General features: G+C 67.2%; 87 protein-coding genes, 2 tRNA genes, 3 rRNA genes and 3 pseudogenes (2 of these 95 only partly in view). 55 read left to right on the top strand and 40 right to left on the bottom strand.

The annotated features are described in order from the left end of the window. Positions 1 to 442, top strand: the 3' end of a protein-coding gene (locus GO999_RS09235; protein WP_211906158.1) for an IS630 family transposase. The gene continues 650 nt to the left of window position 1, outside the view; the window shows 442 of its 1,092 coding nt (coding positions 651-1,092); the start codon falls outside the window, past its left edge; the stop codon is at positions 440 to 442. Positions 443 to 452: 10 nt separating this feature from the next. On the opposite strand, the gene GO999_RS09230 is transcribed toward GO999_RS09235, so the two are convergent. Together GO999_RS09230 and GO999_RS09225 are read right to left on the bottom strand one after the other, a co-directional pair. Continuing rightward, on the bottom strand, positions 453 to 974 hold the full coding sequence (locus tag GO999_RS09230) for a DUF4124 domain-containing protein (RefSeq protein ID WP_016721995.1): 522 nt from the start codon (positions 972 to 974) through the stop codon (positions 453 to 455). A 154-nt stretch (positions 975 to 1,128) separates the two neighbouring features. Further along, positions 1,129 to 2,070 carry a DMT family transporter gene (locus GO999_RS09225; RefSeq protein WP_011001377.1) on the bottom strand — a complete coding sequence of 314 codons (942 nt, stop codon included), beginning with the start codon at positions 2,068 to 2,070 and terminating at the stop codon, positions 1,129 to 1,131. Positions 2,071 to 2,211: 141 nt separating this feature from the next. Here GO999_RS09225 and guaB point away from each other — a divergent pair, with 141 nt between their 5' ends. From guaB to GO999_RS09170, 11 genes are all read left to right on the top strand, one after another. After that, positions 2,212 to 3,675 (top strand): IMP dehydrogenase, encoded by a 1,464-nt coding sequence (gene guaB, locus GO999_RS09220; RefSeq protein ID WP_011001378.1) that lies wholly within the window; start codon positions 2,212 to 2,214, stop codon positions 3,673 to 3,675. 125 nt (positions 3,676 to 3,800) lie between these two features. Continuing rightward, positions 3,801 to 4,376, top strand: coding sequence for a hypothetical protein (locus GO999_RS09215; protein WP_020749223.1), 576 nt, complete (start codon positions 3,801 to 3,803; stop codon positions 4,374 to 4,376). After that, positions 4,351 to 5,970, top strand: a complete 1,620-nt coding sequence (gene guaA / locus GO999_RS09210; protein ID WP_016727244.1) for a glutamine-hydrolyzing GMP synthase — start codon at positions 4,351 to 4,353, stop codon at positions 5,968 to 5,970. The genes GO999_RS09215 and guaA overlap by 26 nt, the downstream gene beginning before the upstream one ends. Before the next feature lie 896 nt (positions 5,971 to 6,866). Further along, a 16S ribosomal RNA gene (locus GO999_RS09205) occupies positions 6,867 to 8,402 on the top strand. A 59-nt stretch (positions 8,403 to 8,461) separates the two neighbouring features. Then, positions 8,462 to 8,538 (top strand) — tRNA-Ile (locus tag GO999_RS09200). A 36-nt stretch (positions 8,539 to 8,574) separates the two neighbouring features. After that, positions 8,575 to 8,650, top strand: a tRNA-Ala gene (locus GO999_RS09195). 254 nt (positions 8,651 to 8,904) lie between these two features. Continuing rightward, positions 8,905 to 11,783, top strand: a 23S ribosomal RNA gene (locus GO999_RS09190). A gap of 119 nt (positions 11,784 to 11,902) precedes the next feature. Next, positions 11,903 to 12,015: ribosomal RNA gene (rrf, locus tag GO999_RS09185) — 5S ribosomal RNA — on the top strand. Together the 16S, 23S and 5S rRNA genes with 2 tRNA genes alongside form the textbook arrangement of a ribosomal RNA operon. Positions 12,016 to 12,390: 375 nt before the next feature. Next, complete coding sequence (locus GO999_RS09180) at positions 12,391 to 12,600, top strand: ribbon-helix-helix protein, CopG family (protein ID WP_011001381.1); 210 nt, start codon at positions 12,391 to 12,393, stop codon at positions 12,598 to 12,600. Next, the gene (locus tag GO999_RS09175) at positions 12,597 to 12,863 is read left to right on the top strand and encodes a hypothetical protein (protein ID WP_011001382.1); all 267 of its coding nucleotides are present in this window, start codon (positions 12,597 to 12,599) and stop codon (positions 12,861 to 12,863) included. The genes GO999_RS09180 and GO999_RS09175 overlap by 4 nt, the downstream gene beginning before the upstream one ends. Before the next feature lie 186 nt (positions 12,864 to 13,049). After that, a protein-coding gene (locus tag GO999_RS09170) for an IS3 family transposase (protein WP_089190850.1) occupies positions 13,050 to 14,416 on the top strand; the annotation gives its coding sequence in 2 pieces (ribosomal slippage) (positions 13,050 to 13,524 and positions 13,524 to 14,416; 1,368 coding nt in all). 92 nt (positions 14,417 to 14,508) lie between these two features. On the opposite strand, the gene pcaQ is transcribed toward GO999_RS09170, so the two are convergent. Further along, a complete protein-coding gene (gene pcaQ, locus GO999_RS09165) occupies positions 14,509 to 15,468 on the bottom strand; it encodes a pca operon transcription factor PcaQ (protein WP_020831949.1) in 960 nt (319 codons plus the stop codon). Between the two features lie 98 nt (positions 15,469 to 15,566). Between pcaQ and pcaH the strand changes: the two genes are divergently transcribed. The 3 genes from pcaH (at position 15,567) to thpR (ending at position 17,746) form a co-directional block, all read left to right on the top strand. Then, on the top strand, positions 15,567 to 16,307 hold the full coding sequence (gene pcaH, locus GO999_RS09160) for a protocatechuate 3,4-dioxygenase subunit beta (protein ID WP_011001390.1): 741 nt from the start codon (positions 15,567 to 15,569) through the stop codon (positions 16,305 to 16,307). Further along, positions 16,304 to 17,002: a protocatechuate 3,4-dioxygenase subunit alpha gene (gene pcaG / locus GO999_RS09155; RefSeq protein ID WP_019718855.1), complete on the top strand. Its 699-nt coding sequence runs from the start codon at positions 16,304 to 16,306 to the stop codon at positions 17,000 to 17,002. Before pcaH ends, pcaG begins: the two co-directional genes overlap by 4 nt. A 147-nt stretch (positions 17,003 to 17,149) precedes the next feature. Next, entirely contained in the window at positions 17,150 to 17,746 is a 597-nt protein-coding gene (gene thpR / locus GO999_RS09150) for an RNA 2',3'-cyclic phosphodiesterase (RefSeq protein ID WP_249215014.1), read from the top strand. Positions 17,747 to 17,758: 12 nt separating this feature from the next. Here the strand turns inward: thpR and GO999_RS09145 are convergent, their stop codons facing one another. The 5 genes from GO999_RS09145 to GO999_RS09125 all read right to left on the bottom strand — a co-directional run bounded on the left by GO999_RS09145 (position 17,759) and on the right by GO999_RS09125 (position 22,441). Next, a complete protein-coding gene (locus GO999_RS09145) occupies positions 17,759 to 18,487 on the bottom strand; it encodes a DsbA family protein (RefSeq protein WP_197361969.1) in 729 nt (242 codons plus the stop codon). Positions 18,488 to 18,712: 225 nt separating this feature from the next. After that, positions 18,713 to 19,915 (bottom strand): MFS transporter, encoded by a 1,203-nt coding sequence (locus GO999_RS09140; protein ID WP_071507715.1) that lies wholly within the window; start codon positions 19,913 to 19,915, stop codon positions 18,713 to 18,715. Further along, on the bottom strand, positions 19,912 to 21,249 hold the full coding sequence (locus tag GO999_RS09135) for a type II toxin-antitoxin system HipA family toxin (protein WP_211906157.1): 1,338 nt from the start codon (positions 21,247 to 21,249) through the stop codon (positions 19,912 to 19,914). The genes GO999_RS09140 and GO999_RS09135 overlap by 4 nt, the downstream gene beginning before the upstream one ends. Positions 21,250 to 21,252: 3 nt before the next feature. Further along, positions 21,253 to 21,498 (bottom strand): type II toxin-antitoxin system RelB family anti-toxin, encoded by a 246-nt coding sequence (relB, locus tag GO999_RS09130; RefSeq protein WP_028853251.1) that lies wholly within the window; start codon positions 21,496 to 21,498, stop codon positions 21,253 to 21,255. A gap of 103 nt (positions 21,499 to 21,601) precedes the next feature. Then, positions 21,602 to 22,441: an isocitrate lyase/PEP mutase family protein gene (locus GO999_RS09125; protein ID WP_016725278.1), complete on the bottom strand. Its 840-nt coding sequence runs from the start codon at positions 22,439 to 22,441 to the stop codon at positions 21,602 to 21,604. Between the two features lie 317 nt (positions 22,442 to 22,758). Here GO999_RS09125 and queE point away from each other — a divergent pair, with 317 nt between their 5' ends. From queE to GO999_RS09100, 5 genes are all read left to right on the top strand, one after another. After that, entirely contained in the window at positions 22,759 to 23,397 is a 639-nt protein-coding gene (queE, locus tag GO999_RS09120) for a 7-carboxy-7-deazaguanine synthase (RefSeq protein WP_020831956.1), read from the top strand. 67 nt (positions 23,398 to 23,464) lie between these two features. Then, the gene (gene queD, locus GO999_RS09115) at positions 23,465 to 23,941 is read left to right on the top strand and encodes a 6-carboxytetrahydropterin synthase QueD (protein WP_011001399.1); all 477 of its coding nucleotides are present in this window, start codon (positions 23,465 to 23,467) and stop codon (positions 23,939 to 23,941) included. Between the two features lie 19 nt (positions 23,942 to 23,960). Next, entirely contained in the window at positions 23,961 to 24,512 is a 552-nt protein-coding gene (gene tadA, locus GO999_RS09110; RefSeq protein ID WP_016727233.1) for a tRNA adenosine(34) deaminase TadA, read from the top strand. Beyond that, positions 24,509 to 25,435: a muramoyltetrapeptide carboxypeptidase gene (ldcA, locus tag GO999_RS09105; protein WP_011001401.1), complete on the top strand. Its 927-nt coding sequence runs from the start codon at positions 24,509 to 24,511 to the stop codon at positions 25,433 to 25,435. The genes tadA and ldcA overlap by 4 nt, the downstream gene beginning before the upstream one ends. 112 nt (positions 25,436 to 25,547) lie before the next feature. Continuing rightward, positions 25,548 to 27,170 (top strand): ABC-F family ATPase, encoded by a 1,623-nt coding sequence (locus tag GO999_RS09100; protein ID WP_011001402.1) that lies wholly within the window; start codon positions 25,548 to 25,550, stop codon positions 27,168 to 27,170. A 323-nt stretch (positions 27,171 to 27,493) separates the two neighbouring features. On the opposite strand, the gene GO999_RS09095 is transcribed toward GO999_RS09100, so the two are convergent. Continuing rightward, complete coding sequence (locus tag GO999_RS09095; RefSeq protein WP_211906156.1) at positions 27,494 to 28,918, bottom strand: Fic family protein; 1,425 nt, start codon at positions 28,916 to 28,918, stop codon at positions 27,494 to 27,496. A 215-nt stretch (positions 28,919 to 29,133) separates the two neighbouring features. On the opposite strand from GO999_RS09095, the gene GO999_RS09090 reads away from it, so the two are divergent. From GO999_RS09090 to GO999_RS09080, 3 genes and pseudogenes are all read left to right on the top strand, one after another. Continuing rightward, positions 29,134 to 29,340, top strand: a complete 207-nt coding sequence (locus GO999_RS09090) for a hypothetical protein (RefSeq protein WP_211906155.1) — start codon at positions 29,134 to 29,136, stop codon at positions 29,338 to 29,340. 51 nt (positions 29,341 to 29,391) lie between these two features. Beyond that, a pseudogene (locus tag GO999_RS09085) lies at positions 29,392 to 29,870 on the top strand (transposase); the annotation flags it as partial. 93 nt (positions 29,871 to 29,963) lie between these two features. Continuing rightward, positions 29,964 to 30,260 carry a hypothetical protein gene (locus GO999_RS09080; protein ID WP_021155792.1) on the top strand — a complete coding sequence of 99 codons (297 nt, stop codon included), beginning with the start codon at positions 29,964 to 29,966 and terminating at the stop codon, positions 30,258 to 30,260. A gap of 36 nt (positions 30,261 to 30,296) precedes the next feature. Here GO999_RS09080 and GO999_RS09075 read toward each other — a convergent pair whose 3' ends face one another. Beyond that, entirely contained in the window at positions 30,297 to 30,851 is a 555-nt protein-coding gene (locus GO999_RS09075) for a hypothetical protein (RefSeq protein ID WP_020831961.1), read from the bottom strand. A 158-nt stretch (positions 30,852 to 31,009) separates the two neighbouring features. Here GO999_RS09075 and GO999_RS09070 point away from each other — a divergent pair, with 158 nt between their 5' ends. Beyond that, positions 31,010 to 32,446 carry an aldehyde dehydrogenase family protein gene (locus GO999_RS09070; RefSeq protein WP_211906154.1) on the top strand — a complete coding sequence of 479 codons (1,437 nt, stop codon included), beginning with the start codon at positions 31,010 to 31,012 and terminating at the stop codon, positions 32,444 to 32,446. Between the two features lie 57 nt (positions 32,447 to 32,503). On the opposite strand, the gene GO999_RS09065 is transcribed toward GO999_RS09070, so the two are convergent. Both GO999_RS09065 and GO999_RS09060 read right to left on the bottom strand, forming a co-directional pair. Further along, positions 32,504 to 32,779 carry a DUF1289 domain-containing protein gene (locus tag GO999_RS09065; protein WP_011001406.1) on the bottom strand — a complete coding sequence of 92 codons (276 nt, stop codon included), beginning with the start codon at positions 32,777 to 32,779 and terminating at the stop codon, positions 32,504 to 32,506. A gap of 32 nt (positions 32,780 to 32,811) precedes the next feature. Continuing rightward, positions 32,812 to 34,671: a glycoside hydrolase family 15 protein gene (locus GO999_RS09060; RefSeq protein WP_011001407.1), complete on the bottom strand. Its 1,860-nt coding sequence runs from the start codon at positions 34,669 to 34,671 to the stop codon at positions 32,812 to 32,814. Between the two features lie 28 nt (positions 34,672 to 34,699). Here GO999_RS09060 and GO999_RS09055 point away from each other — a divergent pair, with 28 nt between their 5' ends. Then, entirely contained in the window at positions 34,700 to 35,941 is a 1,242-nt protein-coding gene (locus tag GO999_RS09055) for a DUF2252 domain-containing protein (RefSeq protein WP_064047704.1), read from the top strand. Positions 35,942 to 36,081: 140 nt separating this feature from the next. Continuing rightward, positions 36,082 to 37,623 carry a methyl-accepting chemotaxis protein gene (locus tag GO999_RS09050; RefSeq protein WP_211906153.1) on the top strand — a complete coding sequence of 514 codons (1,542 nt, stop codon included), beginning with the start codon at positions 36,082 to 36,084 and terminating at the stop codon, positions 37,621 to 37,623. 30 nt (positions 37,624 to 37,653) lie between these two features. On the opposite strand, the gene GO999_RS09045 is transcribed toward GO999_RS09050, so the two are convergent. The 12 genes from GO999_RS09045 to GO999_RS08990 form a co-directional block, all read right to left on the bottom strand. Continuing rightward, positions 37,654 to 38,376: an MgtC/SapB family protein gene (locus GO999_RS09045; protein WP_011001410.1), complete on the bottom strand. Its 723-nt coding sequence runs from the start codon at positions 38,374 to 38,376 to the stop codon at positions 37,654 to 37,656. A gap of 101 nt (positions 38,377 to 38,477) precedes the next feature. Further along, complete coding sequence (locus GO999_RS09040; protein ID WP_016725271.1) at positions 38,478 to 39,581, bottom strand: fatty acyl-CoA reductase; 1,104 nt, start codon at positions 39,579 to 39,581, stop codon at positions 38,478 to 38,480. Positions 39,582 to 39,909: 328 nt separating this feature from the next. Next, positions 39,910 to 40,941, bottom strand: a complete 1,032-nt coding sequence (locus tag GO999_RS09035; protein ID WP_016727226.1) for an XdhC family protein — start codon at positions 40,939 to 40,941, stop codon at positions 39,910 to 39,912. A gap of 48 nt (positions 40,942 to 40,989) precedes the next feature. After that, entirely contained in the window at positions 40,990 to 41,631 is a 642-nt protein-coding gene (locus GO999_RS09030; protein ID WP_211906152.1) for an SRPBCC family protein, read from the bottom strand. Further along, the gene (locus GO999_RS09025) at positions 41,622 to 42,854 is read right to left on the bottom strand and encodes a vWA domain-containing protein (RefSeq protein ID WP_028853242.1); all 1,233 of its coding nucleotides are present in this window, start codon (positions 42,852 to 42,854) and stop codon (positions 41,622 to 41,624) included. The genes GO999_RS09030 and GO999_RS09025 overlap by 10 nt, the downstream gene beginning before the upstream one ends. Before the next feature lie 4 nt (positions 42,855 to 42,858). Continuing rightward, positions 42,859 to 43,764 carry an AAA family ATPase gene (locus GO999_RS09020; protein ID WP_011001415.1) on the bottom strand — a complete coding sequence of 302 codons (906 nt, stop codon included), beginning with the start codon at positions 43,762 to 43,764 and terminating at the stop codon, positions 42,859 to 42,861. An 8-nt stretch (positions 43,765 to 43,772) separates the two neighbouring features. Then, complete coding sequence (locus GO999_RS09015; protein WP_011001416.1) at positions 43,773 to 44,579, bottom strand: FAD binding domain-containing protein; 807 nt, start codon at positions 44,577 to 44,579, stop codon at positions 43,773 to 43,775. Positions 44,580 to 44,597: 18 nt separating this feature from the next. Continuing rightward, positions 44,598 to 46,982 (bottom strand): xanthine dehydrogenase family protein molybdopterin-binding subunit, encoded by a 2,385-nt coding sequence (locus tag GO999_RS09010; RefSeq protein ID WP_211906151.1) that lies wholly within the window; start codon positions 46,980 to 46,982, stop codon positions 44,598 to 44,600. Positions 46,983 to 46,997: 15 nt separating this feature from the next. Then, positions 46,998 to 47,525, bottom strand: coding sequence for a (2Fe-2S)-binding protein (locus GO999_RS09005; RefSeq protein WP_011001418.1), 528 nt, complete (start codon positions 47,523 to 47,525; stop codon positions 46,998 to 47,000). A gap of 346 nt (positions 47,526 to 47,871) precedes the next feature. Beyond that, positions 47,872 to 48,048: a hypothetical protein gene (locus GO999_RS09000; RefSeq protein WP_011001419.1), complete on the bottom strand. Its 177-nt coding sequence runs from the start codon at positions 48,046 to 48,048 to the stop codon at positions 47,872 to 47,874. 161 nt (positions 48,049 to 48,209) lie between these two features. Then, positions 48,210 to 48,683, bottom strand: coding sequence for a CreA family protein (locus GO999_RS08995; RefSeq protein ID WP_019718839.1), 474 nt, complete (start codon positions 48,681 to 48,683; stop codon positions 48,210 to 48,212). A 36-nt stretch (positions 48,684 to 48,719) separates the two neighbouring features. After that, on the bottom strand, positions 48,720 to 49,676 hold the full coding sequence (locus GO999_RS08990) for a LysR family transcriptional regulator (protein WP_016725263.1): 957 nt from the start codon (positions 49,674 to 49,676) through the stop codon (positions 48,720 to 48,722). Positions 49,677 to 49,740: 64 nt separating this feature from the next. Here GO999_RS08990 and GO999_RS08985 point away from each other — a divergent pair, with 64 nt between their 5' ends. The 3 genes from GO999_RS08985 to GO999_RS08975 all read left to right on the top strand — a co-directional run bounded on the left by GO999_RS08985 (position 49,741) and on the right by GO999_RS08975 (position 53,987). Continuing rightward, positions 49,741 to 51,294: an MFS transporter gene (locus tag GO999_RS08985; protein WP_211906150.1), complete on the top strand. Its 1,554-nt coding sequence runs from the start codon at positions 49,741 to 49,743 to the stop codon at positions 51,292 to 51,294. A 429-nt stretch (positions 51,295 to 51,723) separates the two neighbouring features. Beyond that, positions 51,724 to 52,236, top strand: coding sequence for a hypothetical protein (locus GO999_RS08980; protein ID WP_011001423.1), 513 nt, complete (start codon positions 51,724 to 51,726; stop codon positions 52,234 to 52,236). Then, positions 52,233 to 53,987 carry a type III effector protein gene (locus GO999_RS08975; protein WP_211906149.1) on the top strand — a complete coding sequence of 585 codons (1,755 nt, stop codon included), beginning with the start codon at positions 52,233 to 52,235 and terminating at the stop codon, positions 53,985 to 53,987. The genes GO999_RS08980 and GO999_RS08975 overlap by 4 nt, the downstream gene beginning before the upstream one ends. 35 nt (positions 53,988 to 54,022) lie before the next feature. On the opposite strand, the gene GO999_RS08970 is transcribed toward GO999_RS08975, so the two are convergent. Beyond that, positions 54,023 to 57,055, bottom strand: coding sequence for a transglycosylase domain-containing protein (locus tag GO999_RS08970; protein ID WP_211906148.1), 3,033 nt, complete (start codon positions 57,053 to 57,055; stop codon positions 54,023 to 54,025). A 760-nt stretch (positions 57,056 to 57,815) separates the two neighbouring features. On the opposite strand from GO999_RS08970, the gene bioA reads away from it, so the two are divergent. The 5 genes from bioA (at position 57,816) to GO999_RS08945 (ending at position 62,452) form a co-directional block, all read left to right on the top strand. Beyond that, a complete protein-coding gene (bioA, locus tag GO999_RS08965; RefSeq protein WP_211906147.1) occupies positions 57,816 to 59,222 on the top strand; it encodes an adenosylmethionine--8-amino-7-oxononanoate transaminase in 1,407 nt (468 codons plus the stop codon). After that, a complete protein-coding gene (gene bioF / locus GO999_RS08960) occupies positions 59,209 to 60,459 on the top strand; it encodes an 8-amino-7-oxononanoate synthase (RefSeq protein ID WP_064477785.1) in 1,251 nt (416 codons plus the stop codon). The genes bioA and bioF overlap by 14 nt, the downstream gene beginning before the upstream one ends. 1 nt (position 60,460) lies before the next feature. Further along, entirely contained in the window at positions 60,461 to 61,150 is a 690-nt protein-coding gene (gene bioD, locus GO999_RS08955) for a dethiobiotin synthase (RefSeq protein ID WP_011001428.1), read from the top strand. A gap of 68 nt (positions 61,151 to 61,218) precedes the next feature. Beyond that, positions 61,219 to 61,737, top strand: coding sequence for a hypothetical protein (locus GO999_RS08950; protein ID WP_071507730.1), 519 nt, complete (start codon positions 61,219 to 61,221; stop codon positions 61,735 to 61,737). A gap of 190 nt (positions 61,738 to 61,927) precedes the next feature. Then, on the top strand, positions 61,928 to 62,452 hold the full coding sequence (locus GO999_RS08945; RefSeq protein WP_016723050.1) for a hypothetical protein: 525 nt from the start codon (positions 61,928 to 61,930) through the stop codon (positions 62,450 to 62,452). 22 nt (positions 62,453 to 62,474) lie between these two features. On the opposite strand, the gene GO999_RS08940 is transcribed toward GO999_RS08945, so the two are convergent. The 8 genes from GO999_RS08940 to cyoA form a co-directional block, all read right to left on the bottom strand. After that, positions 62,475 to 62,684, bottom strand: coding sequence for a DUF1653 domain-containing protein (locus tag GO999_RS08940; RefSeq protein ID WP_011001431.1), 210 nt, complete (start codon positions 62,682 to 62,684; stop codon positions 62,475 to 62,477). Between the two features lie 7 nt (positions 62,685 to 62,691). Beyond that, on the bottom strand, positions 62,692 to 63,039 hold the full coding sequence (locus GO999_RS08935) for a hypothetical protein (RefSeq protein WP_020831982.1): 348 nt from the start codon (positions 63,037 to 63,039) through the stop codon (positions 62,692 to 62,694). A 176-nt stretch (positions 63,040 to 63,215) separates the two neighbouring features. Then, positions 63,216 to 63,758, bottom strand: coding sequence for a DUF934 domain-containing protein (locus GO999_RS08930; RefSeq protein WP_019718828.1), 543 nt, complete (start codon positions 63,756 to 63,758; stop codon positions 63,216 to 63,218). Then, on the bottom strand, positions 63,745 to 65,478 hold the full coding sequence (locus tag GO999_RS08925) for a nitrite/sulfite reductase (protein ID WP_011001800.1): 1,734 nt from the start codon (positions 65,476 to 65,478) through the stop codon (positions 63,745 to 63,747). Before GO999_RS08925 ends, GO999_RS08930 begins: the two co-directional genes overlap by 14 nt. A 26-nt stretch (positions 65,479 to 65,504) precedes the next feature. Beyond that, positions 65,505 to 65,882 (bottom strand): cytochrome o ubiquinol oxidase subunit IV, encoded by a 378-nt coding sequence (cyoD, locus tag GO999_RS08920; protein WP_111374965.1) that lies wholly within the window; start codon positions 65,880 to 65,882, stop codon positions 65,505 to 65,507. Further along, entirely contained in the window at positions 65,879 to 66,505 is a 627-nt protein-coding gene (gene cyoC / locus GO999_RS08915; RefSeq protein ID WP_118872242.1) for a cytochrome o ubiquinol oxidase subunit III, read from the bottom strand. Before cyoC ends, cyoD begins: the two co-directional genes overlap by 4 nt. A gap of 2 nt (positions 66,506 to 66,507) precedes the next feature. Beyond that, positions 66,508 to 68,484, bottom strand: coding sequence for a cytochrome o ubiquinol oxidase subunit I (gene cyoB, locus GO999_RS08910; protein WP_118872241.1), 1,977 nt, complete (start codon positions 68,482 to 68,484; stop codon positions 66,508 to 66,510). A gap of 3 nt (positions 68,485 to 68,487) precedes the next feature. Beyond that, complete coding sequence (gene cyoA, locus GO999_RS08905) at positions 68,488 to 69,480, bottom strand: ubiquinol oxidase subunit II (protein WP_118872240.1); 993 nt, start codon at positions 69,478 to 69,480, stop codon at positions 68,488 to 68,490. Positions 69,481 to 69,656: 176 nt separating this feature from the next. On the opposite strand from cyoA, the gene GO999_RS08900 reads away from it, so the two are divergent. Next, on the top strand, positions 69,657 to 71,048 hold the full coding sequence (locus tag GO999_RS08900; RefSeq protein WP_118872239.1) for an aminotransferase-like domain-containing protein: 1,392 nt from the start codon (positions 69,657 to 69,659) through the stop codon (positions 71,046 to 71,048). A 204-nt stretch (positions 71,049 to 71,252) separates the two neighbouring features. On the opposite strand, the gene GO999_RS08895 is transcribed toward GO999_RS08900, so the two are convergent. Further along, positions 71,253 to 71,870 (bottom strand): FABP family protein, encoded by a 618-nt coding sequence (locus tag GO999_RS08895; RefSeq protein WP_071013836.1) that lies wholly within the window; start codon positions 71,868 to 71,870, stop codon positions 71,253 to 71,255. Here GO999_RS08895 and GO999_RS08890 point away from each other — a divergent pair. The 4 genes from GO999_RS08890 (at position 71,869) to GO999_RS08875 (ending at position 76,925) form a co-directional block, all read left to right on the top strand. Then, entirely contained in the window at positions 71,869 to 72,030 is a 162-nt protein-coding gene (locus GO999_RS08890; RefSeq protein WP_155772875.1) for a hypothetical protein, read from the top strand. The genes GO999_RS08895 and GO999_RS08890 overlap by 2 nt on opposite strands. 728 nt (positions 72,031 to 72,758) lie before the next feature. After that, positions 72,759 to 74,186, top strand: a complete 1,428-nt coding sequence (locus GO999_RS08885) for an efflux transporter outer membrane subunit (RefSeq protein ID WP_211906146.1) — start codon at positions 72,759 to 72,761, stop codon at positions 74,184 to 74,186. 24 nt (positions 74,187 to 74,210) lie between these two features. Next, a complete protein-coding gene (locus GO999_RS08880; protein ID WP_118872236.1) occupies positions 74,211 to 75,374 on the top strand; it encodes an HlyD family secretion protein in 1,164 nt (387 codons plus the stop codon). A gap of 12 nt (positions 75,375 to 75,386) precedes the next feature. Next, the gene (locus GO999_RS08875) at positions 75,387 to 76,925 is read left to right on the top strand and encodes a DHA2 family efflux MFS transporter permease subunit (RefSeq protein ID WP_011001790.1); all 1,539 of its coding nucleotides are present in this window, start codon (positions 75,387 to 75,389) and stop codon (positions 76,923 to 76,925) included. Positions 76,926 to 77,080: 155 nt separating this feature from the next. On the opposite strand, the gene GO999_RS08870 is transcribed toward GO999_RS08875, so the two are convergent. After that, positions 77,081 to 77,548, bottom strand: a complete 468-nt coding sequence (locus tag GO999_RS08870) for a MarR family winged helix-turn-helix transcriptional regulator (protein ID WP_011001789.1) — start codon at positions 77,546 to 77,548, stop codon at positions 77,081 to 77,083. A gap of 91 nt (positions 77,549 to 77,639) precedes the next feature. Between GO999_RS08870 and GO999_RS08865 the strand changes: the two are divergent. Next, positions 77,640 to 77,972 (top strand): annotated as a pseudogene (locus GO999_RS08865) (antibiotic biosynthesis monooxygenase family protein); the annotation flags it as partial. Positions 77,973 to 78,464: 492 nt separating this feature from the next. Here GO999_RS08865 and GO999_RS08860 read toward each other — a convergent pair. Next, a complete protein-coding gene (locus GO999_RS08860) occupies positions 78,465 to 78,938 on the bottom strand; it encodes a MarR family winged helix-turn-helix transcriptional regulator (RefSeq protein WP_011001787.1) in 474 nt (157 codons plus the stop codon). A 138-nt stretch (positions 78,939 to 79,076) separates the two neighbouring features. Here GO999_RS08860 and GO999_RS08855 point away from each other — a divergent pair, with 138 nt between their 5' ends. From GO999_RS08855 to GO999_RS08840, 4 genes and pseudogenes are all read left to right on the top strand, one after another. Beyond that, a complete protein-coding gene (locus tag GO999_RS08855) occupies positions 79,077 to 79,532 on the top strand; it encodes a hypothetical protein (RefSeq protein ID WP_016723066.1) in 456 nt (151 codons plus the stop codon). 404 nt (positions 79,533 to 79,936) lie between these two features. Next, positions 79,937 to 80,296: pseudogene (locus GO999_RS08850) on the top strand (helix-turn-helix domain-containing protein); the annotation flags it as partial. Positions 80,297 to 80,634: 338 nt separating this feature from the next. Further along, the gene (gene xopAD / locus GO999_RS08845; protein ID WP_211906145.1) at positions 80,635 to 89,928 is read left to right on the top strand and encodes a XopAD/skwp family type III secretion system effector; all 9,294 of its coding nucleotides are present in this window, start codon (positions 80,635 to 80,637) and stop codon (positions 89,926 to 89,928) included. A 250-nt stretch (positions 89,929 to 90,178) separates the two neighbouring features. Continuing rightward, positions 90,179 to 90,481: a hypothetical protein gene (locus tag GO999_RS08840; protein WP_139274281.1), complete on the top strand. Its 303-nt coding sequence runs from the start codon at positions 90,179 to 90,181 to the stop codon at positions 90,479 to 90,481. A 288-nt stretch (positions 90,482 to 90,769) separates the two neighbouring features. On the opposite strand, the gene GO999_RS08835 is transcribed toward GO999_RS08840, so the two are convergent. The 3 genes from GO999_RS08835 to GO999_RS08830 all read right to left on the bottom strand — a co-directional run bounded on the left by GO999_RS08835 (position 90,770) and on the right by GO999_RS08830 (position 92,741). Beyond that, positions 90,770 to 91,657: an alpha/beta fold hydrolase gene (locus GO999_RS08835; RefSeq protein ID WP_173941574.1), complete on the bottom strand. Its 888-nt coding sequence runs from the start codon at positions 91,655 to 91,657 to the stop codon at positions 90,770 to 90,772. Between the two features lie 205 nt (positions 91,658 to 91,862). Next, complete coding sequence (locus GO999_RS24680; protein WP_249215013.1) at positions 91,863 to 92,108, bottom strand: hypothetical protein; 246 nt, start codon at positions 92,106 to 92,108, stop codon at positions 91,863 to 91,865. A gap of 18 nt (positions 92,109 to 92,126) precedes the next feature. After that, the gene (locus tag GO999_RS08830; RefSeq protein ID WP_249215012.1) at positions 92,127 to 92,741 is read right to left on the bottom strand and encodes an aminotransferase class I/II-fold pyridoxal phosphate-dependent enzyme; all 615 of its coding nucleotides are present in this window, start codon (positions 92,739 to 92,741) and stop codon (positions 92,127 to 92,129) included. Positions 92,742 to 93,501: 760 nt separating this feature from the next. On the opposite strand from GO999_RS08830, the gene xopAD (GO999_RS08825) reads away from it, so the two are divergent. From xopAD (GO999_RS08825) to GO999_RS08795, 7 genes are all read left to right on the top strand, one after another. Further along, positions 93,502 to 100,974, top strand: a complete 7,473-nt coding sequence (gene xopAD, locus GO999_RS08825) for a XopAD/skwp family type III secretion system effector (RefSeq protein ID WP_211906144.1) — start codon at positions 93,502 to 93,504, stop codon at positions 100,972 to 100,974. 577 nt (positions 100,975 to 101,551) lie between these two features. After that, on the top strand, positions 101,552 to 102,340 hold the full coding sequence (locus tag GO999_RS08820) for an SDR family oxidoreductase (protein ID WP_028853228.1): 789 nt from the start codon (positions 101,552 to 101,554) through the stop codon (positions 102,338 to 102,340). Positions 102,341 to 102,387: 47 nt separating this feature from the next. Next, positions 102,388 to 103,656 carry a styrene monooxygenase/indole monooxygenase family protein gene (locus tag GO999_RS08815; protein ID WP_211906143.1) on the top strand — a complete coding sequence of 423 codons (1,269 nt, stop codon included), beginning with the start codon at positions 102,388 to 102,390 and terminating at the stop codon, positions 103,654 to 103,656. Positions 103,657 to 103,666: 10 nt separating this feature from the next. Next, a complete protein-coding gene (locus GO999_RS08810; RefSeq protein WP_211906142.1) occupies positions 103,667 to 104,218 on the top strand; it encodes a flavin reductase family protein in 552 nt (183 codons plus the stop codon). Positions 104,219 to 104,254: 36 nt separating this feature from the next. Then, positions 104,255 to 105,046: a cyclase family protein gene (locus GO999_RS08805; protein WP_011001773.1), complete on the top strand. Its 792-nt coding sequence runs from the start codon at positions 104,255 to 104,257 to the stop codon at positions 105,044 to 105,046. A 3-nt stretch (positions 105,047 to 105,049) separates the two neighbouring features. Continuing rightward, complete coding sequence (locus GO999_RS08800; protein WP_071012230.1) at positions 105,050 to 106,657, top strand: phytoene desaturase family protein; 1,608 nt, start codon at positions 105,050 to 105,052, stop codon at positions 106,655 to 106,657. A 104-nt stretch (positions 106,658 to 106,761) separates the two neighbouring features. Beyond that, positions 106,762 to 107,655: a SphA family protein gene (locus GO999_RS08795; protein ID WP_211906141.1), complete on the top strand. Its 894-nt coding sequence runs from the start codon at positions 106,762 to 106,764 to the stop codon at positions 107,653 to 107,655. A gap of 187 nt (positions 107,656 to 107,842) precedes the next feature. Here the strand turns inward: GO999_RS08795 and GO999_RS08790 are convergent, their stop codons facing one another. Next, positions 107,843 to 108,871, bottom strand: coding sequence for an AraC family transcriptional regulator (locus GO999_RS08790; RefSeq protein WP_211906140.1), 1,029 nt, complete (start codon positions 108,869 to 108,871; stop codon positions 107,843 to 107,845). A gap of 434 nt (positions 108,872 to 109,305) precedes the next feature. Here GO999_RS08790 and GO999_RS08785 point away from each other — a divergent pair, with 434 nt between their 5' ends. From GO999_RS08785 to GO999_RS08770, 4 genes are all read left to right on the top strand, one after another. Beyond that, entirely contained in the window at positions 109,306 to 111,606 is a 2,301-nt protein-coding gene (locus GO999_RS08785) for a thiamine pyrophosphate-dependent enzyme (RefSeq protein ID WP_211906139.1), read from the top strand. 115 nt (positions 111,607 to 111,721) lie between these two features. Then, positions 111,722 to 113,233, top strand: coding sequence for an indolepyruvate oxidoreductase subunit beta family protein (locus GO999_RS08780; RefSeq protein ID WP_211906138.1), 1,512 nt, complete (start codon positions 111,722 to 111,724; stop codon positions 113,231 to 113,233). Between the two features lie 4 nt (positions 113,234 to 113,237). Next, positions 113,238 to 113,684 carry an acyl-CoA thioesterase gene (locus tag GO999_RS08775; RefSeq protein ID WP_011001765.1) on the top strand — a complete coding sequence of 149 codons (447 nt, stop codon included), beginning with the start codon at positions 113,238 to 113,240 and terminating at the stop codon, positions 113,682 to 113,684. After that, positions 113,681 to 115,343, top strand: partial view of a bifunctional salicylyl-CoA 5-hydroxylase/oxidoreductase gene (locus GO999_RS08770; protein ID WP_211906137.1) — the 5' portion only. 656 nt of this gene lie beyond the right edge of the window; the window shows 1,663 of its 2,319 coding nt (coding positions 1-1,663); its start codon is at positions 113,681 to 113,683; its stop codon lies off the right edge, out of view. The genes GO999_RS08775 and GO999_RS08770 overlap by 4 nt, the downstream gene beginning before the upstream one ends.

Below are 115,343 nucleotides of genomic sequence, written 5' to 3'. Positions count from 1 at the left end.
CGCGGCCTTGAACGTCCTCAATGGCGCCGTCCTGGCCGAGTGCAAGCCGCGCCATCGGCATCAGGAGTTCCTGGCGTTCCTGCGCTCCATCGACAAGGCCGTCCCGGCCGAGCTGGATGTGCATTGCATTGTCGACAACTACGCCAGCCACAAGCACCCGAAGGTCAAGGCCTGGCTGGCCGCCCGGCCGCGCTGGCACATGCATTTCATCCCGACCTACAGCTCCTGGCTGAACCAGGTCGAGCGCTTCTTCTCAATCATCACCGACAAAGCCATTCGTCGCGGCTCGTTCGCCTCGGTCAAGGAGTTGGTCGTGAAGATCGATCACTTCGTCACTCGCTACAACCAAAGCTGCAAACCATTCATGTGGACTGCCACCGCTGACTCGATCCTCACCAAGCTCAACAGACTTTGTGAACGAATCAGTGGAACAGGACACTAGCGGCCCGGCCTCAGCTGCAGTTCGCGCTCAGATCGGTCTGATTGCGTTGGATGGCGGCGGCGCGCTGAGCGTCATCCATATAGGAGAGCGTGCCGTCCGCCTGCGGCGTGGCATAGCGGCGGCCGCCCTGCAGGTACGTGGTTTCGTTGCGCAGGCGCTCGCAGTCGGCCTGGCGGCGCTGGGCCTGCTCGGCCTTCTGCGAGTCTTCCTGCTCGCGCTTTGCGCGATCGGCCAGGCGCTTGCGCAGTTCGGCGTCAGGGTCGGGGGCGGCTTGGCCTGGTTTGGCAGGCGCCTTCGGATCGGCGGCCTTCACGCCGGAGGCCGGCGTGGGCAGGGCTTCGTACGCCGTGGTCATCTGCCCGTTCGGATTGCGGATGATGCGGCTCGGCGGGATGGATGGCGGCGGCGCCACGTCGCTGTAGACCATCTGGCCTTTCTCGTCGCGCCATTGCCAGGCCCATTGTGCGTGGACGGGGCAGGCGAGGGCGATGAGGGCGGCGGTAGCCGGCAGCAGGACGTGCAGTCGTTTCATGAAGGTCTCGTTCGATGGCCTGCCGATGGCGCGCTGGCCGACCCGACGACGGCCCCTTGACGCGCACGGAGGCCCGGCGGCGTGATCGCCGCTCGTTGATCTAGGCGACGGCCGGATCCGGCCTGTCGACTCGCCCCCCGGCAAGACGTCCAGTTTAGGCAGAGTTGTCGTCGGCGTGCAAGCGTACCGACCAGCCGACACCCACGATCAGCAAGGCAATCGCCGCCATTTCGAGCGGCCGGGGCCAGCGGTGGTCGTACACGAAGCCGTACGCCAGCGCGAACAGTGTCTCGAACACGATCATCTGGCCCGACAGCGTCAGCGGCAGGCGTCGGGCGGCGATGTTCCACAGGTTGTTGCCGATCAGCGACGCTCCCAGGGCCACTGCGGCATTGACGGCCCAGAAGGTGGTCCAGACTCGTCCGCCGCCTTCCGCCCAGCCGGTGCCGGCGGCCAGCACCGCCGCCGCGGTCAGCGCGGCCGACAGCGCGCCGGTCGAGATGCCGTACAGCGCCGACCACTCGTTGCTGGAGAAGTGCGGGTTGCGCTGCAGGTGGCGGGCGTTGTCGATGGCGTACCAGGTCCAGCTGCACAGTGCGCCCGCCGCGCAGGCGATGCCGGCGATGCGCGACCAGATCGGGTGGGCGTCGCCGGCGGCAACGGCGTCGTGGCTGAACAGGTCGATGTTGATGCAGGCGATGCCGGCCGCCACCACCAGCAGCGGCCAGGCCAGGCGCGACAGCGGCACCGCCCCGTGGTCGCGTCGACCGAGCACGGTCACGGTGATGGGCAGCACGCCGATGATCAGCGAGACGGGGGCGACGCCGGCCAGTTGCACGCCGAAGGCCAGCAGGACGTAGTAGACGAGGTTGCCGCTGCAGGCCTGTCGCATCAACGCCAGGCAGTCGGCACGGGTGAGTTTGCGGGCGATGCGCGGGAGGATGGGTGCGGCCGCGAGCGCGGCGATGGCACCGTAGGCCAGGTAGCGGCCCAGTGCCAGCTCCCACGGGGAGAATGCGGGCAGGGCGCGCGGCGCGATGAAGACCATGCCCCACATGGCGCCGGCCAGCAGGGCGCACAGGACGCCAATTCCCATTCGAACACTCGTTGACGGAGAGCCACGCCGCCGCCAACGGATGCGCCGGTGTGCGAAGAAAAATTTATCAAGCATAGCATGGTCATAACCAAACGTGGCGAGATTCCCGTATAATCCGATTTTGCGCCTAGAGGATTCGCTATGCGTCTTGTCCAGAAAGCACTCACGTTCGATGATGTGCTGCTCGTCCCGGCCTACTCGGCCGTTCTTCCCCGCGATACGTCGCTTCGCACCAAACTCACCCGCACGATCGAGCTCGCTATTCCGCTGGTGTCCGCCGCCATGGACACCGTCACGGAAGCGCGCCTGGCCATCGCCATGGCGCAGCAGGGCGGCATCGGCATCGTTCACAAGAACCTGAAGCCGGAAGAGCAGGCGCGCGAGGTCGCCAAGGTCAAGCGCTTCGAGTCGGGCGTGCTGCGCGACCCGATCACCATCGGCCCGGACATGAAGGTCCGTGACGTGATGGCGCTGTCGGCGCAGCATGGCATCTCGGGCTTCCCGGTGCTGGAAGGCAACAAGGTGGTGGGCATCATCACCAACCGCGACCTGCGCTTCGAAGAAGAGCTGGACGCGCCGGTGCGCGCCAAGATGACGCCGGGCGAGAAGCTCGTCACCGTCAGGGAAGGCGCCTCGCTGGAAGAGGCCAAGCGCCTGATGAACAAGCACCGCCTGGAACGCGTGCTGGTGGTCGACGGCAATTTCGAGCTGCGCGGCCTCATCACCGTCAAGGACATCCAGAAGGCCACCGAGCATCCGCTGGCCTCCAAGGACGAGCGCGGCTCGCTGCGCGTCGGCGCGGCGGTGGGCGTGGGCCCGGACAATGACCTGCGCGTCGACCTGCTGGTCAAGGCCGGCGTGGACGTGATCGTGGTCGATACCGCGCACGGCCACAGCCAGGGCGTGCTGAGCCGCGTGCGCTGGATCAAGGACAAATACCCGCAGGTGCAGGTGATCGGCGGCAACATCGCCACGGCCGAAGCCGCGAAGGCGCTGGTCGACCACGGCGCGGACGGCGTCAAGGTCGGCATCGGCCCGGGCTCGATCTGCACGACGCGGATCGTCGCCGGCGTGGGCGTGCCGCAGATCAGCGCGGTGTCCAACGTGGCCGAGGCGCTCAAGAACACCGGCGTGCCCCTGGTGGCCGACGGCGGCGTGCGCTACTCGGGCGACATCGCCAAGGCACTGGCGGCTGGCGCGCACACCGTGATGATGGGCGGCATGTTTGCCGGCACCGAAGAGGCGCCGGGCGAGGTGTTCCTGTACCAGGGGCGCTCGTACAAGAGCTACCGCGGTATGGGTTCGGTGGGCGCCATGAAGGACGGCGCGGCCGACCGCTACTTCCAGGAAGACAACACCGCCAACGTCGACAAGCTGGTGCCGGAAGGCATCGAGGGCCGCGTCCCATACAAGGGCTCGGTGCTACCGATCGTCCATCAGCTCACCGGCGGCATCCGCTCGTCGATGGGCTACTGCGGCTGCGCGTCGATCGCCGAATGGCACGAGAAGAGCCAGTTCGTCCAGATCACCGCCGCCGGCATGCGCGAATCGCACGTGCACGACGTGCAGATCACGAAGGAAGCGCCGAACTATCACCTCGACTGACCGGCGCTCCGGTCATCGCACCCGCGATAGAAGGCACGCAGTACTGGCGCCGGGGCGCGGACGCTCCGGCGGCGTTCAATCCGGTGGCCGGCGCACGGGGCGGCCACCCGCAACTGGAGACGATGATGAAAGCGCTTTTGCGACTCGTTCTGTTTCTGGATGCGGCTGTCGCGCTGTGCGTCGGTCTCGTCCTGCTGGCGTCCCCGCTGTCGTCCGTCTTCGGCGCGCTGCAGGTGCCGCAGCCGGATCCGGCGATGTACGGCCAGTTGCTCGGCGTGACGCTGCTCGGCCTGGCCTGGTTGCTGTGGCACGCCACCGTCAATGGGCAGTTGACCACCGCCGTGGCACAGGTGGTCGGCCATGTGAACCTGGCGGTGGCCGTGCTGGTGATCGCCTGGCTGCTGTTCTTCCATCTGCCGGTGGACGGCGCGGGCCGCATCTGGCTGCCGACCTTTGCCGCCGTGCTGGCGCTGTTTGCCGCCGTGCAGATTCCGGCCTCGCGCCGCGTGCGCCACACCGAGCGCGAACGGGCCACGAAGGCCCGCGAAGAGGCGGCCGCCACGCGTGAACGCGAACGCGCGGGCGCCGAGCGCAAGGAACCCGCCTATATGCCGCCGCCGGGCTACGGCCCCGGCACCGAAGTCGACACGATTGCCGATTCTCTCCCTCCACAACATGCACGACAAAGTCCTCATCCTTGATTTCGGCTCGCAGGTCACGCAGCTGATCGCGCGGCGTGTCCGCGAAGCGCACGTCTACTGCGAGATCCATCCGAACGACGTGTCCGACGCCTTCGTGCGCGAGTTCGCACCCAAGGCCATCATCCTCTCCGGCAGCCACGCCAGCACCTACGAAGACCAGGATCTGCGTGCCCCGCAGGCGGTATGGGACCTGGGTGTGCCGGTGCTCGGCATCTGCTACGGCATGTTCGCGATGACGGTGCAGCAGGGCGGCAAGGTGGAAGCCAGCGCGCACCGCGAGTTCGGCTATGCCGAAGTGCGCGCGCATGGCCATACCCGTCTGCTGGACAGCATCGAAGATTTCCGCACCCCCGAAGGCCACGGCATGCTGAAGGTGTGGATGAGCCACGGCGACAAGGTCACCGAGATGCCGCCGGGCTTCAAGCTGATGGCCTCCACGCCGAGCTGCCCGATCGCCGGCATGGCCGACGAGGCGCGCGGCTATTACGCCGTGCAGTTCCACCCGGAAGTCACGCACACCGTGCAGGGCCGCGCGCTGCTTGAGCGCTTCGTGCTCGAGATCGCCGGCGCCAAGCCGGACTGGATCATGCGCGACCACATCGAAGAGGCGGTCAAGTCGATCCGCGAGCAGGTGGGCGACGAAGAGGTGATCCTGGGCCTGTCGGGCGGCGTCGATTCGTCGGTGGCCGCGGCGCTGATCCATCGCGCCATCGGCGACCAGCTGACGTGCGTGTTCGTCGATCACGGCCTGCTGCGCCTGAACGAAGGCCAGATGGTGCTCGACATGTTCGAGGGCCGGCTGCATGCCAAGGTCGTGCACGTCGATGCGTCCGAACAGTTCCTTGGCCACCTGACCGGCGTGACCGATCCGGAAGCCAAGCGCAAGATCATCGGCCGCGAGTTCGTCGAAGTGTTCCAGGCCGAGGCCAAGACGCTGACCAATGCGAAGTGGCTGGCGCAGGGCACGATCTACCCGGACGTGATCGAATCGGGTGGCGCCAAGACCAAGAAGGCGACCACGATCAAGAGCCACCACAACGTCGGCGGCCTGCCCGAGACCCTGGGCCTGAAGCTGCTGGAGCCGCTACGCGACCTCTTCAAGGACGAGGTGCGCGAGCTGGGCGTCGCGCTCGGCCTGCCGCCCGAGATGGTGTACCGCCATCCGTTCCCGGGCCCGGGCCTGGGCGTGCGCATCCTGGGCGAGGTCAAGCGTGAATACGCGGATCTGCTGCGCCGTGCCGATGCCATCTTTATCGAAGAGCTGCGCGGCATCAAAGCCACCGCGCAGGACGCTGTCGCGGGCCTGTGCGCCGAAGATCAGGTCGGCAAGAGCTGGTACGACCTGACCAGCCAGGCGTTTGCGGTGTTCCTGCCGGTCAAGTCGGTTGGCGTGATGGGTGATGGCCGTACCTATGACTACGTGGTCGCCTTGCGCGCGGTGCAGACCACCGACTTCATGACGGCACACTGGGCGCACTTGCCGTATGCGCTGCTGGGCCGGGTGTCGAACCGCATCATCAATGAAGTGCGGGGCATCAACCGCGTGGTGTACGACGTGTCGGGCAAGCCGCCGGCCACGATCGAGTGGGAGTGATCCCAGTCTGTCGGATGACTGGCGCCCTTTGATCGGCATCGCCAAATTCCCAGCAATAAGGCGGTCCGGGTGACGGCACTGGAAGTGGTTGAAATTACCGCTTCCAGTGCCGTTGTCACATGGAGCGGGCGATGCCGAGCCTGGTTGTGTTGCCGATGCAGAGGTAGTGCATCGCATTGTCATGATGGCCCTTGTCGCGGCGATCCAACCTGGTCCCCGGTGGGGTGCCAGAGTTGGAGGGAAGGTTGGGGCCTCTCAGCCCTGTTGGTGCGATCAACGTCTTGGATCGTCGCGTGCCGTAAGTCAGCGTCCAAATGTCCGAGTTCCTGACTCAGGTATATCTGGAGTCACTTCTCCCTGATTTCTGCCCGAAAACGTAGGTGGGCATTGGGTTTGTGGGCAATCCCGGTGAGCTGTCATTCGCTCGTCACAACAAAGGTGTTGCCAAGTAGTGGAAAGGTCTCTAGTATTCGCCCCTCGCTGCACGACGCAGCGCTGAAGCGAAAGCGAAAGCGCAGGGGTCGAGGTGGTGGAGAAGCAGTAATGATGCGGGTTTCTGGTCGGCGAGGTGGTAGGAGCCGATAGGAGTTCGAGGCGGTTGGCAGCGAGTTGACGGATAAAAAATCTTCGACAAGTTGTTGACGGCAGCGAAAAAGCTCTGCATAATCTCATTTCTCTGCTGCAGACAACGCAGCGACGCGATGAACAAAGTTGATCGCGCAGTTCTTTAACAAACAAACAGCCGATAAGTGTGGGCGCTTGATGACGGATGCGGCGGACGCGAGTTCGCTAGCTTACAAGTTATGAAGTGCTCGCACAGAAGTAAGGTTTGAACGAGAGTTCAAGTCAGATTCTGAGAGTGAGCGACCGCTCGTAAAGAGCGAAAACAGCAGATTGAACTGAAGAGTTTGATCCTGGCTCAGATTGAACGCTGGCGGCATGCCTTACACATGCAAGTCGAACGGCAGCGGGGGTAGCTTGCTACCTGCCGGCGAGTGGCGAACGGGTGAGTAATACATCGGAACGTGCCCTGTAGTGGGGGATAACTAGTCGAAAGACTAGCTAATACCGCATACGACCTGAGGGTGAAAGTGGGGGACCGCAAGGCCTCATGCTATAGGAGCGGCCGATGTCTGATTAGCTAGTTGGTGGGGTAAAGGCCCACCAAGGCGACGATCAGTAGCTGGTCTGAGAGGACGATCAGCCACACTGGGACTGAGACACGGCCCAGACTCCTACGGGAGGCAGCAGTGGGGAATTTTGGACAATGGGGGCAACCCTGATCCAGCAATGCCGCGTGTGTGAAGAAGGCCTTCGGGTTGTAAAGCACTTTTGTCCGGAAAGAAATCGCACTGGTTAATACCTGGTGTGGATGACGGTACCGGAAGAATAAGGACCGGCTAACTACGTGCCAGCAGCCGCGGTAATACGTAGGGTCCAAGCGTTAATCGGAATTACTGGGCGTAAAGCGTGCGCAGGCGGTTGTGCAAGACCGATGTGAAATCCCCGGGCTTAACCTGGGAATTGCATTGGTGACTGCACGGCTAGAGTGTGTCAGAGGGAGGTAGAATTCCACGTGTAGCAGTGAAATGCGTAGAGATGTGGAGGAATACCGATGGCGAAGGCAGCCTCCTGGGATAACACTGACGCTCATGCACGAAAGCGTGGGGAGCAAACAGGATTAGATACCCTGGTAGTCCACGCCCTAAACGATGTCAACTAGTTGTTGGGGATTCATTTCCTTAGTAACGTAGCTAACGCGTGAAGTTGACCGCCTGGGGAGTACGGTCGCAAGATTAAAACTCAAAGGAATTGACGGGGACCCGCACAAGCGGTGGATGATGTGGATTAATTCGATGCAACGCGAAAAACCTTACCTACCCTTGACATGCCACTAACGAAGCAGAGATGCATTAGGTGCTCGAAAGAGAAAGTGGACACAGGTGCTGCATGGCTGTCGTCAGCTCGTGTCGTGAGATGTTGGGTTAAGTCCCGCAACGAGCGCAACCCTTGTCTCTAGTTGCTACGAAAGGGCACTCTAGAGAGACTGCCGGTGACAAACCGGAGGAAGGTGGGGATGACGTCAAGTCCTCATGGCCCTTATGGGTAGGGCTTCACACGTCATACAATGGTGCATACAGAGGGTTGCCAAGCCGCGAGGTGGAGCTAATCCCAGAAAATGCATCGTAGTCCGGATCGTAGTCTGCAACTCGACTACGTGAAGCTGGAATCGCTAGTAATCGCGGATCAGCATGCCGCGGTGAATACGTTCCCGGGTCTTGTACACACCGCCCGTCACACCATGGGAGTGGGCTTTACCAGAAGTAGTTAGCCTAACCGCAAGGAGGGCGATTACCACGGTAGGGTTCATGACTGGGGTGAAGTCGTAACAAGGTAGCCGTATCGGAAGGTGCGGCTGGATCACCTCCTTTAAGAGCGTGCATCCTAGTTAGGCGTCCACACTTATCGGTTTGTTTGATGTTACAGCCAAGGGTCTGTAGCTCAGGTGGTTAGAGCACCGTCTTGATAAGGCGGGGGTCGTAGGTTCAAGTCCTACCAGACCCACCAAGTTACGGGCGGCGGAGAGCGATCTTGCCGTGAACTGGGGGATTAGCTCAGCTGGGAGAGCACCTGCTTTGCAAGCAGGGGGTCGTCGGTTCGATCCCGTCATCCTCCACCAACACCTTGTGGTAGCCAAACGCAAGCATCGAGAGATCGGTGTTTGCGTTTGGCATTGCCAAGACGAGTAGTAACTCGGCTGTTCTTTAACAATATGGAATGTAGTAAAGGTGTCGCGGCGCGTTGATGAGGCGCGCAATTTAAACGCGACACTGGGTTGTGATTGTATCAACCAGTATTACGAGTGATCGAAAGACCGCTTGGAATACGGCACAACGCGAGAACTCAGCCTATAGCGAGACATACTCGTTATAGGGTCAAGCGAATAAGTGCATGTGGTGGATGCCTTGGCGATCACAGGCGATGAAGGACGTAGTAGCTTGCGAAAAGCTGCGGGGAGCTGGCAAACGAGCTTTGATCCGCAGATGTCCGAATGGGGAAACCCGGCCCGTATGGGTCATCCCTTGCTGAATACATAGGCAAGGGAGGCGAACGCAGTGAACTGAAACATCTAAGTAGCTGCAGGAAAAGAAATCAACCGAGATTCCCAAAGTAGTGGCGAGCGAAATGGGAACAGCCTTGTACTCTTTAGCAGTATTGTTAGCGGAACGGAATGGAAAGTCCGGCCATAGTGGGTGATAGCCCCGTACGCGAAAACAGTATTGTGGAACTAGGTGTACGACAAGTAGGGCGGGACACGTGAAATCCTGTCTGAAGATGGGGGGACCATCCTCCAAGGCTAAATACTCGTGATCGACCGATAGTGAACCAGTACCGTGAGGGAAAGGCGAAAAGAACCCCGGGAGGGGAGTGAAATAGATCCTGAAACCGCATGCATACAAACAGTCGGAGCCTGGAAACGGGTGACGGCGTACCTTTTGTATAATGGGTCAGCGACTTACATTCAGTGGCAAGCTTAACCGATTAGGGAAGGCGTAGCGAAAGCGAGTCCGAATAGGGCGTTCAGTCGCTGGGTGTAGACCCGAAACCAAGTGATCTATCCATGGCCAGGTTGAAGGTGCGGTAACACGTACTGGAGGACCGAACCCACTAACGTTGAAAAGTTAGGGGATGAGCTGTGGATAGGGGTGAAAGGCTAAACAAACTTGGAAATAGCTGGTTCTCTCCGAAAACTATTTAGGTAGTGCCTCGTGTCTCACCTTCGGGGGTAGAGCACTGTCATGGTTGGGGGGTCTATTGCTGATTACCCCGCCATAGCAAACTCCGAATACCGAAGAGTGCAATCACGGGAGACAGACATCGGGTGCTAACGTCCGGTGTCAAGAGGGAAACAACCCAGACCGCCAGCTAAGGTCCCTAAGATTGGCTAAGTGGGAAACGAAGTGGGAAGGCTAAAACAGTCAGGAGGTTGGCTTAGAAGCAGCCACCCTTTAAAGAAAGCGTAATAGCTCACTGATCGAGTCGTCCTGCGCGGAAGATGTAACGGGGCTAAGCCAGTCACCGAAGCTGCGGATGCACGTAAGTGCATGGTAGGAGAGCGTTCTGTAAGCCTGTGAAGGTGTCTTGTAAAGGATGCTGGAGGTATCAGAAGTGCGAATGCTGACATGAGTAGCGATAAAGGGGGTGAAAGGCCCCCTCGCCGTAAGCCCAAGGTTTCCTACGCAACGTTCATCGGCGTAGGGTGAGTCGGCCCCTAAGGCGAGGCAGAGATGCGTAGCTGATGGGAAGCAGGTTAATATTCCTGCACCGTCGTATGATGCGATGGGGGGACGGATCGCGGAAGGTTGTCCGGGTGTTGGAAGTCCCGGTCCCTACATTGGAGATGGCACTTAGGCAAATCCGGGTGCGTGATTCAAGGGTGTGGGGCGAGCGACGTTAGGTCGCGAAGCAATTGGAAGTGGTTCCAAGAAAAGCCTCTAAGCTTCAGTCATACGAGACCGTACCGCAAACCGACACAGGTGGGCGAGATGAGTATTCTAAGGCGCTTGAGAGAACTCGGGAGAAGGAACTCGGCAAATTGGTACCGTAACTTCGGGATAAGGTACGCCCTTGTAGTTTGACTGGCTCGCGCCAGAAGGATGAAGGGGTTGCAATAAAATGGTGGCTGCGACTGTTTAATAAAAACACAGCACTCTGCAAACACGAAAGTGGACGTATAGGGTGTGACGCCTGCCCGGTGCCGGAAGATTAAATGATGGGGTGCAAGCTCTTGATTGAAGTCCCGGTAAACGGCGGCCGTAACTATAACGGTCCTAAGGTAGCGAAATTCCTTGTCGGGTAAGTTCCGACCTGCACGAATGGCGTAACGATGGCCACACTGTCTCCTCCCGAGACTCAGCGAAGTTGAAGTGTTTGTGATGATGCAATCTCCCCGCGGCTAGACGGAAAGACCCCATGAACCTTTACTGTAGCTTTGCATTGGACTTTGAACCGATCTGTGTAGGATAGGTGGGAGGCTTTGAAACCGGGACGCTAGTTTCGGTGGAGCCGACCTTGAAATACCACCCTGGTTTGTTTGAGGTTCTAACCTTGGCCCGTGAATCCGGGTCGGGGACAGTGCATGGTAGGCAGTTTGACTGGGGCGGTCTCCTCCCAAAGTGTAACGGAGGAGTTCGAAGGTACGCTTGGTACGGTCGGACATCGTACCTAAAGTGCAATGGCAAAAGCGTGCTTAACTGCGAGACCGACAAGTCGAGCAGGTGCGAAAGCAGGACATAGTGATCCGGTGGTTCTGTATGGAAGGGCCATCGCTCAACGGATAAAAGGTACTCTGGGGATAACAGGCTGATACCGCCCAAGAGTTCATATCGACGGCGGTGTTTGGCACCTCGATGTCGGCTCATCTCATCCTGGGGCTGTAGCCGGTCCCAAGGGTATGGCTGTTCGCCATTTAAAGAGGTACGTGAGCTGGGTTTAAAACGTCGTGAGACAGTTTGGTCCCTATCTGCCGTGGGCGTTGGAATCTTGACGGGGGCTGCTCCTAGTACGAGAGGACCGGAGTGGACGTACCGCTGGTGTACCTGTTGTCTCGCCAGAGGCATCGCAGGGTAGCTATGTACGGAAGAGATAACCGCTGAAAGCATCTAAGCGGGAAACTCGCCTGAAGATGAGGATTCCCTGGAGACTTGATCTCCCTGAAGGGTCGTTCGAGACCAGGACGTTGATAGGCTGGGTGTGGAAGCGCAGTAATGCGTTCAGCTAACCAGTACTAATTGCCCGTGCGGCTTGATCCTATAACCGGTATGTTTCCGGCTGGGTCTGCCTTGTGCCTGATACACGCAAAAGCACAACCCCAAACTACATTCCATATTGGCGGCGTTGACCCTGAAGTCAGCGACGCGACAAGTCATAGCCTGGTGACCATAGCGAGTCGGTACCACCCCTTCCCATCCCGAACAGGACCGTGAAACGACTCCGCGCCGATGATAGTGCGGATTCCCGTGTGAAAGTAGGTCATCGCCAGGCTCTCCATCAAAACGCCCCAACCCTTACCGGTTGGGGCGTTTTACTTTGGGCGGCCAAACCTCGCAATCTCTCGACCTCTGCACACAACAAAGAGCCTCCTCTCGCGGGCGGCCCGGCATAGCGCTCGCAGATCCGCGTTGCGCACCCCACAAAGGCCCTTGAAGCAGGGGATCTTACGGGTCAGCGGCCCGTTTGCTGCCGGAGGTGCTGCTGGTCGGGCTGCGTGCATCGCCGGGCCTTCGGCTGGCATATATCAGGCGGATCACTTTCTGTAAGTGTTGTTTCCGGCAGCTTGCGTTACGGTGGCTATGGCGGTCCGGCGTGATGCGTGGAAATGGTGTATAAACGACGCATCAACGCCGTATGGAGGTGGCCATGAGCGTCCGATTCAATGTGGTGCTATCCGACGATCTCAACCGGGAAATCGACCGGGTGGCAGAAGAGACGGAAACCAACAAGAGCGAGATCCTGCGCAAGTCGCTGCAGCTATTTCTGGCGGCACGGGAGGGCAAGCGTCGCGGGCTCAAGCTTGGGCTCGTTGAACCGACCACGGAGAAGCTACAGACGGAGATTATCGGTCTGTGAGCACGATCGACCTGAACAATCCGCCGCCCAATCACAACTACAAGGTCTCGGTCGAACGCGAGGAAACGGCCGGCGAGCGGTGGGTGCGGCTGACCAAGGACTTGGCTCTGTTCTTTGCGGCACTGCTGGTGTTCGGCATGATCGTGTTGCTGTGCTATCGCGCGTTGTCGTCGCCGCAGACGTCGGCGGAAGAGAAGAAGTGGGCCATGTCGGTGCTCACGGCGGCGGCTGGCGGCATCATTGGTTATCTGATCCGTAAATGACCGGAAACTCTCTTGCTCGCACATGCATAGCCCGCATGACGCGAAATGCCGTTCAGTTAAGCATGACTTGGCAGGCTCGCGGCAACGAGAGCTGAGTCAACAACAGGGAAAAAGGCCGCTCCGACATCAATCGTATGAACTGCACCCCAAAAGTTGGACATCTGTTCAACCTTTGGGGTGTTTTTCATGGCGAAGTATGAAGAGGCGTTCAAGCGCCAAGTAGTTCAGGAGTATTTGAGGGGGGCCGTTGGGACCGCAGGGCTGAGCCAGAAGTACGGGATAGGCCGTTCTGTGATCCGGCGCTGGATCAACGCGTGGCAGCGCCATGGGAAATCCGGACTACGCAAGAAGCATGAAGCGTATAGCGCCGAGTTCAAGCTGACGGTGCTGCAGCGCATGTGGCGCGACGAGTTGTCCTATCAGCAAGTCAGCGCTGTGTTCGATTTGCGTGAGGCTGGCGGCGTCAGCCGCTGGGACCGCCAGTATCATGAGGGCGGTTTCGACGCCCTACAGCCGCGCCGCAAAGGCGGGGCACCCATCATGTCCCAGTCCAAGCAAGATCCCCAACCCGCTGCGCAGCCGGCTCAAGACGAGCGCTCGCGCGAGGATTTGCTCAAAGAGAACGAGTGTTTGCGCGCGGAGGTGGCGTACCTAAAAAAGTTAGATGCCCTGCTGCGTGCCAAACAGCAGCAGGCACCAAAGAAAAAGCGCAAGTCGTGAGTGCGCTGCGTGAGCGGCATTCATTGTCGAGCTTGCTCAAGGCCGCGAATCTCGCACGCAGCACGTACTACTACCAGATGGCGACAAGCCAGGCAGAGGATCGTCACGGCGCGCTCAAGGAGCGCATTCAGCACATCTATGCCCAGCACAAGGGCCGATATGGCTACCGCCGGATCACGGCGACGCTCCGTCGGGCAGGGACGTTGGTGAATCACAAGACCGTACAGCGATTGATGTCGGCGCTACAGTTGAAGTCACTCGTGCGGCCGAAGAAATACCGCTCTTACCGCGGGCAAGTCGGGCGGGTTGCTCCCAATCTGCTACAGCGCGAGTTTGAGGCGAGCAAGCCGAACGAGAAGTGGGTAACGGACGTGACGGAGTTCAACGTCGGCGGCAAAAAGCTGTACCTGTCGCCCGTCCTGGACCTGTACAACGGAGAGATCGTCGCCTGGCAAACCAGTGAACGACCTGATTACACGCTGATCCGGGAGATGCTCGACAAGGCGTTGCGCAAGCTGCGCCCGTGCGAGACGCCGATGCTGCATTCGGATCAAGGCTGGCCGTATCAAATGGCAGCGTATCGTCGCAAACTGGCCGCGCGAGGCCTGCGCCAGAGCATGTCCCGCAAAGGCAACTGCCTAGACAATGCGGCAATGGAAAGCTTCTTCGGCACACTCAAGTCAGAGTGCTTCCGGTTAGAGCGCTTCGCGGACATCGACCAACTGCGACGCGCCATTGCCGAATACATCCGGTACTACAATCACGAGCGCATCAAGATCAAGCTAAAAGGGCTGAGCCCTGTGCAATACAGGACTCAGCCCTTGGCCGCCTAAATTACCCGTCCAACTTTACGGGGTCAGTTCATTTTGCCTTGACCGTGCACAGCTCGTCAGCCGCTGTGTATGCAAGAGGCGTAGCCTACCGGCTAGCGGAGTGTCGCGTTGGTTTGTACTTGGCTTGCCAGCACGGTCATGAACGCCGTAGCCAGTTCGCCGGGCGTATCGGCGCTGCGCCGTAGCAGGCCGACCGGCTCCTTGGTGGCGGAGGTCGGCAAGTCCAGCCGTACCAGCCAGCCATGCTCCATGTCGTCGCGAGCGGCGCGCTCGGGCGTGATCCAGACGGCGTCGGAGCGGCAGGCTAATAGCCGTGCAACCGATACGGAGAGGGTCTCCGTTACGCCGGGTGGCAGGCGCAGCCCGTGCGTCTGGAATAGCGCTTCGGTGTGGTGGCGTGGCACGGTGCCGGGTGGGGAGATCACCAGCGGGTAGTCCAGGACCGCCGGCAGCGATGCCGAGGCGCCGGGTTCGGCCATCAGGGGATGGTCGGGGCGCACCACCAGCGCCAGTGGCTCGGCATATAGCAATTCGAAGGATAGCCCCTGCATCATGGCCGGCTCGGCCATGCGACCGACCACCAGATCCAGTTCGCCGGCCTTGAGCGCCGCCAGCAGGTCGGCATTGGTGCCGGTGCGCAGGCGCACGCCGGCGTGCGGGCGCAGCGCATGCAGCTGGGCGATGGCCTCGGGCAACAGGCCGCTCGCCACGGTGGGCAGGGCACCGATTTCAAGTACTGGTGGTGTCGGTTCGCCGGTGCTGCCCAGGGCGGCGGCGGCGGCATCCAGCGCTTGCGTGGCGCCCACCGCATAGCGCAGGAAGTGCTCGCCGGCGGCGGTCAGGCGCGCGCCATGGCGTCCACGCTCGACCAACTGCGCGCCCGACAGTGCTTCCAGTTCGCCCAGGGTCTTGGAGACGGCCGGCTGGCTCAGGTGCAGCCGTTCGGCGGCACGGCGCAGGTTGCGCTCCTGGGCGATGGCGACGAAGCAGCTGAGATGGCGGAAGCGGATGCGTGATTGCAGCACCTCACCGGAAGCGGCGGGATTTTCCATAACGTCTGGTTATCGATTTTTCGATCAGAAGTCAATTTACTTCACTTTTTTGCCGCTATACAGTGGCTTCAGATCGATTCGATTTCAGGAGACGCCCCATGACGATCCCGTATTCGGGCACCGGCGAATTCGCCCAGCGCGACACCGCGCTGCATCCGCCTGCGCTGACCCCCGGCTACAAGACCAGCGTGCTGCGCTCGCCGCGCAACGCGCTGATCTCGACACTCAATACGCTGTCGGAGACCACCGCGCCGGTCTTCCACGCTGACGACCTCGGCTCGCTCGACAACGACCTGATCCTCAACTATGCCAAGGACGGCTTGCCTATCGGTGAGCGCATCATCGTGCACGGCTATGTGCGAGACGAATTCGGCCGCCCGGTGCCCAACGCGCTGGTCGAGGTGTGGCAGGCGAACGCCGGCGGCCGGTATCGCCACAAGAAGGACCAGTACATCGCGCCGATCGACCCGAACTTCGGCGGCTGCGGCCGTATGCTGACGGACGCCAACGGCTACTACGCCTATCGCACCATCAAACCGGGCCCGTATCCGTGGCGCAATCGCATCAACGATTGGCGGCCTTCGCACATCCATTATTCGCTGTGCGGCGATGGCTGGGCGCAGCGCCTGATCACGCAGATGTATTTCGAGGGCGATCCGCTGATCGCGCAGTGCCCGATCATCCGGACCATCCCCAATGAGGCGCAGGTGCGCGGCCTCATTGCGCTGCTCGACACGGCCAACCATGTGCCGCTGGATGCCCGCTGCTACCGCTTCGACATCACGCTGCGCGGCCGCCGCGCCACGCATTTCGAGAACGCCTTGGCCGGAGCCCGATGATGACGATGACCACGCTGCGGGAATCCCTGGAACGCACCCAGGCGATGGCCCCGACCACGACCCCGCCGTTCGTGCACTACGACGAGACCGCCTCGCAGACGGGCGGCCCGTATGTGCACATCGGCCTGGCGCCGCGCCAGGCGGGGTTCGATATCTACGAGAAGGCATTCGGCAATGTGCTGACCACGTCTGCCACGCGCGGCGAGCACATCAAACTGGAAGGACGGGTCCATGACGGCTCCGGCACGCTGGTGCGCGACGTGCTGATCGAGATCTGGCAGGCCAATGCCGACGGCAAATATGCGCACCCCGGCGACCGCCAGGATAAGCCCATCGACCCGGCCTTCCGGGGCTGGGGCCGCACCGGCGCCGATTTCGACACGGGCATCTATCGTTTCGAGACCATCAAGCCCGGTGCCGTGGCGGGGCGCGGTGCCGCGGTGCAGGCACCGCACATCTGCATGGTGCTGTTCGCGCGCGGCATCAACCTGGGGCTGCACACCCGCGTGTACTTCAGCGACGAGGCCGAGGCCAACAGCCGCGACCCGGTATTGACCGGCATCGAGTGGGAAGTGCGCCGCCAGACCCTGATCGCCCGGCGCGACGAACGCAACGGCGAGGTGGTCTACACCTTCGACGTGCGCCTGCAGGATACGCCGGACGGCGGCGCCGAAACGGTCTTCTTCGATATCTGAGCGCCGCACTGGTGACATGGACGCCCGGCAGTTGCGCACTGCCGGGCGCTTGTCTGTGCGCCGATCGCGCATCATGAATCATGGGCAGGATGTCATCTGGCCGTCGATAATGGACAGGTTCCGACTCACGCGCCATGCCATTCTGATGTGACCCAACTTACGCTGCCCGGATTCGAAGCGATACCGCAGGTGCCCGCGCACCGCCTGTTCCTGGCGGTCAAGCCCGATGCGGATGCGGCCAGACGCATCGCGCAGCGGGTCGCGCTGCTGCGGCCGGACGTCGGCTTCAAGGCCAGGCCGCTGCGCGTGGAGCGGCTGCACGTCACGCTGCATCACCTGGGGGATTTCGTCGAACTGCCGGACACCCTGGTGGCGCGTGCCTGCGAGGCCGCGGCCGGCGTTGCGCTGCCGCCGTTCGAGGTGATATTCGACCAGGTGGTGAGCTTCCACGGCCGGCGCGACCACCGGCCCTTCGTCCTGACGGGCGGTGTCGGCCTGCATGCCTTGATCGACTTCCAGCATGCGCTGGGCGCTGCGCTCGAGCGCGCCGGGCTGCGTGTTCCGCAGGCGCGCTTCGTGCCGCACGTGACCCTGCTGTACGACCGCGGCGGCTTTGCGCCGAAGCCGATCGAGCCGATCAGCTGGACGGTGCGCGAGTTCGTGCTGATCGACAGCTGGCTCGGCAGGACGCGCTATGACGAGAAAGGGCGATGGCCGCTGCGGGAGGGCGGCCTATCGTCCTGAGCGTCGGCCGTGTCAGGCGGATGTGCCGGGCAGTGCGCAGCTGTCGGGGCCGCAGGCCGGCGCGGCTTCATGCACGCCGGCTGCCGCGGGCGTCGCGGTGCCGGCCGCGAGATGCTGTGCCAGCGCCTGCGCCCAGGCCTCGGGACGGCCCAGCCATGCGCCGGCATCCACCACGCCCATCCGGCCCTCGCCGTCTTCCAGCACGAAGGTGGGGTAACCCTGGCCGCCCACGCGATCGAGCAGGCGCCGGCTGGCGGCGATGTGCTGCTGCGTGAGCGCACCGGACTGCCGTGCGCATTCGGCATCGAACACGTCGGCGGGCAGGCCGAGGTCGACGGCCAGTTCGCGCAGGACCGGCGCATCGGCGATGCGCCGGCCTTCTTCATAGTGCGCGCGCTGCACCCTGTGGATCATGTCGAGGCCGCGTCCGCCAATGGCCTGTGCCGCCAGCGCCGCGGTGATCGGCGGTTCGGAGTCCATCACGGCTGTGGTGTCGCGCAGCAGGCCCTCGAAGTAGGGCGTGCCGAAGGGCTGGCCGGTCAGCTCGGCGATGCGGTGGTCGTGCGGCATCACGTAGCTGCGCCATTGCGGCGTCACAGCGCGGCGGTTGGGGCCGGCCAGCATGCCGCCGCCGTGGAAGGCGACGGCGAGGCCCGGTACCGTGCGGGCCGCTTCCACCAGCGGCGCGGCGCCGTAGCACCAGCCGCACAGCGGGTCGAAGATGTAGTGCAAGGTTGCCATCTGGCGTCTCCAGGATTGTGCAGGGTGCCCGTCGGGTGCCGCGCGTTGCAGTTTGGGGCGATGCCGCGTCTGCTCAAGCTTTCATGGGCGCGATGTTCGTGCCGAGGCGGCATGTCGATCTACGGGCGCGGTGCGGCGGCAGTGTACTGCAAGGTGCCGGCTGGCCGAGCGAGCTGGATTGTCTGGCGGCGTGGTTTCAGCGGCTGCCGAGCGCCGCCTGGGCGGTCAGCGCGACGCCGCCTGCCACGGGCGGCCGATGGCGAGCAGGGCCAGTGCCAGTCCGCAGAACACGGCGCCGGCGTGGAAGGTGGCGGCGGCGCCGTGGGCATCCCACAGCCAGCCGGCCAGGGCGCTGGCTACCAGCATGGCGATGCCGCTGACCAGGTTGAAGGCGCCGTAGGCGGTGCCGCGCAGGTCGGCGGGGGCGGTGTCGGCCACCATGGTGGCCAGCAGCCCCTGCGTGATGCCCATATGGACGCCCCACAGCGCGACGCCCGCCAGCACGGCGCCCCAGTGGTCGGTGGCGCCGAGCACGAGGTCCGCGGCGATCAGCACGACGAGGCCCAGCGCCAGCAGACCGGTATGGCTGACGCGGTCCGACAGCTTGCCGAACGGATAGGCGGACAGCGCATAGACCACGTTCATCGCCACCATCACTAGCGGCACCAGCGCGATCGGCACGCCGCCCCGCTGGGCGCGCAGCACGAGAAACGCTTCGCTGAAGCGGGCGAGCGTGAAGACGGCACCGATGGCGACGACCCACCAGTAGGCGCGGGTGAGCCGCCGCAGGTTGGCGCGGCGGATCGGGTTGGCGCGGTGCGTGGCCGCGCGGGCCGCCGGTTCGCGCAGGCCGAAGGCCAGCAGCGCCACCGAGAGCAGGCCCGGCACCACGGCCACCCAGAACACCGCGCGGAAATCGTTCGCCCACCGCAGCATGAGCCCGACCGCCAGCAGCGGCCCGAGGAACGCGCCCACGGTGTCGAGCGATTGCCGTAGCCCGAAGGCCGCGCCGCGCAGTTCCGGCGGGGCGATGTCGGCGACTAGCGCATCGCGCGGTGCGCCGCGCACGCCCTTGCCGACGCGGTCCAGCAGCCGCGCCGCCAGCACGAGGCCCGCGGTGGGCGCCAACGCGAACAGCGGCTTGGACACGGCGCCCAGCGCGTAGCCGAACACCGTCAGTCCCTTGCGTCTGCCGAGGTAGTCGCTGAGCGCGCCGGAGAAGATCTTGACGATCAGTGCCGTCGATTCGGCCAGCCCTTCGACGAGGCCGACCGTAAGCGCGCTCGCGCCCAGCGCCGAGACCATGAACATCGGCAGCAGGCTGTGGATCATCTCGGAGGCGACGTCCATCAGCAGGCTGACGCCACCCAGAACCCAGATGCCGGGCGGCAGGCGGCGCAGGACGTCGGGGCGCGGGTCTGCGGTCATGGGGTGACGGACGCCAGTTCGTTGAGAAAGCGCTCGGCCTGCGCGAGCACGCCGGTGCGCACGCTGCTCCAGACCCGGCCCGAGAAGTCGGGCGGCAGGATCGCCTCGACCCGCTCGAGACCCGCCGGCACGCGCTCGACCAGCGCCTGCATGTCGGCGAACGCGTCCGGCACGCCGGATTGCGCCGCCAGCGCCTGCCAGTGGCGCACGTGGATGTCGGCCAGCCGCGCATGCGCGTTCTTGCCGCGCAGGGCCATCGCCAGCCGCGCGCGATAGGGCGACAACTGGTTCGGCCCGTCGCCCATGATCGGCCAGACCGAGAGCACGTCGTACAGCGGCGTCATGCGGAAGCGCCCGCCGCGCCCGATCGCCAGCGAGAAGTTCTTCGCGTGCCCGTCGGTGGCGGCCAGCAGCCAGAAGGCAAGTTGCGCCAGCACGAAGCGGCGCTTGTCGTCGATGGCGTGTTCGGACGCGGACAGCAGGTCGAGGCAGGCGCGCATGCCGGGGCCGCCGTCGTTTTCGTATTTGCGGTGCGCGGGCGTGCCGGTGGCCTGGCAGAAGTCCTCCTGCGGCAGGCGCGCGATCCAGGCGTTACCCGGCATCCAGCGACGGTCGAAGCGCTCGACCGCCAGCACTTTGCTGGTGCCGAAGCGGGCGATCTCGGTGCGCGCCACCTCCAGCCCCCAGGCCGCCAGCAGCTGCGCGCACAGCCATTCGTTGTCGACCGAGTCCTGCATGTCGGCGCGGATGTTGCCGATCAGCCCCAGCGGCAGCTTGAGGATGTGCGTGGTGGGCGTGGCGCCCAGCGGCCGGTGCCAGGCATCGCCGATGCGCAGCAGGGCGGTTTTCTCCTGCGCGCCGGCAATGGAGATGCGGAAGGCGTCGGGGTCGCCGGCGTCCTCGCCCAGCGCGGGCGTGGCGGTGAGGTTGCGCAGCAGCGTGTCGACCTGGCTGTCGGTGAGCGGCTCGCTGTCGATGCGATCGTAGCCGGTGGGGGCCATGCCGGGCGGCAGCAGTTGCACGGCGCCCACGCAGTCGCGGCCGATGGCGGCCAGCAATTCGGCGGCATCCGTGGAGGCGAGGCCGAAGCGGCGCCGCACGCGCTCGCGGATGGGCTGGGCCTCGGGCAGCAGGTTGTCGAAGTAGTCGTCGACCACCTGGCCGCGCAGCTCGGGCACACCGGCCGGGATCGGCAGCGACAGCGACAGCGGCCGCATGTTGGGCGAGCGCAGCCAGGCGTCGTCATAGCGCAGGATCGGCACGCCGGCGCGGCTGGCGGTCCAGATGCCGACATGCTCGCCGTTCATCCACAGATGCAGTTCGGGATGCGCCATGGCTTACCAGTCGGCGGGCGCGGCGGCGGCGGGCGCGGACGTGCGCAGCGTCAGCTGCGCGCCGAGCGCGTGCAGGATGCGCAGCAACTGCTCGAAGCCGACCGCGCCCGGGTCTTTTTCGATGTCGGCGATGCGGTTCTGGCTGACGCCCAGCAGTGCGCCTAACTGGGCCTGCGTGAGTCCGCGCGCCTTGCGCAACGATTTCAGATGCGCCGACAGCTGCGGCGCCGAGGAGAGCAGGGACTCCATGGATATCACCCCAAGACGATATTTGTAATTTATCGCTTTGAGGCGATAAATGCAAGATATCGCCGTTGGGCGATCACTGCGTCGTACCGTTCCGGGGTGCGATTCAGGCAAGCGTCGGGGCAAACGGCGCAAACAGGCCGTTGAGCCTGGCTGTGCCCGCGGCATCGTGCGCGAAGGAGAACGTCCCCGTGGCGCGGAGTTCCTCGGCGGCGCGCAGGAAGGCGCCCAGCGCCGCGCGGGCCAGGGCGCCGCCCACGCTGACGCGCTTGACGCCCAGCGCCGCCAGTTCGGCCACGCTCAGGTTGCCGTCGGCAAAGCCCATCATCACGTTGACGGGGCGATCGACCTCGCGCAGCACGGTGGCGATTTCTTCATGCGTCTTCAGGCCGGGTGCGTAGAGCACATCGGCGCCCGCGTCCTGGTAGGCCTGCAGGCGGCGGATGGTGTCGGCCAGGTCGTTGCGGCCGTGCAGGTGGTTCTCCGCCCGTGCGGTGAGCGTGAAGGGGAAGGACAGCGAACGGGCGGCTTCGACGGCGGCCCGTATCCGCTCGGCCGAGGCTTCGAGCGAATAGATGGGCGCGTCGGCCCGGCCCGTGGCATCTTCGATCGAACCGCCGACGATGCCGGTCGCGCCCGCCAGGCGGATGGTCTCGGCCACCGTCTGGGGATCGTCGCCGAAGCCGTTCTCCAGGTCGGCGGCCACGGGCAGGTCGGTGGCGGCGGCCAGGTCCGCCACGTGCGCGAGGATGGCATCGCGGCCGGCGCCGTAATCCGGCAGCCCGCGCGAGAACGCGAAGCCGGCGCTGGTGCTGGTGAGCGCCTCGAAGCCCAGCACCGCCAGCAGGCGGGCCGAGCCCGGGTCCCACGGGTTGGGAATGACGAAGGCGCCGCTGCGTTCGTGCAGGGTGCGGAAGGCCTGGGCTTTTTCGGTCTGGGTCGGCATGGTGGGTCGAGGGGTGTCGGGGGAGGTGCGGTACGCCGCGCGGCGGCACTGGCGAGTGCGTCGTCCAGGCGGTCGTTGCCCCGGAACATCGCGTCGCCGACAAAGAACGTGGGAGCGCCAAAGATGCCACGAATCTGCACGGCGTGGGCGATGGCGATGTGGGTCTTCGGGGCGTGGCTGACGCCGGAGGGCGCGTTCCCGGTTGTGATGCTGGCGTCCTTCTGCGGGGTGTCCCGATTTGTGAAACAATACCGGGTTGATCACTGGTACGGTTTGCGCGGGAATCCGTAGTTTCCTGTGAATGCCACCGTTCAGACATGACTTACGCCGTCAAGGAAATCTTCTACACGCTGCAGGGCGAGGGTGCCAACACCGGCCGCGCAGCCGTGTTCTGCCGCTTCGCGGGCTGCAACCTGTGGAGCGGCCGCGAGGCCGACCGCGCCGCCGCCATCTGCCAGTTCTGTGACACCGATTTCGTCGGCACGGACGGCACGCTGGGCGGCAAATATCCCACCGCCGATGCACTTGCCGACACCGTCGCCGCCCAATGGCCGGCCGCGGCCACGGGCGGGCGGCCGCTGGTGGTCTGCACCGGCGGCGAGCCGCTGCTGCAGCTCGACCGGCCCCTGATCGACGCGCTGCACGCGCGCGGCTTCGAGATCGCCATCGAGACCAACGGCACCCTTGCCGTGCCGGACGGCATCGACTGGGTTTGCGTGAGCCCGAAAATGGGCGCCGAACTGGTCGTCACCCGCGGCGACGAGCTCAAGGTGGTGATCCCGCAGCCAGGCCAGGACCTCGACGCCTACGAACGGCTGGATTTCCGGCATTTCTTCCTGCAGCCCATGGATGGGCCGCTGGCGCGCCAGAATACGGCGCTGGCCGTCGAGCTGTGCCAGCGTCGTCCGCGCTGGCATCTGTCGCTGCAAACCCATAAGATGCTGGGCATCCGCTGAAGGCGGCTGCATCCCAGTCCCGTTCGATCCAGCCGTTGCGCGGCCCGCGCTGCCGCCACCTCGCTCCATGACCAAGACCGTTTCCATCACGCGCCGGCTCGAATTCGATGCCGGCCACCGCATCCCGGGGCACGCCGGCCAATGCCGCAACCTGCACGGCCACCGCTACCAGCTCGAGCTGACGCTGTCCGGCGAAGTGCTGCACAACGACAAGGCCACCGATGACGGCATGATCCTCGACTTCGGCGACGTGAAGACGCTCGCCGCCAAGCACCTGGTCGAGCTGTGGGACCACGCTTTCCTGGTCTATCGCGGCGACACCAAGGTGGTCGAGTTCCTCGAAGGCATGGAGGGCGGCCACAAGACCGTGGTGCTGGACGACGTGCCCACCGTCGAGAACCTCGCGCAGATCGCGTTCGACATCCTCGAGCCGGTGTTCCGCAACGTCTACGGGCACCACCTGCGGCTGTCCAAGCTGGTGCTGTACGAAACCCCCAATTGCTGGGCGGATGTGAAGCTCGCGCGTCCGCACGAGCAGGATTGACCCGGCCCATCCGACCCGCATGACGACTCCCCACGTGCTGACGCCGCCGCCAGGCATGTCCGCCCACGAGCGCGACGGCTACTGGATGCAGCAGGCGCTGGTGCAGGCCCGCCTGGCGTGGGGCGAGGGCGAGGTGCCGGTGGGCGCGGTGGTGGTGCGGGGCAACGAGATCGTCGGGGTCGGCTATAACGCGCCGATCGGTACGCACGATCCGTCCGCCCATGCCGAGATGCGCGCGCTGCGGCAGGCCGCCGTCAGGCTGGGCAATTACCGCCTGCCCGAATGCGAAGTGTTCGTGACGCTGGAGCCGTGCGTGATGTGCGCGGGCGCCATGCTGCACGCCCGCGTGGCGCGCGTCGTCTACGGCGCGCCCGATCCCAAGACCGGCGCGGCCGGCAGCGTGCTGGACCTGTTTGCCGAGGCGCGCCTGAACCACCAGACCGCCATCATCGGCAGCGTGCTCGCGCAGGACTGCGGCGACATGCTGCGCGCCTTCTTCGCCGAGCGCCGCGCCAGCCAGCGCGCCGCGCGCATGGCCTCCGCCTCCGACGATTCCGCTTCCGTCGCATGACCACTGTCCGCCTGATCGCGCCCTCCGGCTATCCGAACGATTCCGCCATCGCCGAGCGTGGCGTGGCGTTCCTGCAGGGGCAGGGCTGCGCGGTGGTCAACCAGGCATGCCTGGCGCGCCAGCACCAGCGCTTTGCCGGCGGCGAGCTGGCGCGGCTGGCCGATCTGCACCAGATCGGCACCGGCGGCGGCCAGGAGATCGCCATGGCCATCCGCGGCGGCTACGGGCTGACGCGGCTGCTGGACCACATCGACTTCATCGGCATCGGCCGGCGCGCGCAGGCGACCGACGCCATCATCGTCGGCCACAGCGACTTCACCGCGTTCTCGCTGGCCTACCTGGCCGCGACCGGCGGCGTGACCTTCGCCGGCCCGCACGTGTGCTCGGACTTCGGGCTGGAGACGGTCGATCCGTTCATGGTCGAGCACTTCTGGGGCATCCTGCGCAATCCGGCCTATACCCTGCGGGTGGACGCGCCGCAGCCCGGCGACTGCGCGCGTCCGGGCCGCTACGCCGGCACGCTGTGGGGCGGCAACCTGGCGATGCTGTGCAGCCTGGTCGGCACGCCGTACCTGCCGAACATCCGTGACGGCATCCTCTTCGTCGAGGACATCAACGAGCATCCCTACCGCGTCGAGCGGATGCTGCTGCAACTGCAGCAGGCCGGCGTGCTGGAGGCGCAGCAGGCGCTGGTGCTGGGCGATTTTTCCGGCTACAAGACCACGCCCTACGATGCCGGCTACGACTTCGGCGCCATGTTTGCGTATCTGGCCGAGCACCTGTCGATCCCGGTGGTCAGCGGCCTGCCGTTCGGCCATTGCCCGACCAAGGCGACGCTGCCCGTCGGCGCGCAGGCCGAGCTGGACGTGGACGCGGAGGGCTTCACCTTGCGCCTGTCGGGCTACCCGACGCTGCCCGGCTAGCCGGGCGACCATCCGCGTCACCGGCGGGTGGTAAAATTCCAGGTTTTCCAGATGGTGTCTGGCCTGTCACTGTGCCGGCGCCGCTCACCGCTTTTTTCATCAGGGTTTCCACGTGCTTTCCACCGCCAACATCACCATGCAGTTCGGGCCCAAGCCCTTGTTCGAGAACATCTCGGTCAAGTTCGGTGAGGGCAATCGCTATGGCCTGATCGGCGCCAACGGCTGCGGCAAGTCGACCTTCATGAAGATCCTGGGCAGCGATCTGGAGCCGAGCGCAGGCAATGTGATGCTGGAGCCGGGCGTGCGCCTGGGCAAGCTGCGCCAGGACCAGTTCGCCTACGAAGACATGCGCGTGCTCGACGTGGTGATGATGGGCCACACCGAGATGTGGGCCGCCGCGCAGGAGCGCGACGCCATCTACGCCAACCCGGAAGCGACCGACGACGACTACATGAAGGCCGCCGACCTGGAGGCCAAGTACGCCGAATACGACGGCTACACCGCTGAGGCCCGCGCGGGCGAACTGCTGCTCGGCGTCGGTATCCCGATCGATCAGCACAACGGCCCGATGAGCAGCGTCGCCCCCGGCTGGAAGCTGCGCGTGCTGCTGGCGCAGGCGCTGTTCTCGAATCCGGACGTGCTGCTGCTGGACGAGCCGACCAACAACCTCGACATCAACACGATCCGCTGGCTGGAATCGGTGCTCAACGAGCGCAATTCCACCATGATCATCATCTCCCACGATCGCCACTTCCTGAACTCGGTCTGTACCCACATGGCCGACATGGACTACGGCACGCTCAAGGTCTACCCGGGCAACTACGACGACTACATGGAAGCCTCCATCCAGGCGCGCGAACGCCTGCAGGCCGCCAATGCGCGCGCCAAGGAGCGCATCTCCGACCTGCAGGACTTCGTGCGCCGCTTCTCGGCCAACAAGTCCAAGGCGCGCCAGGCCACGTCGCGCCTGAAGATGATCGACAAGATCAAGGTGGAAGACATCAAGCCGTCGTCGCGCCAGAACCCGTTCATCCGCTTCGAGTTCGAGAAGAAGCTGCACAACCTGGCGGTGGAAGCCGAGAACGCGCGCAAGACGTACGACCGCAAGATCTTCGACGGCCTGACCATGGCCGTGCGCGCCGGCGAGAAGATCGCCATCATCGGCGAGAACGGCGCGGGCAAGACCACGCTGCTGCGCTCGCTGCTCAACCACTCGGTCAAGACCGGCGTGCAGCGCGGCATCGACGTGGACGGCGGCATCATCAAGTGGGCCGAGCACGCCAACGTCGGCTACATGCCGCAGGACACCTACGAAGAATTCCCCGAAGACCGCGACCTGATGGACTGGATGAGCCAGTGGACGCAGGCCGGCGACGACGACCAATCGCTGCGCGGCACGATGGGCCGCCTGCTGTTCTCGGCCGACGACATCAAGAAGAGCGTCAAGGTGCTCTCCGGCGGCGAGAAGGGCCGCATGATCTGGGGCAAGCTGATGCTGGGCCGCCACAACGTGCTGGCGCTGGACGAGCCGACCAACCACATGGACATGGAGTCGATCGAGTCGCTGCAGGTCGCGCTGGACAAGTTCGAGGGCACGCTGATCTTCGTCTCGCACGACCGCGAGTTCGTCAGCGGCCTGGCCACTCGCGTCATCGAAGTGCGGCCGGACGGCACGCTGACCGACTACCTCGGCACGTATGACGAGTATCTGCAGAGCCAGGGCGTGGAGGTCTGAGGTAAGAACCTCTACCGCAACCAAGGGGCCGCCAATGTGCGGCCCTCTGCTTTATGGTGTTCCACGCAGGCGAATGGGAGTTGTCCCAATCCTGATGTGTCCTGGTTGTGTACCCAAGCCGTTCCCACATGGGCACAAGACAATGGACATACTCAAGCGTTACATGCACCTGCTGGCGCACGATGTGGCGCTGAAGCTGGGGTAAATCCGCATACTTGGATCTCTGAGTAGTACCTGAACGTATCCACGGCCGCTTGGGATAGACGGCTTCCGTCGACGGGCTGAGCAGCCTCCACAAATCTAAACGACCCAGAGAAAGCTTTTTAGCTTACGACCTCGCCGAGGAGAGCATCAACAATCCTCGAGCCAAGTTCAGTTGTTGAAATTTCAACGATCTCATCGTCACCCTTACGGGCGAACCACTCGTCGCCGATGCCTATTCTTGTGGTGAGCTCGACTCCGAAGGGAGCATGCTCGTCGTCGGAAAGCCACTTCGGGAATCCCTCCGGGTTTTTCCGCGACCAGTACAGGGAGGGACCACCCTCTCGGTGGAGAAATTGATGCATACGAGAACTCCGATGTCCGATGTATGCGAGCTTTTCTAGCTTGGGTACACCGGGCACTGCGATGTTCACCATGAAGGCCCATGTGCGCGGCACGCTGTGTCCGTTGCATACCTCAACGTAATCCTCTACATCAAGAGGGTCTTCAAATACTCGAACGAAGCTCGACCCGCCAAAGCTTTCCATCGCAAGCGTGAGACGGTGCTCGATAATGGAGGCGAGCAACTTGACGCTGGTATCCCAGATGGTGAGCTGGGTCTTCTGTTTTTGCCGCAATTTTTCCAATGCCGGGTTGTACCCCTGCATCTTCTTCGCCGATAGCTCCAGCCCAGTCAGCGCACCACTAAGTTTGTCGAGGATGAGTTCGAGGAACGACCTAATGTCGCCGCCCTCATCTGATTCACCCAGTGCTTCGATGTAGCGGAATCGTTCCTTCTTCTTGATGATGATTGGCGGGTAGCCTGCCCGTACCAATTCGAGGTTGGTAATAGCGCGAGCCGTCCTGCCGTTGCCATCAATGTATGGATGAATGTGCGCCATCCACGCGTGAAGAACGGCTGCGCGAATGGGGGCTGGTAGATCGGCGTTTTCACGGGACCACGACTGCCATTGTTCCATCGCATCCATCACCGCTTCCCACGTCTTCGGTGGGGTGTGCTTAGACCCCCGGATGGCGACACGTTCTTTGCGCAGAACACCAGCACCAGAGCGGTCCCCCAGTATTAGGGCGTGCAGTTCGTGTAACTGGGCCAAGTCAGTGGGTTGATCCTTACTCCGAGCCAACTCAGTTAACCGGGTTAGTGCCTTGTCCAGAGCAATCGCGTCTTTGGTAAACGCTGGGTCGTGGCCAGTAATAGTGATGCCCTTCATCACTGCGAGTTCGGTTTCGCCCGCTGACAGAGTGTTGCCCTCGATGGCGTTCGATTCGGCCACCTGTTCGAACCTCTTTTCACCGTAGTAATTCCGTACCGTCTCGTTACTGAGAGAGCCGTTGCTGCGGAGGATTGCAACACGTTCCTCTAGCGCTGCAAGCTTGGCTTGCAGTTGTTCTTCCGCCGTCTTGTCAAGTAGGTAGGGGGTTCTATCCAGGTTGAACATGGTAAGAGGAGAGGTTTCACAAGCCCAGTCGCGAGACAGCGCAGTCAGGGTGAACTGTGGCGTCTCGTGGGAGATACTGTATCGCATGTATCGCCCGGACCAAATTTTGATCGGCATTTTTGCGGGGCCAGTGCTGCCCGCGTAGTCGCCAACGCCCCGCCCGATTGGTTGAGGTGTCCACGAGTCGCGCTACCCAGTTCACGTTAATCCTTCATCCCGGTAGCGTACTGCGGGTTTCGAACCTATACCTTCTGCACAGGCATCCGCATCCAATGAGCGCGTGCGTGAGCGCAGGGGGCATCATGACTGTGGGCACCCATCAACCATTGCTGATCTCGGATCATGCGCTTCAGCAGACCGTCGGCTGGATCGCGCTCCTGATGCCGGTGACCGTGCGGCTGCTCGCGCTGATGTTCGACCACATTTGGACGACGAATTCGATCAGCGCCTACTACTACACCAGCCTGCGCGATGTGTTCGTCGGCGCCCTGGTGACCTGCCCCCAATAAACCGGTCCACTGGGAAGCTAGTAGAGTCCGTTTTCGGAGAGGAAGACGGACATGAAGAAGCGGTTTACGGAAGCGCAAATCATCGGGTTCCTGAAGGAGGCCGAGGCCGGCGTGGCGGTCAAGGAGCTGTGCAGGAAGCACGGATTCAGTGACGCATCGTTCTACACCTGGCGGGCCAAGTTCGGCGGGATGGAGGTGTCGGAGGCCCGGCGGCTCAAGGAGCTGGAAGCCGAGAACGCCAAGCTGAAGAAGCTGCTGGCGGAAGCGATGCTGGACATGGAAGCGCTGAAGGTGGTGGTCAAGGGAAAGCCCTGAGCCCGCAAGCCAAGCGCGAGGCGGTCGTGGCGATTCGGCAGAAGGTCAGCATCTCCGAGCGTCGCGCCTGCCGGCTTGTCGGGCTGTCCCGCAGCGTGCTGCGTTACGAAGCGCAAACTGCGCCAGGAAACGAGATACTCAAAGCGCGGCTGGTTGAGCTGGCGCATGAGCGTCGGCGCTTTGGTTACCGGCGACTGCACGTTCTGCTGGAGCAAGGCCCGTCGACGCCGGCCGGCGGTGCGTCGATATCGGGCACCTAGCCCGTGGCCGGGCGTGCCCACCCTCGTACATCCGATGGGAGGTGAGTCATGCGATTGGAGACGGCGGCCGCGCTGGCCGGTCTTGCGCTGGCGGCAGGCGTCGCCCTGGCCGCGACGGCAGAGCAACGCGACCTCAACCCGACCCGGGACCCCGACGTGCAGCGCGGGATCGACGACACGCGGCGGGAACTCTTGCAAAAGCGCCAGGACGAAAAAAACCGCAGCACCAACACCGACGCCGCCAACAAGGACCGGCCCGAGACGGACGCGGGGCATCACGAGACCGATCACACCCAGGATGTCGAGATCGACCAGGGCACCTACAAGCTGCGGGGGCAGAAGTAGCCTGCCGGGAACGAGCGCGCGGCAGGGCGCGCGGGATCAGCTCGTCGCCTCGTCGATCAGCAGGTCCAGCTGCGCGATCACATGGCTGGTATCCGGCTCGCCGCGCGCCTTGGCCAGGGCAGCCTTGAGCGTGTCGCGCAGGGCGATCAGCTCGGCGAGGCTGGCGGCTTTTTCGACCTTCATCTCGAGCAGGTAGCCGCGCAGGCCGAGATGGCGGCTGATGGTCTCGGTGTAGAAGCGGTAGAGGCGCTGGTAGCCTTCGACGCCGTGGCCGTCGGCCGGGTTGTGCGCTGCGTTGTCCGCCGGAGGCGGTGCGCTGGACGGCGCATGCTGGGGGGGCGGCGCTAGTGCCGGGGCCTCGGGCGGAGGCGGCGTGTCGGCCACGTGCGGGCGGATGTAGCCGTCTCGCTCCAGCGCGTCGAACTCCGCCTGCTGCATGCCCAGCGGCTGGAGCTGGGTGAGGATGTCGTCGCAGGTCTTTTCGCCGTTGACCATCAGCAGCAGCGCGCGGTGCTTCTGGTCGAGGCGGTGCGAGCGCGTGCGGATTTCTTCGTGGCCCTTGTCGGTCTTCTGGTAGATGGTGGCGGTCATGTCGTCTCACTCCCTCGGCCGGGCGCGTCTGCGGTGCGCGCTCTGCTGGCTCTACAATAAAGCGATCATAACCGCCCGGGGGCGCTGGCGATCCTAGTCGCAACCCGGAGTCCACGCTGCGCGAGCCGCGCAGATCCACCAGAGCGAGACGAGCACCGATGCAGCAACGCGACACACTGTTCATCAACGGCCAATGGGTGGCGCCGCAGGGCAAGGGCACCATCGACGTGATCCATTCGACGACCGAAGCCGTGATGGGGACCATCCCCGAAGGCAGTGCCGCCGATGCCGAAGCCGCCGTGGCGGCTGCCCGCGCGGCGTTCGACGGCTGGGCGGCCACGCCGGCGCCCAAGCGCGCCGAAATCATCCTGAAGATCGCCGACGGCCTGAAAGCCCGCAGCGAGGCGCTCGCCGAGCTGATCGCCGGGGAGGTCGGCATGCCGATCAAGCTGGCGCGCGCGATCCAGGTCGGCAGCCCGGTCTTCAACTGGGGCCACTTCGCCAAGCTGCTCGGCGCGTTCCCGTTCGAAGCGCGCGTCGGCAACTCGCTGGTGGTGCGCGAGCCGGTGGGTGTGGTGGGGGCCATCACGCCGTGGAACTATCCGCTTCACCAGATCACGCTGAAGGTGGCGCCGGCGCTGGCGGCCGGTTGCACGGTGGTGCTCAAGCCGTCGGAGGTGGCGCCGCTCAATGCCTTTGTGCTGGCGGAGGTCATCGAAGCGGCCGGGCTGCCGCCGGGGGTGTTCAACCTCGTCACCGGCTATGGTCCGGTGGTGGGCGAGGTGCTGGCGAGCCACCCGGAGGTCGACATGGTGTCGTTCACGGGTTCGACGCGCGCGGGCAAGCGGGTGGCGGAGCTGGCCTCGCAGACGGTCAAGCGCGTGGCGCTGGAGCTGGGCGGCAAGTCGGCCGCGGTGGTCCTGGACGATGCCGACCTGGCCGCGGCGGTCAAGGGCACGCTGTCGGCGTGCTTCCTGAATTCCGGCCAGACCTGCTCGGCGCACACCCGCCTGCTGGTGCCGCGCGCCCGGTACGAGGAGGTGAAGGCCCTGGCCAAGCAATTCGCGGCGACCTACGTGCCGGGCGATCCGGCGCAGGAGACTACGCGGCTCGGCCCGCTGATCTCGGCCGCGCAGCGCGATCGCGTGCTGGGCTATATCCGCAAGGGGCTGGAGGAGGGGGCCGAGCTCATCGTCGGCGGCCCCGAGAAGCCGGAGGGCGTGTCGACCGGCTACTTTGTCCGGCCGACCGTGCTCGGCAACGTCAAGCCGTCCGATACGGTGGCGCGCGAGGAGATCTTCGGCCCGGTGCTGACCATCCTCTGCTATGACGACGAAGAGGAGGCCATCCGGATCGCCAACGACAGCATCTATGGGCTGGCCGGCGGCGTATGGTCGGGCGACGAAGCGCGGGCGATGCGTGTGGCGCGGCGTATCCGCACGGGGCAGGTGGACATCAACGGCGGGCCGTTCAACATGCTGGCGCCGTTCGGCGGCTACAAGCAGTCCGGCAACGGGCGCGAGCAAGGCCAATACGGGCTGGAGGAGTTCCTGGAGTACAAGGCGCTGCAGCTCAAGCCCGCGCAGGCGACCTGATGTTTCGCGAACCGGCTCCCATTGACCGCAGACCCGGCCTCGGCCGGGTTTGTGCTTTCAGCGGCGGCTGCCGTCGGGGTTGAAGCCCTGCGCGGAGCCCTCGGTGAGGATGCGGGTCCAGACCGCATTGCGCTCGTCGTCGGACATGAACACCCAGTTGCTGACTTCGAGCGCGGTGCGGCCGCACCCCTGGCAGACCTCGTCGAAGAGCGTCGAGCAGATGCCGATGCACGGGCTGTCCGGGCGGCTGAACAGGGTGCCGCTGGGCGCACTGCCGGCATCGCTGTCGACATCGTTGCCGGAAGGCGGGAAGAAGGCGGTCGGATCGGTCATGGCCGTTATTCTACCGGGCGCGCGGGCGCGCTTCAGGTGCCGGTGCGCTGGCCGACGTGATCGGCCGCCGCGCACAGCGCCAGCGCCGAGTTCACCAGCGCGATATGCGAGAACGCCTGCGGGAAGTTGCCGAGCATGCGGCCCGAGCCGGGATCGTATTCCTCGGCCAGCAGGCCCACGTCGTTGCGCAGCGCGAGCAGCTTGGCGAACAGCGCCCGGGCTTCGTCGTGGCGGCCCTGCAGCACGAGGTTGTCGACGTACCAGAAGCTGCAGGCGAGGAACACGCCTTCGCCGGCGGGCAGTCCGTCCGTCACGGCTTCGGTGCGATAGCGGCGCACCAGGCCGTCGGCCAGCAGGTCGTCTTCGATGGCGCGCACGGTGCGCTGGATGCGCAGATCGGATGCAGGCAGGAAACCGACCAGCGGCAGCATCAGCAGGGCGGCATCCATTTCGCGGCTGCCGTAGCTCTGCACGAAGCAGCCGCGTTCGGCACTGTAGCCGTGGCGGCAGACCTCGTCGTGGATGCGGTCGCGCACGGCCCGCCAGCGGGCCAGCGGGCCGTCCAGGCCGAACTGTTCGATGGTCTTGACCGCGCGGTCGAACGCGACCCACGCCATCACCTTGGAATGCGTGAAATGCCGCGCCGGGCCGCGCACCTCCCAGATCCCCTCGTCGGGCGACTGCCAGGCGGCTTCGAGGTGCGTCATCAGCGCGACCTGCAGGCGCCAGGAGGCCGCGTCGCCGTCCAGGCCGCCCTTGCGGGCGATGTAGAGCGCGTCCATCAGCTCGCCGTACACGTCCAGCTGCAGTTGCACGGCCGCCGCGTTGCCGATGCGCACCGGCTGCGCGCCTTCGTAGCCGGGCAGCCACGGCACGGTCCACTCACCCAGGCGGCGTTCGCCGGCGATGCCGTACATGATCTGGATCTGCGCCGGGCTGCCGGCCACCGCGCGCTCCAGCCATGCGCGCCAGGCGCGGGCTTCGCTGTAGTAGCCCGCGTTCATCAGCGCGAGCAGGGTCAGGGTGGCATCGCGCAGCCAGCAGTAGCGGTAGTCCCAGTTGCGCACGCCGCCGGGCTGTTCGGGCAAGGAGGTGGTGGGCGCGGCCACCAGGCCGCCGGTCGGGTGATAGGTCAGCGCCTTGAGCGTGATGAGGGAGCGCTCGATGGCCTCGGCCCATTCGCCGGCGCCCCGGCAGCGGCCGGACCAGGCGCGCCAGCGAGGCTCCGTGTCGCGCTGGGCTTCGATGGCATCGATCGATGCGGGCAGCGGCCGGTGCGATGGCGAATGCGTCAGCACGAAGGGCATCGCCTCGCCGGCTGCCACGGCAAACTCGGCGACGGTGGACAGGTTCTCGCCGCGCACCTGCGCCGGCGTGCGCAGCACCACCATGTCGGGGCCGGCGATGGCGCGCAGTACGCAGCCGGGCATCTCGCACGGGTCGTCGGACACGGCGCCGGTTTCTTCCGTCACGCGGCTGACCCACGGGACGGAGGCGCCGTAGTCAAAGCGCAGCGTGAGGTCCATGCGCATGGCGACGGTACCTGACAGCCCGCGCACGATGCGCACCAGGTCGGAGGTGTCTTCGCGCGCGCTGGGGGTGCCCGGCAGGCGGGAGGGCATCAGATCGGTCAGGCTGGCGGTGCCGGTGTCGGTCTCGAACACGGTCTCCAGGATCAGCGTGCCGGGCAGGTAGCGGCGGCGGACGGCGCGGATGGGGCCTTGCGGGGCGATGCGCCAGCGGCCGTGGTCGGGCGTGCCGAGCAGCGCGGCGAAACAGGCGCCGGAATCGAACCGGGGCCAGCACAGCCAGTCGATCGAGCCGTCGCGAGACACCAGGGCGGCGGTTTCGCAATCACCGATCAGCGCGTAATCTTCGATTCTTGAGGGCATTTCACTCCACTCCAGAGAGACCCGCTTCATGCACGATAGCACCCGCGCCATTCTCGAATACAACGCCGGCCGCGATCCCGAGCGGCTCACCCGCAAGCTGGCCGCCATGGCCGACGATCCATTCTCGTTCTTTCGTGGCACCAACCACCTGTACGCCGCCTCGGTGGCGGATTCGCCGCTGCTGCACGAGGCGCCGCGCACCCTCGTCTGCGGCGACCTGCACCTGGAGAACTACGGCAGCTTCAAGGGCGACAACGGCCTGGTCTACTTCGACATGAATGATTTCGACGAGGCCCTGTGCGCGCCCTTCACCGTCGATCTGGTGCGCGTGCTGTCCAGCCTGCAGGTGGCGGCGCGCAGCTGGAAGCTGGCCGACGAAGATGCCCACAACCTGTGCCGCCGCTTCGTGGACACCTACGCCGCCGCGCTGGTCGACGGCAAGCCGCGCTGGGTGGAGCGCGCCACCGCCGTCGGTATCGTGCGCGATCTGCTGCGCGGGCTGCGCAACCGCAAGCGCGCGCCTTACCTGCGCGAGCGCACGGTGCGCGACGGCAACCAGATCCGGCTGCGGGTGGACGGCCACCGCACCCTCGCCGCCGGCCGGGACGAAGCCCGCCGCGCCCGGCGCATCCTGGAGGCCTACGCGCAGCAGGGCAACGGCCACGGGCAGCGCTTCGTCGCCGTGGACGTGGCGCGGCGCATTGCCGGCACGGGCAGCCTGGGGCTGGAGCGCTATGTGGTGCTGGCCCGTCCGGAGAACGATCCCGACACGCTGCGGCTGATCGACATCAAGCTGGCAGTCCCGAGCGTGTGGGCGCAGGCCCTGGGCGTGCCGGGTAACGTGTCGCGCTGGTCGGCGGAGGCGGCGCGCGTGGTGGGCGTCCAGCGCGTGTCGCAGGCGGTGTCGCCGGCGCTGCTGCGGCCGGTGGTCTACGCGGGCAAGGGCGAGCGGGCGTGCTCGTACGTGGTCAAGAGCCTGCAGCCGACCGCCGACCGCGTGGCGCTCGGCACCGGCAAGCATGTGGTCGCCGATCTGGACGATGCCCTGCAGACCATGGCCCATGTGGCGGCATGGTGCCACCTGCGCGGCTGCGGGCGCTTCGGCACCGACCTGGTCGAGCGCCTGCAGGACTACGCGGCGGGCACGGCATGGCGCAAGTCCGCGCTCAAGCTGGCCGGGCACGGGCGGCAGGTGGCGCTGCGGCAATGGCGCGAATTCGCGCAGGACTACCGCGCGGCCAGGGGCGACGTGCACCACGAGCGGGCATGAATGTTCAACAAAGCGCGCGCTGTGCCACTTCAGGCTCAAGTTTGAGAACGGGCTACCGATAGACCCCATTGCAGCCGGCCGGCCGCCGCGATGGTCGTGGCGCGTGAGAGAGCCGGCGTGGTCCTCCGTTCTCTCACGCTATGCTCGCTCGCCTGACGATACGCACCCGACTGGTCCTCACGGTTTCCATTCTGTTCCTGCTGGCCTTGCTGATCGGCGTGGCCGGGCTGCTTGGCCTGCGCGACGCGAACGGCGCGCACGAAGAGACCTACCGCAACCAGTTCCCGTCGGCGCTCGCGCTGGGCGAATCCGACCTCAGCCTGACCCGCGCCCGCACGGCGCTCGACAAGGCGATGCTGTATCCGGAAGACAAGGACGCGATGCAGTTGCTGGACCGCACCGAAGAGCTGATCACCCGCTCCGACGCGGCCTGGAAGAAATACCTGGCGCTGCCGCACGGCGACGAAGAAACGCGGCTGTCCAAGGAGGTCGGCACCAAGCGCGAAGCGGCGGCCGGCAGCCTGCGCGACATCATCAAGGCGCTGCGCGCGAGCGACCGGGTCGCGGCCGACGCCATCATGGACAAGCGCGTTTCCAAGTCCTTCCGCGAGGCCAACGACGCCAGCCAGGCGCTCGGCAAGCAGCAGCTGACGTTCTCCAAGGCCAATTTCGACGATTCCCAGCAGGCCTACGCGCGCATCCGCAATCTGGTGATCGCGGCCATCGTGCTCGCGCTGGTGGTGTCGGCCGGATGCGCGTGGCTGCTGCTGCGCGCCATCGTCGGGCCGCTGAATGCCACGCTGGCGCAGTTCGACCGCATTGCCGCCGGCGACCTGACGCAGCCCGTGCGCATCGACCGCCGCGATGAGATGGGCCACCTGCTGGAGGGTCTCGCCCGCATGCAGGCCGCGCTGACGGACACGGTGCGCCGGGTGCGCCATGGCTCGGAATCGATCGGCGCGGCTACCAAGCAGATCGCCGCCGGCAACGCCGACCTGTCGCAGCGCACCGAAGGGCAGGCGAGCTCGCTGGAAGAGACGGCGTCGAGCATGGAGGAGATGACCTCGATCGTGCGCCAGAACGCCGACAACGCCCGCCAGGCCAGCCAACTGGCCGATAGCGCCTCGGCGGTCGCCAGCCAGGGCGGCGCCGTGGTGACCGACGTGGTGGCGACCATGCGCGAGATCAGCGCGTCGTCGCGCACGGTGTCGGAGATCATCGGCGTGATCGACGGCATTGCGTTCCAGACCAACATCCTGGCGCTCAACGCCGCGGTGGAGGCCGCCCGCGCCGGCGAGCAGGGCCGCGGCTTCGCGGTCGTGGCCGGCGAGGTGCGCAGCCTGGCGCAGCGCAGCGCCGCGGCCGCCAAAGAGATCAAGGAGATGATCGAAGCCTCGCTCGCCAAGGTCGACACCGGCAGCAAGCTGGCCGAGCAGGCCGGCAGCACCATGGAAAACATCGTCACCTCCATCCGCCGCGTGACGGACATCATGGGCGAGATCGCCGCGGCCTCCAGCGAGCAGAGCTCGGGCATCGAGCAGGTCAACAAGGCGGTCACGCTGATGGACGAAGCCACCCAGCAGAACGCCGCGCTGGTCGAGCAGGCCGCCGCCGCGGCCGAATCGCTGGAAGAGCAGGCGCAGGCGCTGAACGAGGCGATCGCGGCCTTCCGGCTGGCCTGACGCGCGCCGGGCCCGGCTGGCCGCGCGGGCTTACTCGGTGGTGCTGGGGTTCCAGTACGCCTGCGCGATATGCGGCTGCGCGGCCAGCGCGCCGACGATCCGGTCCAGCTCGCCGGCATTGACGGCGGTCGACATCAGCATGGCCTCCAGCTCCACGTGGTCCTCGCCGAACGGCGCGACCGAGAGATCGCTGATCGGGTAGCTGGCCTCTTCCAGCAGGCGCTCCAGGTCGGCGAGCGCGTCTTTCTGGCGCTCGCGCGTGGAGATGGCGTGCACGGTGTAGGTGACTTCGCTGGCCTGATTGTCCAGCGGCGTGCGGTTGATGCGGTCGACCACGGGCCGCAGCAGGATGTTCGAGGCCAGCACGAACAGCGAGATCATCAGGGCCTGGCCGAGCAGGTCCGAGCCCGCCGCCGCGCCCACGGCGGCCGAGCCCCACAGCGTGGCGGCGGTGTTCAGGCCGCGCACGTTCAGCCCTTCCTTCATGATCGTGCCGGCGCCCAGAAAGCCCACGCCCGAGACCACGTAGGCGATCACGCGGGTGGTATCGGCGGGCGAGCCGATCTGCGCGGCCATGTCGACGAAGGCCGATGCCGACACCGCCACCAGCGCGTTGGTGCGCAGGCCGGCCGTGCGCTGGCGCACCTGCCGCTCAAAGCCGATCAGCGAGCCGAGCCCGAAGGCGGCCGCCAGGCTGATAAAAGAATCCAGCAGGGTGGCGGCGTTGAATTGGGCAACGGCTTGCAGCGTCATCGGCGGGCTCCTTCGTAACGAAAGGCGGGGTCTTCGGGAAAGCGCCGACGGTTATAGCACGGCGCCGCGTCAGGCCGTGCGGGTAGCGGGTGCCCGGTGGCCTATTTGTAGTCCCACTGCATCTGCCGGGTGATCGACTCCGACTCGGAGGTGTCCAGGCAGCGGTCCAGGTAGCTCAGCAGCGAGCGCGGCTGGAAGCCGGTTTCCGCCACCAGCCGCGTGTTGTCGAACACGTAGCTCATGCTGGCGAACTTGGCGTACAGATGGATGGCGCGCGCCACCAGCCGCACGTTGCCGTCGCCGGTCGTGCGCAGGAACTTGCGGGCCAGCGCCTTTTCTTCGATCTTGGGCTGGTACACGTAGCCGGCCAGCGCCTGCGCGTCTTCTTCCGGGCTGGCGCAGCGCTTGAAGCGCGGATACAGCGTCTCGATGCATTCCGAGTGGGCATCGCCGGCGCTGATGTGGTACAGGTCGTGCGCGAGCGCGGGCCGGGTCGCCAGGCGCACGATGGCTTCGGCGCAATCGTCCACCGACAGGATGTCGACGCGGTCGGATAGGCGGCAGCTGAAGGTCTCCAGCATGGCCACCATGCGCAGCATCCAGAAGATGCTGCCCGACGGCGCGCACCCCAGGCGGCTGTGGCCGACCACGATGGACGGGCGCACCACCACCAGCGGCAGCTCGGGAAATACCTCGCGCAGCTTCAGCTCGGCCATCCCCTTGGAATAGGTGTAGGGCACGGCATGCTGCTCCAGCGGCGGGACGTTCCAGGCTTCCCGCACATGGCGGTCGGCCAGCTGGCCGCATGACATGGCCGTGCCGATGTGCACGAACCGCTTGAGCCGCTTGCCCCGGCTGGCCAGCCGGCCCAGCTCCAGCACGCCGCCGACGTTGGTGTCCCACAGCGCGGGATGGTTCGAGAACGTCGCCAGCGCGGCGCAGTTGATGAGGATTTCCGGATCGCCCAACTCGGCGGCCGCGGCGTCGCGCAAGTCGAACGGCACGATCTGCCGTTCGGACAGCCCATCCAGGACCGCCGCGCCCAGCTCGAAGCGTGCCAGGTTGGCGCGCAGGCGCGCCAGGCCTTCAGCGGTGGATTCCCCCCGCACCGCGAAGCGGGTCTCGCCCAGCAAACCCTTCTCCGCCAGATTGGCGGCAATGGCGCCGCCCACAAAACCGGTCGCGCCGGTGACCAGAATACTCATGCCTGAGACTCGAAATTCGTAGCGTCGCGGAGCGGATTGCCCGCGCCCGCAGATTCCCCGTTGCTCGCCATGGCTCGCGCTTGCAGTGCAGGCGCGGTGCCCGGGCCGAAGGACGCCTCGGACCGGACGGTCCGCAAGGCGTTGCCAGGTATCGGCAGCCCGCGAGGATGGCGTGATCAGGCGCCGGGCCGTGTTGATGTTGTGTCGTCGGGCCAGCGCCGAAATCAGCGATTAATAAGAATGTAACCTTTCGGGCGCCTTACGGCCAGCAGTTTGCAATCCCTACCCGCGAAGGGAAGCCGAAAGGCCGTTCACGCGTGAACGACATCTAGGTGTGCGGGACCGCGCAACCGGACGCCGCATTGGCCGCGATCTCGCGGGCGGCCTTGGCGCCTTCGACCTGCAGAAGCGTCGGCAGCGACACGCCGTTCTTGGCGGCGGTCACCTCGGCCAGGATGGAGATGGCGATCTCCGGCGGCGTGCGGCTACCGATATAGATGCCGACCGGGCCATGCAGCCGTGCGAGCTCGGCTTCGGTCAGGTCGAATTCCTTCAGGCGTTCGCGCCGGTTGGCGTTGTTGCGCCGCGAGCCCAGCGCGCCCACGTAGAAGGCGGGCGTCTTGAGCGCCTCCATCAGCGCAAGGTCATCGAGCTTGGGATCGTGGGTGAGGGCGATGACGGCGCTGCGCTCGTCCAGCTTCATCGCCAGCACGGTGTCGTCGGGCATGGTGCGGACCATGGAGACGCCGGGAATCGTCCATTCCTCGCTGTATTCCTCGCGCGGGTCGCACACCGTGACCTGGTAGTCGAGCCCCACGGCGATCTGGCACAGGTAGCGCGACAGCTGCCCCGCGCCGATCACCAGCATCCGGTAGCGCGGGCCATGGATGGTGACCAGGCGCGCGCCATCGAACTGCAGGCCGTCGGTGACGGCGGCGTGCTCGAGCCGCGCCGCGCCGCTCGCCATGTCGAGCGTGCGCGCCACCAGCTGGCCGGCTTCCACGGCATGCAGCAGGGCGTCGATCCCGCTGGCGGCGGCGAGCGGCTCCAGCACCAGCTGCAGCGTGCCGCCGCAGGGCAGGCCGAAGCGGTGCGCCTCTTCCGCGCTGATGCCGTATTTCACGGTCTCGGGCCGGGTCTGGTTCAGGCCTTCGCGCCGCACGCGGTCGATCAGGTCGTCTTCGATGCAGCCGCCGGAAACCGAGCCGACCACCACGCCGTCGTCACGCAGCGCCAGCATCGCGCCCTCGGGCCGGGGCGAGGAGCCCCAGGTCTTCACCACGGTCACGAGCAGCACGCGCCGCTGCTGCTCCAGCCAGCGCACGCTGGTCTTCAACACTTCGAGATCGACGCTGTCCATGGTGCACTTCCTGGCCGGTGCGGCGAATGCGTGGGGAGGGATGCCTGATTATGCGCCGTGGTGCAGAAACAGGTAGGCCGCCACGATGGCCACCAGCGCGACGATGATCCATGGCCACGGGTTGCGCGGCTGCACGGCCGGGCTGATGAGCGGCGTGCGTGGGGCGCCGTGCGCGGCCAGCTCGCCGGAGGCCAGGTCGGGGATCGCCTGGTCGGCGGCGGCGGCATCCAGGGGCCCGGTGCCTCCGGCCGGCCCGAACTCCGACGCAAAGCGCTGGAAGAACTCGTCGGCCAGCTTGCGGGCGGCGCCGTCGATCAGGCGCGAGCCGATCTGGGCCAGCTTGCCGCCCACCTGGGCGTGTGCCGTGTAGGACAGCCGCGTCACGGTCGGGCCCTCCGGCGCCAGTTGCACCTGCGCGGTGCCCTTGCCGAAGCCCGCGGCACCGCCCTGGCCGTCGAAGTGCAGCGTGTAGCTGCGCGGCGGCACGATGTCGGCCAGTTCCATGCGGCCCTTGAAGCGCGCCTTGACCGGCCCGACCGCGGCCGTCATGGCGATGTCGTAGGCGTGCTCGGCCGCCGCCGTGACGCTTTCGCATCCCGGTATGCAGCGCTGCAGCACGGCCGGATCGTTGAGCGCATCCCAGGCGGTCTGCAAGGGAACGGGCAGGAGATGGGTCTGGGTCAGTTCCATGGTGCGGTGACGGGGGCGTGGGCGGGGCGGCGCGGCGCGCGCGCATGACGAGCATGCGCCAATTCCTGCTCGAGCGCAGCCAGACTGTCGAAGTGATGGGCGGGCACCATGGTGTCCACGTGCGGCAGGATGGCACGCACGCCGCGCGCCCGGGGCTCGAAGCCGGCGAAGCGCAGCAGCGGATTGAGCCAGACGATGCGGTGGGCGAAGCGCGCCAGCCTCGCCATCTCCGCGTCGAGCAGGTCGATGTGCTCGTGGTCCAGCCCGTCGGTCACCAGCAGCACGGTGGCGCGGCCGGACAGCGTGCGGCGGGCCCAGCGCCGGTTGAACTCGGCCAGCGCCGCGCCGATGCGCGTGCCGCCGGACCAGTCCGGCACCTGTTGCGCGATCGCCTGCACGGCCACGTCCGGATCGCGCTCGCGCAGCTGCCGCGACACGCTGGTCAGGCGCGTGCCGAACAGGAACGCCTGGATGCGCTCGCGCGACTGCGCCAGCGCGTGGCAGTAATACAGCACCGCGCGCGAGTAGCGGCTCATCGATCCGGAGATGTCGAGCAGCAGCACCAGCGGCGGCGTGCGGTCGACCGGCTGGCGGTATTTCCAGGCGGTCCATTCGCCGCCGGCGCGCACGGCCTGGCGCGCGGTCGCCCGCAGGTCGGGGTGGCGCCCGCGCGAGGCCGCCTTCAGCCGTCGCGTGCGCTCCTGCGCCAGGTGCACGCGGCGGCGCCGGATCATGTGCTGCAGCATGCGCCATTCGTCGGCGTCGAGCGTGTCGAAGTCGCGCGTGCGCAGCGCCTCGTGCGCGGAGAAAGCGAACGGCGCGGCGATATCGTGGCGCTCGCCCTCGGGGGCCGGACCGGGCGGCAGGCCGGCCGCGGGCCGGGTGCGCAACGCATCGGCCAGGCGGTTGCTGCGCTGCACCGGCGCGCCGCCGCGCACGCGCGGCAGCAGCAGGGCGCGCAGCTTGCCTTCCCAATCGGGGTCGCGCCAGAACAGGTTGAAGGCGGCGTCGAACAGGATGCGCTCATCGGGGTGCGCCACCAGCAGCGCGGCCAGGGCCGCCCGCACGTCGTCGCGGCGGCCGATGTCGATGTGGCCCAGCGCCTCGATGGCGTCCACCGCGCGCGACGGCGCCAGCGGCATGCCGGCGCCGCGCAGCAGCCGCACGAAATGCGTCACGTTGCGGGCCAGCATCGGTGGAGAGCGGGGCGTCGGGGCCGGCATGGCGTCATTCCGGCAGGGCGGGGGCGGTCAGTAACTGCTCGATGGTCGGCGTGTCCACGCGGGCCAGGTCGTCCTGGTACTTCAGCAGCACGCCCAGCGTGTCCTGCACCGACTGCGGGTCGAGCTCGGTGACGTTCAGCGCCGCCAGCGCGCGGCACCAGTCGATGGCCTCGGCAATGCCCGGCGCCTTGAACAGGTCGATGCCGCGCAGCCGGTGCACGAACGCCACCGCGCGCTGCTGCAGCCGGGCGGCGGCCTCGGGGGCGCGCTGGGCCACGATCTGCAGCTCGCGCGCCGGGTCCGGGTAGCCGATCCACTGGTACAGGCAGCGCCGCTTGAGCGCATCGTGCACTTCGCGCGTGCGGTTGGAGGTCATGACGACCAGCGGGATCGTCTGCGCGCGCACGGTGCCGAATTCGGGAATCGACACCTGGAAATCCGACAGCAGCTCCAGCAGGAAGGCCTCGAACGGCTCGTCGGCGCGGTCGATCTCGTCGATCAGCAGCACGCGCGGCCGATCGGTATCCGTGGGGTGCGCAGGGTCGGGCAGCAGGGCCTGCAGCAGCGGGCGCTTGAGCAGGAATTCGTCGCGGTAGAGGGTGTCGGCGCGGGGCCGCTCGCCGGCCGCCTCGGCCAGGCGCAGCGCCATGATCTGGCGCGGGTAGTCCCATTCGTAGAGCGCGCTGGCGGTATCGAGCCCCTCATAGCACTGCAGCCGCAGCAGCGACGTGCCGAGCAGCCCGGCCGCGGCCTTCGCCAGTTCAGTCTTGCCGACGCCCGGTTCGCCTTCCAGGAACAGCGGCCGCTGCATGCGCAGCGCGAGAAACAGGGCGGTCGCCAGCTCGCGGCTGGCGAAGTAGCCCTGGGTTTGCAGTCGGGCGATGCAGTCGTCTATCGAGTCGACCGGCATGCGTCTCCCTAGTGGTGCCGTGCGAGGGCCTGCTCGACGGCGCGGGCCGCCAGCACCGGGATCAGGTGCGCGCGGTATTCCGGCGAGGCGTGCAGGTCGCCGACCAGCGCGTCGGCGGAGACCGTCACATGCCGCGCCGCTTCCGACGTGAAATTGGCCGACAGCGCCTGCTCCAGCGGCGCGCAGCGGAACACGCACGGCGCCGCGCCCGTTACCGCCACGCGCACGTGGCTGCCCTTGCGGCTGACGAACACGCCCACCAGCGCGAAGCGCGAGGCGGGGTTGCGGAATTTCACATAGGCCGCCTGATCCGGCACCGGGAACTGGACCTCGGTGATCAGCTCGTCCGGCGCCAGCGCGGTTTCGTACATGCCGAGGAAGAAATCGTCGGCGGGAATGTCGCGGCGTTCGGTGACGACGGTGGCGTTCAGCGCCAGCACGGCGGCGGGATAGCATGCCGCGGGGTCGTTGTTGGCCAGCGATCCGCCCAGCGTGCCCATCGCGCGCACCTGGCGGTCGCCGATGCCGCCGGCCAGCTCGGCCAGCGCCGGCAGCATGCGGCGCACGTCTTCGCTGTCGGCCACGTCGGCATGGCGCGTGGCCGCGCCGACCGTGACCACGCCGGGCTGCGAGCGGATGCCGGCCAGGCCGGGAATGCGGGTGATGTCCACCAGCATGGCCGGCTGGGCCAGCCGCAGCTTCATCGCCGCCAGCAGGCTCTGGCCGCCGCCGAGGTACTTGCCGTCCGGATGCATCTTCAGCGCGGTGACGGCGGTCTGGGCGTCGGTGGCTTTGTGGTACTCGAAGGCATACATGGCGCGCTCCTGGTCAGGTCAGGCATTCGCCCGCGCGGATTGGATGGCCCGCCAGACGCGGTGGGGCGTGGCCGGCATCTGGATGTCCTTCACGCCCAGCGGCGCCAGGGCATCGACGATGGCGTTGATCAGCGCCGGCGGCGAGCCGATCGCGCCGGCCTCGCCGCAGCCCTTCACGCCCAGCGGGTTGTGCGTGCAGGGCGTGCCCTTGGCGGTCTCCACGGTGAAGCTCGGCAGGTCGTCGGCGCGCGGCATGGCGTAGTCCATGTAGGAGCCGGTCAGCAGCTGGCCGCTGTCGTCGTACACGCAGCCCTCCAGCAGCGCCTGGCCGATGCCCTGGCCGAGTCCGCCGTGCACCTGGCCCTCGACGATCATCGGGTTGATGATGTTGCCGAAGTCGTCCACCGCCACGAAGCGGTCGATGCGCACCTCGCCGGTCTCGGGGTCGACCTCCACCTCGCAAATGTAGGCGCCGGCCGGGTAGGTGAAGTTGGCCGGGTCGTAGAAGGCGTTTTCGTTCAGGCCCGGCTCGAGCTTGTCGAGGGGGTAGTTGTGCGGCACATAGGCCGTGAGCGCGACCTCGCCGAAGGTCTTGGTGCGGTCGGTGCCGGCCACGCGGAAGACGCCGTCCTTGAACTCGATGTCCTCGGCGGAGGCTTCCAGCAGGTGCGCGGCGATCCTCTTGGCCTTGGCCTCGATCTTGTCGAGCGCCTTCATGATGGCCGAGCCGCCCACCGCGATCGAGCGCGAGCCGTACGTGCCCATGCCGAAGGGGATGCGCCCGGTATCGCCGTGCACGATCTCGACGTTCTCGATCGGCACGCCCAGGCGATCGGCCACCACCTGCGCGAAGGTTGTCTCGTGCCCTTGTCCGTGGCTATGCGAGCCGGTGAACACGGTGACGGAGCCGGTCGGGTGCACGCGGATCTCGCCCACCTCGAACAGGCCCGCGCGCGCGCCCAGCGCCCCGGCGATGTTGGACGGCGCCAGCCCGCACGCCTCGATGTAGCAGGAGTAGCCCATGCCGCGCAGCCGGCCCTTGGCGCGCGAGGCGTCGCGGCGGGCGCGGAAGCCCGGCACGTCGGCCAGTTCGATGGCGCGGTCCAGGCAGGGTTCGTAGTCGCCCGTGTCATACGTCAGGCCGACCGGCGTGGCATACGGGAAGCTGCGGATGAAGTTGCGGCGGCGCAGTTCGGCCGGGTCGATCTGCAGCTCGCGCGCCGCGGTCTCGACCAGCCGCTCGACCACATAGGTGGCTTCCGGCCGCCCGGCGCCCCGATAGGCATCGACCGGCGCGGTGTTGGTGAACACCGCCTTGACTTCCGCGTAGATGGCGGGCGTCCGATACTGCCCGGCGAGCAGCGTGGCATACAGGATGGTCGGCACGCTGCTGGCGAACGTCGACAGGTACGCACCCATGTTGGCGATGGTGTGCACGCGCATGCCGAGGAAGTTGCCTTGCGCGTCGAGCGCCAGTTCTGCGTGCGTGACGTGATCGCGGCCATGCGCGTCGGTCAGGAAGGACTCGGAACGCTCGGCCGTCCACTTGATCGGCCGGCCGACCTTCTTCGATGCCCAGGTCAGCGCCACGTCTTCCGGGTACAGGAAGATCTTCGAGCCGAAGCCGCCGCCCACGTCGGGCGCGATCACGCGCACCTTGGCCTCGGACAGCCCCAGCACGAACGCCGACATCAGCAGCCGCTCGACGTGCGGGTTCTGGTTGGCGACATAGAGCGTGTAGCTGTCGTCCTGCCGCGAGTAGCTCGCGTTCACGGCGCGCGGTTCGATGGCGTTCGGGATCAGCCGGTTGTTGACGATGTCGAGCCGGGTGACATGCGCGGCACGGGCGAAGGCGGCGTCGGTGGCAGCCTTGTCGCCGTGGCCCCAGGTGTAGCAGGTGTTGTCGGGCACGCCGTCGTGGACCGCGGTGCCGGCGGTGCTTGCCGCGGCAGGGTCGACCACGGCGGGCAGTTCTTCATATTCCACATCGATCAGCTCGACGGCATCCTTGGCGATCTTCACCGACTCGGCCACCACCAGCGCGACCTGGTCGCCCACGTGGCGCACCTTGCCCTGCGCGAGCACGGGGTGGGGCGGCTCCTTCATCGGCGAGCCGTCGAGGCTGTGGATCAGCCAGCCGCACGGCAAGCCGTTGACCTTGTCGGTGGCAAGGTCCTCGCCCGTGAGCACGGCGAGCACGCCGCGCTGCTTGCGGGCGGCTTCGGCATCGATGCGGACAATGCGCGCGTGCGCATACGGCGAGCGCAGGAACACGGCGTAGGACTGGTGTGCCTGCACCACGTCGTCGGTGTACTGGCCCGCGCCCGTCAGGAAGCGGTAGTCCTCCTTGCGCTTGACGGCCGCGCCGATCAGGTGGCGGTTGGGTTCTGCGGGAGCGTTCATGGCGGTCTCCTCGCGTCAGGCGGCATGGGCGCGCGCGGCGGCCAGGCTCTGCAGCGAGGCGTCTTCGCCTTCGGCAGCCGCCATGGCCTCGGCGCCTTGCAGCACGGCGCGCACGATGTTGTGGTAGCCCGTGCAGCGGCACAGGTTGCCGTCCAGCTGCTCGCGCACCTGGCGCTCGTCGGGATGGGGGTACTGCGCGACCAGCGCGGTCGCCGCCATCACCATGCCCGGCGTGCAGAAGCCGCATTGCAGGCCGTGGCATTCGCGGAAGGCTTCCTGCATCGGGTGCAGCTTGCCGTTCCTGGCCAGGCCTTCGATGGTGGTGACGTCCGCGCCGTCGGCCTGCACAGCCAGGATATTGCACGACTTCACCGCGCGGCCGTTCATGTGGACGGTGCAGGCGCCGCATTGCGCGGTATCGCAGCCGACATGCGTACCGGTGAGCCTCAGGTGCTCGCGCAGCAGCTCGACCAGCAGGGTATGGGGTTCGACGCTGACGGTGACGGGCGCGCCGTTGACCGACAGGCTGAGGCTGATCGCCATGGGAGTCTCCTTGGGGATGGGCGCCGGATGCCTGCGTCGCAGCGAAGATGCGCGCGAGGTCTGTGTGGGTGGTCGCGACTCTACTCAGTAAAGCACACCAGGAGGAGAAGACAACCGGAGGGGGACGGGCGCGGCGGCGCACTGCCGCGGCACGCAAAACGCGCGCCGCAGACGTGACAAAGGGCCGGAATCCGGCCCTCGATAAGGCACCAGGCGATTATGACCTGGCGGGTGTGGCGGCACGCGGCCGGCGCACGGTTACTGCGAGTACTGCTGGGTGTTGCGATCTTGCGGTACAGCTGGCCTGGGCGATTGCCCCGGCGACGATGACAACGGCGCCGCTGGCTTACGCCTTGACGGTGCGATGTTGACCGAACAGATTCGCGATCGCGGCGAAGAACTGGGCGAACGTGAATGCGTTGCCGGTCGGACGGCGGTAGTAGTAGATACCTTCGGACATTTCGCGTTCGATCATCTCGCGTTCCAGTTGATCGGTCAGCTTCAGGTCGTTCGTGTTTTGCATGATTGGCCTCTTAGGGAATTCCCGGTTAGGGAATACCCGAATCATACACCGGATGATGCGATGCACCATACGTAAGCCTACGTATGCACCATCATGCGTTGTTTCGCTGCCACGCTTGCTTGGCGATGCACCAATATGGAGCATCGCCATTGGCGCTGCCTCTACTTGACCGGAATCGGCTGGCCGGCCGGGATCGGCACCGCCGTCACACTGTTCTTGGGGCTGCCGGAAATGACCTTGTCGGAATAGGTCAGGTAGACCAGCACGTTGCGCTTGCGATCCACCGTGCGCACCACGTGCAGCGTCTTGAAGATCAGCGACAGGCGCTGCGTGAACATGTCGTCCTGCTGCGGCAGCGGCTTGACGAAGCGGATCTCGCCGACCTGCCGGCAGGCCACCGAGGCTTCGCTCACGTCTTCGGCCACACCCAGGGTGCCCTTGATGCCGCCCGTGCGGGCGCGCGATACATAGCAGGTGACGCCGCCCACCAGCGGATCATCGAAGGCTTCGATAACGATCTTGTCTGACCCGGTGATGCGGAAGTTGGTATTGACGCTGCCGATGTCCTCGGCGGAGGCGGTGGTCGACAGCAGGGCGGCGGTGAGCAGGGCGATGGAAAGGATCGGGGCGGGCATGGTTTGCGGGTGGCAAAGGAAAAAAAGGCGATGCATTCAAAGCAGGGCCGCGGGCGGCCATGGCGTGGGGTCATCGGCCTCCGGACCCGGGCCGGCCCGGGCGGACTGCTCGATGCGGCGATGCAGCGCGTCCATGAAGACCTTGACCTTGGCCGGCATCAGGCGGCGGCCGGGAAACACCGCGTAGACGCGCATCGGCGGTGACCGGAAGCCGGCCAGCACCTCGCGCAGCGCACCGGCGGCAATCAACTCTTCGGCAAACGCCGAGGTGATGCGCGCGACACCGAGGCCGGCGACCGCCGCCTGCAGGCGCAGTTCGCTGTTGGAGGTGCGCATGCGGAAATCGAGCGGCAGGTTGAGTGTTTCGCCGCCGGGCGCGCGGAACTGCCATTCGGATTCGCTGGACAGGCCCAGGCATGGCCAGTCGATCAACTGGTTCGGGTGGTTCAGGGGCCCGAGCCTGTCCAGCAGCGCGGGCGCGACCACCACGGCGCGGCGCAGATCGAACACGCGCTGGGCCACCAGGCCGGAATCGGGCAGCGGCTCGCGGGGCACCGTCAGCATGATGTCGTAGCCCTGGGAGAGCGGATCGACCTGGCGCGGCGCCACGTCCACCTCGATGCGCAGACCGGCATGCTCGCGCATCACCTCCAGCACGACCTCGGCGAGCTGCCTGGCGGCGAATTCATACGGCATGGCGATGCGCAGCGTGCCGGCCGGCGACTGGAACGTCGCGGCGGCATCTTCGGAGACTTCGCGCAGGCGCTGGAACAGGGGGCCGGCGTCGCGCAGCAGCGCTTCGCCGGCATCGGTCAGGCGCAGGCGGCGCGTGCTGCGCTCGAACAGCCGCGCGCCCAGCTTGCCCTCCAGCCGCGACACCGCCGTGCTCACCGACGACTTGGGCAGGCCCAGCCGGTCCGCTGCGCGCGTGAAGCTGCCGAGCGTGGCCACGGTGCAGAAGGTGTCCCAGTCGTTCCAGTCCGTCGTTCGCATGGTTGAACAATGAATTTGTGATACGGCGATTTCCACGGGTTTCCAAGCAAATTACCATCCCGACATGAACACGCCAAGCACGGACCACACGCCTTCTGCCCAGTCGGCGCCGCGCCGCCAGCCGGCCGGATCGACGGTCGCCAGCCGGCTGGAGCTGCGCATGGTCGGCATGGTGATCGGCCTGGCGACCGGCGTGGATTACATGGCCAACCTGATGTTCTCGATCGCCGGGCCGCATATCGAGGGCGGGGTGCTGGCCTCGCAGGACGTCTACCTGTGGGCGGTGACGTCCTATGCGGCGGCGGCCAGCCTGGCGATCCTGGTGACGGGGCGGCTGGCCGACCGGATGACCTATCGCCGGCACACGCTGCTGTCGCTGCTGATCTTCATTGCCGGCACGCTGATGTGCGCGGCGGCCGAGGGCGGCACCATGCTGATCGTCGGGCGGGCCGTACAGGGCTTCGGTGGCGGGCCGATGCTGTCCACGTCGCGTATCTTCGTGCAGCACAGCCCGGCACACGAGCGCCGCACCATGATGAAGGGGATGATCTACGGCATCTTCGGGCTGACCTGCGTCTCGCCGGTGCTCTCCGCCGCGCTGACGGAGCAGTTCGGCTGGCGCGCCATCTTCGTGGCCCAGTTGCTGGTGGCGGTGATGGTGTGCGGCCTGGTGGCGGCGTTCTACCCGCATCCCCACCGGCATGAACGCACGGGCGACTTCGCCTCGCTGGACTGGCCCTCCGCCATCGCTTTCGGCCTCGCCGCGCTGATCGCGCTGCACGGCTTCCAGCAGGCGCGCTTCGTGCACCCCGACGGCTCGCCGGCGCAGGTGCTGCCCATCCTGGCCGTGGTCGCGCTGGTCGCCTGGATCGGCATCCGCCAGACCGGGCACCCGCTGCCGTGGGTGGACCTGCGCGCCACGTTGCAGCGCCGCTTCATGGTGGGCATGGTGTTCTATGCCATCTACTACGGCTTTGCCAGCGCGTGGAGCTTCCTGTCCTCCAGCCTGCTGCAGAACGGCCTGGGCTTCCGCTACGAGACCACCGCGCAGTTCATGAGCCTGTCGGGGCTGGTGACGCTGCTGCTGGGCATCGCCAACTTCCAGTTGACCGATTACCTGCCGCGCAAGCACGTGCTGATCGCCATCGGTTTCGTGTTGATGGCGGGCGCGATGCTGTGGCTGTCGCGCACGGCCATGCCCGGCGCATCGGCCGGCGTGCTGGCGCCGGGGTTCGTGATGGAGGGCATGGTCGGCATGCTGGTGGTGATCCAGGTGGCGGGGCTGACCTATGTCGACCTGCCCGCCGAGGACTTCGGCCATGCCTACCAGTTCAAGGGCATCATGCGCGCCTGGGCCCAGGCCTTCGGCACGCTGCTGGCGACGTTGATGCTGCAGCGCGGACAGGCGCAGCACCGCACCGACCTGGTCGGCCATGTCTCGGCGCTGACGCCGTCGTGGCTGTGGCCGCATCCGCTGCAGGGTGCGGAACTGGTGCGGCTGTCAGCGGAGATCGACCGGCAGGCGACGCTGCTGGCGTGCAGTGACCTGTTCGTCTGGGGCGCGGCGATTGCGCTGGTGTGCGCGGTGGCGATTCTCGTGCAGCGGACGTTGCGCTGATGCCCGGCGCCGTCCTCGGCGAGGACCGGGGTGGCGCGGCGCGCGGGTGTCAGCAGGACGGGCACGGCCGATACGCCGATGGGGTGGCACGGGGTGCGGCATGGATGTCGCACATGGACGCGTCTTCGGTTGGGGGCACAGCACCATGCCGCGCGGCGCGCTTCGCCGCGTGTGGGCGCGTGCCTGTGTGAGGTGCACCTTGGCGCGCCGGCCATTGCCAAATGGGTTTGCCACCGCAGTGCGCACGGTTCACCGATGGGGCGCACTCGCACCCGGCAAAAGCGAAACCGGCGCAACCGGCGCGAAATTGCCAAGGCGATCAGTGCCTTGAAAGCGAGCAGTTCGCTCGCCGGTCTAGTGCTTCGCCTGCAAAGGCGAGGCCACGGGAGCGGCGCTCTATGGTTGACGTGAATAAACCAGGAGACGATTGTGGACACGCATGACCTTGCCCCCCCACCGAACGCCTGCGCCGCCGATGGTGCGCAGCTCGCCGGTGGAAACCTCGACACGCTGATGCAGCGTGCCCACGAACTGACTCACGCGGCCGCGCGTGCACTGGGCCTGGATGAGCCGGCCGCCGCGCAGGCGGCGGACGACGGTGGCGTGGTGCTCAACGGCACGCTGGTCACCGTGACCCCGATGCCGCTGGAGGGATTGGCCGGCGAAGCGGGCGACGGTGCGCTGGTGGTGTCCGCTACGCTCGGCTGCCGTGTCGGCGCGCTGGATGCGCGGGCGCTGTGCGCCCTCTTCGCGCACGCGCCGGGCGTGCTGGCGGTCTACAACGCCGCCATCGGTTGCCAGCCCAACGGGGAACTGGTGCTGCACCGCATGGTGCCGGTGCACGACGCCGTCGTCGACACGCTGGCGCAGGACCTGGTCGTCACGCAGCAGCTCGCCGTGCTGTTGGGCGATGCGGCAACGCAGGTGAGGACACCGCAATGAAAATAGGTGGAACCCAATCCGGTCCGGTCGTTCCCAGCCCAGACTCCACGGTCGAGGGCAGTCCCGCGCCGCTCACGCACGGTCCGACCTCGACCGCCCCGACCACCCCCGAGCCGCGGCAAGTCTCGGGCGAGCACGGCGGGCATCTGCGCAGGCGGGTTGGCGCGGGCGCTGCCATGGTGTCGTCGATGACGCGGCGTGCGAAGCTGCCCGAGGCGGTGGACACGGTGCGCAACGCCAGCCTGACGCGGGCGCTGCAGACCACGGTCAAGGGCGTGGTTGCGCCGGCGGTCACCTTGACAGGCAGTGTGCTGTCCACCGTCGGCAAGGCGGTGCGGCAGGCGTCGCAAGCGCCGGCCTCCAGCTTGCCGTTGCAGCGGGCCCTCGGGGGCGATCTGACCCAACCCGATCGGCAGATGGAGGCACACCGTAAGGCGGTGAATTACGGCAAACATTCCGCGCAGCATCTCGATCGCATCGTGGCATTCCTGCACGGCGTGTTGCGCCTGAGCGCCGGTACGTCAACGGCGTTCGGCGTGGGCCGCAATGCGGGCCTGGCCGCCGGCGACGCGCTGGGCCGCGCCGAACGCGGCGTGCCGCAGGCCAGCGGGGTCATCACCGGCAGCGAGGCACCGGCGCGGACGATGTCTTCGCAATCCGCGTTCCTGCTGGCCGCGGCGGGTGTGCAGCAGTGGGCGCTGGGGGCGGTGACCGGTGCGGCGGGCAACCTGGCCGGTCAGGTTGTCGCCGGGCCGATCATCAACATGCTGCCGCGCCAGTTTCAGGCCATCGACGCCCGCGCCGTGGTGCCCCAGGAGATCGTGGAGCTCATGAACGCGCTGAAGCCGGGGGCCGGCAACGAACTGCGCGACAAGGCCAAGGCGATGCAGGCGGATATCGCCAACATCGCCAGCGACAGCAGCGTGCGGCTCGGCCAGATCGCGTTCGACTCGATCACCACCGCGCGCATGGCCGCCCAGGGCGGCACGCCGCTGGGCGTTGCCGGTCAGATCAGCCTGGGCCTGGCGGTGTCGGGCACGGCCGGGGCCGTGATCGGTGCGGTGATTGCGGTGCGGCAGTCGACCGCCACGATCGACGTGCCGAAAGCCGATGCGTTGCGCGCGGCCCTCGAATTGGCGCCCGCCGACCGGCCCGCCGTGCTGGAAACGCATGCCGTGCCGCTGTTCTTCGCCAAGCATGCCGCGATGCCGGCCACGGCGGCGGCAGGCGATATCGAGACCGGCCATATCGCGACCGCCGCGCAACCGCACCAGCAGGAGCAGATGTCGCGCATGCATGCCGCAGTCCAGCAGGTCAAGCAGATGGTGGGCGGGCTCGGCGGCCTGGTGACGGCGCCGGCCGGTGCCATCGCCAAGGCATTCACGGCGGGCCCGCTGCTCGAGCCGCAGCCCACGGTCGAGGGGGCGGCGCCGTCCGGCCAGGCGAGCCGTGCCACGGCCACGGTCTCCAACGTGCTTGCCAGCGGCGTCCGGCGCACGAAGCTGATGGCCGAGTCGACCGCCGTGACCAGCCTGATGTCCACCGGCAGCGCCATGCTGGCCAGCGCGACCGAAGGCCCGGCACGGCGCGCTGTGCTGGCGCTGGGCAACGCCATCGGCATCCACGCAGCCATCCGGCCCTGGTTCAACGCCCTGGCGAACGATATCCCGGCGGGCGACAACGCCATGCGCGCCGAGCGCCAGCAGCATGTCAACGCCCAGGTGCAGCGGCCCGAGCAGCCGGAAGTCTGACCCGGGGCGGCCGGGCGCGGCCGACGGCGGCGGGGCTAATCGAGCGGCTGCGCCGTCGCCGTGACCGCGGCCTGGGGCACTTCGCAACCGCGGGCCGCGCCGGGGCCGCCCAGGTCGAGATGGTGCATCAGCGTGGGCGCCAGCACCTTGAGCACCTGCGTGGTCAGGGCGCTGGTGAATTTGTACCTGGCGGCCTCGGGGCCGGCCACATAGGCCACCACGGTGCCGAAGTAGCGCTCGCCCAGGTAGAACACGAAGGCGCCGGAGCGGCTCACCACGCGCTCGGAGATCAGGCCGCCGCCGCGGCTGAAGGTCTTGTAGCGGTTGTCGCCGGTGCCGGTCTTGCCGCCCACCGGCACGGCGCTGCCGTCGGGCAGGACGAAGGTATTGGCCACCCGCTTGGCCGTGCCGCCTTCGACCACCTCGGCCAGCGCCGCCTTGACCAGCTGCGGAATCTCCGGCGGCAGCACGCGCTCGCCCGTGGCAGGGGTGCGGCACAGGCTGACCTCATAGGGCGTGCCGGCGGCGAAATGCAGGCGGTCGATGCGTACGGTCGGCATGCGCAGGCCGTCGTTCTCGAGGATGCCCATCAGCTCGGCCAGCGCGGCCGGGCGGTCGGCGCTGGCGCCGATGGCCGTGCCGTAGGACGGCACCAGCGCGTCGAACGGATAGCCGAGCCGCTTCCACGCCTGGTGGATCTGCTGGAAGGCCTCGATTTCGAGCATCTGCCGGATGCGCTTGTCCTGGGCGCCCTTGCGGTGCGATTTCAGCAGCCACTTGTAGACCTCGATGCGCTCGGCGGCGCTGGCCTGGTTGACCTGCGCGAGCGTCGCCTGCGGATGCTGGCGCAGATAGGCGACCAGCCACAGCTCGAGCGGATGCAGCCGCGCGATGTAGCCGCGGTCGGCCAGGTCGAAGCGCTGCGGCCCGTACTTGTCGTAGAGCTTGGCGACGGCCGACGCATCGAGCCCGGCTTCGGGCAGGTAGGCGCGGATGAAGGCCGCCAGCTTGTCCGGCCCGGCCTGCGGATCGAGCGTGCGGAAAAGGGTCGCCAGGCGCACCGGCGTCGCGTGCGTGCTCTGCACCAGGATCGCTTCCTGCTCCTGCGGGCGCTTGCCTCGGTATTTGCTGTAGAAGCGTCCCATGAAGAGGCGGCCCTCGCGGTCGGCGAAGCGCTCGAGGTAGCGCTGCCGCTGCGGGGACGTGTCGTCTTCCAGCGCTTCGGCGCCGGCGCTGGGCAGTTGGTGCTGGTAGTAGCGTGAGAGATCGCGCATCAGCCGCACGAACACCAGGTTCACGGAATGCTTGAACCCCTCGCGCACCGTGAACTGCTGATAGCTCTCCCAGGGCTCGAAATTGTCGAAGTGCTGCATGCCGCCGCCGGTCGTGAACCATTCGCCGGCGTTGCCCGAGTATTTGCGCTCCAGCGAGGCCGCCAGCATGGCGGCCAGGCTGCGGTCCCGTGCCTGGGCGAGGTAGTCGACCGCCCAGCGCTCGATCGGGTTCTGCTTCGAGACCTCCACCTTGCGCAGCGCGGCGGGCGCGAGCGCGGCATAGCGCTGGTGCAGTTCGGCGACGATCTCGAGATAGGTCACCAGCGTGCGCAGCTTGGCCGTCGAGCCCAGGTCGAGCTTCACGCCTTCGTTGATGTCGAACGGCTGGTCGAAGGTGTCGGCCTGCACCAGCACACGGTTGGTGCCGCCGCTGCGCTCGAACAGCGTGAAACTGTAGGTGACGCCACGCGGGTCGCCGTGCTGCAGCATCTTGTCGCCGATCAGGCCGGCGGCCTTGGCGTAGGCCGGGTCGCGCAGCTTGATCAGCTCGGCCGTGACGTCGCGCTGCAGGGCGGCGTCCAGCGTGCTGCCGACCGTCAGGTCGAGCCGGTCCAGGTCGTACATGCGCGGCACGCCGAGCATGGCGGCCAGGTTGACCCGCACGGCATTGGTGCCCTTGCGCTCAGTGGCCACGGCAGGCGCCCGCACGCGCTGTGCCTGCTGCCTGAGCGACTGGGCCAGCGCGGCGTCGCGCAGCGCCGCCGGGACAATGCCCGCGCCCGCCAGCAGCCGCAGGTAGGCGTCGGTCAGCGTTTCGAGATCGTCGAGGTGCTCCAGGTAGTAGGATGGGCGCCGCTGCGAGATCAGCAGGCTCAGCGCCTCCTTGTAGGCCAGCGCGCGCGCCTCCAGCGTGGCCGGCGAATGCGCGTCAAGCAGTGCGTTCACCTGTGCGAAGTCGCGGCCGTACCAGACCCACAGGCCGTCGCCGATGCCGAGCACTTCGCCGAAGCCGTTGCGCGCGCCCAGCGGCACGGTGTTGAGGTAATCGACCACCAGCTGGTGGCGCACCACGGTGGTGTCCTCGCCGTCGAGGTAGGCGCGCACCGATGCCGATGCCATCTGCCGCAGCTTCTCCTGGGCCGATTCGGTGCGGCCTTCGGGCGAGTGCCGGTATTTCTCGATCTGCGTGGCGAGCGTGCTGCCGCCGGGCGACTCGTGCTCCGGGTCGGCCATGTGCAGCACGCGGTCCCACATGGCGCGGGAGAAGCGGCCCCATTCGACCGCGGGGTTGCGCCGGGGCTGCTCCGGATCGAGCAGCATGCGGTTCTCGATGAACAGCAGCGCGTCGACCAGCGCGGGCGGGACCGTGTCGAAGCCGGCGTAGACCCGCTCCGGATGGCGCCGGAAGTAGATCAGGCGATTGGCTGCATCGAACACCTGCAGGCCGGCCTGGGTCTTCTCGTGATACGGCGCGTTGAGGCCCAGGTTGATGGTCGCATTCATCGTGCCCGAGGGCACGGCCTGCTCGGCCACCGCGTAGCCGCGCGCGCGCAAACGTTCGAGATAGGTCGGTATCTGGCTGTAGCCGAGGCGCCGGTCGTAGGGCCCCGAGTTGGGGTAGTGCACGGACGGGCTCGGGCCGGGCCGCAGGGGGAAGGTCAGCTTCTTGCCGAGCTGCGACAGGTAGGACGCCTGTAGTGCCGAGGTCTGCAATTCGTCCGACACGAGATAGGCAAGGGCCGCCACCAGCAGGAAGGGCGCGGCAACCAAGGCGAACTTGACAGATCGGCGCATTGTTTTCAACCGCAACGCTCCAAGTGTGGACGTGCCTTTGTTGTTCCACTCTACTGCATGCGGGGCAGCCGTCAATCCGGCGCGCGCCGCCGCGCCCGGGGCGCCGCTATACCAGGCGACCGGCAGCCAGAACGATTGCTTTGCGGCGACACGCAAGCCCGGCCAACAAGGGCTGCCGGCAATCGAGCCGGCACAGTCCCGCTCCGGCTACGCGTCGCAGCGGCAAGCGTGGATTCGTCTCGATTTCAACTTCCGGACGAATCGGCCGGTGGGCGCAGGGCATCTCCCGCGCAAGCCTGATCGAGCCGTGGCTCGCGCAAGGGCCGCATGGCGATCAGGCGTCGGGGACGCCGGAGACGGGCGCGCCCTGACGGAATGATCGAGGGCCGTGCCGATGTCGGCGGGGATAACCGCCCTGGCGGGATGTGGCGCCGCGGCTCCACCGGCCCTTTGCCCCGTAGCCAAGAGGCATCGGGACATCCGCCTCTCGCAAGAGCAAGAGGCGTGGTGAAAAGTGCTCAATAAGACTCTTTTTTCGCGACGCCCTAAAAAAATTTTCGACCGAGATCACCGCCAGACGCAGCGTATCTGAAGAAAAAGTCGGCTTCGTCGCGCTATGGCGTCAAATTTCAGACCAAAAAGCGCCGATCTGTCCGCTTGTCGCCGAATGGCATGCCGCCTACCATACGCCGCCATGTGCCGGCCCCGTGCAGCCTCGCGCTTTGCAGCGAGCGGCCGGCCTCGCTACCAGGAGGTTCGTATGGCGTATCCCCCCATCCCCGTGCCGGCGGACGCCGCGCCCAGTGCCAACACGACGTGGCAGGCGCGCAGCCGCGCGGCGGTCTGGCACCCGTGCACGCAGAACGCGCGGCTCGATGCCATGCCGCCGCTGCCGATCGCGCGCGGCCAGGGGCCGTGGCTGATCGACTTCGACGGCAAGCGCTACCTGGACGGCACCAGCTCGTGGTGGGTCAACCTGTTCGGCCATGCCAATCCGCACATCAACGCTGCGCTCAAGGCGCAGCTGGACATGCTGGAGCACACCATGCTGGCCGGCGCCACGCATCGTCCGGCGGTGGAGCTGGCCGAGCGCCTGGTCGGGCTGACGGGCGGCGTGCTCGGGCATAGCTTCTTCGGCTCGGACGGCGCCTCGGCGGTGGAGATCGCGCTCAAGATGAGCTTTCATGCTCACCGCAACGCGGGGCAGGGCGCGCGCAGCCGCTTCGTCTGCCTGGAGCACGGCTACCACGGCGAGACCCTCGGCGCGCTGGGCGTGACCGACGTGGCGATCTTCCGCGATGCCTACGATCCGCTGATCCTGCAATCGCACCGCGTGGCGTCGCCCGATGCCCGGCTGGCCGGCCCGGGCGAGACCGGTGCCGATGTGGCCGAGCGCGCGCTGGCCGCCCTGCGCGATTGCCTGTCGGCCAACACCGGCACCATCGCCGCCGTCATCATCGAGCCGCTGGTGCAGTGCGCCGCCGGCATGGCGATGCACGACGCCAGCTACCTGCGCGGCGTGCGCGCGCTGTGCGATCAGTTCGGCGTGCACTGGATCGCCGACGAGATCGCCGTGGGCTGCGGCCGCACCGGCACCTTCTTCGCCTGCGAGCAGGCGGGCGTGTGGCCGGACCTGCTGTGCCTGTCCAAGGGCATCAGCGGGGGCTATCTGCCGCTGTCGATCGTGCTGTCGCGCGATGCCATCTATGACGCCTTCAACGAAGACGCGCCGGTGCGCAGCTTCCTGCATTCGCACTCGTACACCGGCAACCCGCTGGCCTGCCGCGCGGCGCTGGCCACGCTCGACCTGTTCGCGGAGGAAGACGTCTTCGCCCGCAACCGCGTCACCGCTGCCCGCATCGCCCAGGGGCTGGCGCCGCTGTCGCACGATGCGCGCTTTGCCCACCTGCGGCAGGCCGGCATGATCACCGCGTTTGATGTGCACCCCGAAGTGGCCGGCCCGCGCTTTGCCGAGCGCTTCGCGCTGACGGCGCGCGCGCATGGCCTGCTGCTGCGGCCTATCGGGCACACCGTCTACCTGCTGCCGCCCTACGTGCTGACCGACGACGAAACCGACACCCTGGTCGAACGCACGCTGCACACCCTCGAAGACACGCTTGCGCAAGCCACCGGCGCGCACGAAGGAGAAACCCATGCGATTGCTTGACGACCTGCGGGCCGGCCTGGACGCCATCGACGCCGCGCACCTGCGTCGCGTGCGCCGCACCGCCTACAGCCCCACCGACCGCAGCCAGCGCATCGACGTGCCGGGCGGCGAGCCGCGCGAGATCCTCGGCTTCTGCGGCAACGACTACCTCGGCCTGGCCGCGCATCCGGCGCTGATGCAGGCGGTGGGCGAGGGCGCCCGCCGGTACGGCTTCGGCAGCGGCGCCTCGCACCTCGTCAGCGGCCACTCGGTGGCCCATGCGAGGTTGGAAGCGCGCATGGCGGCCCTGCAGGCGCCGCATATTCCCGATGCCGATGCGCTGTGCTTCTGTACCGGCTACATGGCCAACATGGCGGTGGTCAGCGCGATGGCGCAGGCCGGCGGCATCCAGCCGGCGCAGGACTGCACGGTCTTCTCCGACGCGCTGAACCACGCCTCGCTGATCGACGGTGCCCGGCTGTCGCGCGCGGCGGTCAAGGTCTATCCGCACGTCGACCTGGCCGTGCTGGAGGCGCAGCTGGCCGCCAGCACCAGCCGCAACAAGCTGATCGTCACCGACGGCGTGTTCAGCATGGACGGCGACATCGCGCCGCTGCCCGAACTGCTGGCGCTGGCCGAGCGCTTCGATGCCTGGCTGATCGTCGACGACGCGCACGGCCTGGGCGTGCTCGGCACGGACGGGGTGGGCGTGCTGTCGCACTTCGGGCTGCGCTCCGAGCGCCTGATCTATATCGGCACCTTCGGCAAGGCGGCCGGCGGCGCCGGGGCCTGCGTGGTGGCGCACCGGATGGCGGTCGACTGGCTGGTGCAGCGGGCCCGCACATATATCTTCACGACCGCCACGCCGCCCGCCGTCGCCTGCGGGGTGGAGGCGGCGCTGGACCTGATTGCGGGGGAGGAGGGCGCCGCGCGCCGGGCCCGGCTGGCCGGCCACATCGCCCGCTGGAGCGATCACGCGCAGCGGCTGGCGGCACGGTTCGGCTGGCAGTGGATGCCGTCGCCCACCGCGATCCAGCCGCTGGTGATCGGCGAGAACGCGCCGGCGCTGGCGCTGGCGGCGGCGCTGGAGCGCGAGGGCATCCGCGTCGCCGCGATCCGCCCGCCGACCGTGCCGGCCGGGACCGCGCGGCTGCGCATCACCCTGTCCGCCGCGCACACCGAGGACGACATCGAGCGGTTGGCCCGCGCGCTGGAGGCGGCCGGCCAATCGCAGCAATCCGCCGCCCGCGCTGCCTGACATGCCGGTGCGCTTCGACTGCTTCGTCACCGGGACCGACACCGAGATCGGCAAGACGCTGGCCAGCGCGGCACTGCTGACGGCGCTGGCCGGCGCCGGCTACCGCACCGCGGGGCTCAAGCCGGTCGCCGCCGGCACGCTGGCGGGCGCTCCCGAGCGCACCAACGAAGACATCGAACAACTGCGCGCTGCCGCCACCGTCGGCCTGCCGATGGCGACGCTCTGCCCGTGGCTGCTCGACGCGCCGATGTCGCCGCACCTGGCGGCCCGGCGCGCGGGCGTGACGATCACGCTGCCGCCCATCGTCGATGCGCTGGCGCAGGCCCGGACACAGGCCGACGCGGTGGTCGTTGAAGGCGTCGGCGGCTTCCGCGTGCCGCTGTCGGATACGTTCGATACGGCGCAGCTGGCGGTGGCGCTCGGCCTGCCGGTGGTGCTGGTGGTCGGCCTGCGCCTGGGCTGCCTGAACCACGCCGCGCTGACGGCCGAGGCCATTGCCGCACGCGGCCTGCGCCTGGCCGGCTGGATCGGCAACGTGGTCGACGCCACCATGGCCGGGCTGGACGACAACGTGGCCACCCTGCGCCGCTGGATCGACGCGCCGCACCTGGGCACGATCCCGCGTCTGCCGCGCCCGGACGCGCGCCTGGCCGCGTCGCACGTGGACATCGCACCGCTGCTGGCGCGCTGAAACGCCGGGCAGCGCTACACTGTCCAACTTCACGAGATTTCGATCACGCTTGGATGGAGACGGCTGTCATGCGCGCAATGCGTTGGCTGGCGGTGGCCTGCGCGGCCGCCGCGATGGCGGGATGTGCCGCACTGGAATCCCCGGTGACCAAGGGGCAGCGGCTGATCGGCGGGGATGCCGCCGCCGTGCAGGCGCAGTTCGGCCCGCCGCGCGAATCCTACACGCTCGATGGCGGCACGCGCTGGCTGTATCCGACCCAGCCCTACGGGCAGTTCACCTATGCCGCCGACTTCGACGCCGCCGGCAAGCTGGTCGCCTTCAGGCAGGTGCTGCGCAGCCTGGAGTTTGCCCAGGCCAGGGTCGATGTCTGGACCCGCGACGATGTGCTGCACCATTTCGGCAAGCCGGTGGAGACCGCTTATTTCTCCCGCATGGATCGCCTGGTCTGGTCGTACCGCTTCAAGTCGGACGACGTGTGGCCGTCGCTGATGCATTTCTATTTCGATCCGGCCGGCGTGCTGCGGCTGACCCAGATCACGCCCGATCCGCTCTACGATCCGGACCGGCCGCGGGTGTTCCACCGGTAGACCGTCCGCACGGCCGGCATCCTCCAGACGCTGCGTTGATGCGGCACAAGTTTTCTGTGCGCTAAGGGTTCCTCCCGCATTGCACGGCCTGTCCGGCGACCTAATCTAGAAAGCAGGGAAGGCGGGTGCCCGCCGGGCGCCTGCCCATGCAACCGCCGCCAGAACGGACGCTGAAGACAGGGGGTGCATCATGCTGACGCAGCGTTGGGTCGACATCGATCCCATGGAAGCGGAACACCATCCGCTGTATGGCATTGCCGGCTGGCTGCCATGGGTGCTCGCAATTGCCGTCGGCGGACCGACGTGGGTGTTCTGGCAGGGGCTGTCGGTCAACGCGCTGCAGGTGGCGGGCGCCGATCTCTTCAACGCCGACACCCCGGGCAGCGGCGTCATCAACCTGACCCTGCTGCTGTACCTGATCTCGACGACCACCGTGCTGGTGCTGGCCACGACGCATGACAGCGCGTTTCGTCCCGCCATGCTGGTCCACATGGCGACACTGCCGCCGATGATCGGCCTGATGCTGCTGGTGGGCGGCATCCCCGGGGCGCGGCAGGCGCTGATCGACGGCGTGGCGGCCGCGCTGCTGATGCTGGCGACGTGCGGCATCTACCTCCAGCTCTCGCGCCGGGTGCGCATGACCTTCGAGCACCGGGCGCCGGCCAGCGGCGAAGCGACGCCGCGCCTGTGGCATCGGCGGCGTGTGGCCGGGTGAGCAGGCCGGGGCTTGCCGCTATTCAGTCGATCGGCGCGAACCGCGGAACCTGGCGGCCATCGACCTCGACCATCTCGTGGAACATGGCCGACGGACGCACCCAGACGGTGCCGTTGGCGGCCCGGTAGACCGTCATCCGGACCGTGGGATCGGGCTCGTACGTGGCCTCGCACAGCCATTCGTATTCGCCGCCCTTGTAGTGGCGGTAGCGGCGTGCCGGCGTGTTCTGCATGGCGGCCTCAGGACTGCGGCTTGCCGTCGTCGGTATCGACGTAGGGCGTGTGCTCGCCTTCCTGCGTCTGGGTGCCGAGCTTGGCGTTTTCCATGGTCTGCTGATAAAGCAGCATCGCGTTGGCGACGGCCTCGGGCTCGCCGCTGAAGCTGATCACGCTTTCGCCGCAGTTCGGGCATTCGCCGCCGAAGATGGCGCGGATGCCGGGCAGATTGCGCGGCTCCATGCCGTCGAAGGTGGTAAAGGCGGTCTGGCAGGCGCCGCAGACCAGTTTTTCCGGGCGCAGCGCATCCAGCCGCGCCTGTGCCTGGGAAACGCGCTGCGCCTGCGTGCCGCGCCGCTTGGCTTCGCCCATGATGTCCTTCCTGTGTTCTTGGGGGTAGTGGAAGGCGCGATGATACCGAAGCCGACTCGAATGCGGTCCGAAAAACGATGATCGCGGGTTCGTTGCTGCCGTGAAGCGGGCCCGGTTCACGGCACGATGCCTTGTTTCGCGCTGCATCCTGCCCGATCCGGCGCGCCTGCAGGCGGCTAGCGGCGCATAGGCATCGCGTAGGCCCGCTGATACGACGCAGAAAACGTCGACAGCGCCCTCAGCGCTGCCTCCGGGTCATGCCCGGGCTTGAGGGCGAAGCTGTCAAAGCCGCAGCGGGCCAGGTAGTGCACGGTATCGATCATGACGTCGCCCACGGCCCGCAGCGCGCCCTGCCAGCCCAGTGGATGGCGAAGCAACTGAGCGATCGAATAGCCGCGGCCATCCGTGTAGACCGGAAAGTCGATTGCGATCATCGCCAGGCCGGTCGGGTCGATGGTGGTGGCCCCAGGCTCCAGCAACCCCGCCGGATCCGCGTCCGGTGCCAGCCACACCGCAACCGGATGCCGGCGCCGGCGGTACTGCCGCCGATAGGTCATCCAGTTCTGCAGGGTGACCCGATAGCCCGCTTCATCGGGGGGGCACACCTGGTCCCCATTACCGTGCTCCACGGGATAGGCCCGCCAGGTGTCCGCCGTCACGCGGCCGTCGCAGAGGATGTTGCACGGTGCATCGCGAGCGGTTGCGTCAGGCGCCGCCATGCGCTACCTCTGCGTGTGAGCGCCGCGCCGCGATGGCCGCGTCCGGGTACACCGCGGCCTGAAAGGGCTCGATGCCGATCCGGCCGACCACGTCGACGAATCGTTCGGCATCGCTGTCGCGGTGCGCGAGATAGGTGTCGATCAGCCGCTCGATCACGTCCGGCACCTGGGCCTGGGCAAACGACGGGCCGATGATCCGGCCGATGGCCGCGGGCGAATCGCTCCCTTCCGGCCCGCCGGCCCCATTCTGCCGGCCGCCCAGGGTGATCTGGTACCAGGCTTCTCCGGCCTTGTCGACGCCGAGGATCCCGATGTGGCCGATATGGTGGTGCCCGCAGGCGTTGATGCACCCGGAGATGTTCAGGTCCAGTTCGCCGATGTCGTGCACGTGGTCCAGGTCATCGAAGCGCGCGTGGATGGCCTGGGCAAGGGGGATCGACACCGCATTGGCGAGTGCGCAGAAGTCTCCGCCGGGGCAGGCGATGATGTTCGTGATCTTGCCGATGTTGGGCGTCGCGAGTCCGGCGGCGCCGAGGTCCTGCCACAGCGCGAAGAGGCCGCTGCGCCGGACATCGGCAAGGATCAGGTTCTGCTCGTGGGAGACGCGCAGCTCGCCGAAGCCGTAACGGTCGGCCAGGTCTGCCATGGTCTCCATCTGTTCGGCCGTGATGTCGCCCGGCGCCCGGCCCGGCGCTTTCAATGACGCGGTCACCGCGACGTAGCCCGGTACGCGATGCGGGTGCACGTTGCCGCGGAGCCAGCGCCGGAACGACGGGTTCGCCTCGGCCAGCGCCGCCGTGTCATCGGGGTCGTTCGCCGCTTGGGCGTCATAGGGGGAGACGGTGAAGCGCGCCGCGACCGAGTCGACAAATGCCTCGGTGACCGTGTCCGGCCCCCCGCGGATCGGTCGCCACTGCTCGTCCACCTGCCGGCGGAACACCTCGGGCGTCAGGTCTTTCACCAGGATCTTGATGCGCGCCTTGTACTTGTTGTCGCGGCGCCCGTGCAGGTTGTAGACGCGCAGCGTGGCCTGCAGGTAGGTCAGCAGATCCTGCCAGGGCACGAATGGATGGATCAGCTTGCCCACCATCGGGGTCCGGCCCATGCCGCCGCCCACCCATACCCGGAAGCCGATCCGTCCGTCCTGCCCGACCGCCTGCAGCCCGATGTCGTGTATGCCGACCGCTGCCCGGTCGGTCAACGCGCCGCTGACCGCGATCTTGAACTTGCGCGGCAGGAACGCGAATTCGGGATGGAGCATCGACCATTGCCGAATGATTTCGCACCAGACGAGCGGGTTGACGATCTCGTCGGGTGCAATGCCTGCAAAGTGGTCCGTCGTGGTGTTGCGGATGCAGTTGCCGCTGGTCTGGATGGCGTGCATCTGGACCGTGGCCAGTTCGGCCAGGATGGCGGGGGCGTCTTCGAGACGCGGCCAGTTGAACTGCAGGTTCTGCCGGGTGCTGAAGTGGCCGTAGCCGCGGTCCCAGCGCCTGGCGATCCCGGCCAGCTTGCGCAGTTGCCGGGACGCGAGCATGCCGTATGGAATCGCCACGCGCAGCATCGGCGCATGGCGCTGGAGATACAGGCCGTTCTGCAGCCGCAGCACGCGAAACTCATCCTCGGTGAGCTGCCCGCTCAGGAAACGGCGCGTCTGGTCCGAGAACTGGACGACGCGTTCGTCGACAAGCTGCTGGTCAATGGCGTCGTAGATGTACATCGTGGGATGTCTCCTTGCGCTGCGGGCTAGTCGCGCGCGCGTGCCCGCTCGACCGACATGTCGGTCGGCATCATGTTCTCGTTGGCGTTGTGCATGACCCACAGGGAGCCCGCCACGACGATGGCGATCAGCAGGCCGGTGCAGACGAAGATCGCCGTATTGCCGCGCTGCCCCGGGCTGGTGCCCAGGTGGAGGAAATACACCAGCTGCACCAGCAACTGCGCCACACACAGGCCCACCACGCCGGCGAGCGCGAGGCGGGCGGGCAGCGCGCCCGTCATCACGGTCGCGAACGCGGCGAGCGTGAGCGCAACCGACAGCAGCAGGCCGACGGTGTAGCCGCGCAGGCTGCCGTGCGGCGCGGTCTCGCCGGCGTGCACGCAGTGGAGGTGGGACGGCTTCATGCGAACTCCCGCAGATAGACGAAGGTGAACACGCAGATCCAGACCAGGTCCAGGAAGTGCCAGAACAGGCTCAGGCAGGCGAGCCGGCGGCGCACGACGCCGTCCAGGCCGAAATGCCGGACCTGGTGCACCATCACGGCCAGCCACAGCAAGCCCGCCGTGACGTGCAGGCCATGGGTGCCGACCAGCGTGAAGAAGGCGGAAAGATAGGCGCTGACGCCGGGGCCCGCCCCCTCATGCAGCAGATGGGAAAACTCGTACAGCTCCATCCCGACGAAGAGCGCCCCGAGCAGGAACGTGACCCCGAGCCAGCGCACCATCCGTGGCGCCGCATCGGCGTCCTGCTTCAGCAGGGCGATGCCGAACGTGTAGCTGCTGACCAGCAGCAGCATGGTCTCGGCAAACACGAACGGCAGCTCGAACAGTTGCCGGCCGCCGGGCCCGCCCGCTGTGCTCCCGGAGAGCACGCCGAAGGTCGCGAACAGGATGGCGAAGATCAGGCAGTCGCTCATCAGGTAGAGCCAGAAGCCCAGCGTCGTGTTGAACCCGGTGTCGTGATGCGGGTGCGGGTGCGCCGCCTCGGGCGCCGTGGGATCCAGGGTCGGGGAAAGGGTGTGTGTCATGGTCAGGCCGCTTCCTGCAATTGCGCGTAGCGCGCGCGTTCGATCCGCTCGACTTCCGCCGCGCTCACGTAGTAGTCCACATCGCGGTCATAGCTGCGGAGAATGAAGGTGGCCACCGCACCGAGCAGGCCGGCGACGGCGACCGGCCACATGTGCCAGACCAGCGCGAAGCACAGCAGCAGGCCGAAGGCCGACACCACGAACCCCGCCGACGTATTGCGCGGCATGTGGATGTCTTCGTAGTGGGCCGGCTGCCGCCACGCCCGGCGGGTTTCCTTGTCTTCCCAGTGCTGCTCGAGCGAGGTGATGTGCGGAATGTGGGCGAAGTTGTAGAACGGCGCCGGCGAAGCGGTCGACCATTCGAGACTGCGGCCGTCCCATGGGTCGCCGGTGAGGTCCGGATGCGTCTTGCGGTCGCGGATGCTGATGCCCAGCTGGATCAGCATGGCCACGATCCCGGCGCCGATGACGCACGCCCCGACCAGCGCCACCACCAGGTACGGATGCCAGTCGACGTTGGCGTAGTGGTTCATCCGGCGGGTCATGCCCTTGAAGCCGAGCACATAGAGCGGCATGAAGGCCAGGAAGAAGCCGCTCAGCCAGCACCAGAACGACACCTTGCCCCAGAACTCGTTGAGCTTGAAGCCGAACACCTTCGGGAACCAGAAGCTGATCGCGGCCAGGCAGCCGAAGAGCACGCCGCCGATGATGACGTTGTGGAAATGGGCTACCAGGAACAGGCTGTTGTGCAGCACGAAGTCGGCGCCCGGAACGGCCAGCAGCACGCCGGTCATGCCGCCGACGGCGAACGTGACCATGAAGCCGATGGTCCACAGGGTCGACGAATGGAAGCGGATCCGGCCCCGGTACATGGTGAACAGCCAGTTGAACAGCTTGACCCCGGTGGGGATCGAAATGATCGACGTCATGATCCCGAAAAAGGCATTGACGTTGGCTCCCGATCCCATGGTGAAGAAGTGGTGCAGCCAGACAAAGAACGACAGCACGCCGATCGAGGAGGTGGCGTACACCATCGACTTGTAGCCGAACAGGGGCTTGCGGGAGAAGGTGGCGATGATCTCGGAGAACGCACCGAACGCCGGCAGGATCAGCACGTAGACCTCGGGGTGGCCCCACACCCAGATCAGGTTCACGTACATCATCGCGTTGCCGCCGAGCTCGTTGGTGAAGAAGTGCATGCCGAGGTAGCGGTCGGCGGTGAGCAGCGCGAGCGTCGCGGTCAGGACGGGAAAGATGGCGACGATCAGGATGTTGGTGATCAGCGCGGTCCAGGTGAACACCGGCATCTTCATCAGGTTCATGCCGGGAGCACGCATGCGCAGGATCGTGACGATGAAGTTGATGCCCGTCAGCGTCGTGCCGAGGCCGGAGATCTGCAGCGACCAGATGTAGTAGTCGACGCCGGGCGTCGGGCTGTACCCGAGCTCCGATAGCGGCGGGTAGGCAACCCAGCCCGTGGCCGCGAAATCGCCGACGAACATGGACAGCATGACCAGCACCGCGCCCATGGCCGAGAGCCAGAAGCTCAGCGAGTTGACGAACGGGAAGGCCACGTCGCGCGCGCCGATCTGCAGCGGCACGATCACGTTCATCAGGCCGAGCACCAGCGGCGTGGCGACGAAGAAGATCATGATCACGCCGTGGGCGGTGAAGATCTGGTCGTAGTGGTGCGGCGGCAGATAGCCCGCGGCATCGCCGTAGGCGATCGCCTGCTGGACGCGCATCATGATGGCGTCGGCAAAGCCGCGCAGCAGCATCACCAGCGCCAGCACGATGTACATCACGCCGATCTTCTTGTGGTCGACCGAGCAGATCCACTCCGTCCACAAGGGCTTCCATCTGCCGAAGTACGTGATGGCGCCGATCAGCGCCGCGCCGAGGACCAGCACGGCCGCCAGCGTTCCCATGATGATCGGCTCATGGAGCGGGACGGCATTGAGGTTGAGTTTTCCGAACATGGCTTATTGCTCCACGCGCCCGATGGACGCGGACGGGATGGGCTGGAAGGCCTGCAGGGACTCGGGCCCGTCTGCGCGGCAGACCTGGCCGTTGGCCAGCATGTATTTGTCGACCACGCGATCGAACAGCTTCGGGGCCACCGCCGAGAAGAGGGTGACGGCGTCCCGGTTGCTTGGGCGCTCCAGGCCGCGGTAGGTCTTGAAGTCGAGCGTGTTGGCGGAGGCCTTGGCCGAGCGCACCCACGCGTCGAACGCCTCGCGCGAAGTGGCCAGTGTCTTGAAATGCATGTCGGAGAAGCCGGCACCGCTGTAGGCGGCGGACTGCCCGAGATAGACACCCGGCGTGTCGGCGATCAGGTGCAGCCGCGTCTGCATCCCCGCCATCGTATAGACCATGCTGCCCAGCTGCGGGATGAAGAACGCGTTCATCATCGACTCGGCGGTCAGGCGGAAGTTGATGGGCGTGCCGACCGGGATCGCCAGCTGGTTCAGCGAGGCGACACCGTACTGGGGATAGATGAACAGCCACTTCCAGTTCAGCGCGATGACCTCGATTTCGACCGGCTCGACTTGCGATGCCAGCGGCCGATAGGGATCGAGCTTGTGCGTCGTGTTCCAGATCAGCACGCCCAGGAAGGCCACGATCAGGCACGGGATGCCCCAGACGACGATCTCGATCGTTGTCGAGTGCGCCCAGGTCGGTGCGTACGCCGCGCGCGTATTCGTCTCGCGGTAGCGCCATGCGAACCACAGCGTCAGGACGATCACGGGAATGACGACCAGCAGCATGACGAACAGCGCGACCAGGATGAGCGATTTCTCCTGCTCGCCGATGCTGCCCTTCGGCGACAGCAGTTCGAGGTTGCAGCCGCTCAGCAGCAGGCTTGCAAGGGCGCCGAGGGCAAGCGCGGCCAGGCGCGACGGTATGGGTGAGGGCGGGGCGGCAAGCTGCCCATGTGGAGGGCTGTCTGCCGGCAAAGCGGTAGGTTTGAGCATTTCGGACACCGTGGTTACGCATCACCGGGTATCCATGCCCCTCACTTCAGGGCCGAAGCAATGACCGCCGCAGCCCTGGAAAAACACCCGGCCGCGCAAGAGATGTATGGATCCCGGCAATGATGTCTGGCATCCTATAGAAAGACAAAACCCATACAAGAAAGAAGATTCGCGCCATGGAGGCCATACAACACCGGAATGCAGGCCCTCAGTGGGATCTGAGGATCACCCGGACAGGCGGTGCGAGGTATCTACAGATCGTCGAGTTCATCGAGCAGGCGATCGGCGACGGACGGCTGGCCGCCGGAGACCGTGTGCCACCGCAGCGCAGCCTGGCCAAGGCACTCGGGGTCGATCTCACGACGGTGACGCGGGCCTATACCGAAGCCAAGCGCCGCCACCTCATCGATGCCCGGGGGGCGCTCGGCACCTTCATCGCTGCCCCGCGCGCGGAGCTTGCCCGGGTCGTGGACATGAGCATGAACGTTCCGCCGCCGCCCGCCGGACTGGACTTCCAGGACCTGCTGCGGCGAGGGCTGTCGCAAGTCCTGCTGCACAGCGACCCGCACCTGTTGATGACCTACCAGCTCGGGGGCGGCAGTCCGGCCGATCGCGCCGCCGGCGCAAGCTGGCTGGCGCAGATCGTGGGGGCGGTCGATGCATCGAGGCTGGTGGTCTGTCCCGGCGCGCAGGCGGCCCTCGCGGCCGTGATCCTGAGCCACACACGCCCCGGCGATGCCATCGTCACCGAGCCGCTGACCTACCCGGGGATCCGCGCCGCGGCTGTCCAACTCGGCCGGCGTGTCCTCACGGCCGCGTGCGACGCGGATGGGATGCGCCCCGACGCGCTCGAGGCGGCCTGTGCGCAGGGGGCCAGGCTGGCCTATCTGAACCCGACGGCGCAGAACCCGACCACGCATACCATGCCGGCCGCGCGCAGGGCCGACATTGCGCGAACGGCCGAACGATGCGGCGCCACGATCCTGGAAGACGATCCCTACTGGCTGCTGACACCGGACGCGCCGCCTCCGCTGGCCCATTTCGCGCCGGCGCAGACGTACTACGTGTCGACGCTGTCCAAAACCCTGAGTCCGGGATTACGCACCGCCTACCTTCTGCTGCCCGCGGGAACGCGCGGCGACGACCTGCTGGCGGCCCTTCGCGCATTCGCCCTGATGGCGGCCCCCGTGACCGCGGCCCTGTCCACGCAGTGGATACAGGACGGCTCGGCCCCGCAGTTGCTGGACGGCATCCGCACGGAGGCCTTCGCGCGGCGTGAACTGGCAGACCGGTGGCTCAGCGGGATCGGGCAGGCGCCGCCGACAGGCATTCACGTGTGGCACCGTCTGCCAGACCATTGGTCCACGCACCAACTGACCCGCGCCGCACTGGCGGAAGACCTGCGTGTCACTCCGTCCGACGCTTTTTGCGATGGGCCGAACCCGCCCAATGCGATCCGCATTTCGCTGGGCGGCGTCGACGATCGGGCGCAGCTGTCGCTGGCGCTGCGGAAACTGGCCGTCTTGCTGGAGCGCAAGCCGGCCATCGGCGGGGAGCTCGTGGTCTGAACGGGGAAGCCTCTCCGCAACGTTGACCGACATTTCCGCCGCGATCCGTTGGCCGCCGACCATCCCGGATGGTCGCCTTGTCGCCACCGCCGTACATCGTCGAGATCGGCAGGCGTACGACAGGCTGCCGCCCGGCCGGCGTAGCAGCCCCGTCCTGATCGAGGGCAGCGGGAGCCGCCCTCGGTGCCTGGCACCTGCACGAATCTACATTTCAGACTTCTTGCTCAGCGTGCTGGAATCAACGTGAACAAATTTCTTTCCGTAGATCGTCAGGCTGGTTTTCTGAGAATACGTGAGCGTCCCATCCTGATTGAGGCTCAAGTCAATGGAAAAATCATGCGTTTTTCCATTTTTCTGCATGAAAGAGTGCTCGGCGAATGGCCCTGACGTACTGACATTGAATGCATTCTGATTTTTCAGCCGCCCCTCCGCGGTCGCGCAAACGCCACGCGGAATGCAGAATGAATCAATGATCATGTTGTTCTTTTTGTCCCATATCCAGTATCCGACCTGGTCGTGAAACAGCTTGTTGTCGGATTTTCGAAAAACCTGCTGGTGGTAGCTCACGGAGACCAGGTCCTGCTCGCTCGCATTGGTCGCGCTGGGCCCGTCCGTAATCACGATCTTTTCAAAATAGGGGCTGGATGCCGCTGATCCAGGCGGCAGGCCAGCCTTCTTTTGGGCCGGCGCGACGTCAATCCCCTTGTCGCCCTCCCAAACACCAATAAGCTTCGCCAGGGGGTTGATTTCGGTGGAATCGTTTTTGGCGTGGGCAATTCCAAGGCAACTCATGGCCACGGCGGCCGCAAGGATTTTTTTCATGACGGATCCCGGTTTCAAAATAGAGAAATTAAAAAATGACTGCAATGAAAACCCGGTGACTCTACCCAAAGCCAGAATCGGACGGCTTGATGATCATCAATGTGAATCAGTTGCAGGCGACAAAACTCCCCGCGCCAGGATGTGCAAGGGGCTGAAATAGGAATAATTAATTGAAATGATTGAAGTGGGCTATTGCAAGTCGGGGCGCCGGCCAAAACCGATAAGTCCAAGCAATGAGAAGAACAATGACAAGCAAGACAAAGCGGGCGCGGCACACGCTCGAATTCAAGCTGGACGTGACGCACCATCGTGCTCACGGGAGAAGGCCTTGCCGATCTTGGTTGACGCGAAAAGATGCCGGACTGAGCGCCGACAGGCCGGCATCACGCGAAGCGGTTGCAGCGATGGCTGATGCGTTTTTACGGAAGGTGGTTTCGTGCTCTGACAAAGCTATTGCGATAAGAAGACTTATCGCTATGTGCCTCAACGCAGACCGATCGGAGTGATCGTCCTCCAATGGCCCGGAAGCGGACACCCTGGGCCGGGTCGGCCAGCGGCCGCTGTGCTGTGGTCAGCGAGTCCGTCTGCCTGAAGGACCGCAGCGGGACCGCAACGGTCGACATCACCATCGTTGCGCGTAATCGGCCACTCGGTGCCATGCCGGATTTTTGCAACACACCGCGCCGACGACTACGAAACACTGCGGCCTTGGCGGCTGGCCGCGTCCGCCGGCTAACGCACAGACGCTCGCTTCGAGCAAGCCACGTCATCTATTGCGTGCCGACCATCCAAGCGGCGAAGCGTTGCATTCCCTCTTAATTGACATCACAATGTCAAATGGGTTCCATGGGGCCAATTAGGTTTCCAGGCCCGATCGCAAGGAGTCCCATGTATTTTGATTCGTCCTTTCCGGCAGACACGCTTCGCTGGCTGCGCGCGGGTGTCGTCCTGCCGCTGGCCTTGGTGGCAGGCGCCTGCGCTCAGTTCCCCGAGGCCAGCGAGCGGCCCACCCCGCAAACACCGGAAGGGCTGCACAGCGCGTCCAGCCTTGCGGCATCTGCCGTCGCGTGGCCCGATGATCATTGGTGGCAAGCCTATGGCGATGCCCAGCTCAATGCCCTGATTGGAGAAGCACTGCGCGACTCGCCGGACATGGCCGCTGCCGCCGCCCGCCTGCGCGGGGCCGAAGCTGCCGGGGCCGTGGCGGGTGCCGCCTTGCTTCCTCAGGTGAGCGCCAACGCCTCCGCTGCCCGCCAACGCCAGAGCGGCTCTAGCGACTGGAATGAGGTCGGCCGCGCCACCCTCGATTTCAGTTGGGAAATCGACTTCTGGGGCCGCAACCGCGCGAGTCTGGCCGCCGCGACCTCCGACCTGGAAGCCAGCCGCGCCGACGCGGCCCAGGCCCGGCTGACGCTGGCGAGCGCCATCGCCTCCAGCTACGCCGACCTGGCCGGGTTGTATGCAGTGCGGGACGCCGATGAAGCGGCGCTGGCCGTGCGTCGGCACAGCGCGCAACTGTTCACCGAACGTTTTGCGAGCGGGCTGGAAACCCGCAGCGGCGTCAAGCAGGCCGAAGCCCTGTTGGCCAGCGCCGAGGGCGAGTTGCTGCGCGTGGACGAAAGCATCGGCCTCACGCGCCATGCCCTGGCCGCGCTGGTGGGGGCGGGGCCGGATCGGGGCCTGACGATCCGGCGGCCCAGCGTCGCCATCCGCAGTCCCGAGGGTCTGCCTGCGGAGCTGGCCGTGAATCTGCTGGGGCGCCGCCCGGACGTGGTGGCCGCGCGCCTTCAAGCAGAGGCGCAGGCGCATCGCATCGACAGCAAGCGCGCCGAGTTCTACCCCAACGTCAATCTCTCCGCGTTCATCGGCTTCGAGTCCATCGGGCTGTCCAACCTGTTCAAGTCGGGTTCGCGCATCGGCAGCATCGGGCCGGCGGTGTCGCTGCCCATCTTCAACGGCGGTCGCCTGCGCGGGGAGTTGAAGCGCGCGCAGGCGTCCTATGACGAGGCCGTCGCCAACTACAACCGCACGCTGACCCAGGCCCTGCAGGACGTGGCCGATGCCTGGCTGAGCCGCAAGGCATTGGCTCCCCGGCTGGCGAAGGCGGAAGAAGCCTTCAGGGCCGCCGAGCAAGCCTACCGCGTCACACTCAACCGCTACGAAGGCGGCCTCGCCAGCTACCTGGAAGTCCTCACCGCGCAGGACACCCTGCTGACCAACCAGCGTGCCCTGACCGATCTGCAATCCCGCGCCTTCACGCTGGACGTTGCCATGACCCGCGCCCTGGGCGGCGGCTACCGCGCGCCCCGCAGCTAAGAACCCTCAAGAAACGAGAGCACCATGTCCGACAACAACCAAACGGCCGACGCCACTGCGGCTGCGCCTTCCAAGCAACGCCGCGCCCGGCTCTTTCTGATCCTGGCTGCTGTGGTGGCCGCAGGCGCCATCGGCGGCACGGCCTACTGGCAGCTCTATGCCTCGCGCTTCGTCTCCACCGACAACGCCTATGCCGCCGTCGAAATCGCCCAGGTGACGCCCGCCATCGATGGCACGATCGCCGAAGTGCGTGTCAGCGACACCCAGGCGGTCAAGAAGGGCGACGTGCTGGTGGTGATCGACCCGACCGACGCCAAGCTGGCGCTGGAACAGGCCGAGGCCCAACTGGGCAGCGCCGTGCGCCGGGTGCGCGGCTACGTCGCCAACGACAGCAGCCTGGGTGCGCAGATCATCGCCAGAGAGGCGGACGAGAAGCGCGCCGCGGCCGACCTGTTCTCGGCGCAAGCCGACTTCGAGCGGGCCAAGATCGACCTGCGCCGCCGTGAGGCGCTGGTAGCCTCCGGCTCGGTCTCGGGCGAGGAACTGACCAAAGCCCGCAACGCCCACGCCACGGCGGATGCGGCGCTGGCCGCTGCCCGCGCCGCATCCGCTCAGGCGCGGGCAAATCGCAATGCCGCCGTGGGTTCGCGGCAGGCCAACGCGGTGCTGATCGCCAACGCCACGGAAGACACCAACCCCGAAGTCGCCCTGGCCCGCGCCAAGCGGGATCAGGCCGCGGTCGATCTGGGCCGCACCGTCATTCGCGCGCCGGTGGACGGCGTGGTCGCCAAGCGCCAGGTGCAGCTCGGCCAGCGGGTGAAGTCCGGCACGGCGCTGCTGTCCATCGTGCCGGTGCAGGACATGCACGTGGATGCCAACTTCAAGGAAGTGCAGTTGGAGAACGTGCGAATCGGCCAGCCCGCCACCGTCAAGGCTGACATCTACGGCGGCTCGGCCAGCTACCGCGGCGTGGTGGAAGGCTTCTCCGGTGGCTCCGGCGCGGCGTTCGCGGCCATTCCCGCCCAGAACGCCACGGGCAACTGGATCAAGGTGGTGCAGCGCCTGCCCGTGCGCATCAAGCTCGATGCGGCGGAGCTGGAAAAGCACCCGCTGAAAGTGGGGCTGTCGATGGTGGTCACGATCGACACCAGCGCCTCCGGTAGCCAGGCCACCCAGGCCCGTCGGTAAAGGAGGGGCCTCATGACTACCCCGTCTTCAGACAGCCAGGCGCCCCTGACCGGGGGAATGCTGTGGTTGGCGGCCATTGTTCTCGCGGCGGCCAACTTCGTCGCCGTGCTGGACATGACCATCGCCAACGTCTCGGTTCCCAACATCTCCGGCAATCTCGGGGTCTCGACGAGTCAGGGCACCTGGGTCATCACGTCCTACGCCGTGGCCGAAGCCATCCTCGTGCCGCTCACCGGTTGGCTGGCATCGCGCTTCGGCACGGTGAGGGTGTTTGCCGTGGCAATGGGATGTTTCGGCCTGTTCTCGGCCCTGTGCGGCCTGGCCCTTTCGTTGGGGATGCTGGTGGCAGCGCGCATCTGCCAGGGGCTGGCCGGCGGGCCGCTGATGCCGCTGTCGCAAACGCTGCTGCTGCGCATTTTTCCGAAGGAGAAGGCGGGGGCTGCCATCGGCCTGTGGTCGATGACGACCATCGTGGCCCCGGTGCTTGGCCCCATTCTGGGCGGCTACCTATGCGATGAATACAGCTGGCCCTGGATCTTCTACATCAACCTGCCCATCGCTGTGGGCTGCGCCTGGGCGGCGTGGAAGATGCTGGCGCGCTACGAATCGCCCATTGCCCGCAACCCCATCGACAAGGTGGGGCTGGCCTTGCTGGTGCTGTGGGTGGGCTCGCTGCAAATCATGCTCGACGAGGGCAAGCAACTGGACTGGTTCGCTTCCTCGACCATCGCCGGCTTGGCGGTCGTCGCCGCCATCGGCTTCGCGGCCTTCCTGATCTGGGAGCTGCACGCCGAGCATCCGGCGGTGAACCTGCGGGTGTTTCGGCACCGTGGGTTTTCCGCCAGCGTGCTGACTATCAGTCTGGCCTTTGGCGCGTTTTTCGGCGCGAATGTGCTCACGCCGCAATGGTTGCAGAGCTTCATGGGCTACACCGCGCTGGAGGCGGGCAAGACTACCGCCTGGAGCGGCTTCTTCGCGCTGTTCGCGGCGCCCATCGCGGCAGGGCTCGGGGGCAAGGTCGACGCGCGCAAGCTGGTCTTCGGCGGGGTCATCTGGCTGGGCATCATCACCCTGTGGCGCACCGTCGCCACCACCGACATGACCTACTGGCAGGTGGCCGTGCCGCTGATGGCGATGGGGCTGGGCATTCCCTTCTTCTTCGTGCCCACCACGGGCCTGGCGATGGCCAGCGTGGACGAGGAAGAAATGGCTTCCGCCGCCGGGCTGATGAACTTCCTGCGCACCTTGTCGGGGGCCTTCGCGACCTCGCTCATCACCACGCTGTGGGATGACCGCGCCACGCTCCATCACGCGGAACTGGTCGGCGTGTCCGACGGCGACGGCAGCGTGCGCACGATGCTGGAGGGGGCGGGCTCCACCTTGGACGCCATCAACCAGTCCATCGACCAGCTCCTCACCAGCCAAAGCGTGATGCTGGCCACCAACGACATCATGGCCTGGGTGGGCGTGGCCTTCGTGCTGGCGGCGAGCGCCATCTGGCTTGCGCCCAAGCCACGCAGGACGGTGGCGCCGGGCACCGGGGGGCATTGATATGGTTTGGGGCCAGTCCTTGCGCTTCGCGTTCCGACCAGGGCTGCCGCGAGCGGGGCAGGGCCCATGCGCGGCGGACCTTCAATCCGGACTTCGACTGGCAGTCACGGGCCATGCCGGATGTCTTGATGGCCACGGAGCCGAAGGCGCTGTAGTCAGTCCGCGTCCCCATCCTCGTCGAGTTTCACGCGCAGGGCCGCGATGACCTTGTGCATCGTCTTGATGTCCTCGACGGCAAGACCTTTCGCCAGCCCATTGATCCAGGGCGTCTGCAACTGCATGGCCGCCCCGTAAGCCTGTTTTCCCTTCTCGGTCATGACGACGAGCTGCGCACGCTTGTGGTGCGGATTGGCCTCGAAGGCGACCAGACCCTCTTTCTCCAGGTCGTTGACGATACGCTGAACGTTCTGGCGGTTGGCCCCCATGTCGCGGGCCAGCCAGGCGACAGGCTGCGGCCGATCCACCGCGTTGACGGTGCCGAGGATCTGCCAGCGGGCACTGGTCAGGCCCAGGTCGGCCACCAGTCGGTCGCCCGCCGTGAGCACCTGGCTGTTGAGTCTGAACAGGTCAAGGATAAGGCCGCTCAGGGCGGCGCCTGCCGGGGTGTGCTTAAGGGGTTTCATTCGTCATCGTGTTGTACAATTGACATCATAATGTCAATATGATCCATGTCAATCATACCCTTCCTTCACCCATCCCACCAAGGAGCGCCTCATGCACGCCATACGCCCCATGGACCCCAACTTTCCCATCCAGCGCCAGGTTGAGCTGGATGCTTCCCCCGTCGTGCTGGTCAACCTGCTCCTTCTGGACAAGGCCGACGAAGAAGCCTTCCTGCGTGTCTGGCAAGACGACGCGAACTTCATGAAGCGGCAGCCGGGGTTCATCTCAACCCAACTGCACCGCGCCATCGGCGACAGCCCGGCATACCTCAACTACGCGGTCTGGGAATCGAATGCGCATTTCCGGGCGGCGTTCATGCATCCGGAGTTCCGCGCGAAGCTCTCGGATTACCCGTCCTCGGCGGTCGCGTCGCCGCACCTGTTCGGCGCAGCGTTGCCGGATTTCCATGCGTTTGCGCCACGGGTGCTGCACGGTATCGGGGCTCGCCTCTTGTTGCTGATGGCGCTGGTGCATGCCGGCGCCGCGCTTTATCACCACTTCATTCGCCGGGACGGCCTGCTCCGGCGCATGTGGTTCGGCAAATGACGCAGCGCGACAATCCGTGTGCCCGCGCTCCGCCGCCGGGTGGCAATCATGAGGGGCGCCTCATGAAGCGTATGGGCTTCGTTGTGAGCGGTTGAAGGCGGCCCTGATTGCCTGCCATTCAAGATGTCACTGATGAACACACGTGGGGCAGGCCCCTGGATCTCCGGACACAGCCCCCCCTTAAGGGCTTCCTTGCCACGCGCGCCCGCGGCTTCGGCGAGTGGGGCAGGGTGGAAGCCTTCGAGACGGCCGCCCAAGCCATGCGGGAAGGGCGCCAGGGGCCGTCGAAGGCTTGAAGCCCAACCCTGCGCTCGATCAAGCGATCCGCAACTAGGCTTGCTGTGCAGGAACGCCCTTTTCCAGTTTGGTTTGAAGGGCCATCAACACCCGGCGCATGATCTCGATATCCTCGGGGGGAATTCCGCGGGCCAGCTCGTTCATCCATGGCGCCCCCAGGTTCACGGCCCGGTTGTGAACGTTTTGACCGCTGGCAGTCAGCATGACCAGCGGAGCCCGCCGGTGATGGGGGTTGTTGGCGAATTCCACGAACCCGTCCCGGGCCAGGTCGTGGACGATGCGCTGAACATTCTGACGGTTCGCGCCCATGTCTCTGGCCAGCCAAGCCACGGGCTGCGGTCTTTCTGCTGCCACGATGGTGCCGAGCACCTGCCAGCGTGAACTGCTCAGGCCCAGGTCTGCGACCAGCCGGTCGCCCTCGGTGAGCATGCCGCTGGCCACCTTGAACAAGTACAGCGCCGAGGTGCCCAAGGCTGCGCCGGCGGGTGTTCTTTCCTGAGCTTTCATCTATCCCTATCTGCTTGCAAGATAGCGGACAATCATGACCAATTGACATTTGATTGTCAAATTGACACAATAAATCATTCAAATGCGAACCGTATCTCAGGTTCAGCCGAGTCTCACCTTAGTCGATAGGAAATCCCCATGAGCAAAGCGCCTCTCCACGCAGTAGCGGGAACGCTGGCGATGCTGCTGATCGCCACTTTCTGGACATCCACAGCGGTGTCCGAGCTGTTCCTTGACGCCACTGCCGTGGCAACCGTCAAACGCTGCATCGCCCTGTACGGGCTAGCCTGTCTCGTGGCGTTGATGGCCATGACGGGGGGCTCAGGCTTCGCACTGGGCAGGGGGCGCAAGGGCCGTCTGATCGAAGAGAAGAAAAAGCGCATGCCTCTGATTGGCGCCAATGGCGCCCTGGTCATGATTCCGGCGGCCATCTTCCTGCATGACCGGGCGGCATCCGGCGTGTTCGACACGTGGTTCTACGCCGTCCAGGCGCTGGAGCTGGCCGTCGGGCTGGTTCAGCTCACCATGATGGGCAAGAATTTCCGCGCGGGCTTGCGCTTGGCGGGTCGTTTGCGCACACGGTCTAACGTGTGAGCGGGCTCGCTGCGCCCTCGGAGCTGGCGCTGATTCGTGGACATCCGGAACTCGACGTAGTCATTCGGTGATGTGGCGAGGAATGCCGAGAGCATCCAGTCGCTCCATTGATCGCCTTTGAGCAAGAGCCTTGCGGCGTCGGCCAGATCGAGCAGACCGTCCGGCTTGCGCGTCGTCGCCGAGTTCGCGGGAATGGCCGTGGCTGCGACGTCGAACACTGTGCTGCACGCAGCGCCTTCTGTCGTGCTTTCCAGATCGGCCAAATATTTAACATAAGATAAATTATGCGACGCCAATTTGTTAGGGATTTTTTCTAATGTCGTACTTGGGATGAATTCAGATGTCGTACCCCGTCCTTGATCGTGCCAAGCTGGCGGCCTTGCCGCCGAGCCAGGAGCGCAATCATGGGCCGACCCGACACGATCACCATGAGCATGCGGGAACTGGATCGCTGCAAGGTTATTCAAGCCGTGGCCGATGACGGCCTGATGGTCTGGCGCGCCGCGGAGAAGCTCGGGATCTCCAAGCGTCAAGTCGAACGGCTGGTGCTACGTTATCGCGAGGATGGGCCACAGGGATTGTGCTCGCGTAAATGGGGCCAACCAGGTCACCACCAACTGCCGCCCGGCCTCGAATCCCGCGTGTGTGGCCTGATCCGCGACAGCTATGCGGACTTCGGCCCGACCCTGGCGGCCGAGAAGCTGCGTGAGCGCCACGGCATCGAGATTTCCAAGGCCTGCGTGAGCCGGATCTGGTCAAACGCCTGTCGCTGCAGCAGGCCAATGCCCAGCTGCGGAGCCGACTGAAAGCGCATACCGCCACGGTCCCACGGCCCAAAGGGATCAAGGACATCGCGTCCTTCAATGCCTATCAGGACGAAGCGGCGCCCCTGGATTCGCAGTCCCCGACAACTATTCGCGCGCCGGGATCGCTTGCCGCGCATGCGTTGCTAGACTTCCCCACCACTGAGAAAGGCCATTCCGCCCTTTCCGCATCCCGTTCCCGCATTGCGCAATCGCCACTTCAATCGCTGTGAAGTCGAGCGCGCCCCGTATGCCAACCGGCCCGGGTTCCGTATCCCGCATCCGAGTTGCAGCAGTCCATGGTTTCCAAACGCCTGTCTTCCGACTTCCAACGTTCGTCCGGCATTTCACGCGAGTCGCATGGCAACGCATCGCCGCAGACATCGCCGCCGCCCGCAAGACGCCGGACGACCCGCGCATCCGGCCCGCTGGAGAGCCTGCACCGTGTCAGGCGCAGCACATCGTTGGCGGTGCGGCAGCCGGTTGATGGCGCCGGCGCGTCCCGCCCGGTTGCGCGAGGTCCCTTGCGGATTGCTGCCGCGAAGCCGGTGCCCGCGGACTCGCGCGGGCGAATTCCCGATGTCGATGTGAGCAGGCTTCCCACGCGGGCCCCGCCCTTGCCGTCCAAGCGCGGGCGCGGTGTCGAAACGCGGGCCGATCCGCGTACGACGTTCAGGCCCGGCCCGAGAGATGCATCCGCCCTTCACTCCACAAAGCGGGCCAGATACGGACGCGCATTGGTGGAGCCGTCGGCTTCGCGGCGCATGGAATCCGGGCACGAACCGACGAGGGAGCAGCTCATCGGCGAAGACGCCGGGCTGGATCGTGCGGCCCGCAGCCGGCTCAGTGCGCAGCACAAGGAACAGTGCGGGCGCCTTCAGCATCTGGCGAAACAGGCCCGGCAGGGACGCGCCCGGTCACAGAAGGTGGATCCGAAATCCTGCCTTCAGCTGGCGCAGGACAACATCCTCGCGCAGCGCAACGGGTATGGCCTGGCGCTGGTGTTTCTGAGCCGGGTGGTGTCCTCGGAAGAGAACACCCGGCGCGTGACCGATTACTTTCTGGTCTTGAGTGCGGCCGCGCCTCAAGCGAGCCCGTCGATGCGACAGGATCTGCAGCGCTGTGCGGACGTGGCGGCGCACTACCTGTCCAAGACGAACTGGTTCGAGGGCACGCCGTTGTACCAGCTTGTCCATGTCAGCAACCTGCTGAGCAAGTATGCGGACCGGCCGGCATGCCTGAACGCCATCGCATGGGTGGCCGGCCAAGTGCTGATGCCCGAGGTGCTGCCGCGGCTCTCGGCCAAGCAACTGTCATTGCTGGCCAACGCATTTTCCAAGAACCAGGGCAGCGAACACTGCGAACAGGCGGTGGCGCGCATCGGGCGCCACGTGCTTCAGGATCGCGTCGGGGAATATCCCGCGCAGAGTGTCAGCATGCTGCTCAATGCCTTCAGCAAATGGCCGGGCAACCTTGCCTGCCGGACCGCCACCGAACGCTTGGCCGAGCGGCTGGCGGACGATGCCGATCTCCGGCAGATCATGACTGCGCAAGCGGTGGCCAATTCGCTCAATGCGCTGGGCAAGTGGCCCGACTCCACCGATTGCCGAGCCGCCGCCGAATGCCTGGCCACCCGCCTCATCGACGATGACAGCCTGCGGCAGGCCCTGGACGGGGCCCAGGTCGCCAACTCAATCGGGGCGATGGGCCGGTGGCCCGACTCCGGCAATTGCCGGGCCGCCGCCGAACGCTTGGCCGCGCGGCTGACGGACGATGCCAAACTCCGGCAGAACATGAGCGCGCAGCAGGTCGCCGGCTCGCTCAATGGGCTGAGCAAGTGGCCCGACGCAGTCGACTGCCGGACTGCCGCCGGACACCTGGCCGCGCGGCTCGCCAGCGACGCCAAGCTCCGGCGCGACATGAACGCGCAGGAGGTCGCCAACGCGCTCGGCGCGCTGGGCAAATGGCCCGATGCCGCCGATTGCCTGACCGCTGCCGAACGCCTGGCCGTACGGCTCGCAGGCAGCGAAAAACTCTTGCTGGCGATGAAGTCGCAGCTGGTTTCCAATGCGCTCAACGGGCTGAGCAAGTGGCCCGACTCCATCGATTGCAGGACTGCCGCCGAATGCCTGGCCATCCGCCTCCTCGACGATGACGGGCAGTTGCTGGCGGACCTGGATGTGCAAGGGGTCGCCAATTCGCTCAACGCGCTCAGCAAATGGCCCGACGCCAGCGCGTGCCGTGCCACCGCCGAACCATTGGCAGCGCGGATCGTGCACGAGCCGGCGCTCGGGCAGAGCATGAATGTGCAGCAGTTCGGCAACGCGCTCAACGCATTGGGCAAGTGGCCCGATGCCGCCGATTGCCGTGCCGCGGCCGAACGCCTGGCCCTGCGGCTGACCACCGATGCCAAGCTCTGCCGGACCCTGAATGCACGAGGGGTCGCCAACGCGCTCAACGCACTGAGCAAGTGGCCCGACGCCACCGATTGCCGCGCCGCCGCCGAACGCCTGGCCACCCGGCTGACAGACGATGCGGGCCTCCTGGACGCCCTGGATGCACAAGGGATGGCCAACGCGCTCAACGCACTGGGCAAGTGGCCTGACGCCGCCCCTTGCCGAGCGGCCGCCGACCGCCTGGCCGCCCGGCTGACGGATGATGCCGGACTCCGGCGGACCATGAACGCGCTGCAGATCACCGGTTCGCTCACCGGACTGAGCAAGTGGCCCGATTCCGCCGGCTGCCGTGCCGCCGCCGAATGCCTGGCCGCACAGCTCGCGGACGACGCCATGTCCCTGCAAGGGATGGATGCGCGCAAGATGGCCAATGCGCTCAACGCGTTGAGCAAGTGGCCCGATTCCACCGATTGCCATGCCGCCGCCGAGCGCCTGGCCGCGCGGCTCGCGGGCAATGCCGGGCTCCTGCAGGCAATGGATGCCCAAGGGATGGCCAACGCGCTCAACGCGCTCGCCAAGTGGCCCGACTCCGCTGATTGCCGCGCTGCCGCCGAATGCCTGGCCGCACAGCTCGCGGGCAATGCCGCGCTCCTGCAGGCCATGAGCGAACAGCACCTCACCAACTCACTCAACGCGCTGAGCAAGTGGCCGGAGGCCGTCGATTGCCGGGCCGCCGCCGAACACCTGGCTGCCCAGCTGACCGGGGATGCCGCGCTGCAACGGAGCCTCGGCGCGTGGCAGGTTGCCAACCTGCTCAATGCGCTGAGCAAGTGGCCCGATGCCGCCGATTGCCGGACCGCCGCGGAATGCCTGGCGGCCCGGCTGGTGCGCGATGCCGATCTTCTGCAGGCCCTGAGCGTGCAGGCGCTCTCCCTTGCCTTCAACGCGCTGGGCAAATGGCCCGACTCCGCCGACTGCCGCGCGGCCGCCGAGCATCTGGCCGCATGGCTTGCGGACGATGCCGAGCTGACGCAAGCCATGGATGCGCAAGCCGTCGCCAACGCGCTTGGCGGACTGGGCAAGTGGTCCGACTCCGCCGACTGTCGCGCTGTCGCCGAACACCTGGCCGCCCGGCTTGCGACCGATGCCCGGCTGCGGCAGGACATGAGCGCACAGCAGGTCGCCAGCTCGCTCAATGGGCTGAGCAAGTGGCCCGGCTCCACCGATTGCCGGATTGCCGCCGAACGTCTGGCCGCCCGTCTCGTCGACGAACCCGCGTTGCTGCAAGCCATGCATGCGCGGCCGGTCGCCAACGCGCTCAATGCGCTCAGCAAGTGGCCCGACGTCGCCGCTTGCGGTGCCGCCGCACAGCGTCTGGCTGCGCGGCTGGCGAGCAGTGATCGACTCCCGCAGGCCATGAACGAGCAGGAGGTCGCCAACGCGCTCAACGCGCTGGGCAAGTGGCGGGATGTGGACGATTGCCGTGCCGCCGCCGCCAGCCTGGCTGCCCGGCTTGCGGACGATGCCGCGCTCCGGCAGGCGCTGAACGCGCAAGGCGTCGCCAACGCCCTCAACGGGCTGAGCAAGTGGCCGCAGAACGAAGCCTGCCAGGCGGCTGCGATCCGTCTGGTCGACGACCTGGGCAGCGGTGGGCGGCTGTTCAGCACGTTCGATCTTCCGGAACTGGCGCAGTTGGCCAACGGCATGGCACGCTTTGCACTCGCCATCGGCGATGTCGCCGCGCACGAGCGCGATGCGGAACTGACCGACGGCACCCCGCTCGACCTGATGCACACGCGCCTGCGCGAACTGGCCGCGCATCTGAACGTGCGTCCCGATGGGCTGAATCATGCCGGCACGCGTGCGATTGCGATGGTCTTCAAGGCGCTGGCCAGTGCGGGACTTCAGGACGGCCAACGCCTGCTCGCCCGGCAGGGCTTGCAGCGCCTGCAGGCACTGCAAGCGCAGACCGGTTTCAAGCCGGATAACCTGGAAACATTGGGCAGCCTGGCTGCCGGGCTGTTGCCGCTGGTCCGTTCGCCCGAACTCAAGCCGTACCGGCGCGACGCACTGCGGCTGCTCGGCTTGATGCAGCCCGACGTGGCGCGCAAGGTGCAGTGCTACGTCGATGCCCACGCCGCGTCGCCATCGCCCGCAGTGCAGACCCGGCCTGCGGAAGACGAGGCGTTCGGCACCCGGCTTCCGGGCCTGACCTTCTTCCTGCTGCTCAAGACCTACACCGTGGTGGCCAGCCTGTGGAAGGCGCGCTATGTGTCGGACATCCCCGCCCGGGTCGCGGAACAGCGCGAGGCCCTCAAGGCCTGGATAGGCCGCACGCTGGAGCCGGTACGCGGGCACATCGAGGGCGATCTGGACGAGATGAGCTGGAACCTCATCGCCCAGATCGAGGCAGGCGACAACGTGCTCGATGCGCTGGATCTGAAGCTGTGGCGCGATCTGGACAGGATCGTCGCCGCCCATCCGCCCACGCCGCTGGACGTGGCGGCGGTGCGGCGCGAACTGCGCGGGTTGCCGGAGGTGCGGGACCTGCTCGGCAACGAGGCCGGTGCGGCGCGGTTGCAGATCATCGACATGCACGGGCGCGATGTCAGAACCAGTACCCCCACCGATGCCAGCGGCACTGGAGCCCAACCGTATTCGTTCTTCACCCGCCTGACCGGCGGGCGCCTGCCGCTGGTCGAGGTCGAACTGCCCGGCCAACTCAGCGCATTCATGCTGGCCCGCACCATCCGCCATGGCGATGATCTGCTGCGCATGGACCTGTTCGGAGGCAGCCACCTGACGCCTTCCACCACGCGTGTGTTCGAGCGGTTGGCCGGCGCGCAGAGCATCAAGCGCTACGGGCGCCTTCCCGCCGTGCGGCTGGCCGACACCGTGCCGAACGCACCGCTGATGAAAGACGTGATCCGCAAGCTCAACCCCCAGCGGGAGGATTGGTATCGCATGCAGCGCGCGCTGCTGGAAATCGTGCCGCGCGATCACGTGGTCGAGGGACCGGTCCGCCTTGCGCTGCTGGCCGACCGGCCGCAGGGGGCCGAACCGGCGTTTGCCCTGCGCACGCCCGAGGGCGAGCCGATCCGGCTGGTGTCCCATGACGGCTGCGGCTTCGTCAGGGAATCGCTCGCGCGGCGGATTCCGGCCGTGGCCAGGGCGATGGATGCGTGGAGCCTATCGCGCCAGAAAGGTTCGGACGCTGCGCCGGCGCTACGCATGGTGATCCTGCCGTCCCAAGCCACGCATCACTATCCGCGCAACGAAGCCGTCATCGAGGAGGCCCGGACGCATCTGCGCCACGCGCTGCACACGGACACGGCGCTGTGGGAGACGGACGCGTTCAGCGGCACCCGCAAGCTCAGCAAGCCCAAGCTTTACGACCTGCTCGTCGGCGCGGGCATCAGCGGAACCCAGGGGGTCGCCGTCCCCTCGGCCGACGGCAAGCTCTACCTGCCCGGAGAGAAAGGCGCCGGGTTCGATCGCACGGGCGGACCGGTGCTGCTGGGCAAACCGCCCTACGACAAGCCGAACCTGATGCCGATACCGGCCGAGCGCGTCGGCACCTCCGCGCAGGGCGACGCCACCGCGCGGTTCCTGGAGACGGCCTTTGCGTTCCAGTACAGCTACACCGCCTGGGACGAAAGCCAGCCCCACACAGCCGGCCATGGCGACGATGCCCCGATGCTGCACGGCAAGGGCGTGACCATCGTGGTGCCCGACGCGCTCTGGCCGCAGGACAATGACGCGCAATGGGTCTGGTCGACCGAGGACATGAAGATCCATTCGAGCTGGACACAGCGCCGCGAGCGCGACCGGCTGCCGGCGCGCATGAACACGGTGGGCAGCCTGCGCGTCAAGGATGTCTACACGCCGGGCTCGCTGATCGCCGTGCCGGTCGATGAGCTCAAGAAGCGCGATGCCGACTGCGACGGCGACAGGGTGTTCGTCTACGCCGGGCTGCCCAAGATGGCGCAGGCGATCGCCGGCTTCTTCGAGGAACGGGAGCGGCAGGTGGGCAAGGTGCCCTCGTTCAAGCCGCCCAAGACGGCCAGTGCCGCGTTCGATGAGGCGGGCCAGTATCGCGCGGGGCGTGCCGCTGAGGTGCTGTCGGCGGTGCGCGGGCAGGAACTGGTCCGGCGCATGAGCACCCTGCAGTTCCACTTCTGGGGCCAGCCGCAGGCGGTGCGCGAACGCATCGCCGAGTCTGCGATCTTCGGCACCTACGAGGGCACCCGTCGCGAGCTTCGGCGCGGTCTGCGCCGGCTGCTGTACGACCCGGCCGAGGCGACGCCGGACCCATTGCAGGCGCTGCGTGAGCGGGCACGCCTGGGCGTGGAACACGCGCACCACCCCGTGGCGCGCGAGGCGGCCGAAGTCCTGTTGCACCAGTTGGAAGCCTTCTCGCGGGACGCGCACGGACTGCGTGAGCCCGCAGCGCCGCCGCCCGCATTGTCGCCGACCCTCGCCGAGCGTTTCACTTCGCTGGCCGAGGCTTACACGCAGGCGGGTACGCCGCGCGAGCGGCTGGCGGCCCTGGCGGAGCACTATCCCACCGCCCTGCTGCCCCACCCCGGAACGGCGCTGCCATCGGAGCGCCCGGCCGCGGAGCAACTGGGCTATGCGCCGGAGGCGCCCCTGGAGACCCTGCGCAATCTGCTCACCCTGGGGGTGAAGGTCGGCACCGACGCCCCCAAGGCGGCGACCCAGACCGGGGTGTACCTGAAGATCGCCGATCGGCTGGAGCATGCGCTGCGCCGCGAGCAGGATCGCATCCGGCTCATGCCCTACACGAAGAGCGGTCTGCTGCCCAAGCTGCGCGATGGCCTCAATGCCCAGGCCGAGCAGCATCGGTTGCGCGACAACCCCACGCTCGCGGCCGGCTTGATGGAAATGGCGCTCGAAGAGCTGCTGGAGCGCAGGCTGATCGACGGTGTCCCGACCCCGGGCGCATTGTCCGCCGACACCGAGACCCAGCTGCGGCAACTCGCCCACGGCCTGCACATGACCGCCGCACAGGCCGAGGCAGAGATGACTGCGCTCGTCCGCCACGCCATCCGGGGAATCGGGGTGTTATGCGGCGAGGCGCATTGCCTGAAATCGGAGTCGTCGCTGTTCGACAAGCTGCGCAGGATGATGCGCAAGACACGTCAGACGCCGCAGGCCGCCGCCGCGGGGGTGGGCGACACTCTGCGCTATAGCGTCGTGCTGCCCCCGGAGACGTTCGTGCTGGGATATGCCGGCATCCTGGGCATACTCGATGCCGCGGGGCTGACGCAAACGCGGGTCCACAACAGCTTCGTGAAGTCCAACGCCGCGTTCAAGGGCGTGAACGTCAAGCTGACGGGCCGGGACACCGGGGGCAATGCCATTCGCCTGGAGATCCAGTTCCATACGGAGCGAACCTTCGAACTCAAGGAACGCTTCCACGACGCTTACAAGCAGACGCAAGCGCAACAGCTCGCCGGCGCGAGCCGGGAGGACCAGCTCGGTGCGCTGGCCGAGGCCCGGCGTGCGTTCGGGGAGATCGCCACCCCGCAGGGCTGCGAGCACATCACCGACTGGGAGACCGCCCCGCCGCATGCGGATCGCCCGCGCGCACCAAGCGCCGCCGCGCCGCGCCTGGCGGCAGCGCATGCACAGACCGCCCTGGGTGAACATGTCCAGCGGCTCGCCGCGCAGGCCCGGATTGTTCACCAGGAAGTCGGGCCCTTGCTGGCGGCGCTGGAGACACACGAAGACCTGGACCTGCGGGTGGACAAACACCACAGCGTGCCCAAGCAGACCGCGTCGATCAGGAAGAAGATCGAGCGTTATCAGGTCCTCGAAGGCCTGTCGCTCGAGCAGGCCAGCGCACGCGTGCGCGATGCGATGCGCTGGATCGTGCTGCTGCCGGCGAACCGGTTCGGGATCCGGTTCGCGCACGCGCGGCAGCGGCTGGAGCAACAGGGCTTGCGCGTCACGCGGATCAACAATGGCTTCACCGCCCCCGATACGACCTATGCCGGCCTGAACGTGACGTGGCGCACGGCTGCGGGGTCGGATTTCGAGATCCAGTTCCATACCGCGCAGAGCCTGAACACCAGAAACACCAGCCACAAGACCTACCGCAAATGGCAAGACCTGGAGGTCAATATCGCGCTCGCGCAGGATCCGGCAGAACGCCAGGCGCTGCAGCAGGCCAATGCCCGGCTGCTGAGCGAGCGGAAGGCGCAAGCCGCCGCGGTCGCGCTGCCCGAGGGCATCCAGGGCATCCCCTCCATCCGCTACGATTCGAGCGCGGATGCCCCCCTCACGGCATCCGGGCGCACCCCGCAGCCCATCCGGGAGATGCCGGACACCGAGCCGCACCCGCGCCGCGCCCCTGTTCTGCATGGTGCCGGCCTGCCCCCTCCTCGGGCCGGTACGGCGCCCGGTAGCGAAGTCCGGGATCAGGTCGCAGCCGCCCTGGGGCCGCACTGGCAAGCGTTGCGCTGGGAACTGGCGGGTACGGGCATCGCGCTGGAACCGTCCGTGCAGCCCGAGCGCCTGGACGAGCAGCTGCAGAAGATCCAGCACGGCCTGGAACGTAAGACTGCCCGGGATCTGCAGGACCTCGCAGGCAACCCCGGCTTGCGGCTCGACTGGGCACGGCGCGAACCCCTCTACAGGCGCGTCGTCGACTCTCGCGCCCGGCTCGGCGCGCAGCCGCCCCGGGAGCGCATGGACCCGCTGTATGACACGCTGCGCAAGCTCGACACCCGCGGCAGGCTACGCCACCCCGAAATCGAGCGGCATTTCAGCATCGGCGCGGCCCAAAGCGGGGGTGACCTCAGCCTGTTCGACAGCCTGTATCAGGTCCTCCAGCGTCGCGACACGGCCTCGGGCCTGCAAGCGCTGCTGGCCGGCACCAGCATCCATTCCAGCCTGGGATTCGGCAAATACATGCAGGGCTTGCTATACCGTGGCGGGCTGCCGCGCCCCGATCAGGACGGCCGCAACGACCCGATGGACCTCCGTGCCGCCTCGGTGGTCATGACCGCCCTGGCCGATCTGCTGGACCTGCAGATGGTGTTCTTGCAGCGTCGGGACGATGGCAGGGTCCAGCTCAATCCACCGGTCGGCAGCGGCACGGATACTGTCTTTCTGCTGCACGAGATCGCTCTCGGTACCGACGGGCGTGTTTCTCCGCTGTGGATACGGTGACTGCCCTAGCCGTGGGGACGTCTCTGGCTGGCCAGAGCCTATGAAATCGCCAGAAGTAGCACGGGCGGTATGCGCCCCCCGAAAAAGTCGGCCGCGACTCCGGTCCACAAGAGATGAGGATCGTACGGCTTCCGCCCGCATCGTCTTCCGCCTTACGTTCGCCATGGTTTCAAAAACTTCGGGGCGCGCGGCGCTGTACGACCCGGTTTCAGCAAGAATCTTCGTTCTTGTAACCTACTGAATTGGAACAATGAGAAATCGCATTGGTGGTAGCAGCAGCGCATCGACCTCGACGCAGACCGGAAACGCTATTGAGCAACTGGATACGGCGATAGGAAACCTCCATGATGCGCGCCGGAAGGCTACGCAGAAAAACCCCGCATTGGCTTTGTTTGAGTCACGAAACAAAAATACTGACAACTTGCTGGCACAAGCGAGCGCAATCAGTGCAAATAATCACCGCAACGCCGGGAAAAAAAACGACGCTACGCCGGATAGCACAGACCTGATCAATGCACTAAACAGTGCCGCGGCGGCTTGGATGAAGGCCTGACCGCAATCCATGCATGGCCCTGCCCTGCCTTGCATTCACGCAAAGCTTGTTGCGCGGCCATGTCGGCGTATCCCTTGTCCTCACGGGCAAGGAGTGGAATTGCATAGGCTTCGGCAAGCCTGCTTCGAGGGGCCTTTCGTAAACCAAGACTGCGCCGGCGTCAGATTCCAAGGTAACCGGGTCTCGTAGTCGTCGGCGATCTGCGCTAGGGCGCCCATTCTCGGGCGCTTGCAACAAATCTGTGGAACTGTGTGAGCACAAGCCCGGCCTGCAGGCAACGCGGACTTCTCAGCCCATCGCATTGCGCATGGCATGCCGCATCAGAAGCGCGGCAAACCGCTCGGGCGCCTCGACATCCGGGAAATGCCCGCATTCCTCAAAGATTTCGATCTCCGCATGCGGAGCGCACTGGTGCAATGAGGTGGGATCGGTCGGCGCGTGGGATGGATCACTGCCGCCCCAGATCATGGTGCAAGGAACCGCCATTGCGTTCGCCGATGGCATCGTTTCCCGGGTCAATCCCTGCACGATGCCCGCCAGGCAAAAACAGGCGCCGCAATGCATCGCATCGAGTGCCGTGTCTCTGAAGAGGTGTTTCCGCCCTTTGGGCAGCGCCATCGGATACCAACTCTTGACCAGCTTTTTCCGGAATAACCATGCGATCGCCTGCCCCGCGACCGGAATGCGCAGCGGCCACGGGATGGTCCGATCGACCCAAGCCTGCATCGATGCGAGGGATGGCGTCTGCGACAGCACCAGGCCGGCCACTCGATCCGGTGCCATCCTGGCTGCGTTTACGGCATACAAACCGTTGGCGCAGCTGAACGCCAGCGTTGCCCTCCCGATGTTCAAGCGATCGAGCACATCCAGTATGGCGCGTGCGCCCTCGTCCAATGTGTGCGAATACCTTGGCGCGGGGATGGAGTATCCAAAGCCGGGCATATCGAAGCACACCACACGCAGCGCGGGCGATAGGAGCTCGATCAATCGAGCATAGTGCTCGATTGTGTTCGGCCCGTCGGGAGCCATCACGACACAAGGCTTCGTGGATCCGGAATCGTGCACGCGAACGCGTCCCGCAGACGTCTCGACGAAGGTCGTTCGCAGTCCGTTCTGCAGCCAGGCAGACTGCCCTCGCGCATGCTTTGCGAGACAGTGGTCCACGAAGGCGCCCACGGAACCCCTCCCTCGCGGCTGGTCGGCGCTACGCGGTTCTGAGGCTGCTGCGCCGGCCGGGGAACGCTCCGAAGACGATGCGGCCGATGGCGGTTGGGCTGGGTCTTGGTTAGTCGTTGTCATGATCGGAAACTTTCGGGATTCTAAGCATGAGCGTAGTCAGCGTCGTGCTGGCGGCCGGGGCTTGCGCGCCGGCCGAGCCAGCCTACATCGCCCCCGCCAGCCTCGCCAACGCATCATCGACAACGGCCCGCGGACAGCCCAGGTTCGCGCGCAGGAAACCATGCCCTTCGGCGCCGAATTTCTGCCCTTTGTCGAACCAGATGCGCGCGCGGGTCAGCATGAAGTGCTCCAGTGCCTCCGCCGACAGGCCAAGCGGACGGCAGTCGATCCAGGCAAGGTAAAGCGCGTCCATCTCGTGTACGCGCAGGCCCCAGTCCGCCGCGTTCACGGTGGCGGCGAAATGCTGCTAGTTTGCGCGAATGTAAGCCAGCATGGCTTCCAGCCAGGGCTCGCCTCGGGCATAGGCCGCCTCGGTGGCCACCATGCCGAGCAGGTTGACTACGTTGAACTGGTTGCGCTCGAGTTGCCGGATGAAGGTGTCACGCAGCCGGCGGTCGGAAATGATCAGGTTTGCGCATTGCAGGCCGGCCAGGTTGAAGGTCTTGCTGGCCGAGGTGCACGTCAGGCTGTGCGCGGCGAAGCGCGGGTCCAGGGAGGCAAAGGGAATGTGCCGCCGCGACGGCGCCAGGACGAAGTCCTGGTGGATCTCGTCGGCGATCACCAGGATGCCGTGGCGCAGGCAGATCTCGCCCATCGTGCGCAGGTCGTCTTCCGACCAGACGTTGCCCGTGGGATTGTGCGGATTGGAGAGGATGAACAGCCGCGTGTCGTCACGAATGGCCTGCTCGAAGATCGCCGCGTCGAAGCGATAGCGGCCGTCTTCCAGGACGAGCGGCGCCGGCGCGTCGCCCTGGCATTGGGCAGCACGCTTGCGCTGACGATCTATCCGGCGCCCTTTCCGATTCCGCCGTATTCGCTGGAGGTCTATTTTCATCGGCGGCATGCCGGCGTGCCCGGTCATGCCTGGCTGCGTGACCAGATGCGCCTGGTCTTGGCCGCGAAGCCATAGCTTCAGGCCGATTGGCCTCAATCCGGGCGGCGGGATGACGGCCCGGCGAGCGGATCGCGCGCAAACGCGGACCTGATCTGCGACAGCCGCGCCGGTTTCATGATCGGGCCGGCAAGGACCGAATCGCGGGCGCATGATGCCGCCCTGCCCTGCACCGCCTGGGCCGAAGCCTTTTCACGTTGCCGCCGGGATCGCCCTCGCGTATGAGGCCCGCGCCGCGGCACGCCACGCCACGCCACGCTTCGCAAGCCGGAACGGATCTTCGCAGTCGGATCAGCCCGATCGCGCGATCGGGTAGAGAATGGCTCCCCCCTTCAAAAAGCGGAAGCTGGTTTCCAGACAATACCGCGCATCCCCCTCTTCGCTCCGCGCGAGCCGAGCGATTGTTCAACAGTCTTGTGCCTTACGGGCTGGTTTTCAGGCGCCCCCAAACCGATTGCACCGCCACTGGTGTGTGCTCGCCCTGGGCTTCTGCATCCGATTGCCATCACGTATGGGTTACTCCCGAATCTCCTCTGGTCTGAACGCTTCACGCGGTGCCTCGCCGGCGCCGCAGCCCGACACGCCGCCGCAGACGCCACCGCCGGACAACCGCCGACGCACCCGAATGGACAGCCCCCTGGGGGGCCTGCATCACGCCAGGCGGAGCGCTGTGCCGGGCGCGGGCTCGTCAGGCGGCATGCCGCAGACGGCCAGGTCGCTCCCTCGCCGCATGGAATCGCGGGTGTCCGAGCCTGTCGAGCGCGAGGTCCCGGAGCGCGCCACCTCCGAGCCACGCCCGGAAGATGCCTCCACCAGTGATCCGATGCGAAGCGCCGGCCGCGAGCGCTCCTGCATTTCTCCGCCTGGCTCACGGCGTGCCGGGGCCGACGCTGGGCCTACGCCGGCGCAGCTTGCCGAGTACGGGCGTTGGCTGGACACCGCGGCGCTCCGGCAGCTCGATGCCCAGCGCGAAGAGCAGTGCTGGCAGCTTCAGGCGCTGGTGCAAGATGCCTGGAATCGAAAGGTCGATCTGCAGCTCTGCGCCCAGCTGACGAGCGATAACATCCTCGCCCGGCGCAATGGGTGCGGCCAGGCCCTGGTCTTTCTCGATGGGGCGGTGTCCGCGGAGGAAAACGCCCGGCGCGTGGGCGACTACCTGTGGGTGCTGAGCCAGTCTTCCGCCCAGGCTGGCCGGCACGGGCAACGCCAGCTCGAGCGCTGCGTCGATCTCGCGGCGAGCTATCTGTTCAAGACGGACTGGTTCGACGGGGCTCCCTGCCCGCAGTTGAGCAACCTGGGCAATCTCCTGAGCAAATATCCGACCCGGCCGGCAGCCATGGAGGCCGTTGCCTGGATCGCCGGCCAGGTGCTGGCGCCCGTGCGCTTGCCGCGGCTCAATGGCAAGCAGTTGGCCTTGCTGGCCAATGCGTTCTCAAAGAATACGGACAGCCTGCGCTGCGAGCGGGCCGTGGCCCGGATCGCGAGCCAGGGGCTGGACCATTGCACGGAAGCCTTGGCGACGCAGAGCATCAGCCTGTTGTTCAACGCGATGAGCAAATGGCCCGACAATGCCGTCTGCCAGACCGCCGCCGAACGCCTGGCCGCGTGGCTGGCCGAGGCGGCCGGCACGTTGCGCGCGATGACCGCGCAGGAGGTCGCCAGCACGCTCAATGCCCTGAGCAAATGGCCCGACTCGGACGCTTGCCGGCAGGCCGTGGAACGTCTGGCCGACCGCCTGGCCAAGGAGAGCCGCCTGCGCCAGGCGCTGAGCGCGCAGCAGGTTGCCAACGCACTCAACGCGATAAGCAAGTGGCCGAAGGCGCAAGCGTGCCGGACCGCAGCCCTGCAACTGGCCGGCCGGGTGGCGGACGATGAGCGGATCCTGTTGACCCTGAATGCGCAGGGGGTCGCCCTTGCGCTCAACGCCCTGTGCAAGTGGCCGGACGCCGATGCCTGCGGCCAGGCGGTCGAACGCCTGGCCGAGCGGCTGGCCAGGGAGCGCGGCCTGCTCCAGGCGATGAGCGCGCAGAATGTCGCCAACGCGCTCAATGCGCTGAGCAAGTGGCCCAACAACAAGGCTTGCCGCCTGGCCGCCGTGCTGCTGGCCGAACGGGTGGCCAAGGAGAGCCGCCTGCGCCAGGCGATGAGCGCGCAGCAGGTCGCCAACGCGGTCGGCGCCGTGGGCAAATGGCCGGACGAAGCGTTCTGCAAAGCGGCCGCCGAATGCCTGGCGGTCCGGCTGGCCGACGAAGCCGACCTGCGGTGGGCCTTGAGTGCCCAGCAGTTCGTCAGCACGCTCAGTGGGCTGAGCAAATGGCCGAAGTCGAACGACTGCGGGAGGGCAGCCCAGTGCCTGGCCGTCCGGCTGGCCCAGGATGCCGTGCTGCGGCAGGCGCTGGACGCGTTAGGGATCGCCAGCACCCTGAGCGCGCTGGGCAAATGGCCGGAGGCCAGCGATTGCCGGATCGCTGCCGGCTATCTGGCCGCCCGGCTGGCGCAAGACGGTGACCTGCGGCAGGCGCTGGATGCGCAAGGCGTTGCCAACGCGCTCAATGGGTTGAGCAAATGGCCGAACGCGGACGACTGCCGGACGGTCGCCAAGCACCTGGCCGCCCGGCTGGCCGAGGATGCGGCGCTGCGGCGGGCGCTGGACGCGCAAGGGGTCGCCAACGCGCTGAATGCGCTGAGCAAGTGGTCGGATGTCGAAGGCTGCCGCGTGGCCGCCGAACACCTGGCCGAACGCCTGGCCACGGATGCCGACCTGCGGCAAGCGCTGGACGCGCAGGGTGTCGCCAGCACGCTCAATGCGCTGAGCAAGTGGCCGGACACGGCCGTCTGCAAGGCCGCCGCCGAGCACCTGGCGGCCCGGCTGGCAGACGAGGCCGGAATCCGGCGCGCCCTCAGTCCGCAAGGCATGGCCAACGCGCTCAATGCGCTGAGCAAGTGGCCGACCGCCGCCAACTGCTGCCTGGCCGCCGAGCTTCTGGCCGGACAGCTGCTGCGCGACCCCGCCCTGTGGCAGGCCATGAACGCACAGGAATTCGCCAGCACGCTCAGCGCGCTGAGCAAATGGCCGGACACGGACGATTGCCGCCTGGCCGCCGAGCGCCTGGCCGCCTACCTGGACAAGCAGGCCGATCTTCGGCAAGCGCTGGATGCGCAGGGAATCGCCAACGCACTCAACGCCCTGAGCAAATGGCCGGATACGGCTGTCTGCAAGGCCGCCGCCGACCACCTGGCCGCGCGGCTGGCGGAAGAGGCCGACCTGCGGCAGGCGATGGATGTGCTGGGCATCGTCGGCGCGCTTGGCGCGCTGAGCCGGTGGCCGGAAGCGGACACTTGCCGGATGGCGGCCGAACGCCTGGCTGCCCGCTTGGGCAGGGAGCCTGAGTTGCTGCGGGCCATGAGCGCGCAGCAGTTCGCCAGCGCGCTCAATGCGCTGAGCAAGTGGCCGCAAAGCGAGGCCTGCCAGCAGGCGGCCCTCGGCCTGGCCGATGCGCTGGGCGGCAGCAGCCGGCCGTTCGGGGCCTTCGACATGGGCTCGCTGGCGAAACTGGCCAACGGCATCGCGCGCTTCGCGGCCGGCCTGGCCGGTGCGGCCGCCCCCGACGACGAAGACGACGATGGCCAGGCAAACGCGGCGCTGTCCATGATGCACGCCTGCCTGCGCGAACTGGCCGCGCATCTGAGCGTGCGCCCCGCGGGGCTGGACGCAGCCGAGACGCGTGATGTCGCGATGGTCTTCAAGGCGCTGGCCACCGCCGGGCTCAAGGACGGCCTGAAACTGCTTGCTCGCCAGGGCTTGCAGCGCCTGCAAGCCCTGCACGAGCAGACGCGCTTGCGGCCCGACAGCCTGGAAACCCTCGGCAGCCTGGCGGCCGGGCTACTGCCGCTGGTCCGTTCGCCCGATCTCAAGCCGTTCCGCATCGATGCGCTGCGGCTGCTGGAACGGATGCAGCCCGACGTCGCACGCAAGGTGCAGCACTACACCGATGCCCACGCGGCTTCGGCGGCGCTCGCGAAGGCCCGGTCCCCGGAGGGCGAAGCGTTCGGTGTCCGGCGTCCCGGCCTGACATTCTTCCTGCTGCTCAAGACGTATGCCGTGGTGGCCGGCCAGTGGAAACAGCGCAACGCGGCGGACGATCGCGCCCGGGTCGCGCAGCGGCGCGAGGCGCTCCAGGCCTGGATCGGCAACACGCTGGAGCAGGTGCGCGGGGCCATCGAGGGCGATCTGGACGAGATGAGCTGGAACCTCATCGCCCAGATCGAGGCCGGCGACCACGTGCTCGACGCCCTGGACCTGAAGCTGCACCGCGACATGGACCGGATCACCACCGCCCATCCGCCCACGCGGCTGGACGTGGCCGCCGTGCGGCGCGAGCTGCGCGGCCTGTCGGCCGTGCGGGACCTGATGGGCAGCGAAGCGGGCGCGGCAGCGCTGCAGGTCGTCGACATGCGCGGGAACCCCATCCGGTCCGGCCCCGATGCGCTGGCGAACTACTCGTTCTTCACGCGCCTGACGGGCGGGAAGCTGCCGCTGATCGAGGTCGAGCTGCCCGGCAAGCTCAGTGCGTTCATGCTGGCGCGCACCCTCCAGCACAACGGCGACCTGCTGCGCATGGACCTGTTCGGCGGCAGCCACCTGACGCCGCCCAATACGCGCGTGTTCGAGATGCTGTCCGGCGCCCAGGGCTCCGCCAAGCGCTATGGCCGCATTCCCGCGATCCGGTTGGCCGACACCGTGCCGCACGCGCCGCTGATGAAGGACGTGATCCGCAAGCTCAACCCGCAGCGCGAAGACTGGTACCGCATGCAGCGCGCACTGCTCGAAGTCGTGCCGCGCGACCACGTGGTCGAGGGGCCGGTCCGCCTTGCGCTGCAGGCCGACCGGCCGCAGGGCACCGCGCCGGCGTTCGCGCTGCGTCTGCCCACCGGCGAGCCGATCCACCTGGTCTCCCATGACGGCTGCGGCTTTATCCGGGAGTCGCTCGCGCGCCGGATTCCGGCCATGGCCGCGGCGATGGACGAATGGGCCCGCTCACGCCGGCAAGCCGAGCCGCAGCCGCCTGCACCGCGCATGACGAGCCTGCCCCCGCAGGCCACGCATCACTATCCGCGCAACGCTGCAGCGATCGAGGAAGCGCGCACGCATCTGCGCCGGACACTGCAAGAGGACGCGACGCTTTGGCAGGCAGAGGTGCCCGATGGCACGCACCGGCTCGGCACGACCAGGCTCTACGAGCTGCTCGTCGGCGCGGGCATCACCGGTGTCCAGGGCATTGCCGTCCCCTCGGCCGACAGCAAGGTCTACCTGCCCGGCGAAAAAAGCGGCCCGTTCGATCGCGCCGGCGGGCCTGTGCTGCTGGGCAAGCCGCCCTACGACAAGCCCAACCTGATGCCGATACCGGCCGAGCGCGTCGGCACGCCCGGGCAAGGCGATGCCACCGCGCGCTTCCTCGACACCGCCTTTGCGTTCCAGTACAGCTACACCGCCTGGGACGAGAGCCGGACCCGCACCCCCAGCGACGATGCGCCGATGCTGCACGGCAAGGGCGTCACCATCGTGGTGCCCGATGCGCTCTGGCCAAAGGGCAACGATGCGCAGTGGGTCTGGTCGACGGAAGACATGAAGATCCATTCGAGCTGGACCCGGCGCCGCGAGCGCGACCGCTTGCCGGCGTGCATGAACACGGTGGGCAGCCTGCGTGTCAAGGACATCTTTGCGCCGGGCGCGCTGATCGCCGTGCCCATCGATGAACTCGGCAAGCGCGATGCCGACTGCGACGGCGACAAGGTGTTCGTGTACGCCGGCGCGCCGAAGATGGCCCAGGCGATCGACGGGTTCTTCGCCGCGCGGGAGCGGCGGATCGGCAGGATGCCCTCGTTCAAGCCGGTCAAGACGGCCCGCGCGGCCGTGGACGAAGCGGGTCAGTACCATGCCGGCCGCGCCGTGGAGGTGCTCTCGGCGGTGCGCGGGCAGGAGCTGGTCCGGCGCATGAGCACCTTTCAGTTCCACTTCTGGGGCCAGCCGCAGGCGCTGCGCGAACGGATCGCCGAGCAGGCAATCTTTGGCACCTTCGAGGGCACCCGGCGCGAACTCCGGCGCGGCCTGCGCCGGCTGCTCTACAACCCGGGCGCGGCCACGCCGGCATCGCTGCAGGCGCTGTGCGAGCGGGCGCGCCTGGGCGCGGCGCATGCCCAGCACCCGGTGGCCCGCCAGGCGGCGAAAGCCCTGCGGGACCAGCTGGAAGCCTTTGTGCAGGCACCGGACGCGCCGCCCGCCCCCGCCGGGCAGCCGCAGGCCTTGCCGAGCGCCCTCGCGCAACGCTTCACTTCGCTTGCCGATGCCTATGCGCAGGCCGGCACGGCGCGCGAGCGGCTGGAGGCGCTGGCAAGCCACTACCCGACCGCCCTGCTGCCCCACCCCGGCACGGCCCTGCCGGAAGACTGCGCCGACGATCCCCTCCCCCTCCCGGAGATGCAGCTCGGCTACGTACCCGCCGCGCCGATGGAGACCTTGCGCAACCTGCTCACGCTGGGCGTGAAGGTCGGCACCGACGCGCCCAAGGCGGCGACGCAGACCGACGTGTACCTCAAGATCGCCGAGCGGCTGGACCGTGCGCTGCGCAGCGAGCCCGACCGCATCCGCCTCATGCCCTACACCAAGAACGGACTGGTGAAGAAGCTGCGCGAGGGCATCGACGTGCCGGCCGAACGCCTGCTGCTGCGCGACAACCCCACGCTCGCGGCCGGGCTGATGGAGATGGCGCTCGAAGAGCTGCAGCCGCTGGGGCTGATCGACACGGCCCCGGCCCCGGGAGCGGTGAGCGCCGAGACCGCATCCCGCGTGTGGCAGCTCGCGCATGCGCTGCACGCGGCCGCCGAACAGGCCGAGGCGCGCGTGACCGGCATGGTCGAGCGCGCCATCGACGGGATCGGCGAATCGCGCGGCGAGGCGCATCGCCTGAAATCGGCGTCGTCGCTGTTCGACAAGCTGCTCAGGCTGATGCACAAGGGACGTCTGTCGCCGCAAGCCGCCGCGGCAACGGTGGAGGATGCGCTGCGCTACAGCATCGTGCTGGACGCGCAGACCTTTGTGCAGCGATATGCCGACATCCTGGGCCGGCTCGACACCCTGGGGCTGACGAGGACGCAGGTCCGCAACAGCTTCGTGCTCAACCATACCGCCTTCAAGGGCGTGAACGTCGGCTTCACGGCGGGCGATGGCGACGACAAGGCCGTGCGCCTGGAGATCCAGTTCCATACGCAGGAGACCTTCGCGCTCAAAGCGCGCTTCCACGACGACTACAAGCAAGCGCAGTCGCTGTACCTGGCGGGCGCCGACACCGAACAGCGCCACGCCGCGCTGGACCAGGCCCGGGAGGCCTTTGCGCCGGTCGCCACGCCCCCGGGCGGCGAGCACATCCTGGACTGGGATAGCGCGCCGCTGCGGACCGAGCGCCCGCGCGCGCCCGCCGCCGGCACGCACCCCGCGCGCGATGGCCTGGCCGGGCACGTCGAGCGGGTCACCGCCCAGGCCCGGGCCATCCAGCGGGAGGTCACGCCGCTGCTGGAAGCGATCGGCCTGGCCATCGCCAAGCAGCACAGCACGCCGAAGCAAGCCAGCTCCGTGCGCAAGAAGATCGAGCGCTACCAGGCGCTCAAGGGGCTGTCGCTCGAACAGGCGGCGGCAAGCGTACGCGATGCGATGCGCTGGGTCGTGCTGCTGCCGGCCGATCAGTTCGGCGCCGGGTTCAGGCAGGCGCGGCAGGCGCTGGAGGCCAAGGGGCTGCGCATCATGCGGATCCGGAACGGCTTTGCCGTTCCCGGCACGACCTACGCCGGCCTCAATGTCATCGTGCGCTCGCCCGCCGGGCGGGATTTCGAGATGCAGTTCCATACCGAAGACAGCCTGCGCGCCAGAAACACCAGCCACCCGCTGTACCGCGCGTGGCAGGACCAGGAACTGAGGATCGGGCTCGAGCAGGATCCCGCCAAGCGGCTGCGGCTCCAGCAGGCCAATGCGCAGCGGCAGCAGCTCCGCCGGGAGCGTGCCGCCCAGGTTGCGCTGCCCACGGGCGCCAAGAGCATCGTAGACTTCGACGCCTTGCGCGACGCTGCGCCGCCTCGTGCGACGTCACCCCATCGGCCCCAGCGGCCCGAGCGACCCCAGCAGGGCAAGCGTGCCGGCCATCGGCCATAGCCCAGGCGCGGCAACGGGCGGGCGTCGGCATCGTTCCCGGAGCGATGCGGCCCGCCCGCCTGGGTCGGCAGCGGATCATGATTCTGCCGGCCTCGTGCGCAGGGCGGCCGCAAGCGCCGCGCACGCCCCTGGCGCGTGTGAAGCCGGGCCCATACCGGCCGCACGCAACGTCTCCACAACGCGGCGCGGAGCGCTGGCCTGCACGCAAGCTCGGCCCGGACGCCGCGCTCAAGACCGCGCCAGCGCTCTCACCGCTGGCACGGCCCCGCCCCGCGTTCCGCCCCGGATCCACGGCCGGAACCGCCATCCGCCATCGTTGTTGCCCTGGTGCGCACGCGATCCGAATACCGGCAAGCGACGGATAGCCGCAGCACGAAGTGGATATGCCCACCGTCGTGCGGCGGTCCATTATGCAGTCAAGCGTCGCGCCGATTGCGCCCCACGCGGCCCCCGGGGCGGACCCTGCGGCCGGCGGATCGCGCAATCGCGACGACCTCGATGACCGCTCCATCCCGGCCGCCGCCTGGCGGCGGGCGGACCGTCCCGCAGCGATTTTCGTGAGCAAGGTGAGATTCCTATGAAAGGTCTTGAAGGCAAGGTGGCCATCGTCACCGGCGGCGCCACCCTGATCGGCGCGGCCGTTGTCCGCACGCTTCGCAGCTACCGGGTCAAGGTGGCGCTGTTCGATATCGACGCGGCCAGCGGCAACCGCGTCGCGGCCGAGGACTCCGACGGCACCCGCTTCTGGCCGGTGGACATCACGGACGACCGGCAACTGGAGCGCGGCGTTGCCGACGCGGCGGCCCACTTCGGGCGGGTGGATTTCCTGGTGAACCTCGCCGCCACCTATCTCGACGACGGCGCGAAGTCGGGGCGAGAAGACTGGCTCAAGGCGCTGGACGTCAACCTGGTCAGCGCGGTCATGGCCGCGCGCGCCGTCCACCCGCACCTGGCGGCGGCGGGCGGCGGCGCGATCGTCAACTTCACCAGCATCTCGTCCAAGGTCGCCCAGACCGGACGCTGGCTCTACCCGGTCTCCAAGGCCGCCCTGGTGCAGCTGACCCGGGGCATGGCGATGGACTACGCGGCCGATGGCATCCGGGTGAACTCCGTGTCGCCGGGCTGGACCTGGTCGCGCGTCATGGATGCGCTCACGCACGGCGACCGCGCCAAGACGGACCGCGTGGCCGCCGACTACCACCTGCTGCGGCGCGTGGGCGATCCCGAGGAGGTCGCGGAGGTCGTCGCGTTCCTGCTCTCCGGGCACGCCGCTTTCGTGACCGGCGCCGACTACGCGGTCGACGGCGGCTATTCGGCGATGGGGCCGGAGCAGGCCAAGCAGGCCATTGCGCGCCTGGCCGAATAACGCAGACCCGCCCGACCGGGCCCGATCTTTCATCAAGGAGAACTCTCATGCGTCGAATCGCGATTGTGGGCGGTGGCCAGGCCGGCTTGCCGCTGGCCTTTGGGCTGCTGGACAAAGGCTACGAGGTGACCGTCGTCAGCAACCGGACACCGGACGACATCCGCCGCGGCAAGGTCATGTCCAGCCAGTGCATGTTCGATCCGGCATTGCAGATCGAACGCGAGCTCGGCATCAACGATTGGGAGGCGGACTGCCCGCCCGTCGAGGGCATCGGCTTTGCCGTGCCGCACTCCGAGCAGGCCGGCGCGAAAGCCATCGAATGGAGCGCCCGGCTGGACCGCCCGGCCCAGTCGGTGGACCAGCGCGTCAAGATGCCGGCGTGGCTGGAGCAGGTCCAAGCGCGCGGCGGCCGCCTGCTGCTCCAGGACGCGGGCATCGCCGAACTCGAAGCGCTGGCGCAAAGCCATGACCTGGTCATCCTCGCCGCCGGCAAGGGCGAGGTGGTCAAGCTGTTCGAGCGCGACGCCGCGCGCTCGCCGTTCGACAAGCCGCAGCGCGCCCTGGCGCTGACCTACGTGCACGGGCTGGAGCCGGCGCCGGATTACTCCCGCGTGGCGTTCAACCTGATTCCCGGCGTGGGCGAGTACTTCGTCTTCCCCGCGCTGACGCTCAGCGGCCCGTGCGACATCATGGTGTTCGAAGGCGTTCCCGGCGGCCCGCTGGATTGCTGGCGCGACGTGCGCACGCCGCAGGAGCACCTGGCCGCGAGCCGGCGCTTCCTGCAGACCTATCTGCCGTGGGAGGCGGACCGGGCCCGCAATGTCGAGCTGACCGACGACAAGGGCATTCTGGCCGGTGCGTTCGCGCCGACCGTGCGCAAGCCGGTGATGACGCTGCCGTCCGGCCGCCTGGTGTTCGGCCTGGGCGATGCCGTGGTCACCAACGACCCGATCACCGGCCAGGGCGCGAACAACGCGACCAAGGCATGCAAGGTCTATCTCGATGCCATCCTGGCCCGCGGCGAGCAGCCCTACACGCGCGACTGGATGGACGCGACGTTCGAGCAGTTCTGGGACTACGCCCAATGGGTCGTGCAGTGGACCAACTCGCTGCTGACCCCGCCCCCGCCGCACATCCTCGGCCTGCTGGGCACGGCCGAGCAAGCGCCCTCGCTGGCCAGCACGATCGCGAACGGCTTCAACCACCCGCCGAGCTACTTCCCGTGGTGGGCCGACGCGCAAGCCTGCGAGGGCTTCATCGCGCAGCACCAGCGCACCCCGGCCACGGCTACGGCTACGGCTACGGCTACGGCCTGAGGAGGATCCCATGTTGCAATGCCTCGCCCCCGATCCCACCGCCATGAGCGCCAACCACCACCACACCTGGGGCAACGTCGACCTCGAGCCCAAGGCGCTGCGCAATCTGTTCGGCAGCTACCCCACCGGGGTCGCGATCGTCACCACGCGCACGCCCGACGGGCGTGCCGTGGGGCTGACCATCAACTCCTTCGCCACGCTGTCGCTGGCCCCGCCGCTCGTGCTGTGGAGCCTGGTCGATCGCTCGCCCAACCTGGACGCGTTCCGCGCGTGCTCGCACTTCGCCATCAACATCCTGGCGAACGGACATGAGGCGCTGGCCAAGCGCTTCGCCAGCGCCGCCGTGCTCGACAAGTTCGACGGCGTGGCGCTGCAGGAAACGCCGGAAGGCGTGCCCGCGATCGACGGCGCGGTCACGACCCTGGTCTGCGCCCACGACCACTGCCGGCACGTCGGCGATCACCTGCTGCTGGTCGGGCGCGTGGTGCGCACCGCCAATCAGCCCGGTACGCCGCTGGTCTTCCATGCCGGCCGCTTCACGTCGCTGCATGCGGCCTCGTAGGCCGCCCCGTTCATCGCGCACCGCTGGAGACAGCCCATGACGTCCACCACCCCAACGATCCTGCCCGCGCTGGCCGCGGGATTGGCCCGCGGCAACATCCGCGTCGTCGATCTGACCCAGACGCTGTCGCCGTCGTTTCCGACCCTGCAGCTGCCGTCGCAGTTCGGGCAGGTCCAGCCGTTCAAGATCGAGCGCATCTCGCACTATGACGCATCCGGTCCTGCCTGGTACTGGAACAACTTCTCGTGCGGCGAGCACACCGGTACCCACTTCGATGCCCCCGCGCACTGGATCACGGGGCGCGACTACCCGGGCAACAGCGTGGACACCATCGCCCCGGAGAACTTCGTCGCGCCGGCCGTGGTGATCGATGCCAGCGCGCAGGTGCGCGAGAACGAAGACTGGCTGCTGACGGTGGATTTCCTGCAGGCCTGGGAGCAGCGCCACGGACGCATCCCGGCGGGCGCCTGGGTGCTGTTCCGCACGGACTGGTCGCTGCGGGTGGGCGATGCGGCGGCCTTCCTCAACATCCGGGAAGACGGCGCCCACACGCCGGGGCCGACGCAGGAAGCCGTCGAATGGCTGATCGGCGAGCGCAATGTGCACGGCTTCGGCGTGGAGACCATCAACACCGATGCGGGGCAGTCCTATGCGTGGCCGCTGGCCTATCCCTGCCACACGCTGATGCACGGGGCGAACCGGTACGGCCTGCAATGCCTCAAGAACCTCGATCAGCTGCCGCCGCGGGGGGCGTTCATCCTGGCGGCGCCGCTCAAGATCGAGGGCGGCTCGGGCAGCCCGCTGCGCGTGCTCGCGCTGGTGGAGTGAGCCATGACCGCATCGTCGGATCCGCACGTCATCTTCGTCGGCAGCGGCATCAACTCGCTGGTCAGCGCGGCGCTGCTGGCCACGCGCGGCAAGCGTGTGCTGGTGCTCGAGCGCAATGACCGGCTCGGCGGCTGCATCCGCACCGAAGAGCTGTTTCCCGGCTACCACCATGAGGTGATGTCTTCGTGGTACCCGCTGTTCGTCGGCAGCCCGGGCTATGCCGAGCTCAAGCCCGCGCTGGAGCAGGCGGGGCTGGCGTTCCTCTGCCCCGACTACACCACGGGCCTGGTCTGGCCGGACGGCCGCGGCCTGGCGCTCAAGCAGGATCTGAACGATGCGGTGCAACGCCTGGAGGCCCTGGCGCCCGGAGATGGCGCGGCCCTGGGCGCCATGGCCGCGCGCCTGTTCGGCCCCGATGCCGCGCTCACGTTCGGCCTGCTGGGCCAGAATCCGTACGGCTGGGCGATGCTCAAGCTGCTGTTCGGGCAGTGGCGCCAGCGCGGCACCGACGGCCTGGCGGCCTTCGCGGCCGACGCGCTGGAGACCTTCCGGCGCTGGTCGGAACGCACGCTGCGCTCCGACCTGGCCCGCGCGCTGATCGCGCCGTGGGTGCTGCACTCCGGGCTCGGCCCCGATGACGCCGGATCGGCCCTGATCGGCAAGCTGACCTTCGCCTCGGTGGTCAGCGGCGGCATGCCAGTGGTCAAGGGCGGCGGCAGCCGGCTGGTCGAAGCGCTCGCGCGGGTCATCGAGCAGCACGGCGGCACGCTGATGACCGGCACGCCGGTCGAGCAGGTGCTGACCGAGGGCCAGGGCCGCCGCCGGCGCGCCACCGGGGTGGCAGTGACCGGGGGCCGGCGCTTGCGTGCCCAGCAAGCCGTCGTCTGCAACGTCACGCCCCAGCAGCTGTACGGCCGCCTGCTGCCCGAGATGCCGCAGCCGCTGCGCGAGCGCGCCGAAGGCTATCGCTACGGGCGCGGCGACATGCAGATCCACTTCGCGCTGAACGCGCCGCCCGCCTGGCGCGAGGCGGAACTCTGCAAGGTGCCGCTGGTGCACCTGACCGAGAGCCTGGAGCAGGTCTGCGCCTCGGTCACGCAAGCCAACAACGGCCTGCTGCCGAGCCGCCCCACCCTCGGCATCGGCCAGCCGACGGTGGCCGACCCATCGCGCGCGCCCACGGGCGGCTGGATCCTGTGGATCCAGATGCAGGAGCTGCCGACGCGGCTCAAGGGCGATGCGGCGGGCGAGATTCCCGTGCCCGCCGACGGCCGCTGGAACGAAGCGGTGCGCGAAGCGTTCGCGGACCGCGTGCAGGCACGGCTCGAACGTGTCATGCCGGGGATCGCCGAACGCATCGTCGGCCGGCGCGCCTATTCGCCGGCGGACCTGGAGGCGCTGAACTGCAACCTGGTCGGCGGCGATCCTTACTCCGGCGTCTGCTCGCCCGACCAGTTTTTCTGGCTGCGTCCGTTCGCGGGCAGCCAGGGCGCCCGCGCGCACCGCACGCCGCTGGCCAACGTGTTCCACATCGGCGCCAGCACGCACCCGGGACCGGGGCTGGGCGCCGGCTCGGGGTTCATGGTGGCCCAGCACCTGAGTCCGCGCTAGCGGGCCACGCACACGCTGTCATCCGTCGATCGTCCCGGTCCGACCCGGCCGGGACGGGGCCGGCCTCGTCCGTTTTTTTCTCAACCATGGTCAAGGAAAACGCCATGCGCAAGTCTGCACTCAAGAACCCCCTGCTGGGCGTCCTGGCCTGTGCCGCCAGCATGACCGCGGCGCATGCCACCGAAGGCGGTGGCCTCGCCATCTATCCGGATGGCCTGGAGAACTACCTGGTCGGCGCGCTGCCGCCGCCGGGCGTGCATGCCCTGGTCTACGCCGGCGCCGCGCGCTACGACACGCTGCGCGGCAACAGCGGCCAATCCCTGCTGCAGGACTTCAAGGTTGATGTCAACGTACTGGCGCCGCGCCTGATCTGGGTGACGCCCGCGCAAGTGTTCGGCGGGCAACTGGCGTTCCACGCCATCGCCCCCCTGCTCGACGTCGACTTCCGCGCCAACGGCGCGCGCTTCAAGAGCTCGGGGCTGGGCGACATCACGCTCGGTACGGCCCTCGGGTATCACGTCTCACCGGCGCTCCACTATGTGATCGGCCTCGACGTGTTTGCGCCGACCGGTCATTACGATCCGACCGACCCCTCGAGCCTGGGCAAGAACTACTGGACGGCGCAACCGCTGGCCGCCATCACCTACATGCAGCCCACCGGCTTCAACGGCGACCTGAAGGTGATGTACGACCTCAACTTCCGCAACACCCGGACGGACACCCGCTCGGGCCAGGCCATCCATGCCGACTACAGCGCCGGCTGGGGTATCGGCAACGGCTGGGTGCTCGGGGTGGGCGGGTATGTCTACCAGCAGACCACGAACGACCAGGGCCCCGCCGCCGCCCAGGGCAAGGCCCGGGCGCTGGCGGTGGGCCCCTCCATCCGCTATGCGAACGATCGGGGCTGGCTCCTGACCGTCAAGTGGCAGAAGGAATTCCAAGTGCGCAACCGGCCTTCCGGCAGCCAGTTCTACGTCAAGGCTTCCATTCCCTTCTGATATGAAAAAGGGCGGCATCGCAACGATGCCGCCCTTCCCTTTTTTGCTCGGGCGCCCGGCGCAGGCGCGGCCGGACCCTGGTGCGATGTCGGCACGCAGCCGCCGGCGCATTGCCCCGGCGGCTTTCCGCCCGCCATGCGCGGCCCGCGTGTGCGTGCGGCAGGCAGCGCCGGCCGATCTCGCCGCGCTATCTGCGGCGCAGCGTCTGGCTGGGGGTTTCTCCGTAGCGCTGCTTGTAGTCGTTGCTGAAACGGCCCATGTGGGCGAATCCCCAGCGCAGGGCAACGCCCGCCACATTGGTGGCTTCGCCGCTCATCAGCTCGGTCCGTGTGCGCTCCATGCGCAGGTCGCGCAGATAGTGCATCGGGCTGACGCCGAGAAACTCCTTGAAGCCCGTGTACAGGCTGCGCACGCTGACGCCCACGACCTGGGCCAGCTGGTCTGCGCAGACGGGCTCGTGGGCATGGGCCTGCAGATAGTCCTGCGCGCGCCTGACGTGGCGCGGCAGGATCGTCCCCCGCCGCGACGGCGCAGCCTCGCTGTAGTTGTGCTGGTGCGAGGCCAGCAGCACCGAAGCGGCCAACTGCTCGATCTGCGCGATGACGAGCTTGTGCTGCGCCAGGTCGAGGCCCTGCGCCGAGCAATCGATCAGATAGCTCAGCAGGCACCGCCACTGCGCGCAGCCCCGCCATTCGAAGCCAAGCTCGAAACGCAGGGGCTGCTCCAGCGGATGGCCGAAATGGCCGACCAGCGTCCGCTCGACGAGGGAGCGCGACAGGCGCAGCATCAGCTGCTCGTTGCCCGCGGACCAGCGCATCTTGGTGCCCTCTTCGGGGCTGAGGACCGAGGCGACATCCGGACCGGAGTCGATGTGCTGTGCACCGCTCTCGACTTCCGCGCTCCCCGAAATGGGCATCTGCACCAGGAAGAAGCTGTCGAGGGGGCCGGGCTCGATCTCGACGGCCGCGCCGTACCGCAAGCGGCTGAGCGAGATGTCGCCGAGTGGCGTGTAGTGCATGCGCGCATCGAGGCGATCCGCGCCGCCCACCAGCGCCAGGCGGTGCGGTTTCATGACCCGTCCGACCATGGAGCGGATTTCATCGAGGTCGGCGGAGGCGAACAGCAACCGTTCCGGCGCGCACGGAAACGGATCGAGGGCGGCCGACAACCCAGCCGGACGCTGCGCTGCGGTCAGTGGGGGCGTTGTGTTCAACATGGGCTTTGCCTCCTGGGCTGGGGCCGAGTGTCGCGTCGATCATGGCAGCTTCACCTTCGGGCCGACCCGGCCCGTGGACGCCGCCACGACTTGCAAGACCCATACCAAGATGCATGATTTTTCATGCAGGTCATCACCCTCGCTGTTCGTGGCGGTCCGCCGTTTCGGGGCACGATCCGCCCCTTGCGTTGCGGTCCTGGAAAAAAAGTCTTCCCGAACAGCGAGTTCCAAGATCGTACCCGTCCATCCGCGCCGAGCCCACCTGAGGAAAACCCGCTCCCCCCAACGGTCCCCTATCCCCTTTTTGCGGCTGTTATCCACCCTCTGCCGAAAGTGAAATTGCATGATTAATCATGTATTGACGCGCCTTCATCGCGCAACGAAAGTGAAAGCCAAGGGCACTACCTGCCGGATGAACCGGAAAGAGGAACACCATGGCCGAGCGGTCGTTTGTCGAAGAAGTGAAGAAGCTGCGCCTGGGCGCGGGCGAGGTTTTCAGCGGCGAGGGCATCCTGGCCGTGACCAAGGCGCTGCTGGAATCGGGCGTCGCCTACGTGGCCGGCTACCAGGGCGCGCCGATCTCGCACCTGATGGACGTGCTGGCCGACGCGCAGGACATCCTGGGCGAGCACGGCATCCGCTTCGAGAACAGCGCCAGCGAAGCGACCGCGGCGGCCACGCTGGCGGCGTCGGTCAACTATCCGCTGCGCGGCGCGGTCACCTTCAAGGCCACGGTCGGCACCAACGTCGCGTCGGACGCGCTGGCCAACCTGGCCTCGGGCGGCGTGCTGGGCGGCGCGCTCATCATCGTGGGCGAAGACTACGGCGAGGGCTCGTCGATCATGCAGGAGCGCAGCCACGCCTTCGCGATGAAGTCGCAGATGTGGCTGCTCGATCCCCGCCCCAACCTGCCCTGCATCGTGCAGGCGGTCAAGGACGGCTTCGATCTGTCGGAGGCCAGCAGCACGCCGGTGATGCTGCAGATGCGCATCCGGTCGTGTCACGTGCACGGCCAGTTCGTCACGTCGGCGAACCGGCGGCCGGCCTTCACCGTCAAGGACGCGCTCGAGAACCCCACGCGGGACCTCAGCCGCATCGTCCTGCCGCCCGCGAGCTTCCAGCACGAGAAGGAGAAGGTGCATGACCGCTGGCCGGCCGCCATCCGCTTCATCCAGGCGCGCAAGCTCAACGAGTTCTTCTCGGAAGACGCGGCCGACGTCGGCATCGCGCTGCAGGGCGGCAACTACAACACCCTGATCCGGGCGCTGCAGAAGCTCGGCCTGGCCGACGTGTACGGCGAGTCGAAGATTCCGCTGTACGTCATGAACGTGGCCTACCCGCTGGTGGACGCCGAGTTCGAGCGCTTCTGCCAGGGCAAGCGCGCCATCCTGGTCCTGGAAGAAGGGCAGCCGAATTTCGTCGAGCAGAACGTCGCCAATATCCTGCGCCAGCTGGGCGTGCCGACCGCGCTGCACGGCAAGGATCTGCTGCCCATGGCGGGCGAGTACAACACCGCCACCGTGCTCACCGGCGTGCGCGCCTTCCTGGAGCGCTACGGCTACCTCGAGCCGCAGCCCAAGCCGGCGCGCAAGCAGCGCGTCATTCCGCTGACGGTGGTTGCGGCCAGCGCGGCGGACACGCCCCGCCAGCCGGCCCTGGCCGTCGGCACTGGGGACGATGACAACGGAGAAGGCAACGCCATTCCCGCCGCCAGCATCGCCGCCGAGCAGGCTGCGGGGGAAGCCGGCGCCGGCGAAGACGTGGCGGTGCTCCCGCCGCTGGAGCCGGTGGTGCATGCCCGGCCGCCCGGCTTCTGCACGGGCTGTCCGGAGCGGCCGATCTTCACCGCCATGAAGCTGGTCGAGCGCGAGCTGGGGCCCCATCACGTCAGCGCGGACATCGGCTGCCACCTGTTCTCCATCCTGCCGCCCTTCAACCTCGGCAACACCACGATGGGATACGGCCTGGGCGCCGCCGGCGCGGCCGCGCTGAACGCACCGGCCGGCAAGCGCGCCATCGCCGTGATGGGCGACGGCGGCTTCTGGCACAACGGCCTGACCAGCGGCGTCGCCAACGCGGTGTTCAACCGCAGCGACAACCTGACGATCATCGTCGACAACAGCTACACCTCGGCCACCGGCGGCCAGGACATCCTCTCGTCCACCGCGCTCAACCCGACGCGCAGCACGGGCCACGAGATCGAGCAGGCCGTCAAGGGCGTCGGCGTCGAGTGGGTCCGCACGATCAAGCGGACCTATGACCTGAAGACCATGACGGCGACGCTGCGCGAAGCGCTGACCACTCCGGTGAAAGGGCCGAAGGTGCTCATCGCCCAGAGTGAATGCATGCTCAACAAGCAGCGGCGCGAGAAGCCCCGGGCGCGCAAGGCCGCCGCCGCCGGCGAGCGCGTGGTGCGCGAGCGCTTCGGCGTGGACCCGGACACCTGCACCGGCGACCACTCCTGCATCCGGCTCTCGGGCTGCCCGTCGCTGTCGATCCGCCCCAACCCCGACCCGCTGCGCCGTGACCCCGTCGCCACCGTGATCGACAGCTGCGTGGGCTGCGGCCTGTGCGGTGAGGTCTCGCATGCCGCCGTGCTCTGCCCGTCGTTCTTCCGCGCCGAGATCGTCAGCAACCCGACGCGCCTGGACCGGCTGCGCCAGCGCGTGCGCGAGGGCGTGATCGGCTGGCTGCAGCGCCGCGACGCGAGGCGCCGGGTCCGGTACGCGTTCTGACGCCGCGCGGCCGGCGCGCATCCGGCCACCGCCCTGCTTTTCCTTTCGCACCGACGCGCCACGACTTCCCGTGCGCGCTCGGCGCCCCGCATCACCGCACCATCGGAGCCCCATCATGACTGTTGAGCCCATCAAGATCGCCATCCTCGCCATGGGTGGAGAAGGCGGCGGCGTGCTCGCGGACTGGATCGTCGACCTGGGCGAGGCCAACGGCTACTTCGCCCAGACGACCTCGGTCCCCGGGGTCGCCCAGCGCACCGGCGCCACGATCTACTACGTCGAACTGTTCCCGGGCGCGGCCGATGCCCCCGCGCGTGCCCCCGTGCTCGCGCTCATGCCCATGCCGGGCGATGTGGATGTGGTGCTGGCATCCGAACTGATGGAGGCCGGCCGCGCGGTGCAGCGCGGCTTCGTCACCCGGGAGCGCACCACACTGATCGCTTCCAGCCATCGCGTGTACTCCATCGCCGAGAAGTCGGCCATGGGCGACGGGCGCGTCGACAGCGATGAGCTGGCCCGCCAGGCCCGCGAGGCCGCCCGGCACTTCTTCAGCTTCGATATGGCGGAGGCCGCCGAGCGCGCGGGCAGCGTGGTCAGCGCCGTCCTGTTCGGCGCGCTGAGCGGCAGCGGGGTCCTGCCCTTCAGCCGCGAGCAGTTCGAGGCGACCATCGAGCGCGGCGGCGTCGGCGTCAAGCCCAGCCTGAAGGCCTTCGATGCCGGCTACGCCCGCGCCCGGCCCGGCCAGCCCGACGGCACGGCCGACGCGCCCCGGCCGATGCCCGCCGATGCCGCGCCCGCGCCCCGCGATCCGGCGGTCGCCGCGCTGCTCGAACGCGCGCGCCGGTTCGCGCCGCAGGTGTCGGCGATCGCCATCGAGGGCGTCCGGCGCCTGATCGACTACCAGGACCCGGCCTACGCCGGCCTGTACCTGGACCGGCTCGACGCGCTGTCCGCGGCGCCCGGCGGCAGCCAGCCCGACCTGCTGGGCGAAACCGCGCGCCACCTCGCGCTGTGGATGTCCTACGAGGACACCATCCGGGTCGCCGACCTCAAGACGCGCGGCAGCCGGTTCGAGCGGGTGCGCGGCGAGGTCCGGGCCAAGTCCGACCAGCTGCTGCAAATCAACGAGTTCATGCACCCGCGCATCGAAGAGATCTGCGAGACGCTGCCCGCGGGCCTGGGCCGCTGGCTGGCGCGGCCGCACTGGGCGCATCGGCTGGTCGCGCGCTTCACCCGGCAGGGCCGGGTCGTCAAGACCAGCTCGCTCGGCGGTTTCCTGCTGCTCTACACGCTGGCCCGCTGGGGCCGCTGGCGCCGGACGACGCTGCGCTACGCGCTCGAAAACGCGCGCATCGAAGCCTGGCTGCAGCGCGTGCGCGCCGTGGCCGCCATCAACCCCGCCCTGGCCCTGGAGACCGCGCAGTGCCAGCGCCTGGTCAAGGGCTATGGCGACACCCACGCGCGCGGCCTGAAGCACTACGAAACGCTGATGACGGTCGTCGACCGCCATGCCGACACCCTGCCGCCGCAGACCCTGCGCGAGCTGCGCGACGCGGCGCTGGCCGACGAGCACGGCAATCAGCTGCGCGCGTGCCTGCAACGCCATGCCTTTTCCGTCGAGGGATAACGCCATGCATCCGAATCCATGCCAGTTCAGCCGCCCCCACCGCATCCGGTTCGCCGAGTGCGACCCGGCCGGCATCGTGTTCTACCCGCAGTACTTCGTCATGTTCAACAACCTGCTCGAGGCCTGGATCGACAGCCTGCTGCCGGACGGCTTCGCGGGCTACATCGGCAAGCAAGGCTACGGGCTGCCGACGGTCCGGCTGGAAGCGGACTTCCGCGCGATCAGCCGCATGGGCGATGACGTGACGCTGAGCCTCGAAGTCGTGCGCCTGGGCGGCAAGTCGCTGACGCTGGCCCTTGCCTGCACGGGCAGCGACGGCGAGGTCCGCATGAGCGTCAATCAAGTGGTGGTGTCGACCTCGCTGACGACGCACCGCGCCATCGATATCCCGCAGGCCCTGCGGCAAGCCCTGACCGCGGCCCCCCTCAACGCAACAAGGAGCGCATCGTGAAAATCGTCTGCCTCGGCGGCGGCCCCGCCGGCCTCTATTTCGGGCTGCTGATGAAGCTGCAGGACCCGTCCAACGACGTCGTGGTCATCGAGCGCAACCGCCCCTATGACACCTTCGGCTGGGGCGTCGTGTTCTCCGATGCCACCATGGGCAATCTGCGGGAGGCCGACCCCGTTTCCGGCGCGACGATCGGCGACGCCTTCAACCGCTGGGACGACGTCGAGGTGCACTTCAAGGGCGAAGCGGTGCGCAGCGGCGGCCACGGCTTCATCGGGATCGGCCGCAAGAAGCTGCTCAACATCCTCCAGGCCCGCTGCGAGGAAGTGGGCGTCCAGCTCGTGTTCGAGCAGTATGTCGAAGACGATCAGGCAATCGCCCGCAAATACGGCGCCGACCTGGTGCTGGCCTCCGACGGCCTCAACAGCCTGGTGCGCAAGCGCTACGCCGAGACCTTCCGCCCGGACATCGACACGCGCAAGTGCCGCTTCGTGTGGCTCGGCACGAAGAAGGTGTTCGACGCCTTCAACTTCATCTTCGTGCCCACCGAGCATGGCTGGTTCCAGGCGCACGCCTACCGCTTCGAGGACGGCACCTCCACGTTCATCGTCGAGACGCCGGAAGCGACGTGGAAAGCGGCCGGCATCGACCAGATGTCGCAGGAAGAAGGCATCGCCTACTGCGAAAAACTTTTCGCCCCCTACCTGGACGGCCACCCGCTCATCAGCAACGCCTCGCACCTGCGCGGCTCCGCGATCTGGATCCAGTTCCCGCGCGTGATCTGCGAGCGCTGGGTGCACTGGAACGAGATCGACGGCAAGCGCGTGCCGGTGGTGCTGATGGGCGATGCGGCCCACACCGCGCACTTCTCGATCGGCTCGGGGACCAAGCTCGCGCTGGAAGACGCCATCGAACTGGCGCGCACGCTCAAGAACGTCGATGGCCCGCTCGAAGCCGCGCTCCAGCACTATGAGGCGGTCCGCTCGGTGGAAGTCCTGAAGATCCAGAACGCCGCGCGCAACTCGACCGAGTGGTTCGAGAACGTGGCCCGCTACGCCGGCCTGGCGCCCGAGCAGTTCGCCTATTCGCTGCTGACGCGCTCGCAGCGCATCTCGCACGAGAACCTGCGCCTGCGCGACCCGAAGTGGCTCGAAGACTACGAGCGCTGGCTGGCGCAGCGCGCCGGCGTGCCGGCCGCCGACGGCGGGCGCCCCTGCCCGCCCCTGCTGACGCCATACACCGTGCGCGGCATCACCCTGAAAAACCGCGTGGTGGTGTCGCCCACGCTGCTGTATTCGAGCCAGGACGGCGTGCCGGGGGCCTTCCACCTCGTGCACCTGGGCAGCCGGGCGCTGGGCGGCGCCGGCCTGCTGCTGACGGAGATGACGGCAGTGGCCCCCGAGGCGCGCATGACACCGGGATGCCCGGGGCTCTGGAACGACGAACAGGCCGCCGCCTGGAAGCGCGTCACCGACTTCGTGCACGGGCACGGCGACACGCGCATCGGCGTGCAGCTCGGCCACGCGGGGCGCCGCGGCTCGACCCGGGTCGGCTGGGACACGCCCGATCAGCCGCTGGCCGAGGGCAACTGGCCGCTCGTCTCCGCCAGCGCCTTGTCCTATCTGCCTGGCCGCTCCCAGCTGCCGCGCGAGGCCAGCCTGG

It is taken from the genome of Ralstonia nicotianae, assembly GCF_018243235.1.
Classification (GTDB): domain Bacteria; phylum Pseudomonadota; class Gammaproteobacteria; order Burkholderiales; family Burkholderiaceae; genus Ralstonia; species Ralstonia nicotianae.
This window is presented reverse-complemented; position numbering and strand designations above follow the sequence as displayed.

Bases quoted from the DNA above. Each gene is read 5' to 3' on its own strand.
- GO999_RS09050 (WP_211906153.1), top strand. From the start codon at position 36,082: ATGCTCGCTCGCCTGACGATACGCACCCGACTGGTCCTCACGGTTTCC.
- GO999_RS09230 (WP_016721995.1), bottom strand. From the start codon at position 974: ATGAAACGACTGCACGTCCTGCTGCCGGCTACCGCCGCCCTCATCGCC.
- GO999_RS08875 (WP_011001790.1), top strand. From the start codon at position 75,387: ATGACTACCCCGTCTTCAGACAGCCAGGCGCCCCTGACCGGGGGAATG.
- GO999_RS09045 (WP_011001410.1), bottom strand. From the start codon at position 38,376: ATGACGCTGCAAGCCGTTGCCCAATTCAACGCCGCCACCCTGCTGGAT.
- GO999_RS08800 (WP_071012230.1), top strand. From the start codon at position 105,050: ATGACCGCATCGTCGGATCCGCACGTCATCTTCGTCGGCAGCGGCATC.
- pcaQ (WP_020831949.1), bottom strand. From the start codon at position 15,468: ATGGAAAATCCCGCCGCTTCCGGTGAGGTGCTGCAATCACGCATCCGC.
- GO999_RS09225 (WP_011001377.1), bottom strand. From the start codon at position 2,070: ATGGGAATTGGCGTCCTGTGCGCCCTGCTGGCCGGCGCCATGTGGGGC.
- GO999_RS09180 (WP_011001381.1), top strand. From the start codon at position 12,391: ATGAGCGTCCGATTCAATGTGGTGCTATCCGACGATCTCAACCGGGAA.
- GO999_RS09090 (WP_211906155.1), top strand. From the start codon at position 29,134: ATGACTGTGGGCACCCATCAACCATTGCTGATCTCGGATCATGCGCTT.
- GO999_RS08990 (WP_016725263.1), bottom strand. From the start codon at position 49,676: ATGCGAACGACGGACTGGAACGACTGGGACACCTTCTGCACCGTGGCC.
- GO999_RS09020 (WP_011001415.1), bottom strand. From the start codon at position 43,764: ATGCCGGTCGACTCGATAGACGACTGCATCGCCCGACTGCAAACCCAG.
- GO999_RS09030 (WP_211906152.1), bottom strand. From the start codon at position 41,631: ATGGAACTGACCCAGACCCATCTCCTGCCCGTTCCCTTGCAGACCGCC.
- GO999_RS09015 (WP_011001416.1), bottom strand. From the start codon at position 44,579: ATGTATGCCTTCGAGTACCACAAAGCCACCGACGCCCAGACCGCCGTC.
- GO999_RS08995 (WP_019718839.1), bottom strand. From the start codon at position 48,683: ATGCCCGCCCCGATCCTTTCCATCGCCCTGCTCACCGCCGCCCTGCTG.
- GO999_RS09035 (WP_016727226.1), bottom strand. From the start codon at position 40,941: ATGGACAGCGTCGATCTCGAAGTGTTGAAGACCAGCGTGCGCTGGCTG.
- GO999_RS09125 (WP_016725278.1), bottom strand. From the start codon at position 22,441: ATGCCGACCCAGACCGAAAAAGCCCAGGCCTTCCGCACCCTGCACGAA.
- relB (WP_028853251.1), bottom strand. From the start codon at position 21,498: ATGGAGTCCCTGCTCTCCTCGGCGCCGCAGCTGTCGGCGCATCTGAAA.
- bioD (WP_011001428.1), top strand. From the start codon at position 60,461: ATGCCGGTGCGCTTCGACTGCTTCGTCACCGGGACCGACACCGAGATC.
- cyoD (WP_111374965.1), bottom strand. From the start codon at position 65,882: ATGAAGCCGTCCCACCTCCACTGCGTGCACGCCGGCGAGACCGCGCCG.
- GO999_RS09095 (WP_211906156.1), bottom strand. From the start codon at position 28,918: ATGCGATACAGTATCTCCCACGAGACGCCACAGTTCACCCTGACTGCG.
- GO999_RS09135 (WP_211906157.1), bottom strand. From the start codon at position 21,249: ATGGCGCATCCCGAACTGCATCTGTGGATGAACGGCGAGCATGTCGGC.
- GO999_RS08870 (WP_011001789.1), bottom strand. From the start codon at position 77,548: ATGAAACCCCTTAAGCACACCCCGGCAGGCGCCGCCCTGAGCGGCCTT.
- GO999_RS08860 (WP_011001787.1), bottom strand. From the start codon at position 78,938: ATGAAAGCTCAGGAAAGAACACCCGCCGGCGCAGCCTTGGGCACCTCG.
- cyoC (WP_118872242.1), bottom strand. From the start codon at position 66,505: ATGACACACACCCTTTCCCCGACCCTGGATCCCACGGCGCCCGAGGCG.
- GO999_RS09060 (WP_011001407.1), bottom strand. From the start codon at position 34,671: ATGCCCTCAAGAATCGAAGATTACGCGCTGATCGGTGATTGCGAAACC.
- ldcA (WP_011001401.1), top strand. From the start codon at position 24,509: ATGACCACTGTCCGCCTGATCGCGCCCTCCGGCTATCCGAACGATTCC.
- cyoB (WP_118872241.1), bottom strand. From the start codon at position 68,484: ATGTTCGGAAAACTCAACCTCAATGCCGTCCCGCTCCATGAGCCGATC.
- GO999_RS08895 (WP_071013836.1), bottom strand. From the start codon at position 71,870: ATGAAAAAAATCCTTGCGGCCGCCGTGGCCATGAGTTGCCTTGGAATT.
- GO999_RS08975 (WP_211906149.1), top strand. From the start codon at position 52,233: ATGAAAATAGGTGGAACCCAATCCGGTCCGGTCGTTCCCAGCCCAGAC.
- GO999_RS09075 (WP_020831961.1), bottom strand. From the start codon at position 30,851: ATGACCGCCACCATCTACCAGAAGACCGACAAGGGCCACGAAGAAATC.
- tadA (WP_016727233.1), top strand. From the start codon at position 23,961: ATGACGACTCCCCACGTGCTGACGCCGCCGCCAGGCATGTCCGCCCAC.
- GO999_RS08970 (WP_211906148.1), bottom strand. From the start codon at position 57,055: ATGCGCCGATCTGTCAAGTTCGCCTTGGTTGCCGCGCCCTTCCTGCTG.
- GO999_RS08795 (WP_211906141.1), top strand. From the start codon at position 106,762: ATGCGCAAGTCTGCACTCAAGAACCCCCTGCTGGGCGTCCTGGCCTGT.
- GO999_RS08790 (WP_211906140.1), bottom strand. From the start codon at position 108,871: ATGTTGAACACAACGCCCCCACTGACCGCAGCGCAGCGTCCGGCTGGG.
- pcaH (WP_011001390.1), top strand. From the start codon at position 15,567: ATGACGATCCCGTATTCGGGCACCGGCGAATTCGCCCAGCGCGACACC.
- guaB (WP_011001378.1), top strand. From the start codon at position 2,212: ATGCGTCTTGTCCAGAAAGCACTCACGTTCGATGATGTGCTGCTCGTC.
- GO999_RS09005 (WP_011001418.1), bottom strand. From the start codon at position 47,525: ATGGCGATCAGCCTCAGCCTGTCGGTCAACGGCGCGCCCGTCACCGTC.
- GO999_RS08950 (WP_071507730.1), top strand. From the start codon at position 61,219: ATGCGCGCAATGCGTTGGCTGGCGGTGGCCTGCGCGGCCGCCGCGATG.
- GO999_RS08940 (WP_011001431.1), bottom strand. From the start codon at position 62,684: ATGCAGAACACGCCGGCACGCCGCTACCGCCACTACAAGGGCGGCGAA.
- GO999_RS08900 (WP_118872239.1), top strand. From the start codon at position 69,657: ATGGAGGCCATACAACACCGGAATGCAGGCCCTCAGTGGGATCTGAGG.
- GO999_RS09055 (WP_064047704.1), top strand. From the start codon at position 34,700: ATGCACGATAGCACCCGCGCCATTCTCGAATACAACGCCGGCCGCGAT.
- cyoA (WP_118872240.1), bottom strand. From the start codon at position 69,480: ATGCTCAAACCTACCGCTTTGCCGGCAGACAGCCCTCCACATGGGCAG.
- GO999_RS08890 (WP_155772875.1), top strand. From the start codon at position 71,869: ATGACGGATCCCGGTTTCAAAATAGAGAAATTAAAAAATGACTGCAAT.
- GO999_RS08780 (WP_211906138.1), top strand. From the start codon at position 111,722: ATGACTGTTGAGCCCATCAAGATCGCCATCCTCGCCATGGGTGGAGAA.
- GO999_RS08820 (WP_028853228.1), top strand. From the start codon at position 101,552: ATGAAAGGTCTTGAAGGCAAGGTGGCCATCGTCACCGGCGGCGCCACC.
- GO999_RS08805 (WP_011001773.1), top strand. From the start codon at position 104,255: ATGACGTCCACCACCCCAACGATCCTGCCCGCGCTGGCCGCGGGATTG.
- GO999_RS08880 (WP_118872236.1), top strand. From the start codon at position 74,211: ATGTCCGACAACAACCAAACGGCCGACGCCACTGCGGCTGCGCCTTCC.
- GO999_RS08785 (WP_211906139.1), top strand. From the start codon at position 109,306: ATGGCCGAGCGGTCGTTTGTCGAAGAAGTGAAGAAGCTGCGCCTGGGC.
- queE (WP_020831956.1), top strand. From the start codon at position 22,759: ATGACTTACGCCGTCAAGGAAATCTTCTACACGCTGCAGGGCGAGGGT.
- bioF (WP_064477785.1), top strand. From the start codon at position 59,209: ATGCGATTGCTTGACGACCTGCGGGCCGGCCTGGACGCCATCGACGCC.
- GO999_RS08885 (WP_211906146.1), top strand. From the start codon at position 72,759: ATGTATTTTGATTCGTCCTTTCCGGCAGACACGCTTCGCTGGCTGCGC.
- GO999_RS09215 (WP_020749223.1), top strand. From the start codon at position 3,801: ATGAAAGCGCTTTTGCGACTCGTTCTGTTTCTGGATGCGGCTGTCGCG.
- xopAD (WP_211906144.1), top strand. From the start codon at position 93,502: ATGGAATCGCGGGTGTCCGAGCCTGTCGAGCGCGAGGTCCCGGAGCGC.
- GO999_RS08840 (WP_139274281.1), top strand. From the start codon at position 90,179: ATGAGAAATCGCATTGGTGGTAGCAGCAGCGCATCGACCTCGACGCAG.
- GO999_RS09145 (WP_197361969.1), bottom strand. From the start codon at position 18,487: ATGGCAACCTTGCACTACATCTTCGACCCGCTGTGCGGCTGGTGCTAC.
- GO999_RS08930 (WP_019718828.1), bottom strand. From the start codon at position 63,758: ATGGCGGCGCCTGACGCAACCGCTCGCGATGCACCGTGCAACATCCTC.
- GO999_RS09000 (WP_011001419.1), bottom strand. From the start codon at position 48,048: ATGCAAAACACGAACGACCTGAAGCTGACCGATCAACTGGAACGCGAG.
- pcaG (WP_019718855.1), top strand. From the start codon at position 16,304: ATGATGACGATGACCACGCTGCGGGAATCCCTGGAACGCACCCAGGCG.
- GO999_RS08810 (WP_211906142.1), top strand. From the start codon at position 103,667: ATGTTGCAATGCCTCGCCCCCGATCCCACCGCCATGAGCGCCAACCAC.
- GO999_RS08945 (WP_016723050.1), top strand. From the start codon at position 61,928: ATGCTGACGCAGCGTTGGGTCGACATCGATCCCATGGAAGCGGAACAC.
- GO999_RS08855 (WP_016723066.1), top strand. From the start codon at position 79,077: ATGAGCAAAGCGCCTCTCCACGCAGTAGCGGGAACGCTGGCGATGCTG.
- GO999_RS08830 (WP_249215012.1), bottom strand. From the start codon at position 92,741: ATGACCGGGCACGCCGGCATGCCGCCGATGAAAATAGACCTCCAGCGA.
- GO999_RS09040 (WP_016725271.1), bottom strand. From the start codon at position 39,581: ATGAGTATTCTGGTCACCGGCGCGACCGGTTTTGTGGGCGGCGCCATT.
- GO999_RS08935 (WP_020831982.1), bottom strand. From the start codon at position 63,039: ATGGGCGAAGCCAAGCGGCGCGGCACGCAGGCGCAGCGCGTTTCCCAG.
- GO999_RS09010 (WP_211906151.1), bottom strand. From the start codon at position 46,982: ATGAACGCTCCCGCAGAACCCAACCGCCACCTGATCGGCGCGGCCGTC.
- GO999_RS09140 (WP_071507715.1), bottom strand. From the start codon at position 19,915: ATGACCGCAGACCCGCGCCCCGACGTCCTGCGCCGCCTGCCGCCCGGC.
- GO999_RS09080 (WP_021155792.1), top strand. From the start codon at position 29,964: ATGCGATTGGAGACGGCGGCCGCGCTGGCCGGTCTTGCGCTGGCGGCA.
- GO999_RS08775 (WP_011001765.1), top strand. From the start codon at position 113,238: ATGCATCCGAATCCATGCCAGTTCAGCCGCCCCCACCGCATCCGGTTC.
- GO999_RS08815 (WP_211906143.1), top strand. From the start codon at position 102,388: ATGCGTCGAATCGCGATTGTGGGCGGTGGCCAGGCCGGCTTGCCGCTG.
- GO999_RS08985 (WP_211906150.1), top strand. From the start codon at position 49,741: ATGAACACGCCAAGCACGGACCACACGCCTTCTGCCCAGTCGGCGCCG.
- GO999_RS09025 (WP_028853242.1), bottom strand. From the start codon at position 42,854: ATGCCGGCCCCGACGCCCCGCTCTCCACCGATGCTGGCCCGCAACGTG.
- xopAD (WP_211906145.1), top strand. From the start codon at position 80,635: ATGGTTTCCAAACGCCTGTCTTCCGACTTCCAACGTTCGTCCGGCATT.
- guaA (WP_016727244.1), top strand. From the start codon at position 4,351: ATGCACGACAAAGTCCTCATCCTTGATTTCGGCTCGCAGGTCACGCAG.
- bioA (WP_211906147.1), top strand. From the start codon at position 57,816: ATGGCGTATCCCCCCATCCCCGTGCCGGCGGACGCCGCGCCCAGTGCC.
- GO999_RS09065 (WP_011001406.1), bottom strand. From the start codon at position 32,779: ATGACCGATCCGACCGCCTTCTTCCCGCCTTCCGGCAACGATGTCGAC.
- GO999_RS09070 (WP_211906154.1), top strand. From the start codon at position 31,010: ATGCAGCAACGCGACACACTGTTCATCAACGGCCAATGGGTGGCGCCG.
- GO999_RS08925 (WP_011001800.1), bottom strand. From the start codon at position 65,478: ATGTACATCTACGACGCCATTGACCAGCAGCTTGTCGACGAACGCGTC.
- queD (WP_011001399.1), top strand. From the start codon at position 23,465: ATGACCAAGACCGTTTCCATCACGCGCCGGCTCGAATTCGATGCCGGC.